Source organism: Rossellomorea vietnamensis NBRC 101237, assembly GCF_001591825.1.
In the GTDB taxonomy this organism is placed as follows: Bacteria; Bacillota; Bacilli; order Bacillales; family Bacillaceae_B; genus Rossellomorea; species Rossellomorea vietnamensis.
Genome location: NZ_BCVQ01000009.1, coordinates 1 through 115,343, shown reverse-complemented (window position 1 = coordinate 115,343; position 115,343 = coordinate 1). Strand labels below are relative to the sequence as shown.

The following is a 115,343-nucleotide window of genomic DNA, read 5'->3' as shown; positions in this document are numbered from 1 at the left end:
ATGGTTGATTGGTACGAAGAAATGTGCAACAAATACCCAATCATCTCAATCGAAGATGGTCTTGACGAAAACGACTGGGATGGTTTCAAACTATTGACTGACCGTATCGGTAACAAGGTTCAATTAGTAGGGGATGACCTATTCGTTACGAACACGACTAAGCTTTCTCAAGGTATCGAGCAAGGAATCGGTAACTCGATCCTGATCAAAGTGAACCAAATCGGTACACTGACTGAAACATTCGACGCAATCGAAATGGCGAAACGCGCTGGTTACACAGCCGTCATCTCTCACCGTTCTGGTGAAACAGAAGACAGCACAATCGCTGACATCGCTGTTGCAACAAACGCTGGTCAAATCAAGACAGGTGCTCCATCACGTACAGACCGCGTAGCAAAATACAACCAACTACTTCGCATCGAAGATCAATTGGCTCACACAGCTCAATATCTTGGAGCGAAAACATTCTATAACGTTAATCGCTAATAGCGATGGAAGAGAGTCAGCCCCGTCTTTGGACGGGGCTCTTTTTTTGAAATCATATCCGGTACCAACTCTTTCCACAATTCAAACAATATTACCTTGTCCACTTCATCTTCCCTATGGTAAACTAGAGATAATGTTATGTTCGTATCAGGAGGTGGGACTCATGCACACAATACTCGTCACTTTACTTATTATTGTATCAATTGCACTTATTGCTCTTGTATTACTTCAGTCAGGTAAAAGTGCTGGACTTTCAGGGGCCATCTCTGGTGGTGCAGAACAACTTTTCGGGAAACAAAAAGCTCGTGGGATTGACTTGGTACTGCACAGAATCACAATCGTATTATCGGTACTATTCTTCGTACTAACCATCGCCATCGTAGCTATCTAATACGAATCAAAACCTGATCATTAAGGTCAGGTTTTTTTATTTAGACAGACAGATTTTCAAGCGAAATATTGGATTGTCTGACCAATGTTTGCTAAAAATAGAGAAGAAGAGTGGACTAAACGATCGTTTAATAGGACGAAGCCTGTCATAACAAGCTTCCTGGATACTAATCAAACGTTTGTTTAACAAAAATCCACGTAAAATCAATGTACATAACTAAATCGTTTAAACAACTGCTTAATAGAATGGAGCCTGTTAAATCAAGGTTTCTGCCGACTAATCAAACGTTTGTTTAAATTGAGTTAAAAAGGAGTCATAAAGATGAAAACAGTATTACCAAAACCATTCACATTCGAAGCGGGTCCAAGAGCAGTATTGCTGCTTCATGGCTTCACAGGAAATTCTGCTGACGTCAGAATGCTTGGACGTTACTTAGAAAAGAAGGGCTATTCATCCCATGCCCCTCACTATAAAGGACACGGTGTTCCACCTGAAGAATTGGTCCATACAGGGCCTGAAGATTGGTGGAAGGATGTCATGGAGGGTTATGAGCATTTAAAGAGCAAGGGATACGAAGAGATTGCGGTTGCCGGCCTTTCTCTGGGAGGGGTATTTTCTCTTAAATTAGGTTACACTGTACCTGTAAAGGGTATTGTCCCTATGTGTGCGCCAATGTATATAAAAAGTGAAGAAATCATGTATCAGGGGGTAGTCGATTACGCCCGTGAATTTAAAAAGTTTGAAGGAAAACAGGAAGAACAAATTGAAAAGGAAATAGAAGAGTTCAAGAAAACGCCGATGAATACATTGAAGTCCCTGCAGGAATTAATTGCAGAAGTACGTGAAAACGTGGATATGATCTATTCACCGACGTTTGTGGTACAGGCAAGGCATGACCATATGATCAATACGGCTTCTGCGAATATCATTTACGACAACGTGGAGTCGGATGAGAAAGAAATCAAATGGTACGAAGAGTCAGGTCATGTCATTACATTAGATAAAGAAAAAGAACAGCTTCATGAAGACGTCTACGGTTTCCTTGAGAAATTGGATTGGACGGTTTGATGAATTCGATGATCAGGAGGGATTGTCATGGACGAAAATATTAAAGTGCATGTGGATAGGCTCCTTTCCTATATGAAGGAAGAAGCATACAAGCCATTGACGGTGCAGGAGCTTGAAGAAGCCTTTGGAATTGAAGGGTCCACGAATTTCAAGGAATTTGTCAAAGCACTTGTCGTAATGGAAGAAAAGGGGCTCGTCGTACGAACAAGAAGCAACCGCTACGGCCTGCCTGAGAAAATGAATCTGGTAAGGGGGAAAGTATCCGCCCATGCAAAAGGATTTGCGTTTGTGATACCGGAAGAATCCGGAATGGATGATATCTTCATCCCTCCGAACGAAACGAATAACGCCATGCATGGCGATATTGTTTTGGTGAGGGTTTCCACCTCTTCTTCAGGTTCACGGAGAGAGGGGACCATCGTCAGGATCGTTGAACGCGGTGTCGATCAAATGGTCGGTACGTTCACTGAAAGCAAGCATTTCGGTTTTGTCATCCCCGATGATAAGAAGTTTGCCAGTGATATCTTCATCCCTAAGTCTGCCCAGATGGGAGCGGCGGAAGGACATAAGGTCGTCGTAAAGTTGACGTCTTATCCGGAAGGACGCAAGAGTGCCGAAGGGGAAGTCATCGAAATCCTCGGTCATAAAAATGATCCTGGAGTCGATATTCTGTCGATCATCCATAAACATGGGATTGACGTTGAATTTCCTGAAGAGGTCATGGATCAGGCAAATAAAGTGCCTAGTGAAATCGATGAATCAGAAATTCCGAACCGGAAAGATCTTCGCGATCAAACCATTGTGACGATTGATGGGGCAGATGCCAAGGATCTGGATGATGCCGTAACGGTGACGAAGCTGGACAACGGGAACTATAAGCTCGGAGTACATATTGCAGACGTGACGTACTATGTCAAAGAGAGCTCACCGATCGATCAGGAAGCATTCGATAGAGGAACGTCTGTCTATCTCGTAGACCGGGTCATCCCGATGATTCCGCATCGATTATCCAACGGGATCTGTTCCCTTAATCCAAAAGTGGATCGTTTAACGTTATCATGTGACATGGAAATTTCACCTGAAGGCGATGTCGTCAAGCATGAAATCTTCCAGAGTGTCATTAAGACGACCGAACGAATGACCTATTCAGATGTAAACAAGATCCTTGTGGATAAAGACGAAGAGCTCCGCACGAAATATGAGCCTTTGGTTCCGATGTTCGAGGAGATGGAGGACCTGGCTCAGGTTCTACGTACTAAACGGATGAAGCGTGGAGCCATCGACTTTGATTTCAAAGAAGCGAAAGTGCTGGTGAATGAAGAAGGGGAACCGACGGATGTCGTCCTTCGTGAGCGTTCAGTGGCAGAGAAGCTGATCGAAGAATTCATGCTGGTCGCCAATGAGACGGTTGCCGAGCATTTCCACTGGATGGAAGTGCCGTTCATCTACCGAATCCATGAAGATCCGAAAGAAGATAAGCTTCAGCGCTTCTTCGAGTTCATCACCAATTTCGGGTTGATCGTGAAAGGAACAGCGAATAGCATCCATCCACGTGCCCTTCAGGAAATAGTCGAAGATGTACAGGGCGAACCGGAAGAAATGGTCGTTTCGACGATGATGCTTCGTTCCATGCAGCAGGCGAAATACGATCCTGAAAGCCTTGGTCACTTTGGACTCGCAACTGAGTTCTATACACACTTCACATCACCGATCCGTCGTTACCCTGACTTGATCGTTCACCGATTAATCAGAACGTACTTGATCGAAGGGAAACTGGATCAGGCCACCCGTGAAAAATGGGGTGCGCAAATGGGTCATATCGCTGAGCATACATCGAGCCGTGAGCGCCGAGCAGTGGACGCGGAGCGTGAAACCGACGAATTGAAAAAAGCAGAGTACATGGAAGACAAAGTGGGAGAGGAATACGACGGAATCATCAGCTCCGTAACGAACTTCGGAATGTTCGTCGAATTGCCGAATACCATCGAAGGCCTTGTACATGTAAGCTACATGACGGATGATTACTACCGGTTTGATGAACGTCACCTTGCCATGATCGGCGAGAGGACCGCTAACGTGTTCAGAATCGGTGATGAAATCACAGTACGTGTCGTGAGCGTCAACAAAGATGAGCGCGCCATCGATTTTGAAATCGTAGGCATGAAAGGACAGCGCAAGGAGCGCGAAGGTCGTGTCCGTTCGTTTTCTGCTGATAAAGGAAAATCAAACCGCGGGAAGTCGGATCGTTCTTCTTCCCGTAAAAAGGACGGGGAATGGTCAACGCGTCCTCCTAAAAACAATAAGAAGAAAAAAACAAATAAAAAACATTTTGAAAATGCACCTAGAAGCAAACGAAAAAAGAAGAAGTAATCGGATCAGGAGCAATGGGACACCCTTTGCTCCTTTTCTTTTCAGGGTGTAACGATACAATTTTTCTTCAAAATATGAGATAATAATGAGTAAACCAGCGATGACTAGGGGGATTCCAATGCCAAAGGGAGAAGGCAAGCTTATTGCCCAAAATAAAAAAGCGAGGCATGACTATGCCGTAGAAGAAACATACGAAGCGGGACTGGTGCTCCAGGGGACAGAGATCAAAGCGATCCGTGGGGGCCGGGTGAACCTGAAGGATTCCTTTGCCCGTGTGCAAAATGGGGAAATCTTTATTCACAATATGCATATCAGCCCGTATGAACAGGGAAATCGGTTTAATCACGAACCACTCAGAACACGTAAACTACTTCTTCACCGCAAACAAATCAACAAGCTAATCGGTGATTCCAAAGAAGCGGGATATTCCATCGTTCCTTTGAAGCTTTACATCAAAAACGGTGTGGCTAAGCTTCTGATCGGACTTGCCCGCGGTAAGAAGAAATATGATAAACGCGAAGACCTGAAACGCAAAGAAGCGAACCGTTCCATCCAGCGTGAGCTTGCTCAGCGTCAAAAAGGAATGTAATACTACAGATTTCCGGAATATGGCATTTGCAATTATCTCAGGATTTGTTATACTAGTAGATGTCGCAAGGTAATCAAGCGGCAGCAAGAACAATTGAATAAGTGACTTACACGCTGAACTTATTCTTTCCCGTTCTTCCCTTTCTATCATGGGGACGTTACGGATTCGACAGGGATAGTTCGAGCTTAGGTCGCGAGCCGTAGGGGTCGTCTACGTTAAAACGCCAAAGCCAATAATAACTGGCAAAACTAACAATAACCTAGCTTTAGCTGCGTAATAGCGCTTTAGCTGTTCCTCCCTCCATCGCCTATGTGGTAGGGTAAGGGACTCACTCTTAGTAGGCTACGCCGGAGTCCACCGTCTGAGGACAAAGGAAGAGACCAATCAGACTAGCTGCACGGACGCCCGTCGATAGGCAGAAGCTGTAGCGAACTTGCGAATATATCGACTACGCTCGTAGACGCTTAAGTGGCGATGTTTCTGGACGTGGGTTCGATTAGTTCATAGTCGCCTTATGTGGTAACACATAAGTGAAAATTTGGCTTTATCGGTGAAACCTAAGTCACACCCAGTGTGATAAGGCAATGCCGAGCGGTATGTGGAGCAATCCAACAGCCGTGTATCGACTTATAGGCTGCCAAAGTTCGGTAGTACTAGGATGCGGAATCCTATCTCTCAGCAGATAAATTTACATTTCGCATAATACGCCAAAGGACCTGAAACTACAAGGTTCAAGATATAGTCAGTGCCATGTCGAAAGCATGGAAGTGCACGTCCCACCGTCTCCACCAAATACATATTTGGTGGTTTTTATTTTGATAAATTTTAATGATTTTTTGAATTGAAACGAGCTTTCTTCATTAAATAAAAGAGCCATGCTACTGCTTACAACCAGTAACATGGCTCTTTTCCTATTCATCTTCAAGTTCTTCTATTAATTTCTTCATTTCCGCAATTTCTTTCTTTTGGGTTTTGATAATGCCGTCTGCTAGCTTACGTACCCTTGGGTCGGAAATTTGGGCGCGTTCGCTGGTTAAGATGGCAATGGAATGATGGGGGATCATTGCTTCCATATAATCCACATCGTCTACGAGCGTCTGACTGCGTAATAAGTAAAGTGAAAATAAGAATACTACAATACTTCCCACAATAATACCGAGATTCATTTTGCGATTTGTCAGCATGTTTTGCATGAAGAGTAACATGATGACAGCCATCGATGCACCCATTAACACGGCCATATAGGCCCTGGATTCACTGAAGTATATATGATCCACCTTATAGGTGTTCCAGTACGTAAACAAATACATGACGATGGTAGATGTGAGGATCATACCACCAAATTTCTTATAGGCTTTCATTAAGGTTTCACTCCTTTATGGTTATAGTCTTCCTATTTATACCCATAATATTTACATAAGAAGAATTTTTTCTGCATAAAATATCCATAATTTCAGGGAAAACTATCTCTATCAATATAAAAATGGAAGGGAGACTTTTATATGAGTGAACACCATAACCATTCTCATGATCACCATCATAGGAAGGAAGATCACCATAGCGAACATCATGATCATGGACATCACCATGATCATATGGTGGAGGATTTTAAGAAAAGGTTCTGGATATCGATTTTGATCACCATTCCTATTCTTATCCTTTCCCCTATGATTCAAATGTTTATAAATGTAGATTGGCGTTTTTCCTTTGATATGTACATATTACTTGGACTTTCTACTGTTATCTTTTTTTATGGAGGGTGGCCATTTTTAACTGGAGCCAAAGAAGAGCTCGCCGGAAAAAATCCAGGCATGATGACTTTGATTGCTTTGGCTATCGTCGTTGCTTATGTGTACAGTTCTTTTGCTGTGTTTGGGCTTGAAGGAAATAACTTCTTCTGGGAGCTTGCGACACTGATTGATATTATGCTCCTTGGTCACTGGATTGAAATGCGTTCGGTGATGGGGGCTTCAAGAGCATTAGAAGAACTTGTGAAATTAATGCCATCAGAAGCCCATCTGATCGATGAAGATGGAAACGTAAGGGATGTGTCTTTGGAAAAGGTTCAACATGGAGATCGGGTACTGGTTAAACCAGGTGAAAAGGTACCTGTCGACGGAGAGATCGTGGAAGGAAAGTCGGCCATTGATGAATCCATGCTTACAGGTGAATCTGTACCGGTAGATAAGGTGAAAGGAAATGAAGTGATCGGAGGCTCCATTAATGGGGAAGGCTCCTTGACCATCACGGTTCAAAAGACAGGAGGAGATACGTATCTTTCTCAAGTCATTACCCTGGTGAAAGAAGCCCAGGAATCAAAATCGAGAACACAGGATTTATCGAACCGGGCAGCCAAGTGGCTATTTTACCTCGCCCTTGGATCTGGGATTACAACTTTTATTATTTGGTTGGCATTAGGATACTCCCTATCCTTTGCAATGGAACGAATGGTTACGGTAATGGTCATTTCTTGTCCTCATGCATTAGGTTTGGCTGCTCCTCTGGTCATCGCAGTATCCACTGCCATTTCAGCGAAAAAAGGGTTGTTAATTCGTAATCGCACGAACTTTGAGGGGGCAAGAAAGATAGATGCCATCGTGTTTGATAAAACTGGAACATTAACGGAGGGGCAATTCGGTGTTACAAACGTAGACGTGAGTGAAGAATGGAATGAAACTGAGTTACTCACTCTCGCTGCCTCTGTAGAGACACAATCAGAACACCCCATAGCAAAAGGGATTGTTAGGGAAGGAGAGAAGAGGGAGCTATCTTTTAAATCCATTAAAGATTTTGAATCCATTACGGGAAAAGGGCTAAAAGCCAATATCGAGGGGAAGGAAATCATGGTAGTCAGTCCCGGATATATGAAGGATGAAGGGATTGGATACAATGAGTCTTCCTTTAAAGAGTGGTCAAATGAAGGAAAAACGGTCGTCTTTGTTCTCGTTAATCATGAATTAGCCGGTATGATTGCGTTAGCCGATATCGTGAGAGAAACAGCCAAAGCAGCCATTCAGGAATTGAAGGAAATGGGGATCGAATCCATTATGTTAACGGGGGATAACCGTCAGGTAGCAAACTATGTAGCCGCGCAATTAGGAATCGATCAAACCTATGCTGAAGTTTTGCCACACCAAAAATCTGATAAAGTGATTGAAATTCAACAATCAGGAAAGAAAGTCGCTATGACAGGAGACGGAGTCAATGACGCACCGGCATTGGCCAAAGCTGATTTAGGCATCGCTATCGGAACGGGAACGGATGTGGCAATTGAAACGGCCGATGTTATTTTGGTGAAAAGCAATCCACAGGATGTAGTGAATCTCATAAAGCTGTCTAAAGCCACTTATCGAAAAATGATTCAAAATTTATGGTGGGCGGCGGGGTACAACATTTTGGCCATTCCGTTGGCAGCAGGGATTTTATTCAACGCAGGTGTTGTATTAAGTCCTGCCGTTGGAGCTGTATTGATGTCATTAAGCACCGTTATCGTTGCGATCAATGCGAAGCTGCTGAAAATAGATTAAAGAAAGATGGAGCCGCAGCTTAGGGCTCCATCTTTCTAATTAGTGAGGACTATTTTGTGCTTGTGGGTCCACTTCAAAATCAGGAGTGAATCCTTTATATTCCACCATGTTCATCATCCCTGCAGAAGCGTGATGAAGATCGTGGCAATGGAAGAGCCAATCTCCCGGATTGTCTGCTTTAAAGGCAATCACATACTCATCCCCAGGCTTTACATTTACCGTATCTTTGATCACCGGGGAACCCGTTAGAGGTTTACCGTTTTTACTCAGAATTTGAAAGAAATGACCATGAAGATGCATAGGGTGATCATCAGCCATAGAATCATTCTTTAAGCGTACCTTGACAAGGTCCCCTTCTTCTACTTGAATATTTTCAGTTTCAGGAAAAACTTTATCGTTAATGGTATAAACCATCTTATGCTCTTTCATCTCAGTATTCAAATTCATGGTGTAGTCCAAATCGTATGTTTGGTCTAGCGTGAAACTAGCTTCTTTTGACTTTCCGTAAGTGGTATAGTCGAAAATAGGGAGGTTTGCAGTGGAATTGGGTTGATCAGAATTCTCTGCAGGTTGTTCATATTGAATCTTGGTCCTCATCCCTTTTGTTCCTTCTTTATTACCATGTGACTCTAAATACCATTCTCCTGGATTGTCTGCTGTAAATTCCAGGTCATATCGTTCCCCCGGGGCGATTGATACTAATTCATCTTTAAATCCTTTTGGCTGGTTCACTGATTGCCCATCAATGGCCACCACTTTCACCTCATGTCCGTGAAGGTGGAAGCTGTGAGACATAAATCCGACATTTACTAATCGTATTCTTACTTTATCTCCTTCCTTCACTTTAAACGGTTCAATAGCTTTTCCGCTCTTTCCATTAATAGTATAGATGTCATATCCGTCCATGCTGTGGCTCATCGGATTTTCTTCTTCATTACTCTCCATGGACATATTCATTCCCTCCATCATACTGGAGGAATCCCCATCGCTCATCCACTCATCTAAGACCAATGTGAAATCTTTATCCAGCTTTTCAGGTTGTACAGGTTCAACAATGAGGGAGCCTGCCAATCCCTTATCCATTTGCTTCACTCCATCTTGGTGTGTATGGTACATATATGTTCCAGCATCCTTTGGAGTAAAGGAATACACGAAGGATTCCCCCGGTTGCACTGCATTTTGAGTAATACCAGGAATGCCATCCATATTGTTTTTTACTGTTATGCCATGCCAATGAATAGTAACAGGGTCAGGGAGTGTGTTGATCAGCTTTATTTTCACTTCTTCTCCTTGTTTGATCCGAATCTGGTCACCTGGAACGGATCCGTTAAACGTCCAGGCAGTAAGAGAGACATCTCCTGTTAATTGGTGTTTGGCTTCTTTTGCTGTGATGGTGAACTCATTATTCTCCCCCTTGAGAATCGCAGGAGCTTTTGTACTTGATAAGTTCTGTGTTCCTTGTGAGGTTTCATCATTTTGTCCGGTTTTTTCCTTATTGGTGCTGCTATGATCCATCCCCTCCATGTCACCCATCTGATTGGCTGAGCAAGCAGACAATAACAGTAATAAAAAGCCTGTAATGATTGTTATTTTCATCTTCATGGTGTAGCCTCCTTTACACATAATCCTAATGATAAAACATGCAAATTGTTAGGATTTAAAGTTGCAATTTAATGAATAATGCGTAGGAGGAATTTTGCCTAAATCAAAACATGAAGCCACAAAATAGTAAGAAATGGGAGGGGACGGTTTTTATTTCAGAGGAGTAAGCAACAGCCTATTAAAATAATTTCAGAGAAGCCCTGTTGTACTGCCACAGGGCTTACCTGTTTTGAATTTTCATTTCATTCTTACTGTTAATTGAATATAACATGTCCCTTTAACCCTTTGCGGAGCCCGTCAAAAAGCTGGGATAAGATTGATCATCAGGGCTATGAAAATCTGTGTATGTTAGTTCACAATTAGTGTGCCGGACATCCCGCTTTCTTTATGACCTGGAATGGTGCAGTAAAATTCGTACACACCACTTTCGGTAGGGACGAATTCTAATTGATTTGAACGATTCGCATCTGCATGAAGATGTAGGGTACTCTTGGTGCTGGAAGTGCGGGGTTTTTGTCCCGAATGATTATCAAATCGGTCAGCTGCAATATTTTTTATTTCAATATCGTGTTCAATCTGATCTTCGTTGTATAATACAATTTTAGTGAGGATATCTTTGTCAACTGTTAGGATAGATGGCTGGTAATGCATATTTATGGTGACGATATTTTTAGTAGGTATGTCATTAAGATGATTTGGATCCTCTCCATGAGTATGAGAGTTAGAATCATTTGGCGGTTTAGTGATATCATAGCTAACGGGTGCCGAAATCAATCGTTCAACCGAAACAAACATTGTCAGGTAAACGATGGATATAAAAAGGGGTTTGACTAACCACTTTTTCGTAACAAATGGTTGCGATGATGGTCTTCCAGGCAGAATGAAAAACAAGAAGAGAGAGCTGATGGAAAGCAACATGAAAATCTTTATCATTTTTATAGTTTCCGTGATAGGTATCATATCTCCCAACATGGCACCCATCATACCTCCCATAAGGCCTGCCATTATTCCCTCTATAGCTGAAAGAGAGCTATGAAAAATGCCAATTAAAAACCCACAAAACGCCCCAATACCTATGGATAACGCAGTGGAAAGGAATAGATCACCCTGGTACTTTGATCCTAAAAGGATACCTGATGTCAGTCCAACACTCATTCCTGTATACATAGAAATCATCATAAATGACATCGGTTCTAATCTTGCTCTAAATACTTTCACCATAATCATGCAGACTACCACTATAAGAAGAAGAATGATTGATACAAAAAGTTCATATGTGTGGATTTTTACCGCCTCCTTTGCTTCCATATATATTATGAACAGAAAAGACAAGCTATTCCAACAACAGGCTGCCATCCGTTAAACGTATCAATCTGTCATAGATTTAACATGTTAGATGGCAAACTTCATAGTTTATCCTTTTTTATCTTTTAATATAAGATTTAAGAAAGGAGTTTTTGAATTGGAGACAATTAAGACCATCGACCGTGTAGCATTAGAATTAGGTCCGATCACTGTTTATTGGTATGGAATTATTATTGGCGTTGGGATACTGGTGGGCTTTATCCTTGTTATGAAGGAGTCAAGGAAAGTAGGAATAGATCAAAATGTTTTCCCTGATTTGTTGATTTGGGCAATTCCCGTATCGATTCTTTTTGCAAGGATATATTACGTTAGCTTTGAATGGGGATATTATAGGGAGAATCCTGAGGATATAATAGCGGTTTGGAAAGGTGGAATAGCGATTCATGGTGCCTTAATAGGCGCTATACTGACCACCATTTTCTTTTGCTATAAGAAAGGTTTATCTTTTTGGAGGGTAGCAGATATCGCTGCGCCAAGCTTGATCCTGGCTCAAGCGATAGGCCGTTGGGGGAATTTTATCAATCAGGAGGCACATGGGACAGAAGTAAGCAGAGGGTTTCTGGAATCCCTGTATTTACCGGATTTCATTATTGATCAAATGTTTATTGAGGGCTCCTATTATCACCCGACCTTTTTATATGAATCAATTTGGAACGTTTTAGGGTTCGTGTTTCTTATAGTCATTAGAGAAAAATGGAAGAGTTTAAAGCAAGGGGAACTGTTTCTTGCATATCTTATTTGGTATTCAGCAGGCAGGTTTTTTATTGAAGGACTCAGGACAGATAGTTTAATGTTGACTGAGAATTTGAGAGTGGCTCAAATAATATCCTTATTGCTAATAGGGCTAGCTATTTCCTTAATCTATTTTAGAAGAACTAAATTGAAACATTCTTTAGACCGTGAGAATTAAAAAATTTTAACGCTCACAACTCCTAAAACAGGAATTGCTAAGGGAATTCTAAATGGCATTGAGAAACGAATTTTCGAATAAGCTCCTGAATTCGATGTTGTTTTCCACTTGGATCTTGCATGGGAATGTCTATGAGGGGACCAACTAAACTAAAATATTGAATTTTCAAGATGGCGCTCATCTTTACGGGCGTCCTTTTGTTTGCATAATTTTTTCATATTTTTCGGGAAAGATATAGGTGTCATATAAAAAGATGTGCTAGGAGGGAAGGATACTGACCACACATATTGAAGGTAAAAATGTAGAGGAAGCAGATACTGTTAGAAAAAAGATAACGCTGATTCTTTTACTCGCACTGCCCGCAGTTGTAGAGAACTTTTTTCAAACTATTTTAGGTTTTGTAGATACGTACTTTGTGTCTAAGTTGGGATTAATACAAGTTTCGGCTGTAGGAGTAACAAATGCGATTCTTGCCATCTATTTTGCTCTATTCATGGCACTTGGAGTAGCTGCTAATGTATATATTGCTAACTTTATAGGTGCCAATAAAATAGAGAAAGCCCGGCACATTGCTCAGCAATCGATTATTGTTACGATCATAATTGGTCTAATCACAGGAATCATTACCATCTTCTTTGCAGAGCCATTGCTTAAATTGATGGGGATTGAAAGCAATGTACTGGATGCGGGAGTGACATATTTTAGGATTGTTGCGATTCCATCTGTATTTATGGCGCTAATGTTCGTATTAAGTGCCATTCTCAGGGGGGCTGGCGACACAAAGTCACCGATGAAAACGAGTATCGTCATTAACATAGTGAATGCGGTACTTGATTATGTGTTTATCTTTGGATTTTGGTTTTTACCTGAAATGGGGATAGTCGGAGCGGCAACTGCTACTGTCATTGCCCGTGTTCTGGGAACCTTTATCCTAATAGGTTATATTCAAAAAAATACTTCACTAACATTCAAAAAAGAATATTGGAAAATAGACTCTGTTCATCTAAAAGAACTGTTCATCCTAGGAACTCCCGCAGCAGGTGAGCGATTGATCATGAGGGCAGGTCAAATTGTTTACTTTGGATTTGTTGTGGCTCTTGGGACAAATGTATTCGCAGCCCACCAGATTGCAGGTAATATTGAAGTCTTTTCTTACATGATCGGGTTTGGATTTGCCACAGCAGCAACGATACTGGTTGGTCAGCAGGTGGGAGCCGGAAAGTTTGATGATGCGAAAACATATGCAAAATTGTGTATGTATTTGGCGATAGGAAGTATGACGGTCTTTGGGATCATATTATTTAGCTTAGGCGGATTGGCAGGCAGTTTATTTACAGAAGACAAAGTAGTGATAGGGAACATCGGAACAGCATTGAAGGTTTCTGGTGTCTTTCAGCCATTTTTGGCAATTGTCCTTATTTTAACAGGTGCATTTCAAGGTGCGAATAATACAAAATTTCCGATGTATTTAACAGGAGTCGGTATGTGGGCTATCCGGACGCTATTTGTTTATGTATTAGGGATACAGTTGGAGTGGGGGCTGCTTGGTGTCTGGATAGCAATAGGCCTGGATATTGCATTTCGAGCCGTTGTACTAACCATACAATTTTATCGTGACAAGTGGATTGTGGTGAAAGTAGAGCCGGAAGAAGATCCAGAATCTCATTGCCACCCTCAAACCACGAAGGAAAATATGTCTGGGTGTGTGAATAACTACTAAAAAAGATGGAGCGATCCTTCGCTCCATCTTTTAACTGTTTCGGTATTAATGATGTCCTTCGCCGTCTTCTGGAACAATTTCAAGCATGTTATCAATGATCCCCTGGGTCTCATAAGAAATGGTTTCAGTACTTCCTATCAAATAGGAGTGATTATAAGGACCTTCCTGTGGAGTTTCTTTAAAGGTAGGTTTAATTTTTGCAAGGAAATGATAGATAGAATCATCCAGCTTACCTTGATATAGCCAAAGGAGTGGACAATGCTTTCCCAGGTGTGAAAACGGAGAAGTGATAATAGCCATTTCCGGCTGTGAGGTCGAAATGAACGAAAGTCCCCTTCCAGGCTTGTCAATTCCCCAGCCAAAACCGCTTTCATTATCTTTAAACATCGTGAATTGAACGGAGAATTCTACAGGGTTACTCCCCGGAATTCTAGATACGTTCCCCATTGCGCTCAGCTTTTCTTCCACCTGTTTAGAAATGATAGTTTCAGGGCCAACAATATACATATTTGGATTCTCTCTTTTCTTAATGGCTTTAATGGTTTCTTTAGGGATGTCATTCCTATTCACATATAAAATGGGCTCTGGCATATGAGCAATCCAATAACCAGCCACAAGAGAAAATAACTTTGCATCATCCTCTGATGACACGATAAGAATACTTTCGGGATATTCATCTGTCAACCTTGCATATTCTTCATCTACTTTATAAGCAAATTGAGCATCAGTGTCTGCTTCTAATGATTGGACCTTATAGGAAGATACTTGGCTATAAACCCGTTCCGAAACGTCTCCCATAAGCATAATTTGAATCCCTTCAGAATTCCCTTTAGGTTGCAGTCTTTCAATTTCGATTAACACCTCTTCTGGTACCCCGTCCGGTTCAAAATAGAAAACAGGTCCGTTGTTGGGGTGATGGACAAAATTGACCGATGCCAATCCAGTGGTCCATGAATGTTTAGGATAGAGAATGACTGTGCCGGGTCTCGTTTCATCGTGGGTGGCCGGCCAGATCATTTGGGAAGTGTAGATGGAAGCTTCCAATATATGATCTGTTTGCAGTCTAGAGACATTCTTCGTATCCAACGTCTTGAGATTTGTTCCTGAGCGCTGGTTGAAAGTACTTGATTTACTGGCGAAACGTTCAATTTTTTCGTATGTTTTCATCGAATCCTCCTAAGAATATTTATTTTCATTTGATACATACCCGAAGGATTTGCAGATTGTTTGCAGATTAGTGATTTCTCATTTGAAAAATTCAACATCAGTAAACGCAACAGAAATTTTCCTGTTTGCATTTTATTTGCAAATTTAATGGGTATTGTATAAACACCTATTAAAGTAAAGGAGATGATTCTTTGTTAGATCTAATCGGCGAATCAGCCAAGACCTCCCTGGGGTACTTCTGGAAATCAGGGTGGGCCTTTGTACTGGGGTATTTGATCAGCTCCATGATTCAGGCATTTGTCCAAAAGGATAAAATGGTGAAGTATATGGGGAATGCCAGTTTGAAGTCGGTTGGGCTGTCCTCGCTGTTTGGGGCGGTCAGTTCATCCTGTTCGTTTGCGGCACTGGCTGCGGGGAGGAACTTATTTAAAAAAGGTGCACATTTCATTCCGACTCTTGCCTTCTTGTTTGCGTCTACCAACCTGGTGATCGAATTAGGTATCCTTATCTACATCTTCCTTGGTTGGCAGTTCGTAGTGGCAGAGATGGTCGGCGGTATAGCACTTATCTTGGTTACGTGGGTGTTAGTGAAACTCACTTTCCCGAAAAAATTAGTGGAAGAAGCAAGAGAGCATGTAGAGGATGAGGAAGATGAAAATGAGGAGTTCGATTGGAAAGAGAAGATAAGGTCTAAAGAAGGCTGGCTTCAGGTCGGTCATGAGTTCGTCATGAACTGGAAGATGGTATGGAAAGAAATCACGATCGGATTTACGATTGCCGGGATGATGGCGACTTTTGTATCGGAAGACACGTGGAAAAGCTTCTTTCTCGCAGATCAGCCGGACTCATTCTTAAAGGTATTGGAGAATGCCCTCATAGGGCCGGTGGTAGCGATGTTGACCTTTATCGGCTCGATGGGGAATATTCCGATTTCCACCATACTCGCATCCAGTGGGGTGGCTTTCGCAGGAATCATGGCATTCATTTATTCAGATTTGGTCGTTCCTCCGATCGTTGCGGTTCATAAAAAATACTACGGTCTTAAGACGGCCTTATATATTGCAGGGGTCTTTTACGTATCCATTATTTTAACAGCGCTTGGCATGCACTACGGCTTCACAGCCATGGGACTTCTCCCTGAAGATGCCAAGAAGGTCATGAATGAAGATCCATTTAAGATTGATTATACGTTTTGGTTGAATATCGTCTTTGTGGTGGTGGCAGGTGTGGCCATCTACTTAAATAAATTATTTAAAGAATCCGATGCCCACTCGCACATGATGATGATGGAGGGAGATTCAAAGTTCAAGACGATTGTGACGTATTTATGCTTACTTTATTTAATAGTAGGAACCATCTTATTCATTTTTTAATAGCGTAACACAAAGGGATGTCCCATCGTTATGGGGCATCCCTTTTCCATATGTCCTTATATTAAATTTTTTATGTTTACCCTGTGTTTGTGCAGATTCTATGCAAATCAAAATAAAGCGGATCAAACGAAGAAAAAAGTAATTTTTCCGTTTAATGCCATTCTAACTGGATAAAGTAATGTTGTAGTAACAAACAATCTTAAGGAGGAAGATAAAATGTCACATGAAAAGTACCAATCTGCCATTAAAGCACTACACGAGTGTATGGAAGCCTGTAACCACTGTTTCGATTCCTGTTTACAAGAAGAAGACATTAACATGATGAAAGAATGTATCCGTTTGGACCGTGAATGTGCGGATATATGTTCATACTTAGAACAATCCTTGGTAAGGGGAACACCATTTGCAGCGGAACTCGCACAGGTGTGTGCGAAAATTTGTGAAACATGCGGGGAAGAATGTAAGAAACATGATCATGATCACTGCCAGAAATGTGCCGATGCCTGCTTCAATTGTGCAGAAGAATGTAAAAAAATCGCGTAAGCAAAAAGGAGTGGAGACCATTCAATGGATCTTCACTCCTTTTTAATACCTTACTTTGCAATCTTTCCTTCATCTACTACCTTATCCCATTTCTTACCGTTGTTAGTCGTTTGATAAATATCATTATTATAGGTCACGACCGTCCACTCACCAGAACTTTTCGGGTTGGAGGAGATATACATAATCGGATTATCTTGAGATAGTTTCGGAGTAGGGTAGGGTTGAACGTTGTTTGAGTCAAAGTCCCATTCGTATAATTGTACCTTTCCCTCTTCTATCCTGGAGAAAAGTCCGGCCCTTTCAGTTAAGTAGATACTGGTTGCCGTTTGAGTATTCTCCACTTTTGTAAAGGAGTCTCCGCCGTCTTTTGATACATACACCCCATCTTTACTGGAGATGGCCAGCATCTCTTTCTTTGAAGGATGAACTGCGATATTTCCGATTGAAGTAGAGTCAAACCCTTTCATCTCAGCCTTTTCCCATTTTTCCCCTTCGTTCAGGGTTCGGTAAAGCCCTGTCTCCATCTCGGAATTCGGCTCTTGGTTAATCGCATAAATGGCCTTGGACTGGTAACCGGCCCCGAGAAAATGGAAGTCGGTTTCACCGTAGAAAGCCAACTTGTCCAATGATTTGCCCTCATCCGTACTTTTCACCAACCCCAGGGGATTTTTTAGTTTTGACCCCTCTTCCGGGTGCCCGCTGGAATAAAATCCATCTTTATACGGCTGGAAGCCCATATAATCATGTTTATGGCTATTGGTTTCGTACCAGGTGGAATCTTTGTATTTCATTAATCCATCATGAGTGGCAATGACCAACTCTCCGTTGTTATTCGGATATCCGATTCCGTGAATGTGGTCAATGGTCGCATCTTCCGATTTGACAAAGGAATATTCCTCATCTGATGCCGAGCAGCCAGATATCATGATGCCTAATGTTGATACTAGAAAGAATGTTTTGATAGGTTTCATTATTTCTCCTGCTTTCTTCATTATATTTTCCACTGGTACCCAATGCCCCAAATCGTTTTCAAGTGATTCTCGATTGGGAATCCTGCTTTTTTTAATTTATCCCTTAGATTCCTGATATGTGAATCGACGGTTCTGATGTCGGTTTTGGAATTGATATCCCACACCATCAGAAGGAGTTGTTCCCTGGTATATACGCGGTCAGTATTTTTCATCAGGGAATGCAGGATATTGTATTCCTTTAAGGTTAAGGAAAGAATTTGATTTTCATACTTTAACGTGTAGGTATGTCCATCCAATGTGAAGCCGCCCCTGGTTAGTTGTTCCGAATCTTCTAGTTGCTCATAACAGGTTTTTCTTCTTAATAGGGCGTTTACCCGTGCAACGAGTTCATCTTCGTCAAAAGGCTTGGTAATATAGTCATCAGCCCCTACATTTAACCCCTTCACGATGTCATCCTTTTCCCCCCTGGCAGTCAACATGATGATGGGAACAGTGGAAAACTTCCTGATTTTTTCACATGTATGAAAGCCATTCAGTTCCGGCATCATGATGTCTAAAATAATTAAGTCTACGGGATGGTTTTTCATATATTGAATCGCATCATAGCCATTATTCTTCTTTATACACGAATAATCGTGTGGAGCGAGATAAAGTTCCAATAGATTCAACATCTTTGTTTCGTCATCTATTAATAAAATGGTGTTCATCGTTCAACCCTCCAGGCATTACATGATGATATTGATTGATGTACCCTTTTCCGGTTCACTTTCGATCGAGATGTTTCCGCCGTGGGCTTCCACGAGCTCCTTTACGATGGATAAACCGAGACCGGAACCTCCAAACTCCCTTGAGCGTGATTTCTCTACCCGGTGCAACCTGTTAAATACCTTGGGAAGCTCATCGGCCGGAATCCCGATGCCTTGATCGTTGATTGTAAGGCCCAACCCGCCAGTTCCATGTGGTCGGACGATGACCGTAGTGGTTGAACCCGGCTTTGAATATTTCAAGGAGTTATCCAATAGATTCATGATGATTTGTTCCAGACGGATCGGATCTGCATGGAATGAAAAAGGGTCCTTAACAGAAAGGATTAAATCCATTTCCCGGCTTTTGAAAGCAGGAGTGATCTTTTTAATGATTTTATGGAAGTATGGCAAAGAGTGTATTTCTTCCTGGTGGATAGAAAAGTTATTCTCATCAATCTTGGCTAGTTCAAATAGGTTATCGATTAATGTGACAATGGTCTTTGATTCTTCCTGTATGATCGTTAAATACTCTTTTCGTTCAGACTCCGGAATTTCGTCGCGAAGAGAAACATTCGTATACCCTAGAACATACGTCAACGGGGTTCTCAGCTCGTGGGAAATAGTGGCCAGAAATTCAGATCGGTCATGTTGAATGGTCTCTAAATCATTGGCCAGGGTTTTGATGGATGTTGCCAGTTCCCCTAGTTCATCTTTCCCCAGGTGGGGTAGCTTGACCTCGAAATTCCCTTTGCTCAATTCTTCAGTGGCTTGCTTCATTCTAATGAGTGGCCGTGTCAACCTTTTGGATAGAAGGAAATGGATACCGGCTAATATGATGAGACTCATGATTCCTGCAAGAAGAAAGTGTCCATTTAGTTTACTGATTAAGTTCCGTAATGGAGAGGCGCTTTTAAACATAAAAACATAACCTTCGTTGCCATCTTTCTCAAAAGCCGTAACCGTAGCTAAATAATTCATGTCTTTCCAATTTGATTCAATCACCCTTCCTTCCCGGGGCAAAGATCGGGGGCTCTCATCAATGAGTTCTCTCATTCCTTTTGTTAATTTCTTCGAACTGATAATAACGTGATGATTTTTATCAGTAATCACCACTTCGGTTTCGGTTTTTGATTCCATGAGCGCAATATGGTGCAAGGTAGTAGTTGAATAACGATCCTCTAATACATCCCGATGGCTGTTCCCCCGGGAAAGGATGGATTGAAATTCCTCCTGGATCCGGACATCAATAATATTGTCATGGAGGTATAACATTAATAAACCTTCCATGATGAATACGGCGATCGTAAAGTAAGCAGCTAACTTGATTGAAATCTTATTCATATCGGCAACCTCATTTATATATTCTTTGTTTAGTTTAGGGGAAAAATATGAAAAAAGTATGCACATTCTCCCTTCTACTTAAATTCGCTTCATTGAGTACTCAATACGATACCCTAAAAAAGCTGTCTTGAAAATGTTTGTTCTCCATATAATTTGCATATTTGCTGGGTAAAATTTTAATTGAAATGACTAGGGGAGGTACTACCTATGAAACAACGTAGAAGAAAATGGTTCCTAATGATCGTTACGGCTCTGTTTCTCATGTTGAGTGCTTGTTCAAATGATCAATCTGAGAATAAAGCTAAAAGTGACAAAGATACAGAGAAGTCGGAAGAAATGGATGGTATGGAACATGGTGACATGAATCACTCAGGTTCGGAAGAGATGCCGGAGGGATTGAAAGAATCAACAAGCCCTAAATTTGAAGTAGGAAGCAAAGCCATCATGAAGGTTGATCATATGAAAGGGATGAAGGGGGCAGAAGCAACCATTACAGGAGCTTACGACACGGTTGTTTATACCGTTACCTATACACCAACCATTGGTGGAGAGAAAGTGAAGGATCATAAATGGGTCATACATGAAGAACTGAAGGACTTTGGTGAGAAACCTTATAAACCTGGAGAAGAGGTTGTCTTGAATGCCGATCATATGAAGGGGATGGAAGGGGCAACGGCTACGATTGACTCTGCTGAGAAGATGACGGTTTATATGATAGATTACACACCTACTACAGGTGGGAGTGTAGTCAAGAATCATAAATGGGTAACTGAAAGCGAATTATCACCAGTTGAATAAAGAAGGGAGAGATGTCCGAAATAGGTCATCTCTTTTTTACACAATCACTTTCCTTCTTTGTTTGAGATTGAAGGTTTATAGAATACCACCAGTGGTACAGAATAAAAAACAGGGATCAAGAGCAACAGCCCATTTTTACATTTAGTCGAATCAATTCTGTTGACTAAAATCGATTACAGTTGTAAACTATAAATATAAATCGATTACGAATGTAAACAAAAAAGGAGGGATAAACTTGCCCAAAGAAGAAAAACCGGAAATCACGGATTCTGAGTGGGAAGTGATGAGAGTTGTCTGGACGCTCAAAGAAGTGACCAGTAAGGAAATAAGTGCTGTCCTTCAGGAAAAGAAAGAGTGGAAACCGGCAACGACGAAAACCTTTATTGGGCGCCTGGTCAAAAAAGGGATGCTGACGACCGAAAAGATCGGCAACCGGTTCATTTACAGGCCGGGAGTCAGTGAGGAAGAAAGCCTCAAAACACTGAAGGCAGGATTATTTACTCACATATGCAGCCGGGCGGTGGGGAAGACGATTGCCGACTTGATTGGAGAGGCAAAGCTGAGCCATGATGATATCGCCCTTATTGAACAAGTTTTACAAACCAAGAAACAAGATGCTGTCGATGAGATCGCATGTAATTGCGTACCAGGACAGTGTACCTGTAAAAAGGATCACGGCATGAACTGCCATCATTAAAAATTAAAGGAGTGTTTTATTCAATGGAAAAGACATTATTAAACGTATCTGGAATGACATGTGGGAATTGTGTAAAAAAAGTAGAGACGGTTCTGAATGATCTGGACGGAGTAGAAAAAGCCAAAGTTGATCTCGAGAATGGTGCGGCTAAGGTGAAGTTTGACGAATCGAAGCAATCACCAGACAGTTTAAGTAAAGCGGTGTCTGATGCGGGATATCAAACAGAACCTGCAAAATAAAAGGTGGTTAGCACAATGACGGAAAAAACATTGAACATCGAAGGAATGACATGTGCCTCTTGTTCACAGGCTGTTGAGAAAGCAACGAAGAAACTGGCTGGTGTTCAACAAGCAAGCGTAAATCTTGCAACGGAGAAATTGAATATTACCTATGATGAAAATGAGCTCTCACTTGAAGAAATCAAGCAAGCCGTGGATGATGCAGGTTATAGAGCAGTTACAGAAATGGAGAAAAAGACATTCAGCGTGACGGGCATGACGTGCGCTTCCTGTGTGCAATCGGTCGAAAAGGCAACAAGGAGGCTCGATGGCGTCAAGGATTCGACGGTCAATATGGCTACAGAGAAAATGGTCATTGAGTACGATCCCGCCGTCGTTACCGTGTCTGATATCAAGGGAGCGGTTTCCGACGCCGGATATGAAGCACATGAGGACACTGATGTGGAACAATCAGTGGACGAAGACAGGGATAAGAAAGAGGAGCACATCAAGACCATGTGGAAACGCTTCTGGGTTTCAGCCGTCTTCACCGTTCCCTTGCTCCTGGTTTCCATGGGGCATATGTTCGGCATGCCGCTGCCTGATGCAATCGATCCGATGGTGAACCCATCTGGATTTGCGTTGATACAACTTGTGCTTACCATTCCTGTCGTTGCGATGGGGAAACCATTTTTCACCGTAGGATTTAAGACGCTTTCCAAACGCCATCCGAATATGGATTCATTGGTGGCGCTCGGAACGGGGGCAGCGTTTTTCTATAGTTTGTTTGCAAGCATCATGATTATAGCAGGCAGTGAACGGTATGCGCAGAACCTTTATTTTGAATCGGCAGCCGTCATCCTCACCCTCATTACATTAGGGAAATATTTCGAGGCCCTTTCGAAAGGGAAAACGTCTGAAGCCATCAAGAAGCTGATGGGGCTTGCCCCTAAGACCGCCACTGTCGTAAGAGAAGGGGCAGAAACCGAAATATCGGTCGAAGAAGTGGAAGTCGGGGATATCATCATCGTGAAACCCGGTGAGAAGATACCGGTGGATGGAGTGGTGCTAGAAGGAAAAACATCCGTCGATGAAGCGATGTTGACAGGGGAAAGCATCCCTGTAGAGAAGACCAGTGGCTCAAACGTCATTGGTGCAAGCATCAACAAAAATGGAACCATCCGATACGAGGCTACTAAAGTAGGAAAAGATACGGCACTATCCCAGATCATCAAGCTGGTCGAGGATGCCCAGGGGTCAAAGGCACCAATCGCCAAAATGGCCGATGTCATTTCAGGTTATTTTGTTCCGATCGTCATTGTCCTTTCCATCCTATCCGGTCTCGCCTGGTATATAGCAGGGGAGTCAGGTCTCTTTGCCTTTACGATCACGATTTCGATTCTTGTCATCGCCTGTCCTTGTGCACTGGGACTCGCGACACCTACCGCCATTATGGTCGGTACGGGGAAAGGCGCGGAAAATGGCGTATTGATCAAAAGCGGTGGTGCCCTTGAAACAACACATAAAATCGACACCATCGTGTTTGACAAAACCGGGACCATCACGGAAGGAAAGCCTGTGGTGACAGATATCGTAACCTCGGAATCCATTTCAGAAGAAGATCTCCTCATCCTTGCCGCTTCAGCTGAAAAGGGATCAGAACATCCTCTTGGAGAAGCGATTGTCCGAGAGGCAGAGGAGAGAGGACTCACCTTGCGAAAGACCGACTTCTTTGACGCCATTACGGGACAGGGAATTGAAGTGACGGTTGAAGGAGACGATCTCCTGCTCGGAAACCGCAAGCTGATGGACGAAAATGATGTCGATGTCGGTGAACTGGCGGAAGTTTCGGACCGCTTGGCAGCCGAGGGGAAAACGCCCATGTATATCGCCGTCGAAGAAGAGATTGCGGGCATCATCGCCGTTGCTGATACGGTGAAGGAAACGAGTTTCAAAGCCATTGAAAAGCTTCACAGGATGGGGCTCGAAGTGGCCATGATCACGGGAGACAATAAGCGGACAGCGGAAGCGATCGCAAGAGAAGTAGGGATCGACCGGGTACTGAGTGAAGTACTGCCTGAAGACAAAGCAAATGAAGTCAAGAAGCTTCAGGAAGAAGGCAGGAAAGTGGCGATGGTCGGGGATGGAATCAACGATGCTCCGGCACTTGCACAAGCGGATATAGGGATCGCCATCGGTTCTGGTACGGATGTAGCCATGGAGTCGGCAGACATCGTCCTTATGAGAAGTGATCTCATGGACGTACCGACCGCCGTCGAATTGAGTAAAGCAACCATACGGAACATTAAACAGAACCTTTTCTGGGCCTTTGGCTATAACATCCTCGGCATACCTATTGCCATGGGAATCCTGTATTTGTTCGGCGGACCTTTACTGAATCCAATGATCGCTGGTGCAGCCATGAGCTTCAGTTCTGTATCCGTGTTGCTGAATGCCCTGCGCCTGAAAGGATTCAAACCATCAGAAACGTAGTTCTTGACGAAAGGAGCTTTCGAATACCATGAGTCATGACCTTGAATTAGAGCTTTACACCAGACCAACCTGTTCAGATTGTCAAGCTGCTAAAGAATACCTGAATGGGCAGAACATCAAATATGTCCATAAGAACGTAGGAGAAGATGAAAGGTTCGAAAAGGAACTCAAGGAAATATCCGGCTCCAGAATCGTTCCTTCCTTTGCTTTCTATAAAAAAGGTATATTCGGTAAAAAAAGAGTCGTAAAGAATTTGATTGGTTTTGAGAACAATAAAGAAGAAATCAAGCAATTATTAGGATTGAAATAACTTCATTAAAACAGCTCATCATGACGCAGAGGGCTGCTATAAACAAATCAGAAATGTGTAGATGATCAACGACATTTCTGATTTGTTTTTTTGTTGCTTTCTTCATTAAATCTGCACATTTACGGGGAATAGTTCAGGTGTCCCCAAGATGCTGCCAGAGAAGTGAGGTTTTGTTTTATAAAATACCATAGTGGGTATAAGAAAATAAAAAACATAAAGGAGATGATTATATGATGAATGGTGGAGGAATGAGCGGCGGATTTTTTGGAACCGGCTTTCTTTTTATCCTATTGATCGTAGCGATTGTGGGGGTATTCATCTGGATGATGAGGGCGAAGACGCCGAAAGAGAACAACCCGACGGACAAAGAAAATCGACATTCATTGAGTTTATTAAAGGACCGACTGGCAAAAGGGGAAATAACGGAAGAAGAGTACGAACGACTTAAACGGAAAATCCAAGAGTAATAACCTACTTGCAAGAATGGTTGGTACGACAAACGGTTAGGAGAGGCAGCGATGAAAAGAAAAATGATTGGAAGCATACTCATTACGTTATTATTGGCAATCGGGGTGATCGTGTTTCTTCAATCACCCTGGTATAAAAATGGGGAAATGGCATTGCCCAAGGGAGTGACGGACGGAGAGACGAGTATATTAGACGTAAGCGCACAAGAAAAAGGTGACCGCCATGTCAAAAAATTTGAATTAACGGCTCAGGATACGGAGTGGCAGATCAGTGAAGGTAAAAAAGTGAATGCTTGGACTTATAATGGGACGGTTCCTGGTAAATCCCTTCGGGTGACGGAAGGAGATTTTGTACAAGTAAAGCTAAAGAACGAGCTTGATGTACCGGTCACCATTCACTGGCACGGCGTCCTGCTGCCAAATAAAATGGACGGGATCCCAGGTTTGACTCAAGATGCTGTTCAGCCGGGAGAAAGCTTTACCTACGAATTCATTGCACAAGATGCCGGTACGTATTGGTATCATTCCCATCAACAAAGCTCCGTACAGGTGGACAAGGGCTTATATGGATCGTTCATCGTGGAAGAAAAGGAAAAAGAGTATAAGAAGGATGAAGTCTTCATCCTCGACGAGTGGGCAGTAAATCAAGAAAAAGAGGACATCACCAATATGGGAGGAATGATGAAGGGAGCCATGTCCGGGGACGGTGAAGCAGATACGAAACAAATGTACGATACCTTTACCGTGAACGGAAAATCCGGAAAGGCCATTGAACCCCTCGTGATGGAAGCAGGTGAAAAAGCAAGGTTGAGATTCGTGAATGCCGGATACCAGGTTCATCGGTTGGTCTTTCCGGAGGGATCGATGAAGGTTATTGAGAATGATGCAGAAAGAGTGGTCTCTGAAGATAGAAACACCAATGTTCTGGAAATTGCCCCTGGCGAAAGAGTGGATGTGGAATTCACGAAGCCCGATCAAGATACGGTATTCATTGGTCAGGAACAGAATATAGACCACGCAGAAGACATGATTCTGCCAGTTGTTTCGAATGAGACTCATTCCGATCAAGAAGCGTCACTTGCAAGGGAAGCAGGTACTGCGAAAGGAATTTCATATGGGAGTGAAGAACTAATTTTCGACAAAACCCCTGACCCCGATGTGACCTATGACATGGATCTAAGCATGGGCATGTCAATGGGAGAAGGCATGTCCTTTCAAATTAACGATAAGACCTTTCCCGATACACCGCCTATCAAGGTGCAAGAAGGGGACATCGTAAAAGTCACACTTAGAAATAAAGGCAGGATGAATCATCCCATGCACCTTCATGGTCATCGTTTCCAGGTGGAATCCAAGAACGGAAAAGAATTTGAAAAACCGATTGTCAAAGACTTGATTCATGTGAAACCAGGCGAGGAATACGTGATTTATTTTAAAGCCGATAATGTGGGAGAATGGTTATTCCATTGCCATGATAACAATCATGCTGCCAGGGGAATGGTGACGATCGTCGATTATGAAGGAGTATATTCCCCGTTTGAGTTAGGGGGAGAAGAGGATAATCAGCCTAACTGAATCAATCATTAGTATTTACCACAAGTGAGGAATAAAACGTTCATGAGGATACAGATATATATAAAGAATGTTTTATTAGCATAATGGTAATCAGAGAAAAATTTTAGGTCTGTTCACATTTTATGAGTGATGATTATTAATATTCTAAATAATCAACCTATAAACCGCTCTCAACGTTATTCTCAGATAACTTTGAGAGTTATTTTTTTGTCCATTGAGCAATTCTTTCCAACATTGTTACCGTTCTGTGAATAAAATGCGTCGAAATTTCGAAAATCTGTTTAAAAATGAAGTTATGAAGGGTACCTGATTAGAGAATTTGATAGTATAGGTCTACGAGAGTAAATTCTACATAAAGGAAGGTGATTTCTTTTGTTTAATAAATTTAAACCGTATTTAATTGTTTTAATAAGTCTTATTTCGTTATTTTTCATCATTATTTTCAGTACGGATAGCGAATTAATCATCCTGGATCCCAAAGGACCGGTGGGAGCCGTTCAAAAAGATCTGATTATGCTGTCCATCTACTATATGATTGCCATTATGGTTGTTGTACTTGGATTCTTTACAATCATATTATTCAAGTATCGAAGCAGTAAGAAGAATAGTGACTATAAACCGGATATGCACGGAAGTACATTCCTTGAGATCATTTGGACGTTGATTCCTGTCCTGATCGTCATCGCATTATCCATCCCGAATACAAAGGCACTTTATGAATTGAAAAATGCACCGGAAGCGACATCTCATAAAGACCCGATCGTGATCCATGCGACGGCTGTCGATTGGAAATGGATCTTCAGTTATCCTGAAGAAGGAATCGAAACGGTAAACTATGTGAATGTTCCCGAAGATCATCCAATTCTTTTCAAAGTGACCGCGGCAGACTCCATGGCTTCCTTCTGGGTACCGCAAATCGGCGGTCAGATCTATGGGATGCCTGGAATGGTCAATGACTTATATCTGCAGGCTGATGAGCCTGGAACGTATGATGGAAGGAATTCAAACTTCACAGGTGAAGGAATGACTCACCAAACGTTTGACTTTGTTGCGATGAAGCAGGACAAATACGAAGATTGGGTAGAAGATGCTCAAGACGAACCGAAATTGACGGAAGACACCTATGAAAAACTGATGCTTCCAGAAACGGTTGATAAGATGACTTTTTCATCTACTCACTTAGCATTCGTCGATCATGGTAAGAATTCCGAGTATGCCATGGCGATCCGCCAGAAGTATGGACTGGATACTACGGTGGATGGAGCAGATAAAGATGCTCAGTCCGTTCATGGCAATATGGATATGGATGGCCATGAAGGCATGGACCATGACGATATGAAGAAAAAAGATGAAGATGACGACCATGAAGATCATGGCGGTCACGAGCACTAAGAGAGGAGGACTTTAAATGTTTGATTTTATTAAGGATAATCTGATCCTCAACGATCCGTTGATTCTGGGAGCCAACATTTCGATCGTTTTCACCGTTATCGGAATCGTTGCAGTCCTCACTTATTTTAAAAAGTGGAAATGGTTGTGGAACGACTGGATCACAAGCGTTGATCATAAAAAAATCGGGATTATGTATATCCTGGCTGCACTTGTCATGCTCTTCCGCGGAGGGGTAGATGCACTCTTGATGAGGGCACAATTGACAGTGCCGAATAACTCATTTTTAACATCCGAGCATTACAATGAAATCTTTACGACTCACGGTACGATCATGATCCTGTTCATGGCGATGCCGTTCTTACTTGGATTGATGAACGTGGTCGTTCCTTTGCAGATCGGTGCAAGGGACGTAGCCTTCCCTTATTTGAATAACCTGAGTTTCTGGTCATTCATGTTCGGGGCGATCCTTTTCAATATTTCATTCGTATTCGGTGGTTCACCGAATGCTGGTTGGACGAACTACGCACCGCTTGCAATTGAAGGTAGTCCTGGACCGGGTATCAACTATTACCTGCTGGGCTTACAGATATCGGGGATCGGTACGTTACTGACGGGGATTAACTTTGTCGTCACCATCATCAAGATGCGTGCGCCTGGCATGACGCTTCTACGCATGCCGATGTTCACATGGACAACGTTGATCACGGCTTTCATCATCGTGTTTGCTTTCCCGATTTTGACTGTCACACTGGCTCTGATGACATTTGACCGTCTTTTCGGTTCCCACTTCTTCACGCTTACGAGTGGGGGAGACCCGATGCTATGGTCAAACCTTTTCTGGCTATGGGGACATCCGGAAGTATATATCGTTATATTGCCGGCTTTCGGTATTTTCTCAGAAATCATTGCTACGTTTGCAAGAAAAACACTATTTGGTTATAAATCTATGATTATCTCACTTGTTGCGATTTCTGGACTAAGCTTCGTTGTTTGGGTCCATCACTTCTTTACGATGGGCGGAAGCGCAGCAGTGAACAGTGTATTCTCGATTTCAACGATGGCGATCGCCATTCCGACGGGAATCAAGATATTCAACTGGCTGGGTACGTTATTTAAAGGTAAAATTGAGTTTACCGTCCCGATGTTATGGTCTGTAGCGTTCATCCCTACATTCCTAATTGGTGGGGTAACAGGGGTTATGCTTGGAATGGCTGCTGCCGATTTCCAATATCACAATAACTACTTCCTGGTTGCTCACTTCCACTATACGTTGATTGCCGGTGTGGTATTTGCCTGCTTCGCGGGACTTACTTACTGGTATCCAAAAATGTTTGGTCACAAGATGAACGAACGAATCGGCAGATGGGCTTTCTGGTTCTTCTCCATCGGTTTCAACCTTTGTTTCTTACCACAGTTCGTATTAGGATTCGCAGGTATGCCGAGACGTGTGTACACGTATGGACCTGAAGACGGCTGGACATCACTGAATGTCATTTCGTCCGTCGGAGCTTTCGGAATGGGAGTCGGATTCATGATTCTCGTTTACGGTATCTATTACAGCTTCCGTTTTGCCAAGAGGGAAACAACAGGGGATGCCTGGGATGGTCGTACCCTTGAATGGGCGACAAGCTCAGCAATCCCGCCTCATTACAACTTTGCACATGTTCCTGAAGTGAAGAGTCATGATGCATTTTATGATATGAAGCAAGAAGGAAGAAAAATGGTTCCTGATAACTTTGAATACCACCCGATTCACATGCCAAGTAATGCCGGTACGCCTTTCATCATGTCCGCGTTATTCTTCGTTGCAGGATTTGGTTTAGTATTCGAACTGTTCTGGATGGCAATCATGGCACTTGTCGGTATCTTCGGATGCATGGCGTTCCGTTCACTGATGTCACACAAACAGGATGAAGGTTATTATGTAAGTGTGGAAGAAATCGAAAAGACTGAAAATCCGTATAAGAGGGAGGCGTGAGCATGGCACATAGTACGAATATAGATCCAAACACGCCGCTTGAATATCAATCCGATATCGGTAAACTGAACATCTTCGGATTCTGGGTTTTCCTTGGCGCGGAAATCGCATTGTTTGCCACTATTTTCGCAACGTTCTTTGCCCTTAAAGCCGGAACGATGGGTGGCCCGCTTCCAAGTGAAGTGTTTGATATGAAGAATACGATCATCATGACGCTTTTACTATTAATCAGTAGTTTCACGTCTGGTTTATCAATAAATGAATTACGAAAAAGAAATGTCAAATCCATGATGGTTTGGCTGATCATCACATTATTATTTGGACTCGGATTCCTTTACATGGAAATCACGGAGTTCATCCATTTGGTCCATGAAGGAGCAGCCATGGGCACGAACGCATTCTGGTCATCCTTCTATTTATTGACCGGGACACATGGTCTCCACGTATCAGTGGGTATCCTGTGGATTCTTCTCGTCATGTTCCAAGTGAAGAAACGGGGATTGAATCCTGATACCGCTAAAAAACTATTTGTATCCAGCTTGTATTGGCACTTTCTGGACTTTGTCTGGATCTTCGTGTTCACAAGCGTTTACTTATTAGGGATGGTGGGATAATGTCACAACATACGAATCATAGTGGATTACCTTGGACTCAGATCATTGGATTTATCCTATCGATTGCGTTGACGTTCTTAGCCGTTTGGTTTGGACTATATACGAATCTGGCATATGAACTGATCGTAGCGATCGTGTTCGTACTGGCCTTCATACAGGCTGCTATCCAGCTCTTCATGTTCATGCACGTGACGGAAGGTGAAGGCAGATGGCAGGTAGGTAAGATGATGTCTGCGGCATTCATCGCGATTGTCATCGTGGCTGGATCTGTCTGGGTATTAAGCAGTATGCATTAAAATAGAAAAGAAGCTGTTGGGATTCCAGCAGCTTCTTTTTTTATGTTCGTGTTTGTTACATATCCTTGCCTTCGTAATTAAATTGCCACTGGATGCCGAATTTATCGGTGACCTGACCGTACAGCTTGCTCCAGAATGTTTCCTGAAGCTCCATGTCCACCTTACCGCCTTCTTTCAACTTGTGGAAACGGGCCATCAGTTTTTCCGGGTCATCGCTTACGATGGCAAGGGTAATGTTGTTTCCTTCTACAAAAGGCATATTTGGAAAAACATCGGAAAACATGACATGACTGCCGTCGATGGTGAGTCGTGTATGTAGGACCAGATCTTTTGCTTCTTCGGGCAGGGGATAGTCAGGATGCGGGGGTGCTTCAGCGAACGTCATGATCTGTGGTGGTTCGGTTTCAAACACTTCTGCATAATACTCTGCGGCTGCCCGGCAATTGCCGTTGAAATTCAGGTAAACATTGACCGACATAAACATCACTCCTAAAATTGAGATGGGTATTCTACTGTATTTTACCATCTTTGTAGTCCCATGAAATAATAAAAGATTGAAAAATCAAAAAAATAAAACCTCAAAAAACCCCATCCTGCCAACTGGCAAAAGGGGTTTTAAGAATAGCATTAAGCTTTTAATTCCTTCAGGATATTAATGCCAAACAACAGTATACCGGCTGTCGTCAGGACCCCGCCTGTCGCAATGACCGGCACGACCGCTTCATTGCCTAGTACAAAAAGGAATAATCCGATCATCATCAGCGGCAATCCGACATTATGGAGCCAGAAATGAGCTTTGGCCAATTTGGTTGAAGATACGGCCGGAAATAAGTGATAAATAAGACCTGCAAGCGTCAGTGCCGTCCAGCCCAATAAGTTAATGTGAACGTGAACCGGGGTAAGGGTGTAGTCATGGATCATGGACATATATAACCCGATACACACACCGACCATAAAATAGACGACTGAAATTTTAATCAGTTTGATCCCCATACGAATCCTCCTCCTTCACTGGTTAATATATGAGTATTTAGACCTGTGTAGAACGTTCTATCATGGTGTAATGAAAATCTATTAAAGCCATCTTTTTTCTGAAAAAAGGGAGAATCGTATCACTATTATGAAAGCGCTTTTTTAGAATTTTTGAAATTAATGGTTTTCCTTCTAAATCGTTGCCTACTCCCTCTCTAATTGATAGAATCATCAATTAGAGAGACAATCCAAATATGGGGAGTAGAATAATGATAAACGTCACTAGTGGATTTAGAATAGAGAAAGATTTCCTCGGGGAAAAAGAAGTACCTGAAGATGTGTATTATGGAATACAAACGTTACGGGCAGTGGAGAACTTTCCGATTACTGGATATAAAATCCATAAAGAGATGATTGATGCCCTGGCAGTCGTAAAGAAAGCGGCCGCACTTGCAAACATGGAAACGACGCGTCTGTATGACGGGATCGGTCAAGCCATTGTGCAGGCTGCTGATGAAATCCTTGAAGGTAAGCTTCATGAATTCTTCATCGTCGATCCGATCCAGGGAGGGGCAGGCACATCGATCAATATGAACGCCAATGAAGTCATTGCGAATCGTGCCCTGGAACTCATGTCCCATCGTAAAGGGGAATATGGGAAGGTGAGCCCAAACAGTCATGTGAATATGTCACAGTCAACTAATGACGTGTTCCCGACAGCCATCCATATTTCGACTCTGAAATTATTGGAGAAGCTATTGGACACGATGGAGCATATGCTGAAAGCCTTCAGACAGAAAGCCCAGGAGTTCGATCACGTCATTAAAATGGGACGTACCCATCTTCAGGATGCTGTGCCCATTCGCCTCGGGCAGGAGTTTGAAGCTTACAGCAGAGTAGTAGAACGCGACATTAAACGTATCGGACGAACTCGCGATCATCTGTATGAAGTCAACATGGGGGCCACCGCTGTAGGAACCGGGTTGAACGCAGATCCTGTTTATATCAAGAGCGTCGTCAAGCACCTGGCAGATATTAGCGGGTTGCCACTGACAGGGGCTGAACACCTGGTTGATGCGACCCAGAACACGGACGCCTACACAGAGGTTTCTGCAGCATTGAAGGTATGTATGACCAATATGTCCAAGATCGCCAATGACCTGCGTCTGATGGCTTCAGGACCGCGTGCAGGACTTGGTGAAATTTCACTGCCGGCAAGACAGCCCGGCTCTTCCATCATGCCGGGGAAAGTGAATCCCGTCATGCCGGAACTGATTAATCAAGTAGCCTTTCAGGTCATGGGGAATGATCAGACCATCTCACTGGCATCGGAAGCCGGTCAGCTTGAACTGAACGTGATGGAGCCTGTACTCGTATTCAATCTCCTTCAATCCATCAGCATCATGAACAATGCATTCAGAAGCTTTACAGACAACTGCCTTGTCGGAATTGAAGCGAATGAAACGCGTATGAAAGAATATGTGGAAAACAGTGTAGGGATCATTACCGCGGTGAACCCTCACTTAGGATATGAAGTCGTATCCCGCATCGCCAGGGAAGCGATTTTAAAAGGGAAATCGGTCAGGGAGCTTTGCCTTGAGTATGATGTCCTGACCGAGGAAGAGCTTGATTTGATCTTAAACCCTTATGAAATGACGAACCCGGGGATTGCTGGGCGCGTGCTTTTTGACCGGGAATAGGTATTAATAGAAAACCGAATGGAGAGAAACTTACCCTTTTATTTAGGTAGGTTTCTCTTTTCTTATGCTCAGAAATCGCACTTGGGAAAATAAAATGGTGGTCTGACGCTTCTCACGTATCCAGCCTTTCAGGTCAAATGTGATTCAATAGGACGATAGAAATCGTTCTCTCAATATAGCAAGCATGAGTGCGCCATGTTGGGAAAAAAGAACAGGTCAAAAGAATTGGTCGTTTTGCCCCTTGAAAGTCAATCACGAAGTAAAAGATTCGCTGTGAATGAATAGAGACTCTCTCGACCGATCAGAAATGGGTATTTAGGCCCTGTTTTGTGAATTCGCGTGCCTCTATAAAACCCCAATTTCCCCGTGATTATTTATTAGTATAATAGGAGTAGAACTTATTCCACTATAAAGAAAGATAAAGAGTGGGCTGTAGGAAATGGGGTTTCTACTAAATCAACATAGGTGGGGGTTGAAGGATGAATATTGGGGCATTTATTAAATACTATCGGATCTATAAAGGCATGACCCAGAAGCAAGTGGGGGAAGGGATTTGTACTCCAAGCCATATTAGTAAAATTGAAAGTGGGCACTTACAGATTACGAAAGATAAAATCGATCTGTTCAATCATCGGTTACATATCAATATTGAGAAAGAGCTAAAAACATATAAAAAATTACAATTAGATTTAGAATTGTGGCATGATGTCATGATCAAGCAGGTAAATGGGAAGGTCGAGTTATTGAAGGAGACCATTGAACAAAATCCATTAATCCAGATCGAAACCTTGAACGGTACATATAAGATATTGAAAGCAAGATACTTTATGATGAAAGGTAAGCTAAAGGATGCTGGATTCTATTTAAGTCAGTTCTCTAATAAGCGTCTATCCTTTCATATGTCCGATTATGACTTTCAGCTGTACCATCATATAAAAGGGATGTACGAGCTTGAGAAAGGGAATCCCCAATCTGCCATTATGTTTTTGGAGAAAATCGATCGGGATATCTACTCCAATCCTGAATCATACTTTCATCTGTCCATTGGCTATCATGAGTTAGGGCAGTATGACAGGTCCTTGCGATATAGTCAGCGGGCATTGAATTATTTCAAAGAAACATTTAATTTCACAAGATGTATTGATGCCGCTACGATTCAGTTGATTGCGGAAAGCAAACATGGAGAGGAAGGTCTCGAAGCAATAGTAGAGAAATATGATGAGTTGATTCAGCATTGTGATAATCTGCATGATCACGGAAGAAAAGCCATTCTTTATCTGAATTTAGGTGGGTTGTATCGGGACTTGATGCAGGATAGAAAGGCACGGGATGCCTATCAGATCGCATATGGATTATTGAAACATGAGTCACCCACAGAAGACTATGTCAGAATTCTTTTTGGCTATATTGAGAGTTCCATGGATGTAGAGGGGCCGGCATTTGAAAAATGGGAAACGTTGATAGAGGAAGGACTCTGTTATGCAACCGCCAATAAAGATTCCTGCAAAGAGTGTCTATTTACAATGCTAGGTATCAGGGTTCATGAAGGGGAAGAAGCATATTATCATTATATGGAGAATGTCATCATCCCATTGTTGAAGGAAGAAGGGCAATACTCCGAGTGTAATTACTATATTCAAAAGCTCTACAATGGGAAAATGGTTAAAGAAAAAGAATGCGTTAACAGCTAATCACAATACCCAGTAAAGGAGAGATAGGATGGAAAACCCGGATCGATTAATTTCGTCATTCGATGAGGTGGCCTTAAGTGATTTTAAAATGCCGATCATCTGTATCTATCAGAGTCCGAAAGATTATCAAGGCATGTTTGTAGCAAGACTATTCGATGTGAATCAGCCGACACATAACATTTTGATGAGACCAACTTTAGAAGCGGTCAGAAGTGAAATCCCGGAACGATTCTCCGTTGTACCGAAAGCTCAAGGGGAAGATGACAACATTGTCGAAACGTGGATATGACTCTCGTAAAGAAGCTTCATTTCTCTCAGAGAGAAATGAAGCTTCTTTACGTATTTTTGTTTGCGTTCGGATAAAATTTATCTTCGATTTCTTTATATTCCCTGAAGTGGCCGGTGAGGCGTGCAAGCTTATGAACTTCTTGAAGAAGAAAGGTTTTATCTAATTCGTAAATGACCTCTCTTTCGATATGATCGATGGTATTGCAGGCGAATTCCCAAAGATCTTTGTGCTTCGAAGGTTGAATGGATTCTGCTAAAAGAGCCAGTGCACGAACGATTTCCGTTATGATTAAATGATTGTCTTTGGCATAGTGACGAATATAGCCGAATCCCCGATACAGATAATAATCAAATGGTTCAGATTGAAGGATGACGCGTATTCTGTCCTCCTGGTCGATCAAATAGGGTGTGAAGGTTAGTTGATCCTCCACTGTCAGCATCAGATCAGCCATCTGGTCGATTGTGTTCGAAGCCGTTTTGGGATCGTCATTCCCGAGAGATTTAATGGCCACCTCTGCAAGTTTATGGATTCCCATCTGCAGGTCTTGGATTTCGGTCTCTTTATGCCCCATTTCAATGAATTGCAGGTATGAATCAGTGAGGATATTGTCTGTTTCCGGCCCCCATAAGCTCAGAACTTCATTTCCGGCGAGTACATAATCGCCCACTTTATAATGAAGCTGTAGGACAAGATCCTCTTTCTGTGCGAGTTGAATCATTCCCTGGAAATCTACTAATTGAATATATCCGGAGTGTTTAGCCTTCACATGAACGATGTTCTTTTTCTCTTCCTCCATGATGTCCCCATCTTCAGTGGTGCGATGTGCTTCTAAATCTTTCTTCAGTGTCTGGTGGATCATCACTTCAGAAACTTGTTTCATATTGTACGTGATATTATGGACCTGCATCCAGGTAGACGCATGGTTGATGAAGAAGATGAAAGTGACGGCTGATAGAAAGGCAAGGCAGATCGTCATCATGGGTGCAGCGACAAACATCTCCTTCTTTGAACTGCCGATAAACAAAAAGAGAAGGAGGACATAAACAAAACTGCCATTAAATATACCGAGGGCGTGCTGCGTCTGCCTGTCCGATATGAAATCCAAGAGCATCCTTGGCGAAAATTGTCCACTGAACGTCGTCAACACGACTAAGAGGGAGTTAAGCGTGAAGGCACTGAGCGTCAAAACGCCGCCAATGAGGGTGCTCACAAGGATTCGGGTGACAGAGGCATCCATGCTTAATAGATCAAACGTATACTGTGAGATTTCCAATGAGAGATCCAAGTATAGGGTAATGGCTACCAGCAGTACGGCAAGACATATGTACAAGAAAGGCATATACCATATGGTCAGCCGGATCTCATGCATGCGTTGACGTTTTGACATGAGCAAATATTTTCTGATGGAAAGGGGGAGCATTTTTTTAAACATGATTGAAACGGTTCCTTTCTAGTAAATGGATATGGATTAGTTTTCCCTGCCAGTGTAGGTTAAAACCTGAATTTCAAAAATAGATTCATAGAGGGTGGATGTTTCAAAGAAAATCACAGTAAACCCATGTGAAATTAGGTTGTCTGACAAATTAGAAAGAATTTTTTAAAAATACCGAAAATGGTATTGACGGAAGAATGAATCACCTATATAATCCAATTCATACTCAAATATCAAGTGAAAACGTAACGTTATATCTCTTATCAAGAGCGGCGGAGGGATAGGCCCGATGAAGCCCGGCAACCTGCAGGATCAGTCTGTAAAGGTGCCAATTCCTACAGATTCCATGTGAATCTGGAAGATAAGGGGAGGAGCATACACACTAAGCCCTCTTCTTACAAGAAGAGGGCTTTTCTTTATACCCTCATTCTTTCCACCATGCCCGGTGGATCTTCAGAAAGAAGCGATGTGATACAAACGACAAAAAGGAGGCTAAAAAGATGTCAGCGATAAATGTGGCGATACTGGGCTTTGGAACTGTCGGTCAAGGGGTTTGTGAAGCCATTGATACTCACCAGGACAGATTGAAGGAAGCACTCGGGAAAGAGGTGAAGGTGAGGGCGATTCTCATCAAGGACCCGGTTAAACAAAGGGAAATTGATCCGTCCATTAAAGTTACGACAGAATTCAAGGACATTCTCGACATACCGGATCTTCATGTGATTTTTGAAGCGATTGTAGGAGAAGAACCGGGATACACGTATTTATCGGAAGCGGTGGAGAAGGGAATTCACATCGTCACGGCCAATAAAGCCATGTTTGCTAAATTCGGCCCCAGCCTTATGGAGAAAGCAAAACGTCACACTGTATCCGTTGGTTTCGAAGCGACAACAGCCGGAGGGATCCCGGTCATCGGCACGATCCGCCAGCTTCTTAAGGTAAATGAAATCAAAAGCATCCAAGGCATATTGAATGGGACTTCCAACTTCATACTGTCCCAAATGAGAAAAAAGGGTCTTTCCTTTGAGACCGCTCTAAAGCAGTCCCAGGAAAAGGGGTACGCAGAGGCGGATCCGACGAGCGACATCGAAGGATATGATGCCTTTTATAAATTGCTGATTTTGAGTCAGACCGCTTTTGGCAGACAGCCGGATTGGAAGGATATCAGACGCAGGGGGATCACACACTTGACGGCAGAATGGCTGCAGGCAGCCGAGTCCTTCCGATTGCGCTTTAAACACGTAGGTTCATTGGAACGTGACGGATTCAACCGGATCAAAGGTGAAGTAGAGCCGGTACTCGTCCACGACACCCATCCTTTCTACGGGGTAGAGGATGTGGAAAATGCGATTTCATTAAAAGGGAGTCTCGTAGGAAGAATCACACTACTTGGGCCAGGCGCCGGTAAATGTCCGACAGGAAGTGCCATGGTGGAGGACTTTCTTTCACTGATTCAAGGGAAATACACGGCTTCTCCTGAAAGTGCAGTACACAATGGAGAGGTTCTGGAAGATAGCACAGGCCAATGGGTCTTGCGTGTCCCTGCAAATGATGACTATCAAAGGTGGATTCCATTGTTCACACTGAAAGACCGCATTCAGCTTGGCGATTTCCTGTATGTCTTTGTAGAAGGCAGGAAAGAGGACATAGAATCAGTTCTTACATCACAGGAACAGATCCAGGCAGTGTCCATCCTGGACGAAATCCCACTTGAAAATGCAGTGAAAGAAAGGATTGCGGTTTCCTGACAATTTTATTAAAAAAGCAACAGATCTGATAGAAAGTAGGGGGATCACTTGAGTATCGTCGTTCAGAAATTTGGTGGAACCTCTGTAGGTTCTGCGGATCGAATTAAACGGGTGGCAGGTTATGCGTTGAAGGAAAAGGAGAAAGGGAATGACGTGGTGGTGGTTGTATCAGCCATGGATAAAACGACGGACGCCCTTGTAAAGCTTGCGGGAGAATTGTCTGATATTCCCCGGAAAAGGGAAATGGATATGCTCCTTTCAACAGGGGAGCAGGTTACGATTTCCCTTCTGACAATGGCCCTCCAGCATAAAGGGGCGGAGGCAGTATCCCTGACCGGCAGGCAGGCTGGGATCCGGACAGACGCGGTGTTCGGCAATGCCAAGATCACTTCCATAGAAACAGGGAGAATCAAAGGGGAATTATCAGCCGGACGGATTGTGGTGGTCGCTGGTTTCCAAGGAGTTACAGAGGATGGTGAGCTCACTACGCTTGGAAGGGGTGGTTCAGATACAACCGCAGCTGCCCTTGCTTCCGCACTGAAAGCGGATCGATGTGACATTTACACGGATGTGGACGGGGTGTATACCTCAGATCCGAGAGTGGTCCCACGGGCTGCTAAAATCGACGGTTTATCGTATAATGACATGCTCCGTTTTGCCACGATGGGAGCCAATGTCCTGCACCCTAGAGCGATTAAGCACGCAAAGGAACATCTTGTCCCTTTAATCGTCCGTTCGAGTTTAAAGGAGGGGCGGGGTTCCGTTATCAGTGCTAAAGCTCAAAAGAATGGAAGCATAGTCGGCGTGGCGCTCCAGAAAGGTATTTCAGTCCTTACCATCCATGGGTGTGATGGAGGGGAATCCTTGATTCTGTATGACCTTGATTCTCACCATATCGAAACAGAGAGGATCAAGCATAGAGAAGACCTTGCACTGATCATAAAAGATGAGGATGTCCATGCAGTGAAGAAAATCGTCAGCGGCTATAGCGGGGCATATTCTCATTTTGAAATAGCGGAAGATCTATCGAAAGTATGTGTGATAGGAAGTATCCAATCTTCCGGGGAAGTAAAAGAAAAGGTCACCAATGTTTTTCATGATTATCATATAGGGAAAGTATCGGTTTGGGAGTCATCGGTTGGTCTAAGTGCCCTTGTCGATCGCGGTGACGTTGAAAAAGCAGCAAGGATTCTCCACATGCACTTTGGTCTGGATTATATTGAATCCAAAAGGGCGATATTATAAAGGGAAAAGTGTATAGTCCTGTCTATACACTTTTTTCTTTATGGATTGATGGACACAGGAGTCCCGACAGGAACGATCTTCGAGAGCTCTTCCACGTCTTTGTTATACATCCTTATACATCCTTTGGAGACTGCATTCCCGATGGAAGCAGGGTTGTTTGTACCATGGATTCCATAGCTTTCCTTCGATAAACTCATCCACATCGTCCCAAATGGCCCCCCTGGATTCGGTGCTTTATTGATGATGATGAAATCCCCGATGGGTGTTTCGAACAGGACTCTTCCCACAGCGATGGGATACTGTTTTATCTGAACCCCATCTTTGAATAGACGGAGGGTGCGATTGTTAACAGAGACTTCTATTCTATAAGGATTGCCGGTGGTATCGGGGATACCGGGAATGGTGATCGTTTGTCCTGGATAAATTTGATCCGGATTGATGCCCGGATTAGCAGTAAGGATACTAGAAAGGGGAGTCCTGTAATTCCTTGATATTTGGCCAAGTGTTTCTCCTGTTTTTACTGTATGAGTCAACAGGGGGCACCTCCTGTTTCTTTTTCACTTCATTCTATGTGCAGGTAAGGAAATCAGTGAGAAACGAAAAAAACGCCTGCATTTTGATGCAGACGTTTTGTGGGCTGGGCGTTATTGAGGCAGATTCTGCTGTGGAACTTGAGTATAGCTTTGAAGCATCAAAGTCATATCCTGATCATTCAGTTGAGGGACCTGATAATACCCATGCTTGTTTTGATAAAGATAGATTTCATAACTCATTTCAATAAAGTTGGGTACACTGTCCGCAACGACACGGCGGAGCACGGGATTGGTCATTTCGAGAGCCGTCATGGCAAGGAGAGTGGCCAGTGATTTCGTTTGTCCGAGCATATAGGCAGATAATCCTTTATCTGAAAGTTCCTGAACAGACTGATTTGGTTTTTTCGGTGCCCCAGGTTTAATGCCATAGGTGCTCGTATGGTTCTGATTCATTTTGTACTGTTGTGTCGGGACTTGTGGATCGTGTCCAGTTGAAAAACTTCCGACAATCGTATTATACATAGTTGTGACAAAGGCAGTCTGACGTTTAACAATGTCTTTTAACTCTGGATCCTGTATGTGTTGATCGTACATTTGATACTGATCGAGCATGCTGATGATACCTGCGATCACTTCGTGTGCGTCAAACAACTCGTGTCCACCATGGTTCTTACTTTGAGCATTCATCATATTAGGCGCCATACCCGTACCAGGCGTCATATTCGGTTGCTGTTGATTTTGCATATACATCCTCCTATAGATTGAATAGTATCGTTGTTTAGATTAACCGTATACAAGACATTTATTCAAAGAAAAGGTGTTAATACTTAAGAACTTGTCCGAATACAATGGAAGGAAGTCCATTCGAAGGTGGTCGAACATGAGTATCTTTATTAGTTATATTGTGTTGGGTTTATCCCTTTCAGCACCGATGGGTCCGATCAATGCAGCTCAGTTGGACAAGGGGATCCGATTCGGTTTCCTCCATGCCTGGCTTGTCGGGATTGGAGGGATGGTGGCGGACGGGATCTTTATGCTCCTGATTTATTTTGGGATTGCTCAATTCATTGATATACCGATCATCAAACTTTTTTTATGGATGTTTGGATTTTTTATTCTGACCTACACGGGGATTGAAAGCCTTCTAAAGTCCGGAGACCTTGAGGCTTATGCTGGAAAAAATCAAAATGAGACAAAAGGGAAGGCCTTTCGTACAGGATTCTTTATGGCGATATCCAACCCGATGAGTATTTTATTCTGGATCGGGATCTATGGTTCCATCCTTGCTAAGACGTCAAGCTCTTACGAATCGTGGCAGGTCCTAGTGTACAGTATGGGCATTTTTCTCGGTATCACCATTTGGGATGTGACGATGGCCGGTGTCGCAACGGGGGCGAGGAAGCTTGTCAGTCCGGGGATCCTGCGCTTCATTTCCATTGTTTCCGGGATTGTTTTGATGGGTTTCGGCATTTATTTCGGCGTGGAAGCCTGCAGGTTATTATTCGGCTAGACAGACACCCAGACGGTTTCTTCCTAATAGGATACATGAGTAATCCTTAGGAGGGATCGGCTATATGTTATGTTCAAAGAGCTGGATCGATCGACATATGGAGGAGCTTACCCCGTGGCAGCAATCCGCTTACCGTCACTTCTCAGCCATGATGCTGGATGAAGAGCATCCTTATCCTTGCGTACCCGGGAAACAAGGGTTTCAATCTGATACACTCCGTTTCGGTTTTACGGGGGATCCAAGAAGTGGGGAGGCTTCGGAAAAACTGGCATCTTACTTAAAACAATACGGTGAGATTTCCAGGGAGACTGGAAATTACGCTTCTCTGGTGGTGTTCTGTCATTCAGATGTGACAGGGGAAAATCTGTCGGTTGAAACCTATGAGCAGGTTTTTTGGAATCTGTTGAACCGTGTCCACCAAATGGACGAAAAGCCCTGGCCGGAACACATCGGTAAGGATCCCCATGATCATACGTGGGAGTTTTGCTTTGATGGAGAACCTTATTTCGCCTTCTGTGCAACCCCTGCTCACAATGTCAGGAAAAGCCGCCATTTTCCTTACTTTCTATTGGCTTTCCAGCCCAGATGGGTTTTTGATGAAATTAACTCCTCAACGGCATTTGGCCAAAAATTAAAGAAAGTCATCCGAAAGCGGCTGGTGGAATATGACGATATCGAACCTCACCCAAGTCTGAAATGGTATGGGCAGGAAGACAACTATGAATGGAAGCAATATTATCTGCGTGATGAGGATACTTCCATAAGTAAATGCCCGTTTTCACATATGCATAAAAAGATCAAGAGTTAAAGGCAGCCTTTAACTCTTTTTTCTTTTCACAAATGCCGCAGAGGCAATCAGCAGGATGAATCCGAGACTCACAAAGAACCCTATCCGGCTCACATCATCAAAGAGAGTACCACTGATGGCGAATAAGATAAGGAAAAGGGCGATCAGCGTCTGAATCAGATTCCAAGCTGTTCTGCTCATGAGTTTGAGGGAAGAGGCCAGGATGAAGATCCACGTATAAAGAAGCATCAACCCAGCGGCCGTTGTGATATATTCAAATAGCTTTTCCGGGAGGAGCATCGCAATCACAATCGATATGGCGACGACCAAAGCCGTTAATCCGAAGGCAGGAAGTGGTATGCCCCACTTCCCTTTCCTGGAAAAAATCCGGGGTGCGTCCCCTTCTTCGGCGAGAGAGACAAGCATCGTCGTGACAGCGTACAATGACGCGACCATCGTCGAGAAACCCGCAATAATCAGAATGGAGTTAAAGACATGTGGGACCCATGGAAGGTCATATTGTTTCAGGGCTGTCAGAAACGGACTTTCATTCGGATCGATCGCTTCCGCCGGCACCATCTTCAAAACTAGATAGAAAGAAAGAACATAAAGGAAGGTTAACGTTATCAGCATGATATTCCCGGACTTAGGGGCATCCTTTGGATCCCTTAGTTCTTTGGCCATCAACCCCATCACTTCAATTCCCCCAAATCCATAAAAGGCAAACAAAAGGGCAAGCCACAACCCCTTTCCCTCGATGGGTAGTAGGTCGGAAATGGGATTCTGAAGCTCAAGGCCGGATCCCCCGTCCCCGATCCATCCAAACATGGCGGCACCCGCTACAATGATGAACATGACGATCGCAGCCGCTTTCATCACTCCAAATAGATTCTCCATCTGCTCGACTTTCTTCACACCCAACAGTATGATCACCAGACCAAGACACGCGAATCCTGCAGTGAACATCCAAATGGGCACTTCTGGAAACCAAAACTGGGCAAACAGTGCGAGGGCGGTTAACTGGCTCCCCATAATCAACATCTCAGCTGACCAATACACCCAGCCATTACTGAACCCTGCCCATGAACCGTATGCTTTCTTGGCATAGGTACGGAAGGAACCTTTTTCAGGGTGTTCTGCCGTCAGTTTGGCCAGGGCCTGGAATACCATCCATGTTCCGATACCGGCAATTAAATAGGCAAGCAGGACAGAAGACCCTGCCCGTTGAATCGGGATGGCTGAGCCAAGGAAATATCCCGTTCCGATGATACAGCCTACCCCGATGAAGGATAGCTGCCTCCACGAAAGGTTCGTTTCATTCGTACATTTACTCATATCTCTTCACCTAACCTTTATCCCCCATAGTGTGACATTCCACCGGATGAATTATGTGAATGGGACTGGAATGATTTTCATGGGAACGGAGAAAGTAAGGAAAGACTGATAATAGAGGGGGTTCTGCTGATGGTAAAGATCAATGCGAATTGTTGGAATGAACATGGGGAATTGAAAACGGTGTTGGTATGCTCGCCTTCTTCACTGGATGTTCCCGATCAACGCACGGCGGATTACGTCGGATGGGAGAAACCGGTTAACCAGGAGAAGGCGAAAGAAAATCACGAAGAGATGATTCGTGCAATGGAGGATGCGGGTGTTACGGTCATCGATTACTCCAAGCATCTTAAGGATGAGGACAGGCAGTTAAATGACCAGCTTATCAATCGTGTTTTTGTACGAGACCTGGCATGTGTATATGGGAACACTGTGATCCCGGGTGATGCAGGTATTACCATGAGAGCTCCGGAATACGTTCACAGTCATGAGTTGTTTCAGAGGTGGTTTGATGAGAGTACCTTTTCCATACAGGACAATAACCGGTTGAAGGCGCTGGAGAATGGGGATGTATTCGTTTTGAATCGCGATACGGTTTTCATCAATACCGGGCTCCGGTCCAGCATTGAAAGTGTAGAGATGATGAAGGAAAAAATCTTTCAAGCCGGATTTACTGAAATCGGGATCATCGACTTACCCCGTACCGGTGAAACGATGCATTTGGATATGAATTGTAATGTAGCCGGGGCAGACCTCCTGATTGCTAAAAGCTATATGCGTCTTTTCCCAGTCCAGGTCGTCAATGAAAAAAGTGAACGGTATGTGATGATGGAAGACTTCATCAAGCGGCATGGATTTGATGTTCTCTGGACCGATGATGTGAAACATACGGTGGCTGACATCAATTTTTTAAATCTGGATCCTGAAACGCTGTTGGTGAGTACGAAAGCCAATAAGAAAATAGTGAAAGATCATCCGAAATTAAAAGGAAAGAAAATAATAGAAGTCGATGTGAATGAATTGGAGAAAGGCGGAGGCGGAATCAGGTGCATGACAATGCCATTTGAAAGAAGGTAAGTGATGAACGAAGAAACCGGAGTATATTTTCTCCGGTTTTTTTTTGCGTTCATTCATTCTCATCAAATGATCAATGTAAAAGGGTTTATACCAACTTATATCCTGTTTTTTACAGAGGGTCATTTTACCTGTTTCCATGGCTTACGCAAGAGTGTAACCGGAATATCACCTTTTCTATGTTCAGTGGAAATCTCCTTTTGACAATAATAAGCGGACTAACCTTAGGCAATCGGGTAATTCATCCATATTACCCGGTAATTGGTGAAAATAGTTGAGAATAGTTATCAATTACTATTGACATTGATAATCATTATCAATTAAGATGACGTTGAAGCAAAAGCCAATCAATCATGAAAGGAAGATGTGATGATGATACAACACGCCATTTCAAATAGAGAATTACTGGACCAACAAGAGAGAAGGGAATCAAATGCGAGATCCTATCCGAGAAGGATCCCACTGGCAATCAATGAAGCGGAGGGGATCTATGTAACGGACATGGAAGGAAAGAAATACTTGGATTGCTTAGCGGGAGCTGGAACATTAGCGCTGGGACATAATCACCCGGTGGTCATTGATGCCATGGAGCAAGTGATCCGTGATAAACGCCCATTACATACGTTAGATATAACGACGCCAGTGAAAGAGGAATTTGTAAATGAATTATTCTCTTCTTTGCCAGAAGGATTTCGTGATCGTGCGAAGATCCAATTTTGTGGACCGACAGGCGGCGATGCGATTGAGGCTGCATTGAAATTAGTGAAGACGGCAACGGGGAGGCAGAGCATCCTTACGTTTCAAGGGGGATACCATGGAGCCACTCATGGGACGATGGCGATCAGCGGAAACCTCGGCCCGAAGAAGAATGTTCAAGGATTGATGCCGGATACGCACTTCTTACCTTACCCATATTCGTATCGCTGCCCATTTGGGATAGGCGGAGAGGAAAGTCACCGCATCAGCAGTCAATACATCGAGAATCTTCTTGATGATCCGGAGAGTGGAATCTTGCCGCCTGCTGCCATGATTTTTGAAACGGTTCAAGGAGAAGGCGGTTCCATACCGGCACCGATCGAATGGATCCGGAAAATGAGAAGAATCACTGAAGACCGGGGAATTCCACTCATCATCGATGAAGTGCAGACGGGGATCGGACGCACTGGAGAACTATTTTCCTTTGAGCATGCAGGAATCGTACCGGATGTGTTTGTTCTTTCAAAAGCAATCGGCGGGAGTCTTCCTCTATCTGTCGTGATATATGATCGCGACCTGGATGCCTGGGAACCGGGGGCTCACATCGGCACATTCAGAGGAAATCAATTGGCCATGGCGGCAGGGACAGCAACATTGAGGTTCATTAAGGAGAATCACTTGGTTGCCCATGCCGGGGAAATGGGAGAAAGACTTCTTCAATCTCTTCAAGAGCTTCAACAAGAATTTCCGGAGATAGGGGATGTAAGAGGCAGAGGACTGATGGTTGGTGTGGAGATCATTGATCCCGCTAAACCTCATTCATCGAGTGGAAGTCAACCGGCTGATCCTGAGGTCGCAAGCGGAATCCAACGTGAATGCTTCAAACGGGGACTGATCCTTGAGGTAGGGGGAAGGCATGGGGCAGTGGTCCGTTTCCTTCCTCCATTGATCATCACAAGGGAGCAAGTGAATGAAGTGGTATCGATATTCAGAGAAGCTTTAATCGCCTCTCTTGCGGGGTGAAATCATGAAAATGAAAACAATCGAACGAGAAACCAGCCAGGACTCCTTCTCTCTACATCAAGGGGGAGAAGGACTCCGTGCATTTAATAAAATGATAGATGGGGTTAGCAGGAAACTGCAAGACCTATATGAAGGTACCGGGAAACCTTATATCGGAAAAATGCCCGGTGTAATAAAAGAAGATATCCAACCAATCATGGCGATTACTCCTGAAGGGAAATCCTTTGCAGAAGTCCTGGATGAAATCGATGAACCGATTTTAAAAAACAGTCTTCATATTTCCCATCATAAGAGTATGGCACATTTACATTGTCCACCCCTTCTTCCTGGAGTGGCAGCGGAATTGATCATCGCAACGCTCAATCAATCTATGGACTCATGGGATCAGAGTACGGCTGCCACCTATGTGGAAGCGGAAATGGTTAAGTGGTTGACGGAAAAAATAAGTCTCCCGGCATCATCCGGCGGAGTCTTTACTAGTGGTGGAACCCAGTCCAACTATATGGGGCTCCTGTTGGCACGCGATGCCTTCTGTCATTCGAAATGGAACCATAACGTACAACGGGATGGTTTACCCGAAGGCTTTAACCGATTAAGGATTCTTTGTTCAGAAGAAGCCCATTTCACGGTGAAGAAAGCTGCTTACCAACTTGGGTTAGGAGAACAAGCGGTTGTGACAGTTAAGACCGATGAAAATCATCGGATGAGTGTCGGGGAATTAAATGAAACGCTCCAGATGCTTCATCATGAGAACCTATTGCCTTTTGCCCTTGTTGCAACATGTGGGACTACAGACTTTGGAAGTATAGACCCAAGCGAGGAACTCGCAGAAATAGCACGTCAACAGGGGTTATGGTTTCATATCGATGCAGCATACGGCGGTGGGCTGATGCTGAGTCATTCCTATGCGGACAAACTAAAAGGGTTGGAGAACGCCGACTCCATTACGGTGGATTTCCACAAATTATTTTACCAGCCGATCAGTTGCGGAGCGTTCCTCGTTAAGGATGAGGTCAATTTCCGTTATCTATCCTATCATGCTGATTACTTGAATCCCGTCAAAGATGATGAAGAGGGTATCTTGAACCTGGTGAATAAGTCGGTTCAAACGACGAGAAGATTCGATGCGTTAAAACTGTATCTGTCACTAAAGACAGTAGGGACCGACCTTTTTGGCAGCATGATCGATGAAACGGTGAAGCTCGCCGGATACACAGCTTCTTATATGGGAGAGTTAGAGGACATTGTGATACAAAACCCTGAGCCGGAAATCAATACAGTCATCTTTCGCTATCAGCCGAAAAGGATGGAAGGGAATGATCTCGATCTCAATCATTTGAACCGGATGATCCAGCAAACCCTGCTATATAAGGGGAAAGGGGTTATTGCGAAAACAGTGATAAAAGGTCAAACCTTCTTGAAATTGACGTTATTAAATCCAAGAACAAAGCCGGAAGATATTCATTCCCTTCTACATGAGATTGAAGAAATCGGCACTGAAATAGTAAATGGAGGGGTCATACATTGAGAAATTCCAAGGAGATTGCTGAACATGCAACAATGCAAAGCTTTCTGAATTGCTATTTAAGGGAAACAGGGAACTACACTGAAGAGAGCCGCTACGACAATGATCCGTTACTTGGACAGTTTGAGAAAGTCATAGTCTCGCGTTTGGTCCTGCAGCAGATTGAATTGATTATTCCAGTGAGATATTGGTCTCTTACGGATCGTCATCTATTCGGCTTCCCACTTTATTACCGGGTAGGGGAAAGCGAATTGAAACCACTCGACTACATTACACTTACAACACTGGTGGTGAAAGAGTTCTTACTTGATAAGAGTCAAAGTGGTGCAGAGGACGAACTGCTCTTAAGAGTGATCTTAAGCTGTCGAAGTATAAAAAGCTATGTTGAAAGTCGGGTACAGGACAACGAGGAACTTACAGATGAAGAATTCGACTACGTCGATGCTGAGCAATCCCTTCTATTCGGACATATGCTTCATCCAACCCCGAAAAGTAAACAAGGCCTGACGGAACAAGAAGACCATCTGTATTCACCTGAATATAAAGGAGAATTTCAGCTACATTACTTTAGTGTGGAAAAATCGTTGGTAGAACAGGATTCAAGTGCTGACAAATCTGCAGCTTCCATCATTTTTGAAGAGTTAAAAGATGATCCCGGTGTTGATCAAAAATGGTTGCGGAATCTGATGGAAGAGGGCGGGCGTGTCTTGCTTCCTGTACACCCCCTTCAAGTGAAGACTTTATTGGAAAAAGGGAACGTACAAGATCTGATGGAAGAAGGACGACTGAAATATATTGGTCCGTTGGGGAAGCGCTTCACGGCTACGTCATCATTTAGAACGGTCTATAGCGATGAATCGCGATACATGTATAAATTCTCCGTACCTGTCAAAATCACAAACTCTCTTCGCATCAATCAGAAGAAGGAACTGGCAAGGGGAGTAGAGGTTTCGAGATTACTAAAAACGGAAGTGGGAACAAGACTTAACAAAGCATTCCCACGATTTAAGGTCATCCAGGATCCTGCTTATTTAAACTTGGACCTGAATGAAGAAGTTTCCGGGTTTGAGCTTGTCATCAGGGAAAATCCTTTCTATGAAAACAGTCGCGAAACCAGCTTGATCGCAGCACTGTGTCAGGACCATGCTTATGGAGGAAAAGCCCGAATACATTCCATCATTAAAGCGATAGTCCAAAGAGAGAATAGAAGTCTGGAAGAAGTGAGCTTGGATTGGTTCGATCGATACTTATCCCTGGCGCTGGATCCGATGATCTGGTTGTTCCACACATACGGCATTGCTCTGGAAGCCCATCAGCAGAACTCGGTGGTCCAACTAAAGAACGGCTATCCTGAAACCTTCTACTACAGAGATAACCAAGGTTACTACTATAGTGAATCGAAAGTGGAAAAACTCAAAGAGCTCTTGCCGGATATAAATCAAGAGAGTGATACCACTTGTTCAGATGAAGTGGCAGAGGAGCGTTTGCGCTATTACTTCTTCTTTAACCATTTATTTGGACTGATCAATGGTTTCGGGGCAAATGGCCTCATAGAAGAAAATAGACTGATGAATCTTGTAAAAGAACGTCTGGAGAACCAGGAACGGCAGTGGGGGGAAGATTCCAATTTACTGAGCAGTTTATTATATCAACCGGTTCTTCCGTGTAAAGGGAATCTATTGACCCGTTTTTATGACATGGATGAATTGGTCGGTCCGATGGAAGCTCAATCAGTCTATACGATGGTGAAGAACCCCCTTGCCAAAGAGGTGAAAATCCATCATGTCCTTTGACTTTGAAATGTTTGATAAAGAAATCCAAAAGTCGATTCAATTTAAGAAGATAGACTTTAACCGGGACACGGAACTAATTCATAAATGGATGATGGAGGAACATGTCCATCCATTCTGGAATTTGAATATCCCAATTGAAAAGTTTCAAGACCATTTTAAAAAATCTTTGTCCGATCCACATCAAACCCTGTACGCAGGATATCTTGACGGTGTGGCCATGAGTTACTGGGAGACCTATTGGGTAAAAGGCGACGTGGTGGAGGAAACGTATACTCCTGCACCTTTCGATCAGGGAGTGCATCTGTTAATTGGAGAGAGAGAGTATCTTGGTAAAGGACTTTCCCTGTCATTATTACGAGCGATGGTTTCGTATCAGTTCCAAGAAAAGAAGACGACTAAAGTCGTAGCGGAGCCGGATATTCGAAATGACAAAATGATCCATGTTTTTGAGAAATGTGGTTTTAAACCCGTCAAACCCATTACGCTCCCAGACAAAACCGGACTGCTCATGTTTTGTGAGAGATACGAATTTGAAAAGAGGTGGCAGAATGAAGGACTCTACGATCACATCAAATGATTTGTATGACATCATCGGTATCGGATTAGGACCGTTTAATCTGGGCCTTGCCGCCTTATTGGATGCGGTACCTGAAGTGAAAAACGTATTTTTGGAGAAAAAGAAAGCCTTCAATTGGCACCCGGGCATGCTGATTGACGGAACGACCTTACAAGTGCCGTTCTTTGCTGATTTAGTCAGTATGGCGGATGTACGGAGTGATTACAGTTTCCTTCGTTACCTGGAAGCCCATCACCGTTTATATCACTTTTATTTTCTGGAAAAATTTCATATCCCTCGAAAAGAATATAACCATTACTGCCAGTGGGTGAGCGAGCAGCTCTCTACTTGCCGATTCGGAATGGATGTCCAAAGTGTCGTGCCGGTCCAATTGGGAACTGGGGACAGCATATATGAAGTCACCGTGTGGAACGATGCCCTTCAACAAACTGAGACTATGTTTACGAAACATCTCGTACTTGGAATTGGTTCTGTTCCTTCTGTACCTGAATCATTTCAGGAAATGCTGGGCAAAACCGTCTTTCACAGTGCCGATTATTTATCCAATAAGGAAATATGTACAAATGCTGAATCTATTGCTGTGATCGGCTCCGGCCAGAGTGCAGCCGAAGTGTTTCTCGATGTAGCCAAAGAACAGGAGAATCAAGGATTTTCACTCCAATGGTATACACGTTCAAAGGGATTCTTCCCGATGGAGTATTCAAAACTGGGCCTTGAGTATTTTTCACCAGATTATACCCGATTCTTTTATCAGCTTCCACAGGAAAAGAAGGATCAGCTCCTAAAGGAACAGGATCTTCTTTATAAAGGCATCAGTTCAGAGACGATCGCCGATATATATGATTATTTATATGAAAGATCCGTAGGGAACGAGGAGCCGGATATCTCCTTACAGGCCATGACAGAGATCGTAGGGATCGAAAAAAAAGGAACAGGGTTTGAAGTTCATGGCTATCACCGGATCAAGGATGAACATTTTGTAGATAAAGCAGATGTCATCATTCTGGGCACTGGCTATAAGCCTGCATTCCCGGGATTCCTTTCAAAAATGAAAGAGTGGATTGCATGGGATGAGTATGGCAAATACAAAGTGCAAGAAGATTATCGATTGGAAACCTATGTAGAAGGTCCTGGTGAAATCTTCGTACAGAATGGGGAGATGCATACTCATGGCGTCGGGGCACCTGATCTTGGACTCGGAGCACACCGCAATGCGATCATCATCAATACCATTACAGGAAAAGAGGTATACCAGGTTCAAAGCAAAAATGTGTTTCAGACCTTTGGAACGAAAGCGGCATCCATACCGGTCCCTCTCTGATGAAAAGAAGGCATAGACTAAGTGAAAGAAGGGATAATATGTTATTCAGTGAAGAAATTCAACGTGTTTTTAAGAGTGATAGCTGGACGAAAGTAAACAAGAAATTGATTGGTAAAATGCTGTCTGAGTATATGTATGAAGATATGATCCGTCCTGAAATCCTCTCGGAAAATGGGGAAGATATTGAATATTCCCTGCAGGTCACAGCTTCCAAGTACTATCACTATATCGCACAAAAAAGATTGTTTGATAGTTTCGATGTGAAATGGACGACGGTATATATTGTTGAAAATGGAGGAAGGAAGGAAGCCCATAGTGCAATAGAGTTATTGGTTGATCTTCAAGGTGTAATCGGGATGTCATCTGAAACGGTTGGGCATTTAATGAAGGAAATGAACAGTACGTTAATAGCGGATGCCCATCTTCTTGAAAAAGAAACGAAAACATCAGACGAACTGATTCATGAAGACTACGCCATCCTCGAGGGCTATATGACAGGACACCCTTGGATAACATATAACAAAGGGAGAATCGGGTTCGGATATGACGATTACCTTGCCTTTGCTCCTGAACAACAGAAGGAGATACAGCTTTCCTGGATAGCCGTACATAAGGAGATTGCATCCTTTCAATCGGTGGAAGGGTTGGATTACCACACGTTGATTGCGGGCGAACTGAGTGAGCAAGATCATATCCGTTTTGATGAAATCATCAAACAAAATGGAAGCGAACCACCGGAATATTATTACCTGCCGGTGCACGAGTGGCAATGGAAAAACACACTGATTCAGAATTTCCCTGAGGAGCTCGCCATGGGTCGCATCATTCCCTTGGGAGAGGGAGAAGATCGTTACCTCCCTCAGCAGTCGATCCGCACTTTTGTGAATACAACGAACAAAGATAAGCATCATGTGAAGTTGCCGATGAGTATTTTGAACACGCTGGTTTATCGGGGACTGCCATCTGAACGAACCCTGATTGCTCCCAAGGTGACAGAGTTCATTAAAGGAATGGCTGAAAAGGATCCATTTTTAAAGGAGGAATGTCGGGTCATCCTCCCTGGGGAAAATGCCAGTATGAATGTAAATCATCATTACTATACACATTTAAAACAGGCACCTTATCAATACTTGGAGATGCTTGGAACCATATGGAGAGAAAGCATCTATACGTATTTAGAAGACGGGGAACAAGCGATTACACTGGCTGCCTTGTTGTATGAAGATCATCATGACAATAAACCGTTTGTTGAGAGTTTGATTGAACAGTCAGGTCTCAGCCCGGAAGAGTGGATGAAGCAATTTTTCAAAGTCGTCATGGAGCCTCTCCTACATTACCTTTACCAATACGGAACGGTATTCTCTCCCCATGGACAAAATACGATCGTCGTGTTGAAGGGTGCGAAGCCGCACCGTTTAGCGATTAAAGACTTTGTTGATGACGTCAATATTTCAGACCGGGATTTCCCTGAGCTGCAAGGGCTGTCATCTGAATTTAAAGCGGTCCTTCGAACAGAGCCTCCTGAAGGGCTTACACAGTTCATCTTCACGGGTCTCTTTATCTGTCACCTGAGATACTTGAGTAACTTGTTGAAGAACAATGGAATGATGGAAGAAGAAACATTCTGGGGTCTCCTTGCTGAATCAATAATCAACTATCAGGATCGCTTCCCGCAATTAGAAGAACGTTTCAAGCTGTTTGACTTCTTTAAACCGGAGCTTACGAAGTTATGCCTGAACCGTAACCGGATGGTGGATTACGGATACTCTGATGACGATGACCGTCCCCATGCTTCCGAATTTGGTAAAGTCACAAACGCATTGGCTGCATACAAAATAAACCGGACTGTTGGATCGATCTGATCATCTTTCATTCCTAAATAGAAAGGAGGGGCATCTCCTGAGTACAATTGTTCAGAAATTCGGCGGGACCTCTGTTGGTTCCACCGAGAGAATAAAACGAATGGCGGAAAAGATCATACAGGAGAAGAGCAAAGGTCATGACGTCGTTGCTGTGGTTTCGGCAATGGGGAAAACCACCGATGCACTTGTAAAGTTAGTCAGTGAGATTACAAGTGAACCAAGTAAGAGAGAAATGGATATGTTATTGTCAACGGGTGAACAAGTGACGATTTCCCTACTGACAATGGCCCTTCAACAGCAAGGGGTTGAGGCCATCTCATTCACAGGATGGCAGGCTGGCGTTCGAACGGATTCCATCCTTGGAAATGCTCATATTCAAGCTATTGAAACAGGTCGTATCAAGAGCGAATTGAATGTAGGAAGAGTAGTCGTGGTCGCAGGATTCCAAGGAATAACGGAGGAGGGGGACATTTCGACTTTGGGAAGAGGAGGATCCGATATTACGGCCGCTGCTCTTGCGTCCGCGTTAAAGGCAGATCGGTGTGACATTTATACGGATGTCGATGGCGTATACACTTCAGATCCAAGGTTTGTTAAAAAAGCATCGAAAATCACTTCCCTTTCATATGTGGACATGCAGAATTTAGCTGTCATGGGAGCGGGGGTCCTTCATCCAAGAGCGATTAAACATGCTAAGAAATTCGGAATCCCACTATATATAAAATCAAGTTTTGAAAATGTCGGGGGAACCCTTATCCACGGAAAGATAAAACAAAATGGGCCGATCCCTGTGTTTGGTGTCACATTTGAAAAGGATATTCATAGAGTTGAAATGTTCGAATGTGAAGATGTTGAAGGATTCCGGGAAGCATTCATGAGTGAGTTATCTTCCCGGCATATCCAAGGGGATGTTTATATACAAAGGTGCCGAAACAGTTTGTCCTTATTGATCAAAAAACAAGACCTTCATGAGGTGTTATCCATTTTGGAAAAAGAGAAGGACAAGTGGAAGTACTCACGTATCGAAGAACGAAGCAACTTGTCAAAGGTGTCGGTCATCGGGGGGGATATGAAAGGGCGATCCGAGATAAAAGTAGGGGTGTGCAGGATGTTATTGGAAAGCGGTGTGAGAGTGAAATTGATCGGCGAATCCTCCATAAGTGTGACGGCTGTGATTGAGAAAAGTCACGTACAATCTGCCGTAGAGTGCCTGCATACCGGCTTTGGCTTGGATTATAAGGACACGTTGAAGGCATCTGTGTGAAACGAAGCGTAACAAGTGATCTCAGAATCCATATTTATAAAGAGAAAAAAGTCGATTTTTTACTCCCTTACGTCTAATAGGACAAGATTCAACATCATTTCCCAGGAAAAGTGTTGAATCTTGTCGGGGATATCAGTGGATGGATTGAACCATCTGAAAATCGCAAACTTTATTCCGACCCGTACGTTTCGCCAAATAGAGGGCTTTATCTGCTTGTTCAAAAATCTCTTCTCCCGCAGGTGAAACAGTATCAGGGTAGGTGGATACTCCAACGGATATCGTAATGTGAATCGACCGCTCTTCAGTAATCATAAAGGAGTGTCGTTCCACTGCTTCCCGAAGTCTTTCCGCAATGACCATCCCGTGGCTGTGTGGACAGTCGATCAAAAGGATACTGAATTCTTCCCCTCCATTTCTGGATACGATATCGAAAGACCTGGAATGGTGGGTCAATACCTTTCCGAGTCCTTTTAGCACTTCATCCCCTGCCTGGTGACCAAACGTATCATTCACATTTTTGAAATGATCAATATCGATGAGCAGCAGGGACAGTTTTTCTCGTCTCTCCTGAGCATGCTTTAAAGCTTGATTATAGCTTACGTCAAATTGTCGGACGTTATTGAGACTTGTGAGGAAGTCTTTCGTCGCGTTCTGTTCCAGTTGATGATAGTGTTCATTTGAACGTTTGATCTGCTCGGCAATAAAATAAGCGATAAAGCCGACCAGAATAGAAGTAATCGTATGATAAGGAATGATTTTCAAGGCATTCAAGAAACCTATGTTGATTTGTAACAAGATGAAAATGATCATCAGGGAGGCTAGGTTCATAATCTGCATCTTAACTAGTCTCCGGTAAGGGAGAAAGCTTAATACGCTGCAGATGATACCTATAACCAACATACCGATTGCCGCCACAGTTGATTCCTGCGTGACACCGAACATGATCGTTCTGCCGACTGTTATGATGGAGGCTGAAAGAAGGGCAGGAATCCACCCGACATAGACGGCGGTGGTCACGATCGCTACATGCCTCAGGTCCACTATACTGTGGTGATCCAAAGGAATGGCAAAATACATGAGAGCCAATCCAAGGACCCCGGAGAAGGTTCCAATCAATACATTCATTGGAATCGGTGATTTCCGTGGATTTCTCAACACAATCCCGGCAAAGTACAAAAAGGATATTAAGATACATATGTTGATGAATACATGCCCTAACATGATCATCCCTCCTTCATAATGGACCGATACTGTGACATATTACCTATATTTAGTATATCGGATTGCCGGGAGGGTAGGTGAAGTATTTTCTGAGATTCGTATAAAGGAAAAAAGCCGTCCCGGGTAGGACGGCTTTTTGGCTGCTAACTGGATCGTGTCTTAATAAACCCCGACAGCATCCCAAGCTGCTTTAACGGAGTTGTAAGTGGAGCTTCCACTTCCGTACAGGTCAGCTGCTGATTGAAGAAGGGCTGCACGTGCATAACTGAAATTACTAGTTGGTGTTAAGTAGACAGTCAGGGCACGATAGTAGATTTTCTCTGCTTTGGCTTTCCCGATGCTTGAGATCGTGTTATAAGCCGCTTTATTCGGGATACCGGAGTTTGTATGAACACCACCGTTATCGGAAGAAGTGTTCACATAGTTATTCATATGTTCCGGTTGTCCATATTTAGATGGGTTTGAAAGACTGCGCAGAGCATCTCCAGAGATGCCAGGGGTGTAGACATCTTCACCCATCAGGTAATCGCCCGGATCTAAGAAGTATCCGAACACATCAGAGAATGATTCGTTCAGGGCCCCGGATTGATATTGATATTGTAATCCGGCAGTACGCTCCGTCACGGCATGAGTCAGCTCGTGGGCCACAACATCAAGTGCACCGGAAAGAGATGTGAAAGTGGATCCGTCCCCGTCACCATAGACCATTTGGGAACCATTCCAGAACGCATTATTATAGTTGGATCCATAATGGACAGTAGAGCGGATGGTCGCTCCGTTGTTGTCGAAACTATTGCGGTTATGTGTGTTTTTATAATAGTCATAGACTTTACCGGCATACGCATGGGCATCGACATCAGCCGCTTGTGAATACGCAGTCCAGGAGTTATTGCTGTCAGTGGAATAGTATCCTGGAAGACTTGATCCATTTTGAGCTGTAAAGGTCTCGATGACACCATTCATCGGTTTCGTCACATCATATAAGTAATAAGTTCCATTTGAAGAATAAGTATTAAGAGTTTTATAGTCATCTAAAACCCCGTAACCGCTTCCGGTTGTCGCTGCATCTGTCACAGCATTGAAAGCTTCGACAATCGATCCGTCTTTGGCATCCACATAGATCTGCCAGTTCGCTCCATAAGGCTCGATGAATTGAAGTTGTACTTTATAAGCAAGAGTGAACTTTCCATCCTTCTCATGAATCACGAGATCATTTTTTTCAGTTGTGTTTTCAATTTTACTGTCTTTCTTCGCATCAATGCTGAACTCGTTTTGAGCACCTTTCAAAGTGTCGGCTTTTGATAGGCCGATGTGCTTCCATGCAAGATCCGTAGCGGATTTTTGATTGATTTTGGATTTTGTCTTGGTTACTTTTTTAGAAGCTTCTTTAAAAAGCTGACCCGTCGTAGCCGTCACTTCATTCTTTTTATTTGTGTGAACAATGAAGATGGCTCCATCAACAGGGACACCGTCCACGGATTGAGTGAATCGATAATGAGACATTCCAAGATCATCTGTCGTCTTTTCAAGTAGTGTCAGTTCAGAATGGGGATCGACGGCAAAAAGCTCTTTATTGTCTTTTATGAACTTTTTCACGTCTTGATCGTTCTTTACAATCCCTTTTGATAGTTTCCCAGATAGGAAGCTTGGCCCTTTTTTATCTATGTTCATGACCTTTTGATGAATGTCCATTTTCGAAGTAATCGAATCTGAAGACTGGGCGAATGCGGAGGCACCTGTAAAAGATGCGCTGAATACAAGAGAAGTACCTAGTGCTAAACTAACTAATTTCTTTTTCGACATAATTACAATTTCCCCTTTTGATCATAGATTTTGGAAATAGCTATTTCTTTTGGCCCCGGCGGCTAATTAGTAGTCTAGTAAAAAATAGGAAGATTGACAATGAAAAAAATGGTAATTTTCAGTAAATTTGAAATATTAAGTGTTCAACAATGTCGATATATACGAAATTTGAGGTGAATTTCTACCTTTATCTTTGCCGTTCAAAGAAAAATATTTTTCTAGGAATATTCCACTATTTTTTGTGTATATGGGAATCAGACAAAAAACGGTTGAATTTGTTACAGTATTTGGTATAATTAATGTGAATTAATTCACAAACTCACACGAAAGAAATGGGTGGATAGTGTGGAAAAGAAAATTGTCATAGCAGGGGGAACTGGCTTCATCGGCCAGTATCTTCAGAAGAAATTTCTCGAGAACGGCGATAACGTGATCATCATTTCAAGACAGTCTCCCCATGTTTCCTGGGACCGGCCTGATGATGTGATGCAGGCATTGGAAGGGGCCGATATGCTCATCAATCTTGCAGGGAAATCAGTCGACTGTCGGTATAATGAAAAGAATAAAGCGGACATTTTCAAATCCAGGACGGACACGACGAACCTATTGGGGAAGGCCCTTTTACAATGTCAGAATCCGCCTCCCTTATGGATCAATTCCAGTACGGCCACGATCTATCGCCATGCAGAGGACCGGCCGATGACGGAGGTAGGCGGCGATATCGGCACAGGCTTTTCCGTTGAAGTGGCAAAGGAATGGGAGAAAGCATTCTTCTCCTTTTCATTACCGGGGACCCGACAGGCTGCTTTACGTATCGCCATCGTACTGGGGCCGGATGGCGGTGTGATGACACCGTATAAAAACCTGGTCAGATTTGGTCTCGGTGGGGTGCAGGGACCGGGAACCCAGAAATTCAGCTGGATCCATGTAGAAGACCTGTACCGGATCATTCTCTTTTTGAATGAAGAGAAGGAGTTAATCGGAGTATTCAACTGTGCCTCGCCGGATCCGGTCACCAATCGTGAATTCATGGCTCAATTAAGGAACGTGATGAAGAAGAAAATAGGGCTCCCGACCCCAAAATGGATGCTTGAAGCAGGTGCGGTGTTCATCAAAACGGAAACCGAACTGGTCCTGAAAAGCAGATGGGTCATCCCGGAACGGTTAGAGAAAGCGGGATTCGTCTTTCAGTATGATACCCTTGAAAAGGCACTGGGTCAGATCCTGGCGAAGTGACGATGAAAGGACTTGTCCATGCGACAAGTCCTTTTCGCCTTACTGATCATTCTCCATGAAATCATAGGTTGTCCAGCACCGGTTCATCCCGATCCCTTTCTGCTCGGCATATTCATCTCCCCATTTACACATCTCAAATAGCGTGGCCTGGAGTTTCTTCCCCATATCAGTAGTCGAATATTCGACTTTCGGCGGCACTTCCTGATACACCTTCCGCTCGACCAGTCCGTGTTCCTCCAGCTCCCGCAGCTGCTGGGTAAGCATCTTCTGTGTGATGTTCGGCAGGGACCGCTTCAATTCATTGAACCTCTTTACACCTTCATTTAAATTCCATAGTATCAGAACCTTCCATTTTCCTCCGATGACATCGATCACGAGGTCGATGGCGCATTGGTATTCGGGATTGAGTTGTTTCATATGGGTACCTCCTTGATGTTGTTGTTGTTTGTGGAATTGTTGAGTGTGCTGTTTGGTTCAGCTGCTGAAAAAGAATGAAAAATCAGTAGCTGAACCGCACCTTCCCATTAACGCAGTTTCCAAACGGTAACCAGGATACTAAATAGTGCCTACTTGTTTATTGTGTTTATAGTATATATTATATACCATGTAAGCAAAATAATCATAACGCTCTTTAAGGAGATGAATATATTGAAAGCTTTATTATTGAAAGATAAAGGTTTATGGAAAGACATGAAAGTGGAGGAAATCGAAACACCTTCACCGCAAAAAGGAGAACTTCTCGTGGAGGTCCATGCCGTCGGATTGAACCCGGTTGACTACAAGACAGCCACGAATGGGATGCCTGTCTGGTCCTATCCGCATATCCTCGGTTTGGATGTGGCAGGAGTGGTCGCACAAGTCGGTGAGGGAGTAACGGATTTTAAAGAGGGAGATCGTGTCGTTTTCCACGGGGATTTCACGAAAAAAGGCGGATATGCAGAATACGCCATCATCACAGCACACACGGTTTCAAGCATTCCTGACAGTGTTTCCTTCGAGGATGCTGCAGCTCTTCCGACTGCGGGTTATACGGCTTACCAGGCCATTCACCGTAAACTGCCCCTGGACAACGTCGAGACGATTTTGATCCACGGAGGCGCCGGTGGAGTAGGCGGGTTTGGCGTCCAACTTGCGAAGCTTGCAGGGAAGACCGTCATATCGACTGCGTCCCGTCACAATCATGACTATGTGAAATCACTTGGAGCAGACTATTGTATCGACTACAGGGAAGAAGATGTAATAGCGAAAGTAATGGAAATCACGGATGGCCGTGGTGTGGATGCCGTCGTGGATGCGGTCAGCAGACAGAGTGCGACGGACTCCCTGGATGCCCTAGCTTATATGGGTCACATGGTGTACATCGCCGGTGCCCCTGATTTCACCAAAATCAAATCATTCACAAAAGTCGTTTCTTATCATGAAATCGCCCTTGCAGCGGCACATCAAACGGAAGATTTCAATGCCCAAAAGGACTTTGCGGTGATCGGGGATGGGATGCTTGACCTGTTGGAACAAGGGAAGCTGGATGCCATGCTGAAAGAGACGGTGACACTTGAAGAAGTACCGGAAGCCCTCAGCCGCTTATCCGAGCGACATGTGAAAGGCAAGATTGTAGCGAAACTGAAATAATGTGAAAAAGGAGAGCCATCGTACCCGGCTCTCCTTTTTATCTTATCAAACTTGATTATGTCGTAAGTATTCAAGACTTTTTCGAACGCTGTCGATTGGCGGGATCTTGGAGTCGTCCTGTTCGACAATCCACCAGTCCACATCGCTGTGCATACCGAATTCCAGGATAGGTTCGAGGTCCACCCCACCCGATCCAAGTTCTGCGAAAAAGCGTTCGCCATCCGTTGCCATATCTTTTAAATGGACAAGGGGAGTCCGACCCTGGTAACGCTTCAGCCATTCAACAGGCTTCTCCCCTGCATACGTCAGCCAATAGATATCAAATTCAGCTTTGACCCAGTGAGGATTCGTTTCAGCCAGAATCGTTTCGAGAGCCGTTTTTCCGTTGGAAAGAGTCCTTAATTCGAAGTCATGGTGATGATAGCAGAGGGTGATCCCCGCCTGAAAGCATTTTGCACCAATGGTGTTCAAGTCATCGATCAATCTGAAATAATCTTCCTCTGTTCGTTCTTCAGGGGGTAAATATGGGCACACGATGTAGGTACTTCCAAGCTCAAGCTGATCCTCGATCACCTGATCCACATTGCTCCTTAGTTCAGATAAAGAAATGTGACTGGAGACGGCACGAAGATTCAGCTTATCCAATAAATCTTTCAGTTCGTTGACGGATAAACCGCCATAACCGGCAAGTTCTACCCCTTCATAACCTAAATCAGCCACTTTTTGAAGAGTACCGATAAAATCCTTTTCCGCCTCGTTTCGCAATGTATACATCTGGAGGGCAACAGGGATTTCTTTCATACGCTCACTCCTATCCTTTGGTCATGTTCGCGTTGATTTGAGAAAGAACGCTCTTATATACTTCTAATTCCTCTTCTGAAATCCCTTTAAGGATCGTATCTTCATACAAATTCTCTATAAATGGGGAAAGCTCTTCCTTTGCTTTCATTCCTTTTTCTGTGATGAAAATAAGAAAAGATCGTCTGTCTTCGGCGTTTTTCTGTTTATAAATCAGTTCTTTCCTTTCCAGAATATCCAATATCCTGGTTACGGTCGGCTGGTCTTTTTCAGACCTTAAGGCAAGCTGCTTTTGACTGATTCCATCCTGTTCTGCAAGTCTCTTCAGGACGGTCCACTGCTCTGGTGTCACATCGAAATCTTTCAGATGGAGGGTAAGGAAACGGATGATATTTTTGACTGTGTGGCTCGTATATAAGCCGATGGATTCATCTCGGGACATGGTCACTGGTTTCACCTTCTACGTGAGTTTCTTCCCTTTATCATACATGAAATCCGGAAGAATTTGAATTAATTGTCACAACAACTATATTTACAAATATACATGTTGTAGATATAATTAGTATAACAACTAATTGCGCGAAGGAGAATGATAGTGGAGCATTCAACACATCAAAACATCTGGACACGGCCATTTTTTATGGCGTTACTGAATAACTTTTTTCTCTTTTTGGTTTTTTACTCACTGCTTACCATCCTGCCTCTGTATGTGCTTGATGAGTTGCACGGAACAGAAGGTCAGGCAGGACTTGCTACAACAGTCTTCTTACTATCGGCGATCATTGTGCGTCCTTTTTCGGGGAAAATCATTGAGCTGTTAGGGAAGAAAAAGACACTCATCCTCAGTGTATTCATGTTCGGAATCTCCTCATTCATTTACTTTTGGGTAAATGATTTTTATTTTTTGATGGGGCTCCGTTTCTTCCATGGAATCTGGTTTAGTATCGGTTCAACGGTCATGGTGGCGATTGCGGCAGACATGATTCCGGCAAACAGGAAGGGGGAGGGACTTGGTTACTTTGCCATGTCGATGAACCTGGCAGTAGTAGTCGGACCTTTTCTTTCCCTGGCCCTGCTGCAGTGGATTCCGTACACGACATTGTTTATGGGTCTTGCATGGATCATTGTCATTGGCTTTCTATGTTCATTTGGGATTCAGGTGACAGAGAACGAGGTTGTGGAACAGGTAGTGAGCAGGCGCCTGACCCTTAAGGATTTAATAGAAGTGAAGGCGATCCCGATTGCCTTGGTAGGGTTCCTGACCTCATTTGCTTATTCAGGAATCATGTCGTTTATCTCCGTTTATGCGAAGTCTGTCGGTCTATTCGAATCCGTCAGTTTATTCTTTGTCGTATTTGCAGCGGCCATGCTGCTGTCGCGGCCATATACAGGACGTTTATTTGACCGGTCGGGACCCAACGCGGTCATCTACCCGTCCCTGATCATTTTTGCCTTTGGACTGATTCTTTTAAGCTTCACTCATTCCGTCGTGTTCTTATTGGTATCGGGAACGCTGATTGGCCTCGGGTACGGTGCTTTGCTTCCAAGTTTCCAGACCATGTCGATACAGGCTGCACCGAAGAGGAGAACGGGGCATGCGACGGCTACGTTCTTCATTTTTTATGACCTTGGGATTGCGGTTGGGTCGTTTGTGCTGGGGCTTGTTTCATCTCAGCTCGGTTTTTCGGCTTTATATATCATCTGCAGTGGAGTGGTGTTGGTGACAGTCGCTGCATATAAAATCGTGACCAAACGAAGAACAATGGCTCTCCATCAAGAGGAAGCATTGGAGTTATAAAATGAACAGGGGCTTACCTTTCAGAGGTGAGTCCCCTTTTCATGATCAGGGGTCAATGTGAAGGTATGAACCTGAAACGAAACGTACACTCTAATGGTACAGGGGAGGTGTTAAACCATGGCACAAGACGTACTATGTGAAGTGAGCAACTGCAGGTACAACAGTGAAGGAAAGAAGTGTTCTGCAGACCAGATTTTCGTTGTCAGTCATAAAGGGAATAAAGCGCATAACAGCGAAGAAACGGACTGCAAAACATTCGAACCGGGTATGTAATAGGAGAGAAGGCAACCATAGGCGTGGTTGTCTTCTTTTTATATAGTATTGATAATAATTCTCATTGTTATACAAAAAAGCCCACAATGAATTGTGAGCTAACTTGCTTGTTCCGATAACACAGTCGTTTTGAGCTGCCTGTATTTCGAGTAGAAAAGTCCCGTCATCACCAGGGAGAGGCATCCGAATAAAACCGTCATGATCTGCAGCCCGACAAGATCTAATAGGAGCCCTGTCAAAAGAAGGACAACTTGGAAGATCAGCCGGTCGAGCATATTCCGGAACGAAAAGAAGCGTCCGTGAAATTCTTTCGGGATCCGTGTTTGGAAAATGGTGGCGGCTGTCGGAAAGAAGCACCCTACAGAGAAGCCGAATACAGTGAAGGCAAGGACCGACATGACGGGACTTGTAGCAAAATAAAGAAGCATTTGCGCAATCCCGATGACAAAACTGAAGGCGAACAGAATCTTATATGGAGATACATTTTCACCGATTTTTTTCACTGCAAATGCGCCGGTCATAAAAGCGATCCCTTCCGCTGTATAAATCCATCCTTTAATGGTGGAACTGTCCTGGAGCTCGCTGATGTTGATGACCATCAAATTGAATCCACCGATAAAAAGTAGAGGGATGAGTGTCATCACGAGGGTCATAAATACGATGGGAAGTCCTTTGATGACCGGGAATACTTCTTTGAAGCCTGCTGCTTTTGGCTTGTTGCCTTGCGTTTTGACGTGTGACTCCTCGCTTTCGCCGATTGTCAGGAACCAGGTCATGACGAACAGGGCAAGGTACGCTACAAGAGATAGAACATACAGCATCGATAAAGAAATGATGACCAGCAGAATTCCAGCTAAAGCCGTCCCGAGGATCCTTGAAAGGGTCGCCACATTCATATGCACCCCGTTCATCTGCAGCAGTTCACTCTCTTTTACCACCATCGGAATGGCAGCCTGAAGGGCAGGGAAATAAAAAGCGGCAGAGATTTGAATGCTGACTAAGAAGACGACCATCCATAGTACCGAGCCCGTATATATAGCGCTGAGCATGAAAACGACACTGAGTGCCCGTGTAAATCCGGATACGAGCATCACGGTTTTTTTATTTGCCTGGTCCGTTATTTTGCCGGCTAGCGGACCGACAGCAAGGCCTGCCAGGAGACCGGAAGCTAACAGGACGGACTTCAGAAAATCAGAAGGCACCTTCTCCTGCATAAACTCCAGATTTCCGATGATTCCGAGCCATAATCCAAGCCCGGCAATGAATTCCCCAATCAATAATATCCACACATTCTTATTTTTCCACATAGTAGGTCCGTCCCTCGCAGTCGATTTATTTCGTTACTCTAAATATACTATGCCGGGGGTGGGAAGGGAATGGTTTTTTGTTGGGGAGGGGTGTGTTTTATGGAGAATATAATGAACAGTAAAAAACCCAAAGCCAAGGTCTCTGGATTTGTATGGTTATATAAATCGATTTAAATATTCGCCAAATATTTTGTTCATCACTTTAGGTGTGTTTTCTATATAAACATTGATCTGGTCAATATTTGATTCAAATGTATCAGAATTACTTTCAACTGTTGGAAAATCAGATATCCCTTTAATGATAATACACTCAACATCATTCTTCTTACAAATATACGCAATGGCACCTGCTTCTGTATCGGCTATCGTGATTTCGTTTTCTTTAAGTTCTACATAGTCCTTCCACATAACGACTGCTTTATCAGCGGTGCCGATTGTTCCGGTGTAGAAGTCATTTCCGTATTTACATAGATCGATATCGACTATAAAGGATTGCTTAATAAAAGGTTCGACTTCTTTTACTGTGCAATCATATTGAACGGCTTTGTCGGGTACAAAAATATCAAGATGACTGAACTTATCATCTATTCCTGCACAGGTTCCAACAACGATAACTTTCGTTAAATGAAAGGTAGAAATCATATACTGATTACCACCGACACCATTTACCTTCCTTACACCGGTACTGTAAAAAACAAGTTCTGTATCATTCATTGTTCTTTTGAAATACTCGCCATAAGGATAAACGAAACGTTCATGGTCCTTTACCCCGAAATATTCCAATGTCGCTTCAAATTCCCACTTTGTTGCTATACTGATTCCGATCATCGACTTATCTCCTTGCAATGATAGTTATTTTATTTTTCTCTCCCCAAACGGGCTCTCATTCCTTTTCAATCCACTCCTGGGACCATTTCTCTATATTTTTCATTAAAGGCTCTAACGAATAACCTTTCTTTGTTAACGAATATTCAATCCGCACCGGTGTCTCGGGATAGACGGTCCGCGTAACGATGCCTTCTTGTTCAAGATCCTTTAATCGCTCGGATAGAAGTCTGCCGCTGATGCCGATTGCGTCTTTGATGGTACAGTTCCGTTGGGGGCCGGAAAGCAGCTGATAAATGATGAGCCCCGTCCATCGCTGACTTAAGATGCCGATCGCTTTTTCAAATCTTGGACATATTTCAGATTGATTCATCTTCAATGCCTCCTTCATTCGTGGAAATTCTAATTTGTAGTATACCATATATCAGGTAATTGGGTAATTTAATTACTTGACGGAATATGGTTATTAAATTAAAATTAGTTACATAAAGTAACTTAATAGAATGCATCTAAAAAAATCGGAGGAACCATAATGAACTTTCACAAAGAACCCCATACATTTGTTGGGGAAGTGAGCTTAATCGTACAGGATTTGAAGCGATCTCTTTCATTTTACAAGGAAGTGATCGGGTTTAAAGTGCTGGAGCAGTCAGAAAAACGGGCCACTTTAACGGCGGACGGTATTCATCCCCTGTTATCCATTGAAGTGTTGGAAGATACATTTCCTAAAGAGCCGCGGAGGACGGGGTTATATCATTTTGCTTTATTGCTGCCAAGTAGAGAAGATCTTGGTAAGGTGCTGTCTCATCTGATCAAGTTGAATATACAGCTCGGATCTTCTGACCACCTTGTCAGTGAAGCAATCTATTTATCCGACCCTGATGGGAATGGAATTGAGATCTACAGGGACCGTCCGGCAACCGCCTGGACATGGCATGGTGATCAAGTCGAAATGAGCGTCGATCCCCTCGACGCACGGGGGATATTAGCCGAGGCGGAAGGGGAAGTTTGGAACGGACTTCCTGCCAGTACAGTGATGGGGCATATTCATCTCCACGTATCTGATTTGAAGGCGGCGGAAGAATTCTACGGGAAAGGTCTAGGCTTTAACGTGGTGAGCCGTTTCGGGAATCAGGCACTCTTCATTTCGACTGGAGGGTACCATCATCACATCGGATTGAATACGTGGAATGGTGTGGGTGCACCGGCTCCTTCCGAAAACAGTGCTGGCCTCAACTGGTTCACCCTTCACTTCCCAAATGAAGAAAAGCGCAACAGCACCATTCATCATCTCAAATCCATGGGGGCGGCAATACAGGAACATGACGGTACAATCCTCACAGTAGACCCATCCGGCAACCACATCTATTTAGGCTTGTAAAAGGGAGGGACGGACCTAGAAAAACGAGGTCCGTCCCTCTTCTTTATTCTTCATAAATGTTGATACAGAGGGGGTCATCTGGATATATTGAGAGTGTTTCCCCTGATATTCCCGCGGAAAGCGAGGTCCGTCCCTCTAAGCAGTTTTTTTTGGTCCCGCAGATGTTAGTGGGATAATGTAAGTACATACTAATGGAAATTCGGTTTGGGATGGGGAGTGACATGGATGAAGTTGAGTGTATTGGATCAGTCTGTGATTGTGAGGGGAGGGGACGCGGGTACTGCGTTTCGGAATACAGTGGAGCTTGCACAGGTGACAGAGGAGTTGGGGTACACGCGATTCTGGGTGGCGGAGCATCATAATACGAATGGTCTTGCAGGCTCGGCCCCACAGGTACTGATCTCACATATTGCCTCCATGACGCGTTCGATTCGGGTCGGATCTGGGGGTGTCCTCCTTCCACAATACAGTCCTTACAAAATTGCGGAGGACTTCAAGGTGTTGGAAACCCTATTTCCCCATCGCATCGATCTTGGAATCGGCCGTTCCCCAGGGGGATCATATGAAACACGGATGGCTCTTACGGATGGGTTGAAAAAGAGTATGAATGAGTTTCCGGGACAGGTGGAGGCCCTTCAGAATTACTTGCATCTCTCATCTGAACAAAGCGTGAAGGCTTATCCTGACATACCTTCTCCTCCACTTCCATGGATATTGGGCATCACCCACCGAGGTGCCAGGGTGGCAGCTGAAAAAGGCACGGCATTTACCTTTGGTCACTTCATCAATCCGGTCAATGGGAAGCGGGCGATGGATTATTATCAAACCCGTTTTCAGCCTTCATCCTCATTAGCCAGACCCTTGAGCAATGTGTGTATCTTTGTCGTTTGCGCTCCAACCGAGGAGAAAGCAGAAGAAATGGCTCTCACCCAAGACTTGTGGTTATTGGCTGTAGAGAAGGGGATTGATACTGAAATTCCTTCCGTAGAAGAAGCAAAGGCAAGAGTGCTGACACCGAAAGAACAAGAAAAAGTAAAGGAAAACAGAAAAAGAGCGATAGTCGGGACCCCTCAAAAAGTGAAGGAAGAACTACATATGCTAAGTGAAGTATATCAAACAGATGAATTTATGATTATCACCAATGTGTCTCAATTCGAAGACAAAGTAAGGTCGTATGAGTTGATCGCTGAGGCAGTTCTATAATTCAAGGCGGGGCAAGAAACCCTCTGAAAATAAGAAGGGGAACCTGTTGCGTATAACGACAAGGTTCCCTTTCGATTTATATGAAATTATTAATAATAAGGATACGCTGGATATCCATAATACGGCGGCGGATATCCATACCCGTAACCATACCCATAACCTGGACTCAATAATGCGGCTCCTAATAATCCACCGGCAAGTCCTCCCACGAACGGACTGAAGCCGAATCCAAATCCTGGTCTTCCGAATCCGCCATAACCGAACCCCGGTCTTCCAAAACCGACCCGTCCGATTGGCCGACGGACATCACCATAGTTGATAAAATGGCCGTTGCCTGTTGTCTGAAAGTGATTCAAAGCATAAAACCTCCTCTCTATCTAGGTTATGAGTATTCGTGTCAGAGAGAAATGGTATAGGCACATACCCAGATAAAGAGATTTTATCAAAATGATTAAATCAGTCATCCTTGTAGAGCACTTGATCCCGCTGCTCTACATTTTTATGTAAAGCAACTTCAAGTAGAGGATTCTTTTGTTTGGACCAGGGCTGAAATAATGGCTCCAATCGCCTGGATCCAGCTCCCAACAACATTCAGGTTCCCGCTGTCTTTATTATTTAAAGTGAGGATTCCTGATATGGCTTGAAGCGAGTTTCCGATGACTTGGAGAAGGTTTCCATAGATTGAATAAAGCTCTTCTAGTGTATGTTCTTCATCAAAGGAATCAGCCAGGGCAGCCGATCCCCCCAACGCTTGCAGGAGATTCCCTTTGATGTTCAGCTCCTGCTTGATGATGGTATTGAACTCAATCACAATACCAGCAATGACCGTTACGTTTCCGATGGCTTGAATTTCGTTTCCCGCTTTCGTCAGTGTGAATTCTTCTATGGCATCTGCTTCAAGGGCGTTTCCCGTAGCCTGAAGTTCGTTTCCTATGAGGTTGAATGACCTTAGCGTTTCCATCGGAATTCTCTTAATGGGTGTACTCCCGATAGCGGCGATGACGGTCCCGATCGCCGCCACCCATGCACCGAATGTGGCTTTTTGCTCATTTCCCATAGTTGATCGCCTACTTTTTCGTTCTTAGATAGTGTATACATCCCGGGGATTGTTTGTTCATTCCCACCATCTCAAAGAAGGGAATGAATCTCCCTCTACAAGAAACGTTTCCCCGATTTTCGGCGTTACAATAGGAACATTCCGTTCTTTACCGTATGTTGTGACGCGTTCAATCGGATCTGTCCATTCATGGAAAGATAATGTGAAAGCCCCCCAATGGACGGGCAGCATCCATTTCCCTTTCACGTCAATATGGGCTTGGACGGTTTCTTCAGGGAGCATATGGATCGGTGCCCATCTGGGGTCATACTGGCCGCATTCCACCAGGGTCAAATCGAACGGACCGTACTTCTCACCAATCTCTTTGAAGTGCGGACCAAACCCACTATCCCCACTGAAAAAGATGTTGGAGGAAATGCCGCTGATACACCATGAACACCATAAGGAAGCGTTCCGGTCATTCAGGCTTCTGCCGGAGAAGTGCCTGGCAGGAGTACATGCGAGTGTAAGGCCGGCCCATTCCTTTTCCTCCCACCAATCAAGCTCCACTATGTGATCGGGATGGATTCCCCAACGTTCCAAATGGCTGCCTACCCCAATGGGAACAAAGAATTGCTTCACTTTGGTGCGAAGTTTTCGAACGGTTCCGTAATCAAGATGATCATAATGATCATGGGAAAAAATCACAGCATCGATGGAAGGAAGGTCATCGAGTTGAAAGGGTAGTTCCTTGCTGTACCTCTTTCCCCCTATCCATGGAAAGGGGGATGGGGCACTGCCAAACATGGGGTCGAGCAGAAGTCTCTTCCCGTCCATTTCAAGCATGGCCGCAGAATGTCCGAACCACGTAACATTCGTCACGGGATGGGGGTGGGAGATAGAAGGAAAAGACACCCGTGGAATATCGTTTCCTGGTTTGCGTTTCGCATCCCGTTTTACGAGATCGCGGATCATGGAAACAGATGAAGATAAGCTCGTGTCCATAGAAGTCGGCGTCGTGTTTTGAAAGGAACCCTGTGAGTATTGAGGGGATGAAAGGATCCGTTCACTTGTAGGTTTTTTACCGAATGCCGGGTAGTATTTTACAATCAGGAAGGCGGTTACTAGAGTAGCCAATAGCAATATAAGAATTATGGTCATGGATATTCTCCTTTTAGCTATTACTATCTCAGATTCATACGTTTCTGTCCAAACGCAGGGCTGTTATCGGCCATTGGAGAAAACCGATTCATCTTCGCAAGAGGAACAGCAAAACGGTACAATGAAGGTAAGAGAAAAATGGAGGGGAGGAAATACGATGAAGAAAATCATGATGGGGATCGGGCTGATACTCATAGTGGGTATCGGGGCATTTTTCGGGCCGAAACTGTATGCAAGCCTGACCCAGAAATCGTTGGGGAGTGAAGCGGTGAAATCGGAGGCGATCGATGAAGACCATGAACTTGCGACCTTTGCGGGGGGATGCTTCTGGTGCATGGAACCTCCTTTTGAAAAACTGGACGGCGTTTACTCGGTCATTTCAGGATATACAGGCGGCGAAGAAAAAAATCCGACCTATGACGAAGTGTCCTCACAACAGACGGGACATGTGGAAGCTGTTCAGATCGAATACGACCCTGACGTCATCACTTATGAACAATTACTGAAAGTCTTCTGGAGGCAAATTGATCCGACGGATGCCGGTGGACAGTTCGTCGACCGGGGACCCCAGTACGTAAGCGGGATTTACTATCATAATGAAGAACAGATGAAGGCAGCACAGAAATCAAAAAAGGAATTGAAGGCTTCAGGACGATTTGATGGAGAAATTGTAACGGAAATCCAACCGGCCAAAACCTTTTACAAAGCCGAAGAGTACCACCAGGATTATTATAAGAAAAATAAGTTAAGCTATAAATTTTACAGAAGCAATTCAGGCAGGGATGACTTTCTGGATGAAGCATGGGGAGATGATCGCCATATCGAACTCCAGACCAACTCTCTTTATCCCTCTTATACGGATGATGAATTAAAAGAAATGTTGACGGATATCCAATACAAAGTCACGCAGGAAGATGCCACGGAGGAAGCATTCAAGAACGAATACTGGGACAACAAGGAAGAAGGCATCTATGTGGATGTCGTCTCGGGTGAACCTTTATTCAGCTCGAAGGATAAATACAAAAGTGGAACAGGGTGGCCAAGTTTCACAAAGCCCCTTGTGGAAGATAATATTGTGGAAGTGGAAGACCGGTCGTGGTTCACGGTACGGACGGAAGTCAGGAGTAAACACGCGGATTCCCATCTGGGTCATGTCTTTGATGATGGCCCGGAACCTACAGGACTAAGATACTGCATGAATTCAGCCGCTCTTCGTTTTGTTCCGAAGAATGAGATGAAGGAGCAGGGATATGGTGAGTTCTTGTCTCAATTCTAGATAAAAGTGGGGGACGGACCTTCTCGGAAGGTCCGTCCCTCATCATTTATCTATCCAATTTAACAATTTCTGCATCCGGGTTGGGACGGCCCGAGATAAGGTCACGCAGGATGTGAGCTCCGAGCATGCTGTAGACAGTACCGTTTCCGCCATAACCGAGCAGATAATAAACCCTGTCTTTGTCGGGATGTTTTCCTATGTAAGGAATGTTATCCAGTGACTCCCCGAAGCTTGCCCCCCATGCATAGTCCATCTTGATCTTCAGGTCGGGAAACAACTTCTGAACTTCTTTTTCAATCCGCTTTCCGCGTTTTTCGATTTTTTTCTCACTTTGAGGCGCCTCTGCAGGGTCTTCGTCTAACCCTCCGGCAATAATCCGGTTATCGACCGTCGTGCGCATGTATAAATAAGGCCGCTTTGTCTCCCAGATGAGCGCTCTGTCATCCCATTGAGATAAGTCCTCGATCGGTTCTGTCGCAATGGCATAGGACCTGTTGATGTCAGAACCGATTTTCTTATTCAGGGGAGGCGTTTCATAGCCTGTTGCATGGATCAGGTGCGTTGCTTGAATGATTCCGTCAGGGGTATGGATATTTACCCCTGTAGAATGTTCTTCTATGTTTGTTGCTTCCAGATTTTCAAATATGGTTGTTTGCTTTCCTTCTTTTAAATAATCAAATATCCCATTCACGAATTTGTATGGATTCACTTCTGCGTCACCATGTGTGATCAACGCGCCAGCCTTTGAAAAAGGCAAGCGGTCTTTCATCTCTTTACGAGACCAATACTCCACAGGGAAGCCGTGCTCATTCAAAGTTTTATATTCTTTCTTTAACTTTGGAACATGTCGTGACGTGCTTGCATAGTAAATGCTTTTCCTGCGGATGAAATCAGGAGAAACCGGTAGATTCATCGCCACCTTCTCCAGATTCTCCACTGCTTCCATACATAAGGAATAAAAACGGACCGCTTTGTCTTCTCCGATCTGGTCCATCAATTCATGAAGCATGACGTCATTGGAAAACTGAAGCAGACCTGTATTGGCGGATGAACTGCCGGCAGCCAGCGTCCGTTTTTCAATGATGGCGACATTCAGACCTTCCTGGACGAGTGAATACGCGCATAATGCCCCTGACATGCCACCTCCAATGATGGCTGCATCATATTTTTGATCAAAATCTTCTTGTCTATTTTTTAATGTGGTCGGCCAATACAATTGCCCATTGTGTAATTCCATCCTGGTGCCCCCATTGAGTAATGAATTTATTCCTATTCCATTCCCTTGAGGAGGGGAGATTAAAACATGTGAAATCAAAAAAAGGATGGGCATTCATTTGCCCATCCTGATCCGTTAAAATAATTCAGTATGCAATTCTACATCGATATTTCCGTTTGTCGCTTTGGAATAAGGACATACACCATGTGCTTTTTCCACCAGTTGTTTGGCTTCATCCAATTCTACACCATTTACGGCAACTGAAAGAACAACGCCTAATTTAAATCCTCCATCTGTATCCTTCCCGATTGAAACTTCAGCCGTCACATTGGATTGGATTTTTTTCTTTTCCTGGCGGGCCACTAAGTTAAGAGCGCTGTCGAAACAAGCCGCATATCCAGCTGCAAATAGTTGTTCAGGGTTTGTTGCCCCGTCTGCCCCGGAACCACCAAGTGATTTTGGCATGCCTAAAGCTACATCCAATACTCCGTCACTGCTTGTTACTTTTCCATCACGGCCACCTTTTGCCGTTGCTTTTGCTGTGTATAATGCATCCATTTCTTTCACTCCTCTTCATAAGTTGTGCGCAATTAAATATTACAAGACTAAATATAATGGATTTATATCTAATTGTCAACAATTTAATTGTACGCGATTTAATTTGATGGATGATACTTTTTTTTGTATGATAAACATAATTAGTATGTACAAGAAAGGAATCAACATGTATGAAGGATCCACTATTATTGGAAAATCAAATCTGTTTTAAAATATATACAGCTGAGAGGGAGATCACGAAGCTTTACCGGAGCCTCCTGGAGGAAATCGGTGTCACGTATCCTCAATACTTGGCTTTGCTCGTGTTATGGGAAGAAAAAACGATATCCGTAAAGGAACTCGGCAGGAAGTTATTCCTGGACTCCGGTACATTGACACCCATGCTGAAAAGGATGGAAGCGAACGGATTGGTGGAGCGGAAGCGTTCGTCAGAGGATGAGAGAAGTGTCATCATCAGTCTTACGGATAAAGGACTGAAAATGAAGGAGAAAGCAGAATGTGTCCCGACCCGATTATTGGAGCGACTTGATATGGATGGTGATGAGCTCTTGAAGTTGGATCAGACGCTGACGACGATCCTCAATAAACTGCAGAATTAAGTGAAGGGGTGACGTTGGTTGCCCCTTATTTTTAACGAAACCTTTCTTCCTCCTTCTCCCCCCGAAAAGCCAACACTGAAGTCTTCAAAGAAGCGTAATTCCCAATCGCCGCATAACCGTAAAAAAAGCCCATGAATATGCCCGTGACGGGATGCCCCCTGTGGCTGATGAAGATCGAGATGAAAAGCCCGAGTAGGACGGCAATATTGGGTACCAGAAAAGACCGTGGTTTGAAGAAGATTTTGATTAGTTGGGTTAACAGGATAATGACGGGAATGGCGATGACGGCATCCCAGAAGTTTGTGTGAATCGTTGGGAAATCCATATAAAGCCTCCAATAAAGGTTTTGTTCATACTATTTCCTTATTGTGTGAGAATTAACAAAAAAAGATGACCCCTTAAGAGGGATCATCCATTTTAAATCGTGCGTTCCAGCGTTCTGCCTTCTCCAGGGCGGCAGGATCGTTCACGATCTCACCAGGTTTGACGCCGGCACCGATCAGATAATCTTTGAATTCCATATGGACGAATTCAAAGATGTAATTGAATTGCTGTACAAGGGGAAGTCCTTTTATGTTGGCAGAGCTTCCGCCGGTAATCACAACGTACGCCTTTTTCTTCGTAAGCTCTTCTTTCAGATTGAAGCGCTCGTCGCGCAAATACTGACTCCAACGGTCGAAGAAGTTCTTCATCGGACCACTCATCCCATACCAATAGAGAGGTGTAGCGAATAATAATACGTCATGCTCCTCCATCATCCGGACCAGCTGTTCGTAATCATCCTCCACAGGAAGGAATCCCCCTTCAGCGTGACGCAGGTCTTCAATTGGCTCGATATGCATATCTGCAAGGGAAACGATGGTATGGTCGGTACCTTCGACGATTTTTTTCGCAAGATATTCGGAGTTCCCGTTTTTTCGTGTGCTTCCTAAAAGGGCTAGTACTTTCATTGATGAACACTCCTTTATACATTTCATTATATTTAGCTTTAACCGTTAACGGGATTCTTAATGGTTAAGAGTATACCATTGATGGGGAGATTAAAGTTATCTATAATTATCGATACTAATGATTGTAAAAGATGATAGGAGGGGAAAAATGGATCTGAACTATTTTTATACATTTAAAGAAGTGGTTAAATGGGGGAGTTACACGAAGACCGGGGAGGAACTCGGATATGCCCAGTCCAGTGTGACGACCCAGATCAGGAAGCTGGAAGAGCATTATGGGATAAAATTATTTGAACGGGTCGGCGGGAAAATGAGGCTCACACAGTCAGGGGAAGAGCTCTACTACTATGTGGAAAGAATTGTGTCCCTTCTGGATGAAGCGGAAGAACGGATTTCGCAGGAGAGCAATCTGCGGGGGACATTGCGGATCGGGACCGTGGAATCCCTCGCAGCTTATTTCATCACGCCTTACATCAAGGAATTAAAAGGGAAGCACCCTGAATTAAAGATTCTCCTTGAATCCGGACTTTGTCCGAACTTAAAGGAAGGCATCCTTGAAGGGAAGTATGATATGGCTATCCTTCTTGACCGTTTTTCAGAACATCCCGACTTAACGACGATCCCAATCCGGCAGGAGAAATTGGTCATGATTGCGCCAAGGGGTCACCGCTTGCATTCTCTGAAGGAAATGAACGTAAGGGAGCTTGAATCGGAAACCCTCATTTTAACGGAGAAAGGTTGTTCGTACCGGGTCTTATTGGAGCAGCTTTTAAAAGAGAGCGATGTGCAGGCAAAATCCGTCATCTCCTTCAGTAGCTTAGAGGCGATCAAACAGTGTGTAGCCGACGACTTGGGTGTGGCCATCCTGCCTGAAATAGCTGTACGAAAGGAAATAGAGAGTGGAAAGGTCGTCCAGATTCCATTTGATCATGAAAAGAGCCCCCTCTATACACAAATAATTTTTCTTGAAAAAAAGTGGCTGACGCCTCCACTTACACAATTGATCGGAGCCCTGACCTCATAGCTATCAAAATTATTGATGAATAAGATAAAAAACTATCAATAACTTCATAGATTGAAAAGATGATAAAATGAATGGACAATTCTTACGAAGAGGTGCTGAACATGAACACTTTTTTACAATACAATCCGACGAAGCTTTACTTCGGTAAAGATGAAGTGAAGCAGTTGTCTTCCATTTTAGACAAGGGACTGAAGGTCTTACTGGTTTATGGCGGAGGCAGCATCAAGAGAAATGGCGTTTACGATGATGTGATGGAAGAGTTGGGGCAAATAGATGCCAACGTATTTGAGTTAAAGGGAGTGGAACCCAATCCCCGACTGACTACTGTCCGTAAAGGTGTCGATATCTGCAAAACAGAAGGCATTGACTTCATTCTGGCTGTAGGTGGGGGAAGCGTAATCGACTGTACAAAAGCAATCTCGGCTGGAGCCAAGTATGATGGGGACGTGTGGGAGCTGATCACCGCCAAATCTCCAATCAAAAAAGCCCTTCCATTTGGAACGGTCTTGACCCTTGCAGCGACAGGTTCTGAAATGAACTCTGTTTCTGTGATTACAAACTGGGAGACGAATGATAAATTAGGCTGGGGTTCACCTCTTGTCTTCCCGACATTTTCAATTTTGGACCCTTCATATACATTCTCTGTACCCCGCGATCAGACGATCTATGGGATAGTCGACAGCATGTCCCATGCCCTTGAACACTATTTCCATCGGACGGAAAATACTCCGATGATTGACGGGTTCATTGAGTCACTCTTGAGGACGGCGATTGCAACCGGTCCTAAACTACTGGAGGATCTCGAGTCCTTCGATCATAGGGAAACGATGATGTATATCAGTACGACGGCTTTCAATGGCTCTCTTTCAAACGGGACCGATGGAGGGGATTGGGCCACCCACCGGATCGAGCATGCCATATCGGCCATCTACGATATTCCCCATGGCGGTGGTCTTGCGATTCTTTTCCCGAACTGGCTGGAGCATGTACTGGAAGAGGATCCATCCCGGGTCAAACAGCTTGCGGTGAATGTGTTCGGGATCTCGCCTGAAGGCAAGGAAGATATCGACGTCGCACGTGAAGGGGCAAAAGCTCTTCGCGACTTCTGGAACTCCCTCGGGGCACCGCGCACACTTGCCGATTATGACATTGATGACAGTCAGTTCGATGCCATTGTGGAGAAGACGTTCATTAAGCCTGGCGTAGGTACGTATAAAGAAATGGATGAGGACAGCGTCAGGGATATTTTGACAAGATCTCTTTGACAGAATCCCCCATCGTACACGCTGCCCGAAGACAAAAAAAGGACGAATCGACACCCCGATTCGCCCTTTTTTCATTCTTCTTGCCACTCAGGATACTACCGTCTCCGGAATCCTTCTTCACGCAGATACAACGCAGCTTCATCATACCCGCCGAAGCTGTCTTCCAGGTTATCACCGGCATAAATATTCCAGCGGTCATCTTCTTCAATCAGCATGAGGGAATGGCCTTCTGCATCTTTCCACAACTGTTCCACGGGAGGTGCGACTTCTTCTTCCGTTGCCAGATGATCAATGGAAGCACGGATGATGTCCCGCAGTTCGTCACGATTAAAATCCCGGATATTCACGAGTCCTTTTTTGGCTTCATATTGAGGCAGACTGCCTGTGTAAACAAAACCGTTCCCGTTCGGGTGCAGGTGATAGACGACGGTCGTTTTTTCATAGAGGCTGTTTTCAAAGTGGAAGTTCACGCGATTCAGTGAAACGTCCTTTCGGGTAAGCTCGGGAAATTCTTCTATGAGTGTTAATTTATCTTCAAATGTCAGCAATGTAATTCCTCATTTCATTTTACGATTTTCCCATTATAACATAGTGCCCTATTTTCTATAGAGGATTACGGGTATAATGAGAATCAAAGAGGTGACCCCATTGAATGATTTTACTTCCTTAGGAATTCAACCTAAGTACGTCAATGCATTAAAAGAACAATCCATAACAGAACCGACGCCGATTCAGAGCGAAACCATCCCAGTCTTATTGAATGGTGAGGACGTGATCGGACAGGCACAGACAGGTACGGGAAAGACGATGGCGTTTCTCCTGCCCATGCTTGCGAAAATAGATCCGGAAAAAGATGAGATCCAGTCTCTTATCGTGACTCCGACGAGGGAGCTTGCGATTCAGGTAACCGCTGAATTGAATCAAATACTATCTTCTGTGGAAGATGACATACATGTATTAGCCGTTTACGGTGGTCAGGATGTTGAGAAACAGATAAAGCGACTGAAGAATAAGGCGATTCATATCGTGATCGGAACACCGGGGCGACTGCTTGATCATGTGCGCCGGGAGACGGTCGATTTTTCAAATGTTAGGTTCCTCGTATTGGATGAAGCGGATCAAATGCTTCATATCGGCTTCTTCGATGAGGTCGAGTCGATCATTCGTGAGACACCGTTCACCCGGCAGACCGCACTATTCTCTGCAACGATGTCCAAGGATATCCGTAAGATCGGGAAGCGCTATATGAATCAGCCTCATAATGTGCAGATCCGTGAAAAAGAAAAGATTGTACAGGAAATCCAGCAGGAAATCGTGGAAACGACGGATCGTCAGAAACTGGATGCCCTCAGTCAAACGATCCACGATGTCCAGCCGTTCCTCGGTATCATTTTCTGCCGGACGAAGAGGAGGGTCAGCAAGCTGCTCGGAGAACTTAAAGCGAGAGGCTTTCTGGTCGATGAACTCCATGGTGACTTGTCCCAGGCGAAACGGGAAAATGTGATGAAGAAGTTCCGGGACGCAAAGCTCCAGCTTCTTATCGCAACGGATGTGGCGGCCAGGGGTCTTGACGTGGAGGGCGTGACCCATGTGTTCAACTATGATATCCCTCAAGATGTGGAAAGCTACATCCATCGAATCGGGCGTACGGGCCGTGCCGGTAAAGACGGGCTTGCCATCACCTTTGTTGCACTGAAGGATAAGCAGGATCTGGAAATGATCGAGAAAGGCATTGGACGTTCATTGCCCCGCCGAGTGGTGGAGGTCGTTTCTACTAAAGAAATCCCCAATGGCCCTAAAGGATCCATTGAAAGTGCAAAAGATCGCCGCGAAAAGAATATACAAGCGAGTAAGGAGAGAAAAGCAAGGTCTCCTAGGGGGGGCAGATCCAGGACGGGTGACAAAGATGGTCCGTCCCGCAGTCGTAGATCCAAGAATGAAGACTCGAATCCCCGCCGCGGTGGTGGTGAAACTTCGGGTGCCTCCCGTGGTAAGCGAAGCGGCTCGACTGGAAGAAACAACAACGGTAATCAGCGAAATAGTGGCAGCAGATCCTCTTCGAATCGAAGAGGGCGCTGATTTCTAAGGCATGGTGACGATAGGGTCATCATGCTTTTTTAGAAGATATAAATATCTGAATATTCCCATAAATAGTCTGAATCTGTTAATATAGTCCATATAAGATTGATAAATAGAGGGGATGGATGTACATATGCATGTACCATTGGTGTTAACGGATTTTCTGGATCGGGCAGTGGAGTTATACGGGGATAAGGTAGCGATCATCGATGATGAAAAGCACTTGACGTATATACAGCTCGGTGACCGTGTGAATCAACTGGCAAGGGGACTGAAGGCGTTTGGGATAGAAAAAGGGGATAAGGTGGCATATCTTGCGCCCAATACCACGGAGATGCTGGAAGGATTTTATGGCGTTTATTCTGTCGGAGGAGTCATGACGCCTTTGAATACCAGGTTAAAGCCAGCTGATTATCAATTTATCCTCACCCATAGTGAGAGTAAGGCACTGTTTGTCGATGAGGAGCTCTATCCGTTGGTTCAGCCGATTCTATCAAAGGTTCCTCACTTGAAGCATGTTGTCATTCACGGGAAAAGGATGGACGGTCATCCGGGCTATGAAGAGTGGCGTGGCTCGTTCAGTCGCGAGACGTTCTCCCGTGCAGAACTGGAAGAGACGGATATCGCGTCCCTTCTTTATACAAGCGGGACGACGGGCGATCCGAAGGGAGTGCTCCTCACACACAGGTCCAATTATTTGCATGCCTTATCTTCCATGCATCATTTGCGGGTGACGGATCAGGATACGCTTCTTCACGTCCTGCCGATGTTCCATGTGAACGGTTGGGGATCACTATTTTATTATACGGCCAACGGTGCGACCCAGGTGATGCTGAGAAAAGTGGATCCGGAAGTGATACTGGATAAGGTGGAGAAGCATGGTGTGACCGTTATGCATATGGCACCGACCGTTCTCAATATGCTTCTCGAGTCCTATCCGGACAGGGATCGTTCCATCGGGCAAAAAGTAAGGGTTGTCATTGCCGGGTCTGCCCCTCCACCGGCATTCGTCCGGAAAGTGGAGGAGAATCTAAAGTGGGAATTCATCCAGGTCTACGGGATGACGGAGATATCACCCCTTATCACGACTTCTATATTACGATCTTCAGAACAGGACCGGCCTAAGGAAGAAACATATCGCCTGAAGGCAAAAGCGGGGTACAGCATGATCGGGAGTAAAGTGAAGGTGGTCAATGAACTCGGGGAAGCGGTCCCTCATGATGGAAAAGCGATTGGCGAAATCGTGACGAGAACCAATACAGTGATGGAAGGATATTATAAGAATCCGGAAGCCACCAATCAAACGATCAGGGAAGGATGGCTGCATACGGGAGATATGGCGACGGTCGACGAAGACGGCTACATCGAAATTGTCGACCGGATGAAAGACGTCATCATAAGCGGCGGAGAAAACATTTCGTCCATCGAGGTGGAGGGAGCCCTTTACGAGCATGATGGTGTCCTCGAAGCAGCGGTCGTTGCCATCCCCCATGAACGATGGGGGGAAGTTCCCCATGCAGTGGTGGTTCTAAGAGAGGGTCACACCTTAACGGAACAGGACCTGATCAATTTTACGAGAGAAAAGCTTGCCCACTTCAAAGCACCAAAGAGCATTACTTTCACAAAAGAATTACCTAAAACCGCATCGGGGAAAATCCAAAAAGTGGTGATCCGGAAAGAGTTTTGGAAGGATCATGACCGGATGGTTCATTAAGATAAGAAGCGTGCGATCCGCATGCTTTTTTTCTTTGTAATGGACAAATGCCCTTATTTCATCTATCAAGGCTGCTTGTCGTCCCTGTTCATCCCCAGACGGCATAAGTTATAAAAAGGACGTTTTATCTTCATAATAACAGGGAAAAGCAGTTTTTAAGAGTAGATAATTGGAGGGCGTAAAGATGAGTTTAAATTCCCCGTTGGTTCCAAAATCAAAAACGCATTGTACCAATGAGTATGGAAAGTTAAAGAAAGTGGTCGTGGTTTCACCTGAAAATATGCAAATCAATGAAATCATAAATGAAACGCAAAAGCATTTTTTGAAAGAGAATATTGATATAGATAAAGCTGTTTCCCAACATAAAGCATTTGTTGAAGCTTTGGAGGAAAATGGCTCTGAGGTGATTCATCTTCAACCATCGCCTGAATTCAATGAACAAGTCTTCACGAGAGATATCGGTTTCACGATTCATGATCAGTTTTTCGTCGCATCGATGAATACGGATGTCAGGCGGGGAGAAGTGAAAACCCTAAAACACTGGCTGGAAGAAAACGAGGTACCATATACCGAACTTCTCCATTCCATTGAAGGTGGGGATGTTCTTGTTGATGAGGAAAATATCTGGATCGGCGTGAGCGGTCGAACGAATCAGCTGGCAATACAATCCCTGAGGAATCAGCTCACACCATATACCGTACATGAACTCCCGTTAAGGGAAGACATTCTCCATTTGGATTGTGTATTCACCATCATTTCCAGTGAATGGGCACTTGTATATCCGCCGGCCTTTTCTGACGGAGATCTAGCGACCATCAAGAAGCACTACAACACCATCACGGTGACGGATGAAGAACAATTTCAAATGGGACCGAATGTATTGGCAATCGGAGACGGGAAGATCATCAGTCTTACCCAGAACCAAGCCTTGAATGAGAGGATCAGGGCGGAAGGATTTGACGTGATGGAGCTGGACTTATCGGAAATCATCAAGTCGGGCGGGTCTTTCCGCTGCTGTACTCTTCCTTTAATAAGAGAATGATATTGAAAAAACAGGTGACTTTTCACCTGTTTTTTTCAATTTACATAAACTTTACTCTCCTGTATTCGTTTCGTAAATGGTTCTTCATATTTCCCCTTTATCCTTCTACATGTACCACGAATTATAGGAGGTAGGGAAAATGAAGAAATCAATGAAGAAGATCCTTCCGTTGGCGGTCGTATCCTCATTAGCTCTTGGAAGTGTCATAGGATTGAACCAGGACGACACGGAAGCGAAAGCGAAGGAATCCAAAAATGGCAAAGCCAAGAACGTCATCTTTATGATCGGTGATGGAATGGGTGTACCGTACACAACAGCCCTTCGTTATATGAATGACAATCCTGATACGATGGAAATGGAAAAGACGGCATTTGATCCTTACCTTGTCGGATTACAAACGACGTATCCTGAAGATGAAAAAGAGAACGTAACAGACTCAGCAGCTGCTGCAACGGCGATGAGCGGCGGAGTGAAAACATATAATAACGCGATTGCAGTAGATAATGATAAATCAGATGTAAAAACGGTTCTGGAGCAGGCGAAGGAAAATAACATGTCTACGGGAATCGTCTCTACGTCGGAAATCACCCATGCAACACCTGCATCATACGGAGCTCATGAAGAGTCACGCAAGAGTGAAGATGCGATTGCCAATGATTATTATGATGAAATGATCAATGGGAAGCATAAGATCGATGTCATGCTTGGTGGAGGAACGGATTTCTTCGAGCGGGATGATCGTAATATTGCAGAACAATTCAAAAAAGACGGATACAGCTATGTGAAATCAGCTGATGAGCTTAAAAAAGATAAGAATGATCAAATTCTTGGTCTGTTCGCTGAATCCGGAATGGACAAGATGATTGACCGTGATGAGAAGCAACCGAGCTTAGCAGATATGACGACGGCTGCCCTTGACCGTTTAAAAGGAGATAAAGATGGTTTCTTCCTGATGGTGGAAGGTAGTCAGATCGACTGGGCCGGTCATGATAATGATGTAGTCGGTGCGATGAGTGAAATGAGAGACTTTGAACAAGCGTTTGAAAAAGTAAGAGATTTTGCAAAAGAAAATGGAGAAACTCTTGTCATCGTAACAGCAGACCATTCAACGGGTGGAATCTCAATTGGCTCTGACGGTGAGTACAACTGGGATCCAGCTCCGATCCAAGCGGCAAAGCATACACCTGACTATATGGCAGAGCAGATTGTGAATGGTGCATCGGTTGAAGAAACATTAGCGAATAATATCGACCTTGAACTGACGCCTGAAGAAATCGCTTCTGTGAAAACTGCTGCTGAAAAAGGTGATCAAACGGAAATCGATAATGCGATCGAGAAGATTTTTGATACCCGTTCGGGAACTGGCTGGACAACAGACGGACACACTGGTGACGACGTTCCTGTTTATGCCTTTGGTCCTCAAAAAGAGAAATTTGCCGGTTTGATCGATAATACTGATCAGGCGAACCAAATATTTGAACTATTGAAGAACAAAGGGAAAATTAAAGACAAGAAATGATCTGAATGAAGACCACGATGGGGAACTTGCCCCTGCGTGGTCTTTTTTCTTATACCTCTTCTAAATCAGATACACTTACTTCTGAACGTTCTTCCAAAGGTCCTCGAAGATGCACAACAGCCGTTTTTCCGTCTTCTGATACAGAGTCGATCCAAACGGATGCATCCTTGTATTTGACTTGGATGTCGGCTGAAGAAGATAAGATCTGTTTTACTCGATTTTGGTCCATTTTTCATACCTCCTAATGTTTTCATTGAATAGTGTGTCCCAATTCGGTAGAACCATGAGCCGCATAATTCCATTGGGGGATTGATACTCTAATAGTGAAAGGATGATGATATGAAGAAGCAGGAAGAAAGAATGTCCGCCACAGAAGCCAACATGGAGTTAAACGAACGATTAAATGGTGATGCTGAAAGGGAAGCCGATCAGAGTCACATACATGTTGAATCCAACATGATTCCAGTGAATATCTCAGGAGAAGATGAGTGAACCCTTTTCCAACCAAAAACCTGCCTGAAACCAATCAGGCAGGTTTTTACTATTTCGTTTTATTTTTCTGGTCTTTATTATGCTTGTTTCCCTTACTGTTGTCCCCGCTTGTGATTTCGCTTGCAAATTCTGTCGTGCCTCGTCTAGGTGAATTTTGGTTCTCGCTGCCCCGATTGTTTTTCTTTGTCAAAGGAATCCCTCCATATTAGTAAAATCGATATTAGTTTTTGATAAGGACAAGGGGACTATTCAATTCGGGGAGAATATATGTCTTTATTCCTGAATTTAACAATCAGGATGAATTTTTATCAGTGCTGAACGATAATGAAAAAAAGAACTCTTTCTATGGGGAGGGCTATGCTGATGCAAGAAAGAATGAAAGAAATGCGGGAAGGAAAACCAGGCAGGTGGTTCAAAGATGAGGAAGCAGCGAATACGGAAGGGTTTCCGGTCTTGTTTGTCCATGGCATCAATACTTCATCAGACACGTGGCTTTCGAATAATGATATGCTCCCCATCATCCGTGGAGCAGGTTATCAATCGGTGTTCATCGATTTGCACCGGGACGAAGACATGTGGACGAATGGCGGGATTTTAGCAGAAAAGATAGGTGAAATGTACGATTTTTTAAAGGAAAAGCTCGTGATTGTCGGTCACAGCAAGGGTGGGATCGATGCACAAACGGCACTGTTGCATTACGGTGCTTCCCCTTATGTGGAACGGGTCATTACACTATCAACTCCCCATCATGGATCAGAGCTCGCCGATCTTGCTTTTAGTAAATGGGCAGGATGGCTGACCGATGCGTTGAAAAGCAAGACTCCTGCCGTCTTTTCATTGCAAACAGGCTATATGAAAGGTTTCAGGTCGGAAATGGACCGGCATGATCTTGCCAGCAGCATCCCTTCTTATACGTTTGGCGGTACAGGTTGGGGCGGAGCGCAATCTGAATTGTTTTGGGGAGGGCTTTATTTAAGCCGATTTGGCCAGAGCGATGGTGCTGTCCTGGTGAAGAGCTCACGGCTTCCTTATGGTAAAGAAGTAGCGGTACGGGACTGGACTCATTCGACCATTAAAGAAGGGAGTGCCATTTTTCCCTTTATGAAGGAACTTCTCTCGGATGAGGTGAAAGATGTCGTTCATGCTGAAGCGAACGAACATGTTAAGGAAGAGGAAACCTCGGTGCTTCACAGAGGAGGGACAGTGAATGGTGTGGCAGTGGAACAGTTCTCTGTGGAAGAAAGGGTTGAGAGGCTCACGATCGATTGGGTCAGCGATCAACGGGATACGATGTATGAACTGGTGGGGCCGGACGGTCAAGTATACAGGCAGTGGAGTGTGGCTGAAGATGCTACAGGGTATTTCCCCGGCGCTTTTCATCACAGCTTCCTGCTTACTGCTCCCATTCCTGGAAGGTGGGAAGTAAGGGCTCACACGTCTCAAGAACACTATATGCTGAGCATTCTCTTTCATAAGAAATCAGCAGTGACTTCCTTGACTGCAAGTGATCAAATCTTGTTGAAAAAAATGTATACGATCCATCATATCCCAATGAAGAGCGGGAAAAAACCCTCGACACTCATTACTTCCGAAGATCTGTCGTCCCTGCCACTCGCAGACTTTGAGGAAGGGATCCACAACATCACCCTTGATCTGGAAGGGAAAACGGAGCAGGGAAACGAATTTCAACGAACAGTGATTCAAACGGTGTATGTAGATGGAAAGGGAAATATTTATTAAGTGAAAAACAAAGGTCCGTCCCTCTGTATAAATAGGGACGGACCTTTACATTATAGTGTGTTCAGGAATTCTGTCACTTGTTCTGGTGATTTGGCGTTGGCGCTGTGCAGATGGGCTTGTTTTTCGCCGTTTTTGTAGACAAGCAGGCTTGGGATGCCCATGACGTCATATTTCTCTGCGATTTCCGGGAATTCGTCCTTATTGATGTCATACCATTTATATTGATTGAATTCTTCCATGATTTCATCAATGAACATATCCATTCGACGGCAGTCCGGGCACCAGTCTGCATGGAATTTTACGATGACAGGCTCTGTTGATGTAATAAGATCGTCAAAGGTTTCTTTATTTTTGATTGATTGCATGATGATAACCTCCCTTTCCCACTTATTTTATACAAAACAGAGTCTGATTGTAAAACGAATCATTTTTCGTCTCATCTTGTACATGATAATATGAGAATACATTTTGAAAGAAAAAGGTGACAATATGCAGCCCATTAAAGTTGGTTTAGCAGGATACGGTTTTTCAGGACAAAGCTTTCATCGTCCTTTACTCTCTCAATTAGAGGAATTTCATATAGAAGCGGTCATGTCTTCCAATGAAGAAAAAGTATTAAACGATATGGAGGGGACGACTGTGGTGACCTCCCTTGAAGACCTGCTTCAGGAAGACATCGAATTAGTCGTCATCACAACTCCCAATCACCTTCACTACAGTATGATCAAGCAATCATTGTTAGCCGATAAGCATGTGATCGTAGAGAAGCCATTTGTAACGGATAGCCGGGAAGGGCAGGAGCTATTGGCACTGGCGAAAGAAAGAGGACTTCATCTCTCGGTTTTCCATAACCGGCGCTGGGATGCGGACTTCCTGACGATTCAGCAATTGGTGAAAGAAGGGACGCTTGGACCGATCTATACATACGAAGCGCATTTTGACCGGTACCGCCCGTCCATCAAGGACAGGTGGAAAGAGAATAAGATCGAAGGGGCAGGCGTCCTTTATGATCTAGGATCCCATCTGTTAGATCAAGCCCTCACCCTGTTTGGGAAACCCAATTGGGTGCAGGCGGATGTGTTCCCGCAGCGGGATCCGGAAAAGGCAGAGGACTACTTCCTCATCACCCTCGGATATGACGTCATGAGGGTTCAGCTGTATTCACGTTCAATCGTATTGGATCCAGGGCCACGCTATCAGGTCCATGGACTGAAAGGAAGCTTTGTGAAGCATGGAATGGATCGTCAGGAGGATGACCTTAAGGCAGGAAAGAATCCTGTTTCTGAAGAATGGGGAATCGAAGACGAAGAAAATTGGGGTGTCCTTACGACCATCTCAGGTGAAGAGGTGACATCTGAAGTCATTCCATCGGAAAAAGGGGACTACACTCAATTTTACCTTGGGGTATACGGGGCAGTAAGAGAAAATCAGCCTCTCCCTGTCGACCCGGAAGAGGCTTTGAACGTCATCACGATCATCGAAGCATGTAAAGAAAGTGCAGCATCCGGGCGAGTCATCAATATAAACTGAAAAAAGGGGCTCCCTACATGCGGAGTCCCTTCTCTTATTCCACCGTCCCGGCTTCTAAAATCTGAACATTGGCGTCAATATTGAATTTTACACGGGGATATATGCTGTCTTCCCATTCCTTGAAATCAAATCCCCGTACGCCGTGTTTTTGGATTTGCCCGATGCCGACAGGGTCGATTCCAAGATCCTGGAATTCTTTCAGCATTTTCATCCCATTTTCTTCAATATCTTTTTTCATTTGTTTCTCTACTTCTATCACTTTACCAGGCGTCAGTTTCTTACCGGTATACTCACGGATGATCCCCCTGATTTTGATGCGGATCGTCACTTCCACAGGATCGGCATGGTGCTTGACGATGATTTTGTTCTTGGAGATGAGACTGGTCACAGAGGCCTCAATGGACTTTTCCACATGGCCGCTGCTCTTTTCTTCTCCCATCTTGATGACGTGACTTCCTTCAGCATACTTATCCACTAGCAATTTGAAATAAAACATATCCTTGGCAGGAATCTTTTTGACCATTTTGTCTTTGTCGAATAAGGCGATGCCCGTGATACCCACGCTTTCATTGGATAATTGTTTCAAAATTGGCAGATAAGGTGTCTGACCGTCCTGGAAATAATCATAGATGAACATATGAAGATTGGTTTCGGGCAGTTCTCTCCGGGTGATATTGTGGTGGATCAGATTGGAGAGGTAGGTCCCGTTCCCCCTTAAGCCGTAATTCCCTTTAATGAGCTCGCCGGCTTCCCCTTCAGTCACAGTCAAATAAAGCCTGGCCCCAACACTCGCATCCCTTTGCAGGGAATCACCGATATCGATGATCCCCTTCTTGGCAAGCTCCTCACCGATCAAAACGACGTCCAAGCTTCCTCGGACCAGGGGTTGCTGTGATCTTCTTTCCAATTTCTCAAGCACTTCCCTTGTAGAGGAGGCTTCTGCTGACAGCGTCCCGTTTTGAATCGATTTATCCGCTAAGTAAATCGGGAAGAGGGCCGTACCCCTGATCTTATCCTCTCCCACGTAGTCGTAGGCTTTACCTGTTTCGATATATAGATCATCCAGGATTTCCTTTTCCACACATCCTGTGAGAGGTATGAAACAAATGAGAATAGCTGCGAGCAAACATGTACGTTTCATTGTTTATTCCTCACTTTCTTCATGATGATCACAAGCAACAGAAGAGCAGGAATGTAAAAATAATTAATGTAAAATCCAATCTGCCCTGATATCGTATTCAGGAAATTCACTTGTTTCCTGTCAGTGAAAAAGGTGAGGGCGGATAAGCAAAGGAGGCAGATGATCAATAAAGTATGCCTGTGCTTCAGTGGAGTCATCCGTTTTAAGGTTCTGCTTGCACACCAGATCGCAATACATACGTTTGGAAGGATGATCAAACACCAATTGGCAATACCGATATACTCAAACCGTTCCACGAATGGCATTTCGACGATTTTCCACATAGAAAGAGTGGCCCAGACGGTCTTTTCCAGCTGTTTCTGACTGAAAAACGCGAAAGAAACAACGGCTAATATCGTATAAAGGATAGTGGTCGTAAACAATGCCCAGTGGGCATATTTCTGAGATTTCTTAGCATCTTTCACAAAAGGATATAGTAGTAAAATGGCTTCATAACCTAAATACGTCAGGGACATGTTCTTGGTGGAAATCAATAGATCCATTACCGTATGGTCAAAGACAGGCAGGACATTCCGGAAGTCGGCATACTTAAAGGTGAAGGCAAACGTCAAAACGAGATAACTCGGAAGAAAAATCCCGAAAAAGGCAGTTCCGGTCACCGTCCGTACCCCGCCGTTGACAATATAGTAAACAAGGATGAGAAAGAGCAAAGAAAAGAAGAACGTACTCAATCTTGGATACATCCACACCTGTAATACCTCGATATACGTACGCATGATGGTAATCACCAGTAAACTGAAATGGATGACGAAGAAGAAACTGAATATTTTCCCGATCCACTTTCCGAATGCCACAGTGTGGGCAGATACAAGGTCTCCATCCACTCTATTTAAAATTTGATACATGAGAAACATGATAACGTGAGTGAATACACCTGCAAGAATGACAGAAATCCATCCATCATAGCCTGCATTTTTTGAAATGATACGCTGGAAACCGAGGACCCCTGCCCCGACTTGAATGGAGTGAATGAGAAAAAAGATCATGAACGGCGATATTTTTCTTCTATCCGGAATCGGCTGCATTTGATCACCTCCAACCATTATTCATCGATATCAAGCTTTTTCTTCCCTTCGGACGGACGGAACCTGAACGGTTTCTTTGTTCGAAGGTATTCAGGACGGCCGCCTTGTCTGCTGAAGGGAAGTCGAATGAGTGCATCTTTTAAGTCTTTTACCCGCGGTGGGAAAAGAGGTTCTAAAAACGGTCTGCCAAGGGACGTCAATTGCAGGAGATGACCCATCAGAAGGCAGAAACAGTAGACGATCCCAAGCAGTCCCCAAAGTTGTGCAAACAATAGGAAGGGAAAACGCAGTAGACGGATCGTATTACTCATCCGGTATACGGGAGTGGTAAAAGAAGCAAGGGCAGCAAGTGCCACCAATATGAGCAGTACATTACTCGTGATCCCCGCTTCAACGGATGCCGTCCCGATGACGATACCTCCAACGATACCGATTGTCTGACCAACCTTGGTCGGAAGGCGTGCTCCTGCTTCCCGCAGCAGTTCGATCGTCAATTCAAGAAATAATGCCTCGAGAATAGGGGGCAGAGGGATCTCTTGTCTTGACGTGATGAGTGTAGCCATTAAATCCTTCGGTATGAGCTCATAATGATACGTCAATGCGGCTACATAAATGGGTGTGATCAAAATGGAGAATGCCACGGCGAATACACGGACCAGACGCAGGAAAGAGGAAATGAAGAAATTCAGGAAATAATCCTCATATGCGTTAAAAAATTCTACAAGTGTGGTCGGCCCGATCAAAGCATGCGGCGATCCATCCACCATGATGGCAATTTTACCCTCGGCAAGTACGGACGCGACCCGGTCAGGTCGTTCAGAGTCCAATAGTTGCGGGAAGGGGGACTTACCGTTATCGGCAATCAGCTGTTCAACGAATGAGCTGTCTATGATTTGATCAAAGTCTATATCGCGTAATCGCTGCCGGACCGTATTGACGTTTGCTTCATCTGCCAGTCCGTCAATATACAACAGGACCACCCGGGTGTGGGTGAGTGTTCCGAGATTGAATTCTTCCACCAGCATTTCCTTGATGGGCAGCCGCTTTCTTAGCAGGTTCAGATTATCACTGAGAGACTCTACGAATGCCTCCTTGGGTCCGACGACACTGAACTCCACTTCCGGCTGAGAGACTTTCCGGCCCATTTCGTTCTTGGTCGCGATGAAGGCAAATTTTCGGTTGGAAGCATCCATTGTCAGGAGGGTATATCCGTTATACAGCTTCTGTTCGATTTGGGTTTCATCTGTGGAAATTTGAATATCCAAAACAGGGACCAGTGTCTTTAGATCATCGAAAGAGTGAAAATCCTTTGAAAGCAAGGAAGGAAGGACATCCTCCTGCAGGATCTTTCCATCAATCAACGTTGTGACGAAGTGCAGGCTGAACTTCACCCCTGTATGTGGATTCTGGTAAAAGGCCTGTTTATAATCGGCAGATTTCTCCGCTTCCTTTTTCAGACTTTCATATGATTGCTTCTTACTGTTCTTATCGCTGTTTTTCTTGTTCTTAAAGAATGAAAACATACTAATCCCTCATGTCCGATGTATGGTCTATCCTGTAGTGTTACCGAAAAAAGGAGAATTATGAGAAAGGAAGGGGCAAAGGGAAAAATGCGTAAAGCGTTCATGAAAATCAGCATAGAAAAAGCCGGAAAGGGGGGACGCCCTCTCCGGCTAACGTTTATTCCTGTTCCAGGAAATACTTTTCAATATCATCGAGCATCTCATTTGCTGCCAGGACTCCGCCTGCCGTGTTCCAAATCGCATCACTTACTTCATATACCTTATCTTGTTTTGCTACTTCAAGATTTTTGAACAATGGATCGTTCAGCCACTCCTCAGCAAGTTTGTTCGCTTCGCCGTCGCCTGTTTCATATGTGAAGTAGAACAGGACATCTCCGTCCATTGCCGGGATGCGTTCTTTCGTTACACCTTTTTCTGCAAAATCATCTACATCCTGACCTTCAGGACGGGCGAACCCTAATTGATCCAAGATCACTCCTGAGAATGAATCTTTATGATAAATTCTTACGTCTCCAGCTAAAAAGCGGACCATGGAAACTTTTTGATTCAGTTTATCGCCGAGTTTCCCTTTCAGATCTTCAATTCGCTGATCGTACTCCGCTAATACTTCCTGACCCTTATCTTCTTTATTCACTGCTTTGGCATATAACTCGAAATTTTCTTTCCAGTTACCGCGCAATGTTTCGGCCATGACGGTTGGAGCGATGTCCTTCAACTGATTGTACTGCTCTTCCTGGCGCATTTTGTTCCCGATAATCAAGTCCGGTTGAAGCTTTGCGATCGCTTCCATGTTTAATTCGCTCTCTGTACCCACGACTTCAACGTCTTTCATCTTGTCGGCGATGTGGTCATACCAAGGATCACCTGTCCAAGATTGAACGGCACCGACGGGAGTGACACCCATGGCAAGGAGAGCCTCGGTTCCTTCATTTGTAAGGATGACAACTTTCTTTGGCGTTCCTTTGATTTCCGTCGTCCCCATTGCGTGTTTCACTGTATACGTTTCTTCATTCGCATCATTTCCTGCGGATTCCTCTTTTTCTTCTTTATTTCCGCAGGCAGCAAGAAAGAGAAGCGTAGAGATCAACAGTAAAGATAGTAAGCCTTTTAATTTCATATGTAGATCCTCCTGATATATTTTATCGGTGATAATGATTATCATTTACACTCATAATGGTAGTTGAGAAGGTTTTTATTGTCAATACCTAAATGATAATGATTTTCAAAGTCATTGACGCTCCTTTTATTCTTCTTTAAAATAGAGAGGGAAGAGCAGTACCTGATGGTTTAATTGATTTCCTTTCCTTTAAGGAATAGAAAGGTTAGCACATAATGACTATTCAAAAAAAACTTCTTTTATTTATAGGAACATTTCTTTTTCTTATCCTGTGCATCGGGATCAGTATTGTATACGGATACACGGATACAAGTTGGCAAACAGCCATCGGGGCTTTTTCCAACCCGACTGGATCGACGGAGCATATCGTGCTTCAGACCATCCGGTTACCAAGGGCGCTCATAGCAGCGGCCGTCGGTGCCTCCCTTGCGATTTCAGGGGTTTTAATGCAAACATTGACCAATAACCCCCTCGCATCTCCAGGGATTTTCGGAATCAATGCAGGGGGAGCCTTTATGGTGGTCGTAGCGGTAACGCTCTTTGGCGTAACCAACCTGCAATCCTTTACGTGGCTCGCCTTTCTTGGTGCCGCCATTGCAGCGGTCGGCGTATTCGTCATCAGCTCTGCCGGAGATAAAGGCTTGACGCCTATGAAGCTGACGCTTGCTGGGGCGGCAATCACCGCTATGTTTTCTTCCTTTACACAGGGATTACTTGTCTTGAACGAAGCGGCACTTGAGCAGGTGTTATTCTGGCTCGCGGGATCTGTCCAGGGAAGAAGTCTTGATATATTGAGCGGGGTCTTTCCCTATATAGTGGCTGGCTGGATTCTTGCCCTCTTTATTGCCGGCAAGATGAATATCCTCGCCATGGGGGAAGATGTGGCGAAAGGACTCGGCCTGAAAACGAATGTAATCAAGTTTCTTGCTTTGATGGTGGTCGTCCTCTTGGCTGGCGGTTCCGTCGCTGTAGCCGGCCCCATCGGTTTCATCGGAATTGTCATTCCCCATTTAGCAAGGAAAATCATCGGCGTGGATCACAGGTGGCTGATTCCTTTCTCGGGACTTCTCGGAGCGATCTTATTACTGGCTGCCGACATTGGAGCACGCTACGTCATCATGCCCCAGGAAGTGCCAGTCGGTGTCATGACCGCCATCATCGGGGCACCATTCTTCGTGTATGTGGCAAGGAAGGGGTTTTAACCGATGAATCGATTTATAGGAAAACGATGGTTGCAGGACCGTGTTTCGATGCTCGTTGATCTTTCAGCACTTAAAAAAATAACCATCCTGGGTTTGATTACATTCCTGGTTCTGATCATGAGTACAGGAATAGGGGACCTGAAGATTGCCCCATGGAAGGTGATCAGTGTCTTCTTTGGAGGGGGGACGAGCCTGGAGCACCTCGTGGTGACGTCATTCCGCCTGCCGCGGATCCTCATCGCACTGCTTGCCGGGATGGCGTTAGCCGTTGCCGGGGGAATCCTTCAAGGGATGATACGCAACCCCCTTGCTTCACCGGACATCATTGGAATCACAGGAGGAGCGGGAGCATCTGTCGTAGCCTTCCTGACGCTTTTCAGCAATGATGATAATACGTTGATGGTCAGCATTAAATGGCTGCCGGTTGCGGCATTCATCGGCGCGACAGTCATTGCCTTTCTGGTTTACTTTTTAGCCTGGCGAAAAGGGGTATCACCTGTCAGACTTGTTCTGATCGGTATTGGTATCTCGGCTTTGACTCAAGCTTTGACCACGTTGCTTATGATACTCGGCCCGATCTACAGGGCCAGTCAGGCAAATATCTGGATCACAGGTACAGTGAACGGTTCTGATTGGCAGGATGTGTGGATCCTGCTTCCTTGGAGCCTGATCTTTATCCTGTTAAGCTTCTTTATTACCCGTCAGCTGAATATACAGGAACTAGGCGAAGAAATCGCCACTAGTGTTGGAGGGAATGTTCAGCGGCAGCGGTTCTTTCTCCTTCTCATGTCAACGGCGTTAGTGGGGGGAGCCGTCGCATTTGCCGGTGGAATCGGCTTTGTAGGCTTGATGGCTCCCCACATGGCAAGGAGGATGGTAGGTTCTTCTTTCGGGGCATTGCTTCCGACTGCAGCCCTGATCGGCGGGATCCTCGTCATGGTGGCAGATTTGATCGGCAGGACACTCTTCCTTCCACTCGAAGTCCCGGCCGGTGTCTTTACGGCAGCGATCGGCGCACCGTATTTTATCTATCTTTTATTCAAAACAAGAAATTCTTAAAGGAGTTGGCCATAGATGAGTGACGTACTACAAACGAAGGATTTGACTCTATCTTACGGGGAACGGACGATCATCGATGAATTGAATATTGACATTCCACAAGGGGAGATTTCGGTCTTCATCGGCGGGAACGGCTGCGGGAAATCCACGCTTCTTCGTTCCATCGCCCGTCTGCTTAAGCCGAAGCAGGGATCGGTCCTGTTGGACGGGGAGGCCATCTCACGTTTGTCAACGAAGGAAGTCGCTCGTAAAATGGCCATTCTTCCTCAATCCCCAACGGCTCCAGAAGGGCTGACCGTCCTTCAGCTCGTCAAGCAGGGGCGCTACCCTCATCAAACCTGGCTCAAGCAATGGTCACAGAAAGATGAAGAAATTGTCCAGGATGCGTTGAAAGCAACGAAGATGGAGGATCTGCAGCACCGGAAAGTGGATGAACTATCGGGAGGGCAGAGGCAGCGCGCGTGGATCGCCCTGACACTCGCACAGGATACAGACATCATCCTGTTGGATGAGCCAACGACGTATCTTGATATGACCCATCAGATCGAGATACTGGACTTATTATTCGAACTGAATGAGAAAGAGCAGCGCACCATCGTCATGGTCCTTCATGACCTGAACCTTGCCTGCAGATACGCCCATAATATCGTAGCCATCCGGGATAAACAGATCTATGCTCAAGGAAAACCTGAAGAGGTGATCAGCTGTGAACTCGTGAAAAATGTGTTCGATATGGACTGCCAGGTATCCCGGGACCCATTATTCGGCACGCCTTTATGCATCCCGTTCGGTAGAGGACGATGCATCTTGAAAGACGCAGTGGAGACAGGATGAGCACCCTCACCGAACAGCAGTGGGAGATCTTGAGGAAATACCGTTTCCACGCGTCCGCCCCTGCTTTAAAAGGGGAAGAGGCAACCTCATTCCTGGATGGCGGGAAGATGAAATCCTATTTATCCCAGCGTCGCTCCCTGATCGGGACGGACGACTTTAAAGTTGCCGCCTCCCTATTCATGAAGCGCTATGCGTTTGTAGCAGCAATGGGTTTAATGACCATGACATACTGGAATAAGAAATTGAATCTCAAGCCTGAAAACCTGATCATGGTCGATGGGGAGAAAAATGGATTATGGATGCCTCAATTCCACTTGAAGGATGCGTCGGTGACGGAGTTTACTTCCCTTGAAGAAAAGAAGACGTTCATTCAATCCATTTTCCGGGATCATCTCGATCACGTGATTCAGTCGATTAAACGTGCCACAAAGCTATCGAACCTGATTCTTTGGGAAAACATTGCCGTATATGTATTCTGGATATTCGAGAGTGATGACTTCCTTCTAAACGAAGGGACGGGGAGCGGCCGTGATGACCAACTGCGGATGCTCCTGTCAGATGAAAACAGCCCCTGGTTCGGAAACTATCACCGAAATCCACTGGCCAGATATTATAGCAGTAAAGTAAATGTAGAGGGGAAAACGGAAAAAATGCGTGTCAGAAAAACATGCTGCTTCTCCTACAGACTGGAGAACGGGGAACAATATCGCTGTAAAACTTGTCCGCAGACCTGTCTGATTAAAAAGACCTAATTCACATTTGCAAGGAGGCTAACGCAATGAAGGAATTCCCTGAACAATTTGATGCGTTACTTGAAAAGTACACGGAACTGTTGGTGGGTGAAACCGACGCAAGTAAGAAAGAAATGGTGACACAATACGCTCTTTACTCATTTATCGCGAAGAACATGCCGGCACTGGTGAAACATTGGAATTCCCTCTACCCGGAGGGGAAAGATGAAATGAAACGGATCGTCGGGGAGATCAAAGAGATGAATGAAGCACATCGGGCGGAAATGAGCAGGAAGAAAAAAGATGAATGACGATACTGATTGAAAAAGTACCCTTCTGGTGTGAAGAGGGTGCTTTTTTTTTTGGATTCTATCCCCAACAAAAAAAGGCAGACCCGAGTCTGCCTTCCGTTCATTATTGGAGCTGACCGCCGTACCCATATGGAAATTGGGAAGAATACTGCTGATGCTGTTGATAGGACTGCTGGATCTTTTGACTGTCGGCCGCCTCCAGCTTGTACCAGCCTTTGCGGAACATTTCATTGTATAATTCCCGTTGGGCATTTTGCGTTTCGTTGAAAATCGTCAGGAGATCCTGATATAAAGCTTGATGGCTTGCTTCATTCAAAGCCGTACAATAGGAAGCCGTCATATATTTTTCATGGGACAGGACATCCGTAATGAAGTCGCGATCATTCATTTGTGGCGTTTCCGGCACTTGCGTTTGGGGATTTTGGATTTTTTGCTGATTCTGTTGATTCATCGTTTAAGGACTCCTTTCTACATCATATTTTGGTTGGTCGTATTTAGATGGGCAAGCAGCTGTTGGTAGTGGCGCTGATGCATCTGGCCGCATTTATCGAGCTCCGCTTTAATCTCCGTATCCTGACAGTGAGCAGCGGCAAAATGACATTTCTTCATGGCAGTCAGATTCCAGGCAAGCATGTCATTTAAATAAAGTGAATCCTTCGTAGTGAGCATATGCGGCGGCTGTGTGTACGTTTGCTGCTGGCTCCCTTGTTGAGGTTGTTGTTGCATATTCCATTCCTCCGTTTCCTTTTTTAGTCTTCGATACCCTTTCTCAGGTGCTTTCGGATAGGTAATATTACCCTGTATACGGCACGGTAAGAAAGCGGTATCATCAGAAGGCAAAGGTTAGTTTTCCTACTATCCAACATCCTTATTCACATATTTACAAATTCCGATAATATTCTACTAAGAAAGTTTTGAAAGTATATTCAAATCGTTTAAAAGGTGATAAAATGTTGGTAGATATACTGCGTATGAACCTTCTCTTTTTTATCAAATAAGAAAACGTTTTCATAGCATGGTATATATGTTTTTTCAGGGGGTAAGCAACATGGAGCAAGCAATGCGTAATTTCTTTTTATTCCTTTCAAAAAATAAGCCGATGACGAAACTTGCCAAAAAGTATGGCCTGCGCTTTGGTGCCGGTCGGTTCGTTGCGGGGTCTTCCATCCTGCAGGCAGTTGAGGTTATTCGTGAGCTGAATAGTCAGAATCTTGTTGTAACGATCGACTATTTGGGAGAGTTTGTGGACAATGAGCGTGAAGCAAACGAAATGGCCCTTGAATGTGTAGAAGCGATTCGTGCCATCGGGAGAGAGAAACTCGACTCTCAGCTATCTCTAAAAATGACTTCAATGGGACTGGATATTTCTGAAGAGGTAGTCATGAAGAATATGAGAATGATTCTTGAAGAAGCAACCAAACAGAACGTATTCGTGACCATTGACATGGAAGACTATTCCCGCTGTGGAAAGACCATTGATATTTTCACGAGGCTGAAGTCAGAGTATGATAACATCGGCACGGTCATCCAAGCCTATTTATATAGAACAGAAAAGGATATCGATGATTTGAATGCGTATTCCCCCAATCTGCGTCTTGTAAAAGGGGCTTATAAAGAGTCACCTGAAGTTGCGTTCCCGGAAAAGAAGGACGTGGACGAGAATTTCAAAAAAATCATCAAGACTCATCTATTGAACGGGAATTATACGGCGATTGCCACCCATGATGATGAGATGATCGAATATACGAAGAGACTCGTGGAAGAATACAAGATTCCGCGAGATCAGTTCGAGTTTCAAATGCTTTTCGGCATCCGTGTGGAACGTCAGCATGAACTGGTCAAGGAAGGCTACAAAATGCGTGTCTATGTTCCATACGGCACGGACTGGTACGGATACTTCATGAGAAGACTGGCTGAAAGACCGGCCAACGTCGCCTTTGTTCTAAAAGGGGTCATGAAAAAATAATAGTAAGTAAGATGAAGACTCTATGGAAGCTCATAGGGTCTTATTTATTTATAGGAGATGGGAGGAAGGGAGAATGAAGATCGTTCCTTTTCGGGTGGAAGGAAAGTATTTCAAGAAAATGATTTCGTTATATTGCAGGCTATTTCAGGTGGATCCAAGGGGAATGGAAGACCAATTCAAACGGCATTCCACGTATCCCCTTTTTGAAGGATACCTCGCCATTCTAGATGAACAAGTGGCAGGATATATTTATGGTTATTCTTCAAGAAAGGGTCAATACTATCACGAACTGCTGGCACGTCATTTACATTCCGAACCTGAATGGGTGAAAGATTGCATGGAACTGGTGGAACTGGGGGTCGACCCGGCATACAGAGGCAGGGGGATCGGGAAGCTACTGGTTGGGCAATTACTGCAAAATAGAGAAGAGAAACGGGTACTCCTCACGACCCGCAAAGATAATCACACGGCCATCGCCTTTTATCATGCCGGGGGATTTAAGGTCATCCGGGAAGGATTTTATCCGAATGTCCCACATGAATATATCATTATGGGCAAGCATTTATAGGGGCTGGTGAGGAAGGCATAATAATTGTTACGAAATTCACAATGTTATATGATAGAAAGGAATAATCTTCATGAAATAAGAGGCGATATTATGGAAATAACCATTGATAATTTGACCCTGCTCCTTGGCCTCTTGCTGTTGGTCGGTGTGATCACCGCTAAATTCTCCACACGATTAGGCGTCCCCTCATTGATTTTGTTCATCATCGTGGGAATGGTCTTAAATACATACTTCTTCTTTGATAATGCCCCTATGACCCAATTCATCGGTACGCTTGCACTCATCATCATTTTGTTCGAGGGCGGACTTCAGACGAAATGGGGGAATGTGCAGAAGGTGTATAAGCCCGCCCTAACACTTGCAACCATCGGGGTTGTCGCAACCACCGTATCCATCGGGGTGGCAGCCAAGTATATACTCGGCGTGAGCTGGCTTGAAGGGATGTTATTTGGGGCCATCGTCGGGTCAACCGACGCTGCAGCAGTGTTTTCCGTACTTGGGAACAAAAACATCAAACCGAAGATATCTGCCACACTTGAAGCGGAGTCCGGCAGTAATGACCCCATGGCCATTTTCTTAACCGTTGCATTTTTACAATTGATTCAATTCCCTGGATTGAATCCCGCTTCCCTGATCCTGAGCTTCTTTTGGCAGATGGGAATGGGCTTGGTACTTGGACTGGTCCTGGGTCTCGCCTCCGTGTGGATCATCAATCGAATCAATCTGGATTCATCCGGACTGTATCCGGTCCTGTCCATCTCCCTTGCCATATTCACTTATGCCTTCACAAGCATCCTGGAGGCGAGTGGTCTCTTGGCTGTGTATATCATGGCAATCGTCGTCGGGAATAAGGAACTCACCTACCGCCATTCCATTGTCCGCTTCAATGAAGGATTTGCGTGGATGATGCAGATCGTCATGTTCATCCTCCTGGGATTGCTGGTCTTCCCTCAGCACCTTCCGGGGATAGCCTGGCAGGGAATCATACTTGCGATTCTATTGATTGTAGTAGCGAGACCTCTCGGAGTCTATTTAAGCTTAGCGCTGGCGAAGAACTTCACCACTAAAGAGAAATTCTTCATATCATGGGCAGGCTTAAAGGGCGCGGTCCCGATCGTATTGGCAACGTATCCGATGGTGGCAGGAATTGAAAACAACGAAGTCATCTTCAACGTCGTATTTTTCGTCGTGCTGCTCTCTGCTCTCATCCAGGGAACGACCATCTCCCCTCTGGCCAACTATCTTAAGCTTGCAGGAGAAGAAAAACCGCCGGTCGCCCACAGCATCGAAATCGTTTCAATCGGGAAAACAAATAATGAAATGCTTGAAGTCCTCATTAATGACGATGCCTCTATTACAAACAGGGTGATTAAAGACATCGAACTCCCTGAAAAAACGTTGATCTCTGCGGTCATCCGACACAATGAATTGATCACTCCCACAGGGGATACCATGATTAAAGCTGGCGATACACTTTATGTAATGGCCGATAAAAGTCAAAGAAAGCGTGTCAATAAACTGTTGAATGAAAAAGGGAATGTAAGCCCCTCAACAAAAGTTGATCCAGTATGATAGAAAAAAAGCAATCTTCCTTTTTGGAAAGATTGCTTTTTTTTGAATGAAGATCAGTCAGCAGAAACAGCTGCTTTTCCCATTGTTTTTTTCTCGAAGAGCTGTTCGAATAACGGGAAGCTGTACTGAACCACGAACCCTAAAGTGAGGGTGACAATGATCGTCCCGATTCCGATATCCCCTTTAAAGAGAAATGCCAGGGAAAGGGCAAACCCTTCACTGATGATCCGGGAGTTACGAAGGTTTAACCCGAAACGTGTATGGATGGCTACCATAAGAGTATCCATCGGACTCGCTGGAAACTTCGCCTGAAGGTAAATCGCAATTCCAAGTCCCATCGTCAAAATCCCGGAAGCGAGGGCAACCAGCTGATTCAAGAGCATCCCGGGTGCATAATTGTTAAAGACAACAAGCAGCCAAAAATCGATTAAAAGGCCAATGACAAGAATTGATCCTGCCGCGAGGACATCAGGTTTCTTTTTCATAATGAGGGCATTGAGACCGATCAACACAATCCCATTGATAAATACGGCCGTCCCCACGGTAAATCCGAACATATTCGACTCCCCGACTGCGAGGGCATCCCAGGCAGAAGCTCCGAGGCCCGACTTAATGATCAGGGCAACCCCCATCGTTAAAATGAAAAGTCCAATCGTAAAAAACAAAAATCTGCGCTTCATTCACATAGTCTCCTTATCTGTAAACGTTATCATTCATATACTTAAAAAAACAGACGTGCTACTTTGCCTGTGATGCCGGTGGTAAAGTAGGAGGTCTGACGTCTTTAAATTGATAGTAATAGTTTACTTTAAAATGAACGGGAAGGCAAAGTTAATTTTTGTATGGGAGAGGGGAGGACGTCACATAAAGAAAACAGCACCCGATCATTTTTTATCAGGTGCCATCTCCCATTCCTATGGTTGCTTCTTAAATTGATTGTTTTGACTGTTTCGCTTGCCGCCGCCGTCCATCTCAACCGTCGGACCGGCATCCCCCTTCACACTCGCTGCACTAACCCCAGCCTTAGAAGGATTCTTCTTCTGCTTCGCCATCTCGAACACCTCCACCCCTAACATTCCCGGATCCCCCATAAAATATGAGGGACGGACCTCCAATTTTCAGTGGAAACGAAGACGCCAGAGCATGAAAACCCTTTGATATCGGGCTTGCCATAAAAAATGGGAGCAGAAATGGTCGTCTACCCAAGGTCCGTCCCTCCAACATTTCATATATATATAATAGGAGAGGATAGGATGGCGCTTGTGTGTAGGCACGTGGACTTGGGTGGGTGAATAGGCTGATTTAGACGAACGCCTATGTAGGTTCGGAGAGACAATAGTGAATTTTTTGTAAATATAACTCTTTAAATATTGCGATATTTTAGAATTTCCGATATATTAGATGTAACAGGAACTCATTCGAGTCTTTTTTTTAAGTGAAAAATGAATGAGTATTCATTCAAAGTGTGTATAAGGGGGAAATACCATTGGTTCGTAGAATTCAGAAAGCCGCAGTGTTAGGATCAGGAGTCATGGGTTCAGGAATAGCCGCGCATCTTGCAAATATCGGCATCCCGACAATGTTATTAGACATCGTACCAAGAGAATTGACAGACGAACATAAAGCAAAGGGATTGACAGAAGAGAGTAAGGCGTTTCGTAATCAGTTCAGTGAAAACGCTTTAAAAAAGCTCTTTAAGCAAAAACCGGCACCATTGACGTCCAAACAGAATGCTTCACTTATTACGGCAGGTAACTTCGAGGATGACCTTCAATATATCAGTGATTGTGACTGGGTCATCGAAGTAGTCGTTGAGAATCTGGATATTAAGAAGAAAGTATTCGAACAAGTGGAACGCTACCGCAAGCCGGGGAGCATCATCAGTTCCAATACGTCAGGGATTTCGATCGAAGCGATGTCAGAAGGGCGCACAGAAGATTTTCAAAAGAATTTCTTAGGAACGCATTTCTTCAATCCGCCACGTTACTTAAAACTTCTTGAAGTGATCCCGACGAAGAAGACGGATCCGGAAGTAGTCGACTTCATGAAAACATTTGGTGAAGATGTCCTCGGTAAGGGTGTCGTCATGGCGAAGGATACGCCAAACTTCATTGCGAACCGTATCGGAACATATGGCTTACTGATCACGGTGCAGGAAATGTTGAAGGGCGGCTACTCTGTAGGGGAAGTCGACTCCATTACAGGACCAGTGATCGGAAGACCGAAAAGCGCCACCTTCCGTACACTTGATGTCGTGGGTCTTGATACATTCGCTCATGTTGCAAAGAACGTGTATGACCAGGTGGAAGGCGAAGAACAGAAGGTGTTCGAAGTACCGGCATTCATGCAGAAAATGCTTGAAAACGGCTGGCTTGGAAGTAAGAGCGGGCAGGGCTTCTTCCTTAAGAAAGGGAAGGAAATCCTGGAGCTTAATCCTGAGACGATGGACTATCAGCCCCGCCAAAAGCTGAAAACAGCTTCACTTGAATTGGCGAAAAATGAAAAAGGCTTAAAAAACAAAGTCAAATCACTTGTTTATGCAAAAGATCAGGCAGGATCACTACTGTGGAATATCGTGTCTCCGGTCTTAACGTATTCAGCCGAGCTGCATGGTGAAATTGCCGATGACATCGTGGGCATCGACCAAGCCATGAAATGGGGCTTCGGATGGGAAATGGGACCATTTGAAACATGGGATGCAATCGGAGTTGAAAAGTCAGTAACCCGTATGAAGGAAGAGGGCCGCACTGTACCACAGTGGGTGGAGACGATGCTTTCAGAAGGCAACTCCACATTCTATAAAGAAGAAAACGGTGAGCGTTACTTCTATCACAATGGCGAGTATCGACTTGTAGAACGGAACCCGAAGGCAATCGACTTAAAGGCGCTGAAGAACTCAGGAAAGCTCATCAAAAAGAATTCCGGTGCAAGCCTGATTGACATCGGGGACGGAATCGCCCTTCTTGAATTCCACTCTCCAAATAACGCCATCGGCATGGATATCACGCAAATGATCAATTTTGCCGTTGATGAAGTAGAGAAAAACTACAAAGGTCTCGTCATTGGGAACCAGGGCAAGAACTTCTGTGTCGGAGCAAACCTTGCCATGATCCTTATGGAAGCACAGGATGACAATGTCTTTGAAATTGACATGGTCGTGAAACACTTCCAGCAGGCAATGATGAAGATTAAATATTCCTCTAAACCAGTTGTTGCAGCACCATTCGGTATGACATTAGGCGGAGGAAGTGAAGTCTGCTTACCGGCTGCCCACATCCAGGCTTCCATGGAAACGTACATGGGATTGGTTGAAGTCGGTGTAGGATTGATCCCTGGGGGAGGCGGAAACAAAGAGCTTTATATGAAGCACTTAGCCAACCTGCCAAACGGTGTGGAATTCGATCTTCAAAAAGTGGCCAATAAAGTATTCGAAACGATTGCCATGGCGAAGGTCTCCACATCCGGTGATGAAGCAAGGGATAATAATTTCTTAAATAAAGCCGATGGAGTCAGCGTGAACAATGATCATTTACTATATGATGCAAAACAGGCAGCACTCAGCCTATATGAAGCAGGTTACTCGGCTCCGATCCGTAAAAAGGTTCCGGTCGTAGGTGAGCCGGGATATGCCACTCTTCTTCTTGGAGCTCAGTCCATGTTCCAATCAGGCTTTATTTCTGACCACGATCTGATGATCGCGAAGAAGCTTGCTTATGTGATTGCAGGCGGAAAAGTACCATACGGAACAGAAGTGGATGAACAGTATCTGTTGGATCTGGAAAGAGAAGCATTCCTAAGCCTTGTTGCACAGCCTAAGTCTCAGCAAAGAATGCAGCACATGCTTGTAAAAGGAAAACCATTACGCAACTAATCAGCGTTTCAATCATAGTAGAAAGCGGGGGAATATCATGCGCGAAGCAGTCATTGTCGCTGGTGCAAGAACACCAGTCGGAAAATCTCGAAAAGGATCATTGGCTCAGGTAAGACCGGATGATCTTGGAGCACTTGTAGTAAAAGAAACCCTTAAGCGTGCAGGGAATTATGAAGGGAACATTGATGACTTGATCATCGGGTGTGCAATGCCGGAAGCAGAGCAAGGGTTGAATATGGCACGAAATATCGGGGGACTTGCAGGTCTTCCTGATTCCGTACCGGCAATCACCATCAACCGTTACTGTTCATCAGGTTTACAATCCATTGCCTATGCGGCTGAAAAAATCATGCTCGGTCATTCTGACACGGCGATCGCCGGTGGAGCGGAATCTATGAGTCTTGTCCCGATGATGGGCCATGTGGTCCGCCCGAACTCGAAGCTTGCTGAAAATGCCCCTCAATATTACATGAGCATGGGTCATACAGCAGAACAGGTTGCAACGAAGTTCGGCGTATCCCGTGAAGATCAGGATGCCTTTGCAGTAAGAAGCCATCAAAAAGCGGCCAAAGCAATCGCTGAAGGGAAATTCGATGATGAAATCGTCCCTGTTGATGTACTCCATCGTTCAGTGAACGGTGAAAATAAATTCGTTGAGAAATCCTTCCAATTCACAAAGGATGAAGGTGTACGTGCCGGAACAAGTTCGGAAGTACTGGCTAAATTACGACCGGCTTTCAATGTGAAAGGCTCTGTAACGGCAGGGAACTCATCACAAACGAGTGACGGAGCAGCGGCAGTCATGGTGATGGACCGTGAAAAGGCTGGATCATTGGGTCTGCAGCCGATGGCGAAATTCAGAAGCTTCGCAGTAGCGGGTGTACCGCCTGAAATCATGGGAATCGGCCCTGTGGAAGCAATCCCACGGGCACTTAAAATGGCAGGACTAGAGCTTTCGGATATCGGATTATTTGAACTGAATGAAGCATTTGCTTCCCAATCGATCCAGGTCATCCGCCAGCTCGGATTGGATGAAGAACGAGTGAACGTGAATGGTGGAGCCATCGCTCTCGGTCATCCACTGGGATGTACCGGCGCGAAGCTGACTCTTTCACTGGTCCATGAAATGAAACGCAGAAACCAGCAATTCGGTATCGTCACCATGTGTATCGGCGGCGGAATGGGAGCAGCAGGCGTATTTGAATTAATCGGTTAACAGGAGGGACGGACCTCGATTCCCGAGGCCCTCTACTCTTTCAAAATATCATATTAGGGGGATTCGAAATGGCGAATCAAACAGAAAAGCTAATCAAGGGTGGAAGTTTTTTAATTGAAGATGTAAGCTTTGAGCAAGTTTTCACACCGGAGGATTATTCCGACGAGCAAAAAATGATTGCGAAGACGACAGAGGACTATGTGCTGAATGAAGTCGTGCCTGTCATTGATAATCTGGAAAATCATGAGTTCGATCATTCTGTACGTCTTTTAAAGGAAGCGGGGGATCTTGGTCTTCTGGGAGCAGATGTACCTGAAGAGTACGGCGGACTGGGACTTGATAAAGTAAGTTCGGCTTTGATTGCTGAAAAAATGTCACGTGCAGGAGGATTCTCCATCTCCCACGGAGCTCATGTGGGTATCGGATCCCTTCCGATCGTCCTATTTGGTAACGAAGATCAGAAGCAAAAGTATCTTCCTGCCCTTTCCACTGGTGAAAAATTAGCGGCTTACGCATTAACTGAGCCAGGTTCAGGTTCAGATGCACTTGGTGCGAAAACGACGGCTAAATTGAACGCAGAAGGTACTCACTACATCCTGAACGGAGAAAAACAATGGATCACAAACTCTGCATTTGCAGATGTATTCGTTGTATATGCAAAAATTGATGGGGAGCATTTCTCAGCATTCATCGTAGAAAAAGAATTCCCTGGCGTTTCAACAGGCCCTGAAGAAAAGAAAATGGGAATCAAGAGCTCTTCGACTCGTACATTGATCCTTGAAGATGCGGAAATCCCAGTGGAGAACCTTCTTGGAGATGCCGGTAAAGGCCACATCATCGCCTTCAATATCTTGAACATCGGGCGTTACAAATTGGGAGTAGGCGCTGTCGGAGCAAGTAAACGTGCCCTTGAAGTAACGGTTCAATACACGAATCAGCGCCAGCAGTTCAAAACACCGATCTCAAGCTTCAACTTGACGAAAGAAAAGCTTGCGACTATGGCGTCTAAATTGTACGCTGCGGAATCTTCCGTTTACCGCACAGTAGGATTATTCGAGGATCGCATGAGCAAACTGACGGATGAAGAAGTAAAGAATGGGACAGAGGTTGCAAAATCCATTGCGGAATATGCAATCGAGTGTTCACTAAACAAATTCTTCGCCACAGAAGTGCTTGATTATATCGTTGACGAAGGCGTTCAGCTTCACGGTGGATACGGCTTCATGCAGGAATATGAAATTGAAAGAATGTACCGTGATTCCCGTATCAACCGTATCTTCGAAGGAACGAATGAAATCAACCGACTTCTTGTTCCAGGCACATACCTTCGTAAAGCCATGAAAGGTGAACTGCCATTACTTCAAAAAGCGCAGGCTCTTCAAGAAGAATTGATGATGCTTATGCCTGAAGAAGTGGGCGATGAGCCATTGGCACAAGAGAAGTACCTTGTGAAAAATGCCAAGAAAATCGGTTTGATGCTGGCAGGATTGGCTGCACAGAAATATGGTAAAGCCCTTGAAAAAGAACAGGAAATCCTTGTGAACATTGCGGATATCGTTTCACAAGCCTACGCAATGGAATCCGTTGTCCTTAGAACGGAAAAAGCGATTGAAAAAGGTGGCGTGGAGAAAGCGAAACAAAAGCTTCTTTACACACAAATCTTCTGTCAAGAAGCTTTCAACGAAATTGAACAGCATGCAAAAGAAACGCTTGTGGCAACTGAAACTGGTGACACACTGCGCATGATGCTGTCAGCTCTTCGTAAATTCACACGCCACACACCGATCAACGTGATCGCAGTGAAGCGTGAAGCGTCAGAAAAACTGATCGATGTAGAAAAATATGCACTGTAAGTAATGCAGGGACGGACCTCCGATTTGGAGGTCCGTCCCTCTTTTATTGACATTCCCTCTTCAATAAATTATTATATGTTTAAACACTTAAACGTTTAAGTGTTTAAACATATAATATAAGGTGGTCATAATAGATGAATAAAACAGTTTTAATTACCGGGGCTTCAAGCGGGATCGGACTAAACTTTTGTCATAAGTTTGCAAGCTCGGGCCATGACGTGATTCTGGCAGCAAGAAGCGAGGGGAAACTCCTGACTGTTGCAGAAGAACTCAAGAACAAAGACGGTGTGAACACCCACGTGTTCCCCACCGATCTTTCCAAAGCCGGAGCAGCAAAAGAATTATATGAGGGCATCAAAGCTTACGGGCTCCAGGTTGATATCCTCATCAATAATGCCGGATTCGGATTATTCGGGGAGTTTGAAGAAACGGAGCTATCAAAAGAACTCGATATGATTCAAGTGAACATCACTGCCCTGACGGAGTTAAGCAAGTATGTTGGTAAAGAGATGGTAAGCAGGAAGCATGGTCAGATTCTGAATGTCGCATCCACAGCTGCCTTTCAGCCGGGTCCACTGATGGCGGTTTACTATGCAACTAAGGCCTATGTCCTGTCTTTCTCGGAAGCTCTTGCCAATGAGTGGGCCACGCACGGGGTGAAGGTGACGGCTTTATGCCCGGGTGCCACCCAAACAGGGTTCAGTGATGCTGCTGAACTTCAGTCTTCCAAACTTTTTCAGTCAGGTGTGATGAGTGTGGAAGACGTGGTGGAAGAGGGATACAAGCAAATGATGACGAAGAACAAAACCGTAATCGTCCCGGGGATGAAAAATCGGATACTCACCCAGTCGATCCGGTTTATGCCCCGTAAAATGGTCACGAATATTGTTCGCAAGGTACAAGAACGGGTATAATGATACGTGAATGAGCAGAAGGGAGAAGGCTATGGGTCAAAAAGCAATCGATACATTCCGTGCTTGTATTCCATTATTCCAAGCGTTGAGTGATCCTTATCGTCAGGACATCATTTTACTTCTTGCCGAACAAGAACCTCTGACGGTCAATCAAATAACAGAAAATCTGACATTATCCCGACCTGCTGTGTCCCATCATCTCAAGATCCTCAGAGATCAGCAACTGGTGTCACTGGAGCAAAAAGGAACACAGCGTTTCTATTCTCTTGAGCTGGACAACGCAACCGTCCTCCTTAAAGAATTGGTACAAACCGTTGAAAATCAATGTGAGTAATGTTCCGGAAAAGAAGGATACTAACGAATATTGTCGAATGTAAGAAATAGATTCACGGTGACCGGATGGGCAATACACCCTATCCGGTACCTACCAGGAAAGGTGGTGCAATGATGTCATTGACTTTTTATTCTTATCCAAAATGCGGTACATGCCGCAAGGCAAAAAAGTGGCTGGAGGACCAGGGTCTCTCCATAGACGAAATACATATTGTAGAAAATCCCCCGTCAAAAATGGAGCTTAAAAACCTGTACGAAAAGAGTGGACTTCCTTTGAAGAAGTTCTTCAATACAAGCGGCAAAAAGTATCGTGAACTTGGCTTGAAAGAGAAAGTGAATTCAGCTTCTGACGATGAATTATTAGAAATCCTTTCCTCTGACGGGATGCTGATCAAACGTCCGATCACAACGGATGGAAGCAAGGTGACCGTAGGATTCAAAGAGGAAACATTCGAAGAAACCTGGAAGTAAAATCGGCTCCGTAATTTCCAGATCATGGACACTGAAAAAGTTTCATTATTCATGCTGAGTTTTCTTGCTTTTTCATTGAAAAGTGTGTCAATATTAGGTTGTATAACTAGCATTTGGAGGGATAGAGAATGAGTACACCGAAAGAACTTCGTTATTCTGAAGAACATGAGTGGGTCAAAGTTGAAGGGGAAAATGTACGCGTGGGAATCACATCATTTGCACAATCCGAGCTGGGCGATATCGTATTCGTCGAGTTACCTGAAGTTGGAGATGAAATCAAAGCGGACGAGCCTTTCGGCAGTGTTGAATCGGTAAAGACCGTTTCTGAGCTATACGCACCTGTTTCCGGTAAGGTGGTAGAAGTGAATGAAGAGCTGTCCGACAGCCCTGAGTTCGTGAACGAATCACCTTATGAAAAAGCATGGATGGTCGTTGTGGAACCAACAGACACTGGAGAAGTAGACAAGCTGATGACAGCTGAAGAGTATGATAAAATGATCAATGAAGGATAATTTCCACCCGGGACACCTTGAGGATTTCTCAAGGTGTTTTGTTTTTCTTTTTGGGCATCATATGGGTATTCGCAAAAAGAAAGGATGAATACGCATGGTACTTGAACCAAAGAAATTAGATGTCACAAGCAGGGTGACAGGCAGGCTGAAAAATGGTGAAGTCGAATTATTCCTCGACGGTCAGCCAATCGGCAAAACGTCCTTGCCCCTTGATGGACTGACAATGGAACCGAACTTCGAAGCAAAAGAGAATAAAATTTATCAGAACTATACTTCCACCGAAGGCCATGATGCAAGGTACACGGATTGCGACGAAGGTGGATGGTGTTAAAGGTGACCCGCGGTGCCAGATTCGTGTATGGATCTGGCACCATTTCTATAAGCAATGAAACAAACCACTTGCACTATTTTTTGTAAACATGAGAAAATATGAGTAGAAAGTGGACATCATCTCTTGTTATCTGAATATACTATCCTAATCTTATTTCTGAAAGATAAGGTGATGATCATGATGGAACTTGACGAAAAGGTAATCATTGTCGAAGGTACAACAGACAAGCGGAAAGTAAGAGACATAATCAAAGAACCGATAGAAATTATTTGCACAAATGGAACGATAAGCATCACCAAAATGGACGAACTCATCGATGAGCTGTTTGAAAGGGATGTATACATCCTCGTCGATGCGGATGATGCAGGGGAGAAGTTACGTAAACAATTCAAGCGTGAATTCCCCGAGGCGGAACACCTTTATATAGACCGGATGTATAAGGAAGTGGCCGCGGCCCCGGAATATCATCTTGCCTCCGTTCTCATTGGTGCCAATATCGATGTGCATAAAGAATATCTTGGAAAAAGGATGATTTAGTTTTGTTGGAGGTAAGCCAGACAGAAGAATTAAACGAATCGATCAGATCCCATGCGTTGGAAGCCGTTTATCTATATACACCGATGTGTGGTACATGTCAGGTCGCGGGTAAAATGTTGGAAGTGGTCGAGAAACTCCCCCAGTCATTTCATTTTGTGAAGGCGAACCTGAACTATCTGCCCCAATTTGCCGAAGAACAATCCATTGAAAGCGTCCCCTGCCTTCTTTTATTTAAAGATGGACAGGAAATGGAAAGAATCTATGCCTTTCAATCCGTCCCATTCCTATACGAAACCATCAACAAAATCCAAAACATCTAGTGGGGATAAGAGACCTTTATGAAAGGTCTTTTTATTTTGTCTTCACTTCCTTCTTCACCAGCTTTAGAATAAGGATGAAATTGCCCTCTGTCGCATATTAATCTAATTTGAGATGTACATGATTAGTGTTGATTGGAGCGGAAGATGCTCGACTCCTTCGGGAATAGCGGAAAAGTTGAGACCCCGCAGGGCGAATGCCCGAGGAGGCTCAACTCACGCCCCGAGGAAAGCGAGCATCTGGAGCGGAAATCAACAAGCACGATGCTGATAAGAACAGAAAAGTTTATGAAAACAGTAATTTTCTTTCTACAAACGAGGACATATTTCTTGGGAAATGTTTCGAATCCCATCATTTTTTGACTGGTCATCACCTAATTTCTTACTGTTCGACAAATAAGATAAACTCATTCAAAACATGTCGAGAATGTCTAAAAGGAAAAAATACCTAAAAGTGGAATTGATACTATATAGAAGTTTCACTGGGAGGGTATTCATGCGAATCTATTTAGAGGAATTAGTAGATCAGTGTCATTCAAGGTATCACTTACGACTCTTATTTCCGGACAGCCCATTTGTTCTTCAGTTTCAATGTGAAAAGAAACGTTATGCAATCTCCATTTCAAACAGGCGGTGTACTGTATTGACTGATGGTAGCGGGGAATCGCATTTTGTCATTGAGGGACAAGAGAAGGACATGCTATCCCTACTAACAGGAGAAGAGCGATTGTCTCAACTGATTGAAAACGGCATCCTGGAAGTCAAGGGAGGATACCGCCAGCTGTTATTTGTAGAATCCATCCTCTGGCTGACAAGGTCCAGGGTCAAGGAACCGGTTCAAGTTTGAAAAACGTGAGAAAAAAGAATTGACACATTTCTATTTTCGATGATAGAATCTCTCTTGTAGCAAATTTTCAGAGTCTTTAACAATTCAAAAAATTAAATAAATCGATACTTTTACTCTTATTTAGAGAGGTGGAGGGACGTGCCCTATGAAGCCCGGCAACCGTCAATGAAAATTGAAATGGTGCCAATTCACTCAAAGCATTTGCTTTGAAAGATGAGAGAAAGGATAGTCCTATATATGATTATGCCTTTCTGCTTATCGCAGGAAGGCATTTTTTATTGTATACGAAAAGGCTATGGGAATGGCCAGGTATGTGCAACATCATCCTAATTAAAAAGGATCGTTTTACTCGGAAAGAAGGTGGAGACAGCATGATTACCATATCAGATGTGAAAAAAATCTATCAATCAAAATCGGGCCCGATTTCAGCCGTTGATGGCGTCAACATCGACATTGGCCAAGGGGAAATTTTTGGAGTGATTGGCTATAGTGGGGCAGGGAAAAGTACGTTGATCCGGATGCTCAATGGACTTGAAGTCCCCACAAATGGAACCGTGAACGTAAATGGACAGATCGTTTCCAAAGTGAAAGGGAAAAATCTTCGGCAGGCCAGGCAGTCAATAGGGATGATCTTTCAGCATTTCAATCTCCTTTGGTCGCGTACGGTACTTGAAAATATCCAGTTTCCATTAGAAATAGCCGGAGTTTCTAAGAAGGAGAGAGTGCGAAGGGCCAATGAATTATTGGAGCTGGTGGGATTAGAAGGAAGAGGAGACGCCTATCCATCCCAGTTGAGCGGTGGACAGAAACAGAGGGTCGGGATTGCAAGATCCCTTGCAAATAATCCCGACGTCCTTCTCTGTGACGAAGCCACCTCTGCTTTAGATCCGCAAACAACCGATTCCATCCTTGATTTATTGGTGGATATTAATAAACGTTTAGGTTTGACCATCGTCCTGATCACCCATGAAATGCACGTAATCAAAAAAATCTGCCATCGTGTGGCAGTCATGGAACAAGGGAAGGTGGTAGAGCTCGGGGATGTTCTTGAGGTGTTCAGAAACCCTAAAGAGCAGGTGACGAAGCGATTTGTGAAAGAAGTATCACAAGTGGAAGAAACAGGGGAAACGATCGATCACTTGTTAGCTCAATATCCGGAAGGAAAAGTACTGAAATTCACCTTTGTTGGTGAATCGACTGAGCAACCGCTCATTACCAGCTTGATACGAAATTTTGACCTGGATGTCAATATCCTTCAAGGACAGATTTCCCAGACGCAAAAAGGGGCTTATGGTACGCTGTTCGTCCATCTTGATGGAAACGAAGAGACGATTTCTGCAGCCGTTGCCTTCGCTGAGGAACAGATGGTCAAAGTGGAGGTGATCGGAGGATGATAGAAAATATATTTCCGAATGTGGACTGGGAGAAGATGTGGGAAGCGACTGTTGAAACCCTTTATATGACGGGGATGTCAGTCCTGATTACCTTCGTAGTAGGACTGATTCTTGGGATCCTGTTATTTCTTACATCCAAGGAAAATTTATGGGAAAACAAGCTTACTTATACGGTGACCAGTGCAGTGGTCAATGTATTCCGCTCGATCCCGTTCATTATCCTGATTGTATTACTGATTCCATTTACAAAATTCTTATTGGATACTATCCGCGGGGCGAACGCGGCTCTTCCGGCCCTGATCATCGGAGCAGCACCGTTTTATGCACGCATGGTGGAAATCGCATTAAGAGAAGTGAACAAAGGCGTCATCGAAGCAGCGAAAGCGATGGGAGCGAAGACTAGCACGATTATATGGAAAGTGCTTATTCCCGAATCTCTTCCGGCTTTGGTTTCAGGTATCACGGTAACAGCCATCGCCCTGGTGGGGTACACGGCAATGGCCGGTGTCATCGGTGCCGGGGGATTAGGAAACCTCGCTTACCTGGATGGTTTTCAACGGAGCAGGGAGGATGTAACCCTTGCCGCGACCATCATGATTTTAATCGTTGTATTCGCCATTCAAATCATTGGAGACTACTTCACAAATAAATTAGACAAACGATAAGAGGAGAGAAAACAGATGAAAAAATGGGTAGCAGGAATAGTAGCAGCAACAAGTATTTTTGGATTGGCAGCATGCGGGAGTGATTCCGGATCTGGAAGCAGTGACGAGAAGGAATTAGTGGTAGGAGCGTCAAACGTTCCCCATGCGGAAATTCTTGAAAAAGTGAAACCGATTTTGGAAGATAAGGGAATCGACCTGCAAATTGAAACATATCAAGATTATATCCTTCCAAATAAAGACTTGGATAATGGTGATTTGGATGCGAACTACTTCCAAACCGTACCTTACATGGATCTGCAAATGAAAGAGAACGAATATGATTTCGTCAATGCTGGAGGAATTCATATTGAGCCAATCGGTGTATATTCCAAAAAGTATAAATCTCTTGAGGACCTTCCGGAAGGTGCCACGATCTTGATGAGTAATTCCGTATCCGATCATGGCCGCATCCTTACGTTATTAGAGAAAAAAGGTCTGATTACGTTAAAGGACGGAGTGGAAAATACACAGGCACAGCTGGAAGACATCAAAGAAAATCCAAAAAAACTGAAATTCGATTATGAGTACGAAGCGGCTCTCCTTCCGCAAATGTATGAAAATGAAGAAGGGGACGCAGTTGTGATCAACTCCAACTATGCCATAGATGCAGGCTTGAAACCCCTGGAAGACTCCATCGCCATTGAAGACAGCAATTCTCCGTATGTGAATGTAATTGCTGTAAATAAAGGTGACGAAAACAAAGCAGAAGTGAAAGAATTGGTCAAAGCCCTGCGCTCAAAGGAAATCCAGGACTTCATCAATGAAGAATGGGATGGAGCCGTTGTACCCGTAACGGAATAACAATAGGAAAGAGGCTGGGACATATCTTATTCCATTTCCTCTAAAGACGAACATAGTGGGGACTACTTGTTACACCG

The 115,343-nt window shown here is 44.3% G+C and carries 115 protein-coding genes, 1 other RNA gene and 2 riboswitches (1 of these 118 running past the window's edge); of the genes, 76 read left to right on the top strand and 40 right to left on the bottom strand.

Annotated features, from left to right (window positions below; translation table 11 throughout):
* From eno to ssrA, 6 genes are all read left to right on the top strand, one after another.
* A protein-coding gene (eno, locus tag BVI01S_RS07425) for a phosphopyruvate hydratase (RefSeq protein WP_034764211.1) crosses the window boundary here: on the top strand, window positions 1-486 show its end. It extends 807 nt beyond the left edge of the window; 486 of the gene's 1,293 nt are visible here — the last part of the coding sequence; its start codon lies beyond the left edge, outside the window; its stop codon occupies window positions 484-486.
* A 163-nt stretch (window positions 487-649) separates the two neighbouring features.
* The gene (secG, locus tag BVI01S_RS07420) at window positions 650-877 is read left to right on the top strand and encodes a preprotein translocase subunit SecG (RefSeq protein ID WP_060672588.1); all 228 of its coding nucleotides are present in this window, start codon (window positions 650-652) and stop codon (window positions 875-877) included.
* Between the two features lie 321 nt (window positions 878-1,198).
* Complete coding sequence (locus BVI01S_RS07415) at window positions 1,199-1,945, top strand: alpha/beta hydrolase (protein WP_061809790.1); 747 nt, start codon at window positions 1,199-1,201, stop codon at window positions 1,943-1,945.
* 27 nt (window positions 1,946-1,972) lie between these two features.
* Window positions 1,973-4,315, top strand: a complete 2,343-nt coding sequence (gene rnr / locus BVI01S_RS07410; RefSeq protein ID WP_061809789.1) for a ribonuclease R — start codon at window positions 1,973-1,975, stop codon at window positions 4,313-4,315.
* Window positions 4,316-4,433: 118 nt separating this feature from the next.
* Window positions 4,434-4,904, top strand: coding sequence for an SsrA-binding protein SmpB (smpB, locus tag BVI01S_RS07405; protein ID WP_034764201.1), 471 nt, complete (start codon window positions 4,434-4,436; stop codon window positions 4,902-4,904).
* 158 nt (window positions 4,905-5,062) lie between these two features.
* Window positions 5,063-5,403, top strand: a transfer-messenger RNA (tmRNA) gene (gene ssrA, locus BVI01S_RS07400).
* Between the two features lie 412 nt (window positions 5,404-5,815).
* Here the strand turns inward: ssrA and BVI01S_RS07395 are convergent.
* Window positions 5,816-6,265: a DUF305 domain-containing protein gene (locus BVI01S_RS07395; protein ID WP_061809788.1), complete on the bottom strand. Its 450-nt coding sequence runs from the start codon at window positions 6,263-6,265 to the stop codon at window positions 5,816-5,818.
* 141 nt (window positions 6,266-6,406) lie between these two features.
* On the opposite strand from BVI01S_RS07395, the gene BVI01S_RS07390 reads away from it, so the two are divergent.
* Window positions 6,407-8,431: a copper-translocating P-type ATPase gene (locus BVI01S_RS07390; RefSeq protein ID WP_061809787.1), complete on the top strand. Its 2,025-nt coding sequence runs from the start codon at window positions 6,407-6,409 to the stop codon at window positions 8,429-8,431.
* A 39-nt stretch (window positions 8,432-8,470) separates the two neighbouring features.
* Here BVI01S_RS07390 and BVI01S_RS07385 read toward each other — a convergent pair whose 3' ends face one another.
* Together BVI01S_RS07385 and BVI01S_RS07380 are read right to left on the bottom strand one after the other, a co-directional pair.
* Window positions 8,471-10,033, bottom strand: a complete 1,563-nt coding sequence (locus BVI01S_RS07385) for a multicopper oxidase family protein (protein WP_061809786.1) — start codon at window positions 10,031-10,033, stop codon at window positions 8,471-8,473.
* A gap of 348 nt (window positions 10,034-10,381) precedes the next feature.
* Window positions 10,382-11,260, bottom strand: a complete 879-nt coding sequence (locus BVI01S_RS07380) for a plastocyanin/azurin family copper-binding protein (protein ID WP_167562104.1) — start codon at window positions 11,258-11,260, stop codon at window positions 10,382-10,384.
* A gap of 235 nt (window positions 11,261-11,495) precedes the next feature.
* On the opposite strand from BVI01S_RS07380, the gene lgt reads away from it, so the two are divergent.
* Window positions 11,496-12,308: a prolipoprotein diacylglyceryl transferase gene (lgt, locus tag BVI01S_RS07375; protein ID WP_061809784.1), complete on the top strand. Its 813-nt coding sequence runs from the start codon at window positions 11,496-11,498 to the stop codon at window positions 12,306-12,308.
* A 271-nt stretch (window positions 12,309-12,579) separates the two neighbouring features.
* Window positions 12,580-14,028: an MATE family efflux transporter gene (locus BVI01S_RS07370; RefSeq protein WP_439951102.1), complete on the top strand. Its 1,449-nt coding sequence runs from the start codon at window positions 12,580-12,582 to the stop codon at window positions 14,026-14,028.
* A gap of 45 nt (window positions 14,029-14,073) precedes the next feature.
* On the opposite strand, the gene BVI01S_RS07365 is transcribed toward BVI01S_RS07370, so the two are convergent.
* Window positions 14,074-15,195 (bottom strand): cell wall-binding repeat-containing protein, encoded by a 1,122-nt coding sequence (locus BVI01S_RS07365; protein ID WP_061809782.1) that lies wholly within the window; start codon window positions 15,193-15,195, stop codon window positions 14,074-14,076.
* A gap of 191 nt (window positions 15,196-15,386) precedes the next feature.
* Here BVI01S_RS07365 and BVI01S_RS07360 point away from each other — a divergent pair, with 191 nt between their 5' ends.
* Window positions 15,387-16,568: a permease gene (locus tag BVI01S_RS07360; RefSeq protein ID WP_061809781.1), complete on the top strand. Its 1,182-nt coding sequence runs from the start codon at window positions 15,387-15,389 to the stop codon at window positions 16,566-16,568.
* Between the two features lie 216 nt (window positions 16,569-16,784).
* Window positions 16,785-17,111: a four-helix bundle copper-binding protein gene (locus BVI01S_RS07355; protein WP_061809780.1), complete on the top strand. Its 327-nt coding sequence runs from the start codon at window positions 16,785-16,787 to the stop codon at window positions 17,109-17,111.
* Between the two features lie 50 nt (window positions 17,112-17,161).
* On the opposite strand, the gene BVI01S_RS07350 is transcribed toward BVI01S_RS07355, so the two are convergent.
* Genes BVI01S_RS07350 through BVI01S_RS07340 form a run of 3 tightly spaced genes read right to left on the bottom strand, consistent with a single transcriptional unit; the run spans window position 17,162 to window position 20,169 of the window.
* Window positions 17,162-18,082, bottom strand: coding sequence for a F510_1955 family glycosylhydrolase (locus tag BVI01S_RS07350; RefSeq protein ID WP_167562103.1), 921 nt, complete (start codon window positions 18,080-18,082; stop codon window positions 17,162-17,164).
* A gap of 20 nt (window positions 18,083-18,102) precedes the next feature.
* On the bottom strand, window positions 18,103-18,789 hold the full coding sequence (locus BVI01S_RS07345; RefSeq protein WP_061809778.1) for a response regulator transcription factor: 687 nt from the start codon (window positions 18,787-18,789) through the stop codon (window positions 18,103-18,105).
* Between the two features lie 18 nt (window positions 18,790-18,807).
* Window positions 18,808-20,169 carry a sensor histidine kinase gene (locus tag BVI01S_RS07340; RefSeq protein WP_061809777.1) on the bottom strand — a complete coding sequence of 454 codons (1,362 nt, stop codon included), beginning with the start codon at window positions 20,167-20,169 and terminating at the stop codon, window positions 18,808-18,810.
* A 207-nt stretch (window positions 20,170-20,376) separates the two neighbouring features.
* Here BVI01S_RS07340 and BVI01S_RS07335 point away from each other — a divergent pair, with 207 nt between their 5' ends.
* From BVI01S_RS07335 to qoxD, 11 genes are all read left to right on the top strand, one after another.
* Complete coding sequence (locus BVI01S_RS07335) at window positions 20,377-20,967, top strand: YdhK family protein (protein ID WP_061809776.1); 591 nt, start codon at window positions 20,377-20,379, stop codon at window positions 20,965-20,967.
* A gap of 235 nt (window positions 20,968-21,202) precedes the next feature.
* Complete coding sequence (locus BVI01S_RS07330; RefSeq protein ID WP_156477310.1) at window positions 21,203-21,664, top strand: CopY/TcrY family copper transport repressor; 462 nt, start codon at window positions 21,203-21,205, stop codon at window positions 21,662-21,664.
* Between the two features lie 23 nt (window positions 21,665-21,687).
* Window positions 21,688-21,903 carry a heavy-metal-associated domain-containing protein gene (locus BVI01S_RS07325; RefSeq protein WP_061809775.1) on the top strand — a complete coding sequence of 72 codons (216 nt, stop codon included), beginning with the start codon at window positions 21,688-21,690 and terminating at the stop codon, window positions 21,901-21,903.
* A gap of 15 nt (window positions 21,904-21,918) precedes the next feature.
* A complete protein-coding gene (locus BVI01S_RS07320; RefSeq protein ID WP_034764184.1) occupies window positions 21,919-24,375 on the top strand; it encodes a heavy metal translocating P-type ATPase in 2,457 nt (818 codons plus the stop codon).
* 28 nt (window positions 24,376-24,403) lie between these two features.
* The gene (locus BVI01S_RS07315; protein ID WP_034764181.1) at window positions 24,404-24,685 is read left to right on the top strand and encodes a glutaredoxin family protein; all 282 of its coding nucleotides are present in this window, start codon (window positions 24,404-24,406) and stop codon (window positions 24,683-24,685) included.
* Window positions 24,686-24,915: 230 nt separating this feature from the next.
* Window positions 24,916-25,152: an SHOCT domain-containing protein gene (locus BVI01S_RS23115; protein WP_034764179.1), complete on the top strand. Its 237-nt coding sequence runs from the start codon at window positions 24,916-24,918 to the stop codon at window positions 25,150-25,152.
* Window positions 25,153-25,203: 51 nt separating this feature from the next.
* Window positions 25,204-26,727: a multicopper oxidase family protein gene (locus BVI01S_RS07305; protein WP_051758477.1), complete on the top strand. Its 1,524-nt coding sequence runs from the start codon at window positions 25,204-25,206 to the stop codon at window positions 26,725-26,727.
* Window positions 26,728-27,099: 372 nt separating this feature from the next.
* Complete coding sequence (gene qoxA / locus BVI01S_RS07300; RefSeq protein ID WP_061809774.1) at window positions 27,100-28,119, top strand: cytochrome aa3 quinol oxidase subunit II; 1,020 nt, start codon at window positions 27,100-27,102, stop codon at window positions 28,117-28,119.
* A gap of 16 nt (window positions 28,120-28,135) precedes the next feature.
* The gene (gene qoxB / locus BVI01S_RS07295) at window positions 28,136-30,097 is read left to right on the top strand and encodes a cytochrome aa3 quinol oxidase subunit I (protein WP_082804691.1); all 1,962 of its coding nucleotides are present in this window, start codon (window positions 28,136-28,138) and stop codon (window positions 30,095-30,097) included.
* Window positions 30,098-30,099: 2 nt separating this feature from the next.
* A complete protein-coding gene (gene qoxC / locus BVI01S_RS07290; RefSeq protein ID WP_034764176.1) occupies window positions 30,100-30,711 on the top strand; it encodes a cytochrome aa3 quinol oxidase subunit III in 612 nt (203 codons plus the stop codon).
* Complete coding sequence (gene qoxD, locus BVI01S_RS07285; protein WP_061809773.1) at window positions 30,711-31,007, top strand: cytochrome aa3 quinol oxidase subunit IV; 297 nt, start codon at window positions 30,711-30,713, stop codon at window positions 31,005-31,007. The genes qoxC and qoxD overlap by 1 nt, the downstream gene beginning before the upstream one ends.
* Window positions 31,008-31,062: 55 nt before the next feature.
* Here qoxD and BVI01S_RS07280 read toward each other — a convergent pair whose 3' ends face one another.
* On the bottom strand, window positions 31,063-31,485 hold the full coding sequence (locus BVI01S_RS07280) for a VOC family protein (RefSeq protein WP_061809772.1): 423 nt from the start codon (window positions 31,483-31,485) through the stop codon (window positions 31,063-31,065).
* A gap of 149 nt (window positions 31,486-31,634) precedes the next feature.
* On the bottom strand, window positions 31,635-32,000 hold the full coding sequence (locus tag BVI01S_RS07275; protein ID WP_034764170.1) for a cytochrome-c oxidase: 366 nt from the start codon (window positions 31,998-32,000) through the stop codon (window positions 31,635-31,637).
* Between the two features lie 248 nt (window positions 32,001-32,248).
* Between BVI01S_RS07275 and aspA the strand changes: the two genes are divergently transcribed.
* The 3 genes from aspA to BVI01S_RS07260 all read left to right on the top strand — a co-directional run bounded on the left by aspA (window position 32,249) and on the right by BVI01S_RS07260 (window position 35,659).
* Complete coding sequence (aspA, locus tag BVI01S_RS07270) at window positions 32,249-33,679, top strand: aspartate ammonia-lyase (RefSeq protein ID WP_061809771.1); 1,431 nt, start codon at window positions 32,249-32,251, stop codon at window positions 33,677-33,679.
* Between the two features lie 479 nt (window positions 33,680-34,158).
* A complete protein-coding gene (locus BVI01S_RS07265; protein WP_061809770.1) occupies window positions 34,159-35,370 on the top strand; it encodes a helix-turn-helix transcriptional regulator in 1,212 nt (403 codons plus the stop codon).
* Between the two features lie 28 nt (window positions 35,371-35,398).
* Window positions 35,399-35,659, top strand: a complete 261-nt coding sequence (locus BVI01S_RS07260; protein ID WP_061809769.1) for a hypothetical protein — start codon at window positions 35,399-35,401, stop codon at window positions 35,657-35,659.
* Between the two features lie 46 nt (window positions 35,660-35,705).
* Here the strand turns inward: BVI01S_RS07260 and BVI01S_RS07255 are convergent, their stop codons facing one another.
* Entirely contained in the window at window positions 35,706-37,046 is a 1,341-nt protein-coding gene (locus BVI01S_RS07255; RefSeq protein WP_244886900.1) for a DUF2254 domain-containing protein, read from the bottom strand.
* A 302-nt stretch (window positions 37,047-37,348) separates the two neighbouring features.
* A riboswitch (SAM riboswitch) is annotated at window positions 37,349-37,459 on the top strand.
* Window positions 37,460-37,591: 132 nt separating this feature from the next.
* Between BVI01S_RS07255 and BVI01S_RS07250 the strand changes: the two genes are divergently transcribed.
* Entirely contained in the window at window positions 37,592-38,839 is a 1,248-nt protein-coding gene (locus BVI01S_RS07250) for a homoserine dehydrogenase (protein WP_082804690.1), read from the top strand.
* Between the two features lie 48 nt (window positions 38,840-38,887).
* The gene (locus BVI01S_RS07245) at window positions 38,888-40,084 is read left to right on the top strand and encodes an aspartate kinase (RefSeq protein WP_061809767.1); all 1,197 of its coding nucleotides are present in this window, start codon (window positions 38,888-38,890) and stop codon (window positions 40,082-40,084) included.
* 38 nt (window positions 40,085-40,122) lie between these two features.
* On the opposite strand, the gene BVI01S_RS07240 is transcribed toward BVI01S_RS07245, so the two are convergent.
* Window positions 40,123-40,617, bottom strand: coding sequence for a L,D-transpeptidase family protein (locus BVI01S_RS07240; RefSeq protein ID WP_061809766.1), 495 nt, complete (start codon window positions 40,615-40,617; stop codon window positions 40,123-40,125).
* Between the two features lie 111 nt (window positions 40,618-40,728).
* The gene (locus BVI01S_RS07235) at window positions 40,729-41,361 is read right to left on the bottom strand and encodes a spore coat protein (RefSeq protein WP_082804689.1); all 633 of its coding nucleotides are present in this window, start codon (window positions 41,359-41,361) and stop codon (window positions 40,729-40,731) included.
* Between the two features lie 136 nt (window positions 41,362-41,497).
* Between BVI01S_RS07235 and BVI01S_RS07230 the strand changes: the two genes are divergently transcribed.
* Entirely contained in the window at window positions 41,498-42,127 is a 630-nt protein-coding gene (locus BVI01S_RS07230) for a LysE family transporter (protein ID WP_061809765.1), read from the top strand.
* A gap of 64 nt (window positions 42,128-42,191) precedes the next feature.
* A complete protein-coding gene (locus BVI01S_RS07225; RefSeq protein WP_061809764.1) occupies window positions 42,192-42,935 on the top strand; it encodes a YqcI/YcgG family protein in 744 nt (247 codons plus the stop codon).
* 9 nt (window positions 42,936-42,944) lie between these two features.
* On the opposite strand, the gene BVI01S_RS07220 is transcribed toward BVI01S_RS07225, so the two are convergent.
* Window positions 42,945-44,249 carry an amino acid permease gene (locus BVI01S_RS07220; protein WP_061809763.1) on the bottom strand — a complete coding sequence of 435 codons (1,305 nt, stop codon included), beginning with the start codon at window positions 44,247-44,249 and terminating at the stop codon, window positions 42,945-42,947.
* A gap of 129 nt (window positions 44,250-44,378) precedes the next feature.
* Here BVI01S_RS07220 and BVI01S_RS07215 point away from each other — a divergent pair, with 129 nt between their 5' ends.
* The 8 genes from BVI01S_RS07215 to BVI01S_RS07180 all read left to right on the top strand — a co-directional run bounded on the left by BVI01S_RS07215 (window position 44,379) and on the right by BVI01S_RS07180 (window position 55,381).
* A complete protein-coding gene (locus BVI01S_RS07215) occupies window positions 44,379-45,323 on the top strand; it encodes an arginine deiminase family protein (protein ID WP_061809762.1) in 945 nt (314 codons plus the stop codon).
* A 366-nt stretch (window positions 45,324-45,689) separates the two neighbouring features.
* The gene (locus tag BVI01S_RS07210) at window positions 45,690-47,039 is read left to right on the top strand and encodes an aspartate aminotransferase family protein (RefSeq protein ID WP_061809761.1); all 1,350 of its coding nucleotides are present in this window, start codon (window positions 45,690-45,692) and stop codon (window positions 47,037-47,039) included.
* A 4-nt stretch (window positions 47,040-47,043) separates the two neighbouring features.
* Window positions 47,044-48,567 carry a pyridoxal phosphate-dependent decarboxylase family protein gene (locus tag BVI01S_RS07205; protein WP_244886898.1) on the top strand — a complete coding sequence of 508 codons (1,524 nt, stop codon included), beginning with the start codon at window positions 47,044-47,046 and terminating at the stop codon, window positions 48,565-48,567.
* The gene (locus tag BVI01S_RS07200) at window positions 48,564-50,357 is read left to right on the top strand and encodes an IucA/IucC family protein (RefSeq protein WP_061809760.1); all 1,794 of its coding nucleotides are present in this window, start codon (window positions 48,564-48,566) and stop codon (window positions 50,355-50,357) included. The genes BVI01S_RS07205 and BVI01S_RS07200 overlap by 4 nt, the downstream gene beginning before the upstream one ends.
* A gap of 22 nt (window positions 50,358-50,379) precedes the next feature.
* The gene (locus BVI01S_RS07195; RefSeq protein ID WP_061809801.1) at window positions 50,380-50,934 is read left to right on the top strand and encodes a GNAT family N-acetyltransferase; all 555 of its coding nucleotides are present in this window, start codon (window positions 50,380-50,382) and stop codon (window positions 50,932-50,934) included.
* Complete coding sequence (locus BVI01S_RS07190; RefSeq protein ID WP_061809759.1) at window positions 50,906-52,255, top strand: lysine N(6)-hydroxylase/L-ornithine N(5)-oxygenase family protein; 1,350 nt, start codon at window positions 50,906-50,908, stop codon at window positions 52,253-52,255. The genes BVI01S_RS07195 and BVI01S_RS07190 overlap by 29 nt, the downstream gene beginning before the upstream one ends.
* A 38-nt stretch (window positions 52,256-52,293) precedes the next feature.
* The gene (locus tag BVI01S_RS07185; RefSeq protein WP_061809758.1) at window positions 52,294-54,117 is read left to right on the top strand and encodes an IucA/IucC family protein; all 1,824 of its coding nucleotides are present in this window, start codon (window positions 52,294-52,296) and stop codon (window positions 54,115-54,117) included.
* Window positions 54,104-55,381 (top strand): aspartate kinase, encoded by a 1,278-nt coding sequence (locus tag BVI01S_RS07180; RefSeq protein WP_369690883.1) that lies wholly within the window; start codon window positions 54,104-54,106, stop codon window positions 55,379-55,381. Before BVI01S_RS07185 ends, BVI01S_RS07180 begins: the two co-directional genes overlap by 14 nt.
* 132 nt (window positions 55,382-55,513) lie before the next feature.
* Here BVI01S_RS07180 and BVI01S_RS07175 read toward each other — a convergent pair whose 3' ends face one another.
* Both BVI01S_RS07175 and BVI01S_RS07170 read right to left on the bottom strand, forming a co-directional pair.
* Entirely contained in the window at window positions 55,514-56,602 is a 1,089-nt protein-coding gene (locus tag BVI01S_RS07175) for a diguanylate cyclase (RefSeq protein WP_061809757.1), read from the bottom strand.
* 159 nt (window positions 56,603-56,761) lie between these two features.
* On the bottom strand, window positions 56,762-58,405 hold the full coding sequence (locus BVI01S_RS07170) for a M4 family metallopeptidase (RefSeq protein ID WP_061809756.1): 1,644 nt from the start codon (window positions 58,403-58,405) through the stop codon (window positions 56,762-56,764).
* A 345-nt stretch (window positions 58,406-58,750) separates the two neighbouring features.
* Between BVI01S_RS07170 and BVI01S_RS07165 the strand changes: the two genes are divergently transcribed.
* Window positions 58,751-59,641, top strand: a complete 891-nt coding sequence (locus BVI01S_RS07165) for a TIGR01777 family oxidoreductase (protein WP_061809755.1) — start codon at window positions 58,751-58,753, stop codon at window positions 59,639-59,641.
* Between the two features lie 39 nt (window positions 59,642-59,680).
* Here BVI01S_RS07165 and BVI01S_RS07160 read toward each other — a convergent pair whose 3' ends face one another.
* On the bottom strand, window positions 59,681-60,058 hold the full coding sequence (locus tag BVI01S_RS07160; protein ID WP_061809754.1) for a winged helix-turn-helix transcriptional regulator: 378 nt from the start codon (window positions 60,056-60,058) through the stop codon (window positions 59,681-59,683).
* Window positions 60,059-60,289: 231 nt separating this feature from the next.
* Between BVI01S_RS07160 and BVI01S_RS07155 the strand changes: the two genes are divergently transcribed.
* Complete coding sequence (locus tag BVI01S_RS07155; protein ID WP_082804687.1) at window positions 60,290-61,270, top strand: zinc-binding dehydrogenase; 981 nt, start codon at window positions 60,290-60,292, stop codon at window positions 61,268-61,270.
* 45 nt (window positions 61,271-61,315) lie between these two features.
* Here BVI01S_RS07155 and BVI01S_RS07150 read toward each other — a convergent pair whose 3' ends face one another.
* Window positions 61,316-62,071 carry a sugar phosphate isomerase/epimerase family protein gene (locus tag BVI01S_RS07150; protein WP_061809753.1) on the bottom strand — a complete coding sequence of 252 codons (756 nt, stop codon included), beginning with the start codon at window positions 62,069-62,071 and terminating at the stop codon, window positions 61,316-61,318.
* 10 nt (window positions 62,072-62,081) lie between these two features.
* Entirely contained in the window at window positions 62,082-62,510 is a 429-nt protein-coding gene (locus BVI01S_RS07145; RefSeq protein WP_061809752.1) for a MarR family winged helix-turn-helix transcriptional regulator, read from the bottom strand.
* A gap of 147 nt (window positions 62,511-62,657) precedes the next feature.
* Between BVI01S_RS07145 and BVI01S_RS07140 the strand changes: the two genes are divergently transcribed.
* Both BVI01S_RS07140 and BVI01S_RS22150 read left to right on the top strand, forming a co-directional pair.
* Window positions 62,658-63,866 carry an MFS transporter gene (locus tag BVI01S_RS07140; RefSeq protein ID WP_061809751.1) on the top strand — a complete coding sequence of 403 codons (1,209 nt, stop codon included), beginning with the start codon at window positions 62,658-62,660 and terminating at the stop codon, window positions 63,864-63,866.
* 117 nt (window positions 63,867-63,983) lie between these two features.
* Complete coding sequence (locus BVI01S_RS22150; RefSeq protein ID WP_079532121.1) at window positions 63,984-64,139, top strand: DUF1540 domain-containing protein; 156 nt, start codon at window positions 63,984-63,986, stop codon at window positions 64,137-64,139.
* A 98-nt stretch (window positions 64,140-64,237) separates the two neighbouring features.
* Here BVI01S_RS22150 and BVI01S_RS07135 read toward each other — a convergent pair whose 3' ends face one another.
* From BVI01S_RS07135 to BVI01S_RS07125, 3 genes are all read right to left on the bottom strand, one after another.
* Window positions 64,238-65,446: an MFS transporter gene (locus BVI01S_RS07135; RefSeq protein WP_061809750.1), complete on the bottom strand. Its 1,209-nt coding sequence runs from the start codon at window positions 65,444-65,446 to the stop codon at window positions 64,238-64,240.
* Window positions 65,447-65,602: 156 nt separating this feature from the next.
* Window positions 65,603-66,274: a 5'-methylthioadenosine/S-adenosylhomocysteine nucleosidase family protein gene (locus BVI01S_RS07130; RefSeq protein WP_061809749.1), complete on the bottom strand. Its 672-nt coding sequence runs from the start codon at window positions 66,272-66,274 to the stop codon at window positions 65,603-65,605.
* Between the two features lie 55 nt (window positions 66,275-66,329).
* Entirely contained in the window at window positions 66,330-66,644 is a 315-nt protein-coding gene (locus BVI01S_RS07125; RefSeq protein WP_034764117.1) for a winged helix-turn-helix transcriptional regulator, read from the bottom strand.
* Between the two features lie 159 nt (window positions 66,645-66,803).
* On the opposite strand from BVI01S_RS07125, the gene BVI01S_RS07120 reads away from it, so the two are divergent.
* Together BVI01S_RS07120 and BVI01S_RS07115 are read left to right on the top strand one after the other, a co-directional pair.
* Complete coding sequence (locus BVI01S_RS07120; protein ID WP_061809748.1) at window positions 66,804-67,652, top strand: VOC family protein; 849 nt, start codon at window positions 66,804-66,806, stop codon at window positions 67,650-67,652.
* Between the two features lie 225 nt (window positions 67,653-67,877).
* Window positions 67,878-68,855: an LLM class flavin-dependent oxidoreductase gene (locus BVI01S_RS07115; protein WP_061809747.1), complete on the top strand. Its 978-nt coding sequence runs from the start codon at window positions 67,878-67,880 to the stop codon at window positions 68,853-68,855.
* Between the two features lie 89 nt (window positions 68,856-68,944).
* On the opposite strand, the gene ymaG is transcribed toward BVI01S_RS07115, so the two are convergent.
* The 3 genes from ymaG to BVI01S_RS07100 all read right to left on the bottom strand — a co-directional run bounded on the left by ymaG (window position 68,945) and on the right by BVI01S_RS07100 (window position 71,052).
* On the bottom strand, window positions 68,945-69,175 hold the full coding sequence (ymaG, locus tag BVI01S_RS07110) for an inner spore coat protein YmaG (protein ID WP_156030183.1): 231 nt from the start codon (window positions 69,173-69,175) through the stop codon (window positions 68,945-68,947).
* Between the two features lie 194 nt (window positions 69,176-69,369).
* The gene (locus BVI01S_RS07105) at window positions 69,370-69,912 is read right to left on the bottom strand and encodes a DUF6944 family repetitive protein (protein WP_061809745.1); all 543 of its coding nucleotides are present in this window, start codon (window positions 69,910-69,912) and stop codon (window positions 69,370-69,372) included.
* Between the two features lie 57 nt (window positions 69,913-69,969).
* Complete coding sequence (locus BVI01S_RS07100) at window positions 69,970-71,052, bottom strand: MBL fold metallo-hydrolase (protein ID WP_061809744.1); 1,083 nt, start codon at window positions 71,050-71,052, stop codon at window positions 69,970-69,972.
* Between the two features lie 157 nt (window positions 71,053-71,209).
* Here BVI01S_RS07100 and msrB point away from each other — a divergent pair, with 157 nt between their 5' ends.
* On the top strand, window positions 71,210-72,328 hold the full coding sequence (msrB, locus tag BVI01S_RS07095; RefSeq protein ID WP_061809743.1) for a peptide-methionine (R)-S-oxide reductase MsrB: 1,119 nt from the start codon (window positions 71,210-71,212) through the stop codon (window positions 72,326-72,328).
* A gap of 46 nt (window positions 72,329-72,374) precedes the next feature.
* Here the strand turns inward: msrB and BVI01S_RS07090 are convergent, their stop codons facing one another.
* Together BVI01S_RS07090 and BVI01S_RS07085 are read right to left on the bottom strand one after the other, a co-directional pair.
* Window positions 72,375-73,565, bottom strand: a complete 1,191-nt coding sequence (locus tag BVI01S_RS07090) for an NAD(P)/FAD-dependent oxidoreductase (protein ID WP_061809798.1) — start codon at window positions 73,563-73,565, stop codon at window positions 72,375-72,377.
* Window positions 73,566-73,679: 114 nt separating this feature from the next.
* Window positions 73,680-74,102, bottom strand: coding sequence for an organic hydroperoxide resistance protein (locus BVI01S_RS07085; RefSeq protein ID WP_061809742.1), 423 nt, complete (start codon window positions 74,100-74,102; stop codon window positions 73,680-73,682).
* A gap of 170 nt (window positions 74,103-74,272) precedes the next feature.
* Here BVI01S_RS07085 and BVI01S_RS07080 point away from each other — a divergent pair, with 170 nt between their 5' ends.
* Window positions 74,273-74,701, top strand: a complete 429-nt coding sequence (locus BVI01S_RS07080; RefSeq protein ID WP_061809741.1) for a MarR family winged helix-turn-helix transcriptional regulator — start codon at window positions 74,273-74,275, stop codon at window positions 74,699-74,701.
* Between the two features lie 31 nt (window positions 74,702-74,732).
* On the opposite strand, the gene BVI01S_RS07075 is transcribed toward BVI01S_RS07080, so the two are convergent.
* Window positions 74,733-75,026 carry a hypothetical protein gene (locus BVI01S_RS07075; protein ID WP_061809740.1) on the bottom strand — a complete coding sequence of 98 codons (294 nt, stop codon included), beginning with the start codon at window positions 75,024-75,026 and terminating at the stop codon, window positions 74,733-74,735.
* Window positions 75,027-75,099: 73 nt separating this feature from the next.
* Complete coding sequence (locus tag BVI01S_RS07070) at window positions 75,100-75,651, bottom strand: flavodoxin family protein (protein WP_061809739.1); 552 nt, start codon at window positions 75,649-75,651, stop codon at window positions 75,100-75,102.
* Between the two features lie 148 nt (window positions 75,652-75,799).
* Between BVI01S_RS07070 and BVI01S_RS07065 the strand changes: the two genes are divergently transcribed.
* The gene (locus tag BVI01S_RS07065) at window positions 75,800-76,675 is read left to right on the top strand and encodes a LysR family transcriptional regulator (RefSeq protein ID WP_061809738.1); all 876 of its coding nucleotides are present in this window, start codon (window positions 75,800-75,802) and stop codon (window positions 76,673-76,675) included.
* Between the two features lie 101 nt (window positions 76,676-76,776).
* Complete coding sequence (locus BVI01S_RS07060) at window positions 76,777-77,940, top strand: iron-containing alcohol dehydrogenase (RefSeq protein ID WP_061809737.1); 1,164 nt, start codon at window positions 76,777-76,779, stop codon at window positions 77,938-77,940.
* A 95-nt stretch (window positions 77,941-78,035) separates the two neighbouring features.
* Here BVI01S_RS07060 and BVI01S_RS07055 read toward each other — a convergent pair whose 3' ends face one another.
* Window positions 78,036-78,488: a hypothetical protein gene (locus BVI01S_RS07055; protein WP_061809736.1), complete on the bottom strand. Its 453-nt coding sequence runs from the start codon at window positions 78,486-78,488 to the stop codon at window positions 78,036-78,038.
* A gap of 91 nt (window positions 78,489-78,579) precedes the next feature.
* Between BVI01S_RS07055 and BVI01S_RS07050 the strand changes: the two genes are divergently transcribed.
* The 4 genes from BVI01S_RS07050 to BVI01S_RS07035 all read left to right on the top strand — a co-directional run bounded on the left by BVI01S_RS07050 (window position 78,580) and on the right by BVI01S_RS07035 (window position 84,294).
* Window positions 78,580-80,019: a DEAD/DEAH box helicase gene (locus BVI01S_RS07050; protein WP_156477312.1), complete on the top strand. Its 1,440-nt coding sequence runs from the start codon at window positions 78,580-78,582 to the stop codon at window positions 80,017-80,019.
* Window positions 80,020-80,152: 133 nt separating this feature from the next.
* The gene (locus BVI01S_RS07045; protein WP_061809734.1) at window positions 80,153-81,733 is read left to right on the top strand and encodes a long-chain-fatty-acid--CoA ligase; all 1,581 of its coding nucleotides are present in this window, start codon (window positions 80,153-80,155) and stop codon (window positions 81,731-81,733) included.
* Between the two features lie 184 nt (window positions 81,734-81,917).
* Window positions 81,918-82,775, top strand: coding sequence for a dimethylarginine dimethylaminohydrolase family protein (locus BVI01S_RS07040; protein ID WP_061809733.1), 858 nt, complete (start codon window positions 81,918-81,920; stop codon window positions 82,773-82,775).
* A gap of 139 nt (window positions 82,776-82,914) precedes the next feature.
* Window positions 82,915-84,294: an alkaline phosphatase gene (locus BVI01S_RS07035; protein WP_061809732.1), complete on the top strand. Its 1,380-nt coding sequence runs from the start codon at window positions 82,915-82,917 to the stop codon at window positions 84,292-84,294.
* Window positions 84,295-84,343: 49 nt separating this feature from the next.
* Here BVI01S_RS07035 and BVI01S_RS07030 read toward each other — a convergent pair whose 3' ends face one another.
* Window positions 84,344-84,523 (bottom strand): H-type small acid-soluble spore protein, encoded by a 180-nt coding sequence (locus tag BVI01S_RS07030; RefSeq protein WP_061809731.1) that lies wholly within the window; start codon window positions 84,521-84,523, stop codon window positions 84,344-84,346.
* Between the two features lie 110 nt (window positions 84,524-84,633).
* Between BVI01S_RS07030 and BVI01S_RS22510 the strand changes: the two genes are divergently transcribed.
* Window positions 84,634-84,786, top strand: a complete 153-nt coding sequence (locus tag BVI01S_RS22510) for a hypothetical protein (protein WP_156477308.1) — start codon at window positions 84,634-84,636, stop codon at window positions 84,784-84,786.
* 49 nt (window positions 84,787-84,835) lie between these two features.
* Here BVI01S_RS22510 and BVI01S_RS22725 read toward each other — a convergent pair whose 3' ends face one another.
* Window positions 84,836-84,976: a hypothetical protein gene (locus BVI01S_RS22725; protein WP_167562102.1), complete on the bottom strand. Its 141-nt coding sequence runs from the start codon at window positions 84,974-84,976 to the stop codon at window positions 84,836-84,838.
* A gap of 173 nt (window positions 84,977-85,149) precedes the next feature.
* On the opposite strand from BVI01S_RS22725, the gene BVI01S_RS07025 reads away from it, so the two are divergent.
* Entirely contained in the window at window positions 85,150-86,526 is a 1,377-nt protein-coding gene (locus BVI01S_RS07025) for a PGAP1-like alpha/beta domain-containing protein (RefSeq protein ID WP_061809730.1), read from the top strand.
* A 50-nt stretch (window positions 86,527-86,576) separates the two neighbouring features.
* Here the strand turns inward: BVI01S_RS07025 and BVI01S_RS07020 are convergent, their stop codons facing one another.
* The gene (locus tag BVI01S_RS07020; RefSeq protein WP_034764088.1) at window positions 86,577-86,891 is read right to left on the bottom strand and encodes a thioredoxin family protein; all 315 of its coding nucleotides are present in this window, start codon (window positions 86,889-86,891) and stop codon (window positions 86,577-86,579) included.
* 103 nt (window positions 86,892-86,994) lie between these two features.
* On the opposite strand from BVI01S_RS07020, the gene BVI01S_RS07015 reads away from it, so the two are divergent.
* Entirely contained in the window at window positions 86,995-88,056 is a 1,062-nt protein-coding gene (locus BVI01S_RS07015) for an oxidoreductase (RefSeq protein WP_244886896.1), read from the top strand.
* 34 nt (window positions 88,057-88,090) lie between these two features.
* On the opposite strand, the gene BVI01S_RS07010 is transcribed toward BVI01S_RS07015, so the two are convergent.
* From BVI01S_RS07010 to BVI01S_RS06995, 4 genes are all read right to left on the bottom strand, one after another.
* Complete coding sequence (locus BVI01S_RS07010) at window positions 88,091-89,197, bottom strand: Ger(x)C family spore germination protein (protein ID WP_061809729.1); 1,107 nt, start codon at window positions 89,195-89,197, stop codon at window positions 88,091-88,093.
* Window positions 89,194-90,282: a GerAB/ArcD/ProY family transporter gene (locus tag BVI01S_RS07005; protein WP_082804685.1), complete on the bottom strand. Its 1,089-nt coding sequence runs from the start codon at window positions 90,280-90,282 to the stop codon at window positions 89,194-89,196. The genes BVI01S_RS07010 and BVI01S_RS07005 overlap by 4 nt, the downstream gene beginning before the upstream one ends.
* Window positions 90,283-90,299: 17 nt before the next feature.
* Window positions 90,300-91,805 carry a spore germination protein gene (locus tag BVI01S_RS07000; RefSeq protein WP_034764079.1) on the bottom strand — a complete coding sequence of 502 codons (1,506 nt, stop codon included), beginning with the start codon at window positions 91,803-91,805 and terminating at the stop codon, window positions 90,300-90,302.
* A 157-nt stretch (window positions 91,806-91,962) separates the two neighbouring features.
* Window positions 91,963-92,922: an ABC transporter substrate-binding protein gene (locus tag BVI01S_RS06995; protein WP_034764076.1), complete on the bottom strand. Its 960-nt coding sequence runs from the start codon at window positions 92,920-92,922 to the stop codon at window positions 91,963-91,965.
* Between the two features lie 215 nt (window positions 92,923-93,137).
* Here BVI01S_RS06995 and BVI01S_RS06990 point away from each other — a divergent pair, with 215 nt between their 5' ends.
* From BVI01S_RS06990 to BVI01S_RS06970, 5 genes are read left to right on the top strand one after another with little or no spacing between them, the layout of a single operon-like run.
* The gene (locus tag BVI01S_RS06990; RefSeq protein WP_034764073.1) at window positions 93,138-94,124 is read left to right on the top strand and encodes a FecCD family ABC transporter permease; all 987 of its coding nucleotides are present in this window, start codon (window positions 93,138-93,140) and stop codon (window positions 94,122-94,124) included.
* 3 nt (window positions 94,125-94,127) lie between these two features.
* Window positions 94,128-95,183, top strand: a complete 1,056-nt coding sequence (locus tag BVI01S_RS06985; protein WP_034764069.1) for a FecCD family ABC transporter permease — start codon at window positions 94,128-94,130, stop codon at window positions 95,181-95,183.
* A 15-nt stretch (window positions 95,184-95,198) separates the two neighbouring features.
* Window positions 95,199-96,017: an ABC transporter ATP-binding protein gene (locus BVI01S_RS06980; RefSeq protein WP_034764066.1), complete on the top strand. Its 819-nt coding sequence runs from the start codon at window positions 95,199-95,201 to the stop codon at window positions 96,015-96,017.
* Complete coding sequence (gene fhuF / locus BVI01S_RS06975) at window positions 96,014-96,769, top strand: siderophore-iron reductase FhuF (protein WP_061809727.1); 756 nt, start codon at window positions 96,014-96,016, stop codon at window positions 96,767-96,769. The genes BVI01S_RS06980 and fhuF overlap by 4 nt, the downstream gene beginning before the upstream one ends.
* 26 nt (window positions 96,770-96,795) lie before the next feature.
* Window positions 96,796-97,059 (top strand): DUF2573 family protein, encoded by a 264-nt coding sequence (locus BVI01S_RS06970; protein WP_034764060.1) that lies wholly within the window; start codon window positions 96,796-96,798, stop codon window positions 97,057-97,059.
* A 103-nt stretch (window positions 97,060-97,162) separates the two neighbouring features.
* Here the strand turns inward: BVI01S_RS06970 and BVI01S_RS06965 are convergent, their stop codons facing one another.
* A complete protein-coding gene (locus BVI01S_RS06965; protein WP_034764057.1) occupies window positions 97,163-97,510 on the bottom strand; it encodes a spore coat protein in 348 nt (115 codons plus the stop codon).
* 17 nt (window positions 97,511-97,527) lie between these two features.
* A complete protein-coding gene (locus BVI01S_RS06960; protein WP_034764614.1) occupies window positions 97,528-97,785 on the bottom strand; it encodes a hypothetical protein in 258 nt (85 codons plus the stop codon).
* A 322-nt stretch (window positions 97,786-98,107) separates the two neighbouring features.
* Here BVI01S_RS06960 and BVI01S_RS06955 point away from each other — a divergent pair, with 322 nt between their 5' ends.
* The 3 genes from BVI01S_RS06955 to BVI01S_RS06945 all read left to right on the top strand — a co-directional run bounded on the left by BVI01S_RS06955 (window position 98,108) and on the right by BVI01S_RS06945 (window position 101,165).
* On the top strand, window positions 98,108-99,025 hold the full coding sequence (locus BVI01S_RS06955) for a proline dehydrogenase family protein (RefSeq protein ID WP_034764054.1): 918 nt from the start codon (window positions 98,108-98,110) through the stop codon (window positions 99,023-99,025).
* A 73-nt stretch (window positions 99,026-99,098) separates the two neighbouring features.
* The gene (locus BVI01S_RS06950) at window positions 99,099-99,593 is read left to right on the top strand and encodes a GNAT family N-acetyltransferase (RefSeq protein WP_051758473.1); all 495 of its coding nucleotides are present in this window, start codon (window positions 99,099-99,101) and stop codon (window positions 99,591-99,593) included.
* Between the two features lie 90 nt (window positions 99,594-99,683).
* On the top strand, window positions 99,684-101,165 hold the full coding sequence (locus BVI01S_RS06945; protein WP_034764052.1) for a potassium/proton antiporter: 1,482 nt from the start codon (window positions 99,684-99,686) through the stop codon (window positions 101,163-101,165).
* Window positions 101,166-101,218: 53 nt separating this feature from the next.
* Here BVI01S_RS06945 and BVI01S_RS06940 read toward each other — a convergent pair whose 3' ends face one another.
* Window positions 101,219-101,845: a YczE/YyaS/YitT family protein gene (locus tag BVI01S_RS06940; RefSeq protein WP_061809726.1), complete on the bottom strand. Its 627-nt coding sequence runs from the start codon at window positions 101,843-101,845 to the stop codon at window positions 101,219-101,221.
* Between the two features lie 234 nt (window positions 101,846-102,079).
* A complete protein-coding gene (locus tag BVI01S_RS22145) occupies window positions 102,080-102,217 on the bottom strand; it encodes a YuzL family protein (protein ID WP_079532050.1) in 138 nt (45 codons plus the stop codon).
* A gap of 434 nt (window positions 102,218-102,651) precedes the next feature.
* Between BVI01S_RS22145 and BVI01S_RS06935 the strand changes: the two genes are divergently transcribed.
* The 14 genes from BVI01S_RS06935 to BVI01S_RS06870 all read left to right on the top strand — a co-directional run bounded on the left by BVI01S_RS06935 (window position 102,652) and on the right by BVI01S_RS06870 (window position 115,266).
* A complete protein-coding gene (locus BVI01S_RS06935) occupies window positions 102,652-105,036 on the top strand; it encodes a 3-hydroxyacyl-CoA dehydrogenase/enoyl-CoA hydratase family protein (RefSeq protein WP_082804684.1) in 2,385 nt (794 codons plus the stop codon).
* Window positions 105,037-105,073: 37 nt separating this feature from the next.
* Entirely contained in the window at window positions 105,074-106,252 is a 1,179-nt protein-coding gene (locus BVI01S_RS06930; protein ID WP_061809725.1) for an acetyl-CoA C-acetyltransferase, read from the top strand.
* Between the two features lie 68 nt (window positions 106,253-106,320).
* On the top strand, window positions 106,321-108,105 hold the full coding sequence (locus BVI01S_RS06925; protein ID WP_034764040.1) for an acyl-CoA dehydrogenase FadE: 1,785 nt from the start codon (window positions 106,321-106,323) through the stop codon (window positions 108,103-108,105).
* 134 nt (window positions 108,106-108,239) lie between these two features.
* Window positions 108,240-109,019, top strand: a complete 780-nt coding sequence (locus BVI01S_RS06920; RefSeq protein ID WP_061809724.1) for an SDR family NAD(P)-dependent oxidoreductase — start codon at window positions 108,240-108,242, stop codon at window positions 109,017-109,019.
* A 31-nt stretch (window positions 109,020-109,050) separates the two neighbouring features.
* Window positions 109,051-109,353 carry an ArsR/SmtB family transcription factor gene (locus BVI01S_RS06915; RefSeq protein ID WP_034764033.1) on the top strand — a complete coding sequence of 101 codons (303 nt, stop codon included), beginning with the start codon at window positions 109,051-109,053 and terminating at the stop codon, window positions 109,351-109,353.
* 113 nt (window positions 109,354-109,466) lie between these two features.
* A complete protein-coding gene (locus tag BVI01S_RS06910; RefSeq protein ID WP_061809723.1) occupies window positions 109,467-109,823 on the top strand; it encodes an arsenate reductase family protein in 357 nt (118 codons plus the stop codon).
* Window positions 109,824-109,951: 128 nt separating this feature from the next.
* Window positions 109,952-110,335, top strand: a complete 384-nt coding sequence (gene gcvH / locus BVI01S_RS06905; protein WP_061809722.1) for a glycine cleavage system protein GcvH — start codon at window positions 109,952-109,954, stop codon at window positions 110,333-110,335.
* Between the two features lie 94 nt (window positions 110,336-110,429).
* Window positions 110,430-110,666, top strand: a complete 237-nt coding sequence (locus BVI01S_RS06900; protein ID WP_034764025.1) for a YusG family protein — start codon at window positions 110,430-110,432, stop codon at window positions 110,664-110,666.
* Between the two features lie 177 nt (window positions 110,667-110,843).
* Entirely contained in the window at window positions 110,844-111,203 is a 360-nt protein-coding gene (locus tag BVI01S_RS06895; protein WP_082197523.1) for a toprim domain-containing protein, read from the top strand.
* A gap of 2 nt (window positions 111,204-111,205) precedes the next feature.
* Complete coding sequence (locus BVI01S_RS06890; RefSeq protein WP_061809721.1) at window positions 111,206-111,523, top strand: thioredoxin family protein; 318 nt, start codon at window positions 111,206-111,208, stop codon at window positions 111,521-111,523.
* Between the two features lie 493 nt (window positions 111,524-112,016).
* Window positions 112,017-112,367: an SCP2 sterol-binding domain-containing protein gene (locus BVI01S_RS06885; RefSeq protein WP_034764019.1), complete on the top strand. Its 351-nt coding sequence runs from the start codon at window positions 112,017-112,019 to the stop codon at window positions 112,365-112,367.
* Between the two features lie 113 nt (window positions 112,368-112,480).
* Window positions 112,481-112,587, top strand: a riboswitch (SAM riboswitch).
* Between the two features lie 151 nt (window positions 112,588-112,738).
* Window positions 112,739-113,761 (top strand): methionine ABC transporter ATP-binding protein, encoded by a 1,023-nt coding sequence (locus tag BVI01S_RS06880; RefSeq protein WP_061809795.1) that lies wholly within the window; start codon window positions 112,739-112,741, stop codon window positions 113,759-113,761.
* The gene (locus BVI01S_RS06875) at window positions 113,758-114,426 is read left to right on the top strand and encodes a methionine ABC transporter permease (RefSeq protein ID WP_061809720.1); all 669 of its coding nucleotides are present in this window, start codon (window positions 113,758-113,760) and stop codon (window positions 114,424-114,426) included. Before BVI01S_RS06880 ends, BVI01S_RS06875 begins: the two co-directional genes overlap by 4 nt.
* 15 nt (window positions 114,427-114,441) lie before the next feature.
* Entirely contained in the window at window positions 114,442-115,266 is an 825-nt protein-coding gene (locus BVI01S_RS06870; protein WP_061809719.1) for a MetQ/NlpA family ABC transporter substrate-binding protein, read from the top strand.
* Window positions 115,267-115,343: the final 77 nt, after the last annotated feature.

Bases quoted from the DNA above. Each gene is read 5' to 3' on its own strand.
- BVI01S_RS06945 (WP_034764052.1), top strand. From the start codon at position 99,684: ATGGAAATAACCATTGATAATTTGACCCTGCTCCTTGGCCTCTTGCTG.
- qoxD (WP_061809773.1), top strand. From the start codon at position 30,711: ATGTCACAACATACGAATCATAGTGGATTACCTTGGACTCAGATCATT.
- smpB (WP_034764201.1), top strand. From the start codon at position 4,434: ATGCCAAAGGGAGAAGGCAAGCTTATTGCCCAAAATAAAAAAGCGAGG.
- BVI01S_RS07000 (WP_034764079.1), bottom strand. From the start codon at position 91,805: ATGTTTTCATTCTTTAAGAACAAGAAAAACAGCGATAAGAACAGTAAG.
- BVI01S_RS06940 (WP_061809726.1), bottom strand. From the start codon at position 101,845: ATGAAGCGCAGATTTTTGTTTTTTACGATTGGACTTTTCATTTTAACG.
- BVI01S_RS07230 (WP_061809765.1), top strand. From the start codon at position 41,498: ATGAGTATCTTTATTAGTTATATTGTGTTGGGTTTATCCCTTTCAGCA.
- BVI01S_RS06910 (WP_061809723.1), top strand. From the start codon at position 109,467: ATGTCATTGACTTTTTATTCTTATCCAAAATGCGGTACATGCCGCAAG.
- BVI01S_RS07140 (WP_061809751.1), top strand. From the start codon at position 62,658: ATGATAGTGGAGCATTCAACACATCAAAACATCTGGACACGGCCATTT.
- secG (WP_060672588.1), top strand. From the start codon at position 650: ATGCACACAATACTCGTCACTTTACTTATTATTGTATCAATTGCACTT.
- BVI01S_RS06985 (WP_034764069.1), top strand. From the start codon at position 94,128: ATGAATCGATTTATAGGAAAACGATGGTTGCAGGACCGTGTTTCGATG.
- BVI01S_RS23115 (WP_034764179.1), top strand. From the start codon at position 24,916: ATGATGAATGGTGGAGGAATGAGCGGCGGATTTTTTGGAACCGGCTTT.
- BVI01S_RS07185 (WP_061809758.1), top strand. From the start codon at position 52,294: ATGTTATTCAGTGAAGAAATTCAACGTGTTTTTAAGAGTGATAGCTGG.
- BVI01S_RS07075 (WP_061809740.1), bottom strand. From the start codon at position 75,026: ATGGATTTCCCAACGATTCACACAAACTTCTGGGATGCCGTCATCGCC.
- gcvH (WP_061809722.1), top strand. From the start codon at position 109,952: ATGAGTACACCGAAAGAACTTCGTTATTCTGAAGAACATGAGTGGGTC.
- BVI01S_RS07135 (WP_061809750.1), bottom strand. From the start codon at position 65,446: ATGTGGAAAAATAAGAATGTGTGGATATTATTGATTGGGGAATTCATT.
- BVI01S_RS06980 (WP_034764066.1), top strand. From the start codon at position 95,199: ATGAGTGACGTACTACAAACGAAGGATTTGACTCTATCTTACGGGGAA.
- BVI01S_RS06900 (WP_034764025.1), top strand. From the start codon at position 110,430: ATGGTACTTGAACCAAAGAAATTAGATGTCACAAGCAGGGTGACAGGC.
- BVI01S_RS07380 (WP_167562104.1), bottom strand. From the start codon at position 11,260: ATGATTATGGTGAAAGTATTTAGAGCAAGATTAGAACCGATGTCATTT.
- BVI01S_RS07070 (WP_061809739.1), bottom strand. From the start codon at position 75,651: ATGAAAGTACTAGCCCTTTTAGGAAGCACACGAAAAAACGGGAACTCC.
- BVI01S_RS22510 (WP_156477308.1), top strand. From the start codon at position 84,634: ATGAAGAAGCAGGAAGAAAGAATGTCCGCCACAGAAGCCAACATGGAG.
- BVI01S_RS07335 (WP_061809776.1), top strand. From the start codon at position 20,377: ATGAAACAACGTAGAAGAAAATGGTTCCTAATGATCGTTACGGCTCTG.
- BVI01S_RS06965 (WP_034764057.1), bottom strand. From the start codon at position 97,510: ATGAATCAACAGAATCAGCAAAAAATCCAAAATCCCCAAACGCAAGTG.
- qoxB (WP_082804691.1), top strand. From the start codon at position 28,136: ATGTTTGATTTTATTAAGGATAATCTGATCCTCAACGATCCGTTGATT.
- BVI01S_RS07255 (WP_244886900.1), bottom strand. From the start codon at position 37,046: ATGTCAAAACGTCAACGCATGCATGAGATCCGGCTGACCATATGGTAT.
- BVI01S_RS22145 (WP_079532050.1), bottom strand. From the start codon at position 102,217: ATGGCGAAGCAGAAGAAGAATCCTTCTAAGGCTGGGGTTAGTGCAGCG.
- BVI01S_RS07235 (WP_082804689.1), bottom strand. From the start codon at position 41,361: ATGCAAAATCAACAGCAACCGAATATGACGCCTGGTACGGGTATGGCG.
- BVI01S_RS07275 (WP_034764170.1), bottom strand. From the start codon at position 32,000: ATGGGGATCAAACTGATTAAAATTTCAGTCGTCTATTTTATGGTCGGT.
- BVI01S_RS07205 (WP_244886898.1), top strand. From the start codon at position 47,044: ATGAAAATGAAAACAATCGAACGAGAAACCAGCCAGGACTCCTTCTCT.
- BVI01S_RS07065 (WP_061809738.1), top strand. From the start codon at position 75,800: ATGGATCTGAACTATTTTTATACATTTAAAGAAGTGGTTAAATGGGGG.
- BVI01S_RS06995 (WP_034764076.1), bottom strand. From the start codon at position 92,922: ATGAAATTAAAAGGCTTACTATCTTTACTGTTGATCTCTACGCTTCTC.
- BVI01S_RS07365 (WP_061809782.1), bottom strand. From the start codon at position 15,195: ATGAAAACATACGAAAAAATTGAACGTTTCGCCAGTAAATCAAGTACT.
- BVI01S_RS07175 (WP_061809757.1), bottom strand. From the start codon at position 56,602: ATGTTAGGGCATGTATTCATCAACATATGTATCTTAATATCCTTTTTG.
- BVI01S_RS07170 (WP_061809756.1), bottom strand. From the start codon at position 58,405: ATGTCGAAAAAGAAATTAGTTAGTTTAGCACTAGGTACTTCTCTTGTA.
- BVI01S_RS07105 (WP_061809745.1), bottom strand. From the start codon at position 69,912: ATGGGAAATGAGCAAAAAGCCACATTCGGTGCATGGGTGGCGGCGATC.
- BVI01S_RS07060 (WP_061809737.1), top strand. From the start codon at position 76,777: ATGAACACTTTTTTACAATACAATCCGACGAAGCTTTACTTCGGTAAA.
- BVI01S_RS07145 (WP_061809752.1), bottom strand. From the start codon at position 62,510: ATGTCCCGAGATGAATCCATCGGCTTATATACGAGCCACACAGTCAAA.
- BVI01S_RS07390 (WP_061809787.1), top strand. From the start codon at position 6,407: ATGAGTGAACACCATAACCATTCTCATGATCACCATCATAGGAAGGAA.
- BVI01S_RS07325 (WP_061809775.1), top strand. From the start codon at position 21,688: ATGGAAAAGACATTATTAAACGTATCTGGAATGACATGTGGGAATTGT.
- msrB (WP_061809743.1), top strand. From the start codon at position 71,210: ATGAAGAAAATCATGATGGGGATCGGGCTGATACTCATAGTGGGTATC.
- BVI01S_RS07040 (WP_061809733.1), top strand. From the start codon at position 81,918: ATGAGTTTAAATTCCCCGTTGGTTCCAAAATCAAAAACGCATTGTACC.
- BVI01S_RS07395 (WP_061809788.1), bottom strand. From the start codon at position 6,265: ATGAAAGCCTATAAGAAATTTGGTGGTATGATCCTCACATCTACCATC.
- BVI01S_RS22150 (WP_079532121.1), top strand. From the start codon at position 63,984: ATGGCACAAGACGTACTATGTGAAGTGAGCAACTGCAGGTACAACAGT.
- BVI01S_RS07085 (WP_061809742.1), bottom strand. From the start codon at position 74,102: ATGGATGCATTATACACAGCAAAAGCAACGGCAAAAGGTGGCCGTGAT.
- BVI01S_RS06915 (WP_034764033.1), top strand. From the start codon at position 109,051: ATGGGTCAAAAAGCAATCGATACATTCCGTGCTTGTATTCCATTATTC.
- BVI01S_RS06920 (WP_061809724.1), top strand. From the start codon at position 108,240: ATGAATAAAACAGTTTTAATTACCGGGGCTTCAAGCGGGATCGGACTA.
- qoxC (WP_034764176.1), top strand. From the start codon at position 30,100: ATGGCACATAGTACGAATATAGATCCAAACACGCCGCTTGAATATCAA.
- BVI01S_RS06950 (WP_051758473.1), top strand. From the start codon at position 99,099: ATGAAGATCGTTCCTTTTCGGGTGGAAGGAAAGTATTTCAAGAAAATG.
- BVI01S_RS06895 (WP_082197523.1), top strand. From the start codon at position 110,844: ATGATGGAACTTGACGAAAAGGTAATCATTGTCGAAGGTACAACAGAC.
- BVI01S_RS07125 (WP_034764117.1), bottom strand. From the start codon at position 66,644: ATGAATCAATCTGAAATATGTCCAAGATTTGAAAAAGCGATCGGCATC.
- BVI01S_RS07120 (WP_061809748.1), top strand. From the start codon at position 66,804: ATGAACTTTCACAAAGAACCCCATACATTTGTTGGGGAAGTGAGCTTA.
- BVI01S_RS07045 (WP_061809734.1), top strand. From the start codon at position 80,153: ATGCATGTACCATTGGTGTTAACGGATTTTCTGGATCGGGCAGTGGAG.
- BVI01S_RS07350 (WP_167562103.1), bottom strand. From the start codon at position 18,082: ATGAAACCTATCAAAACATTCTTTCTAGTATCAACATTAGGCATCATG.
- BVI01S_RS07220 (WP_061809763.1), bottom strand. From the start codon at position 44,249: ATGAGTAAATGTACGAATGAAACGAACCTTTCGTGGAGGCAGCTATCC.
- fhuF (WP_061809727.1), top strand. From the start codon at position 96,014: ATGAGCACCCTCACCGAACAGCAGTGGGAGATCTTGAGGAAATACCGT.
- BVI01S_RS07280 (WP_061809772.1), bottom strand. From the start codon at position 31,485: ATGTCGGTCAATGTTTACCTGAATTTCAACGGCAATTGCCGGGCAGCC.
- BVI01S_RS07305 (WP_051758477.1), top strand. From the start codon at position 25,204: ATGAAAAGAAAAATGATTGGAAGCATACTCATTACGTTATTATTGGCA.
- BVI01S_RS06870 (WP_061809719.1), top strand. From the start codon at position 114,442: ATGAAAAAATGGGTAGCAGGAATAGTAGCAGCAACAAGTATTTTTGGA.
- BVI01S_RS07080 (WP_061809741.1), top strand. From the start codon at position 74,273: ATGAAGGATCCACTATTATTGGAAAATCAAATCTGTTTTAAAATATAT.
- BVI01S_RS07225 (WP_061809764.1), top strand. From the start codon at position 42,192: ATGTTATGTTCAAAGAGCTGGATCGATCGACATATGGAGGAGCTTACC.
- BVI01S_RS07090 (WP_061809798.1), bottom strand. From the start codon at position 73,565: ATGGAATTACACAATGGGCAATTGTATTGGCCGACCACATTAAAAAAT.
- BVI01S_RS07260 (WP_061809769.1), top strand. From the start codon at position 35,399: ATGGAAAACCCGGATCGATTAATTTCGTCATTCGATGAGGTGGCCTTA.
- BVI01S_RS06955 (WP_034764054.1), top strand. From the start codon at position 98,108: ATGGAGCAAGCAATGCGTAATTTCTTTTTATTCCTTTCAAAAAATAAG.
- BVI01S_RS07030 (WP_061809731.1), bottom strand. From the start codon at position 84,523: ATGGACCAAAATCGAGTAAAACAGATCTTATCTTCTTCAGCCGACATC.
- BVI01S_RS07190 (WP_061809759.1), top strand. From the start codon at position 50,906: ATGAAGGACTCTACGATCACATCAAATGATTTGTATGACATCATCGGT.
- BVI01S_RS07385 (WP_061809786.1), bottom strand. From the start codon at position 10,033: ATGAAGATGAAAATAACAATCATTACAGGCTTTTTATTACTGTTATTG.
- BVI01S_RS07210 (WP_061809761.1), top strand. From the start codon at position 45,690: ATGATGATACAACACGCCATTTCAAATAGAGAATTACTGGACCAACAA.
- BVI01S_RS07415 (WP_061809790.1), top strand. From the start codon at position 1,199: ATGAAAACAGTATTACCAAAACCATTCACATTCGAAGCGGGTCCAAGA.
- BVI01S_RS06925 (WP_034764040.1), top strand. From the start codon at position 106,321: ATGGCGAATCAAACAGAAAAGCTAATCAAGGGTGGAAGTTTTTTAATT.
- BVI01S_RS06875 (WP_061809720.1), top strand. From the start codon at position 113,758: ATGATAGAAAATATATTTCCGAATGTGGACTGGGAGAAGATGTGGGAA.
- aspA (WP_061809771.1), top strand. From the start codon at position 32,249: ATGATAAACGTCACTAGTGGATTTAGAATAGAGAAAGATTTCCTCGGG.
- BVI01S_RS07215 (WP_061809762.1), top strand. From the start codon at position 44,379: ATGGTAAAGATCAATGCGAATTGTTGGAATGAACATGGGGAATTGAAA.
- BVI01S_RS07025 (WP_061809730.1), top strand. From the start codon at position 85,150: ATGCAAGAAAGAATGAAAGAAATGCGGGAAGGAAAACCAGGCAGGTGG.
- rnr (WP_061809789.1), top strand. From the start codon at position 1,973: ATGGACGAAAATATTAAAGTGCATGTGGATAGGCTCCTTTCCTATATG.
- BVI01S_RS07355 (WP_061809780.1), top strand. From the start codon at position 16,785: ATGTCACATGAAAAGTACCAATCTGCCATTAAAGCACTACACGAGTGT.
- BVI01S_RS07020 (WP_034764088.1), bottom strand. From the start codon at position 86,891: ATGCAATCAATCAAAAATAAAGAAACCTTTGACGATCTTATTACATCA.
- BVI01S_RS07115 (WP_061809747.1), top strand. From the start codon at position 67,878: ATGAAGTTGAGTGTATTGGATCAGTCTGTGATTGTGAGGGGAGGGGAC.
- BVI01S_RS07250 (WP_082804690.1), top strand. From the start codon at position 37,592: ATGTCAGCGATAAATGTGGCGATACTGGGCTTTGGAACTGTCGGTCAA.
- BVI01S_RS07100 (WP_061809744.1), bottom strand. From the start codon at position 71,052: ATGACCATAATTCTTATATTGCTATTGGCTACTCTAGTAACCGCCTTC.
- BVI01S_RS06930 (WP_061809725.1), top strand. From the start codon at position 105,074: ATGCGCGAAGCAGTCATTGTCGCTGGTGCAAGAACACCAGTCGGAAAA.
- BVI01S_RS07345 (WP_061809778.1), bottom strand. From the start codon at position 18,789: ATGAACACCATTTTATTAATAGATGACGAAACAAAGATGTTGAATCTA.
- BVI01S_RS07010 (WP_061809729.1), bottom strand. From the start codon at position 89,197: ATGAAACGTACATGTTTGCTCGCAGCTATTCTCATTTGTTTCATACCT.
- BVI01S_RS07265 (WP_061809770.1), top strand. From the start codon at position 34,159: ATGAATATTGGGGCATTTATTAAATACTATCGGATCTATAAAGGCATG.
- BVI01S_RS07130 (WP_061809749.1), bottom strand. From the start codon at position 66,274: ATGATCGGAATCAGTATAGCAACAAAGTGGGAATTTGAAGCGACATTG.
- BVI01S_RS06990 (WP_034764073.1), top strand. From the start codon at position 93,138: ATGACTATTCAAAAAAAACTTCTTTTATTTATAGGAACATTTCTTTTT.
- BVI01S_RS07340 (WP_061809777.1), bottom strand. From the start codon at position 20,169: ATGAATAAGATTTCAATCAAGTTAGCTGCTTACTTTACGATCGCCGTA.
- BVI01S_RS06885 (WP_034764019.1), top strand. From the start codon at position 112,017: ATGCGAATCTATTTAGAGGAATTAGTAGATCAGTGTCATTCAAGGTAT.
- BVI01S_RS07150 (WP_061809753.1), bottom strand. From the start codon at position 62,071: ATGAAAGAAATCCCTGTTGCCCTCCAGATGTATACATTGCGAAACGAG.
- BVI01S_RS06880 (WP_061809795.1), top strand. From the start codon at position 112,739: ATGATTACCATATCAGATGTGAAAAAAATCTATCAATCAAAATCGGGC.
- BVI01S_RS07005 (WP_082804685.1), bottom strand. From the start codon at position 90,282: ATGCAGCCGATTCCGGATAGAAGAAAAATATCGCCGTTCATGATCTTT.
- BVI01S_RS06970 (WP_034764060.1), top strand. From the start codon at position 96,796: ATGAAGGAATTCCCTGAACAATTTGATGCGTTACTTGAAAAGTACACG.
- BVI01S_RS06960 (WP_034764614.1), bottom strand. From the start codon at position 97,785: ATGCAACAACAACCTCAACAAGGGAGCCAGCAGCAAACGTACACACAG.
- BVI01S_RS07315 (WP_034764181.1), top strand. From the start codon at position 24,404: ATGAGTCATGACCTTGAATTAGAGCTTTACACCAGACCAACCTGTTCA.
- BVI01S_RS07320 (WP_034764184.1), top strand. From the start codon at position 21,919: ATGACGGAAAAAACATTGAACATCGAAGGAATGACATGTGCCTCTTGT.
- BVI01S_RS07035 (WP_061809732.1), top strand. From the start codon at position 82,915: ATGAAGAAATCAATGAAGAAGATCCTTCCGTTGGCGGTCGTATCCTCA.
- BVI01S_RS07160 (WP_061809754.1), bottom strand. From the start codon at position 60,058: ATGAAACAACTCAATCCCGAATACCAATGCGCCATCGACCTCGTGATC.